Annotated in this window: 107 protein-coding genes and 1 riboswitch (2 of these 108 cut by a window edge); of the genes, 51 read left to right on the top strand and 56 right to left on the bottom strand. The window is 74.6% G+C overall.

Features of this window, described 5'->3' with window-relative positions:
- A protein-coding gene (locus O7542_RS09000; RefSeq protein WP_043323680.1) for a DICT sensory domain-containing protein crosses the window boundary here: on the top strand, positions 1-1,052 show its 3' portion. Its footprint begins 40 nt before the window's first position; only the last 1,052 of its 1,092 coding nucleotides appear in the window; the start codon falls outside the window, past its left edge; the stop codon is at positions 1,050-1,052.
- A gap of 26 nt (positions 1,053-1,078) precedes the next feature.
- Complete coding sequence (locus O7542_RS08995) at positions 1,079-1,798, top strand: helical backbone metal receptor (protein WP_166455898.1); 720 nt, start codon at positions 1,079-1,081, stop codon at positions 1,796-1,798.
- Positions 1,799-1,812: 14 nt separating this feature from the next.
- Here the strand turns inward: O7542_RS08995 and O7542_RS08990 are convergent, their stop codons facing one another.
- A complete protein-coding gene (locus tag O7542_RS08990) occupies positions 1,813-2,511 on the bottom strand; it encodes a CBS domain-containing protein (RefSeq protein ID WP_281606020.1) in 699 nt (232 codons plus the stop codon).
- 226 nt (positions 2,512-2,737) lie between these two features.
- On the opposite strand from O7542_RS08990, the gene O7542_RS08985 reads away from it, so the two are divergent.
- On the top strand, positions 2,738-3,310 hold the full coding sequence (locus O7542_RS08985; RefSeq protein ID WP_043330076.1) for a DoxX family membrane protein: 573 nt from the start codon (positions 2,738-2,740) through the stop codon (positions 3,308-3,310).
- 154 nt (positions 3,311-3,464) lie between these two features.
- On the top strand, positions 3,465-3,833 hold the full coding sequence (locus O7542_RS08980) for an FKBP-type peptidyl-prolyl cis-trans isomerase (RefSeq protein WP_030499930.1): 369 nt from the start codon (positions 3,465-3,467) through the stop codon (positions 3,831-3,833).
- A 74-nt stretch (positions 3,834-3,907) separates the two neighbouring features.
- Here O7542_RS08980 and O7542_RS08975 read toward each other — a convergent pair whose 3' ends face one another.
- A complete protein-coding gene (locus O7542_RS08975; protein WP_083297017.1) occupies positions 3,908-4,306 on the bottom strand; it encodes an STAS domain-containing protein in 399 nt (132 codons plus the stop codon).
- A gap of 174 nt (positions 4,307-4,480) precedes the next feature.
- Here O7542_RS08975 and O7542_RS08970 point away from each other — a divergent pair, with 174 nt between their 5' ends.
- Entirely contained in the window at positions 4,481-5,500 is a 1,020-nt protein-coding gene (locus O7542_RS08970; RefSeq protein WP_166455899.1) for an SMP-30/gluconolactonase/LRE family protein, read from the top strand.
- Positions 5,501-5,560: 60 nt separating this feature from the next.
- Here the strand turns inward: O7542_RS08970 and O7542_RS08965 are convergent, their stop codons facing one another.
- From O7542_RS08965 to pdhA, 4 genes are all read right to left on the bottom strand, one after another.
- Entirely contained in the window at positions 5,561-6,832 is a 1,272-nt protein-coding gene (locus tag O7542_RS08965) for an Ig-like domain-containing protein (protein WP_064445788.1), read from the bottom strand.
- 587 nt (positions 6,833-7,419) lie between these two features.
- Positions 7,420-8,754 carry a dihydrolipoamide acetyltransferase family protein gene (locus O7542_RS08960; protein ID WP_113973095.1) on the bottom strand — a complete coding sequence of 445 codons (1,335 nt, stop codon included), beginning with the start codon at positions 8,752-8,754 and terminating at the stop codon, positions 7,420-7,422.
- A gap of 53 nt (positions 8,755-8,807) precedes the next feature.
- Positions 8,808-9,812, bottom strand: a complete 1,005-nt coding sequence (locus O7542_RS08955; protein ID WP_069088570.1) for an alpha-ketoacid dehydrogenase subunit beta — start codon at positions 9,810-9,812, stop codon at positions 8,808-8,810.
- A complete protein-coding gene (gene pdhA / locus O7542_RS08950; RefSeq protein WP_043330070.1) occupies positions 9,812-11,011 on the bottom strand; it encodes a pyruvate dehydrogenase (acetyl-transferring) E1 component subunit alpha in 1,200 nt (399 codons plus the stop codon). The genes O7542_RS08955 and pdhA overlap by 1 nt, the downstream gene beginning before the upstream one ends.
- A gap of 72 nt (positions 11,012-11,083) precedes the next feature.
- Here pdhA and O7542_RS08945 point away from each other — a divergent pair, with 72 nt between their 5' ends.
- Positions 11,084-11,590 carry an Lrp/AsnC family transcriptional regulator gene (locus O7542_RS08945; protein ID WP_030499924.1) on the top strand — a complete coding sequence of 169 codons (507 nt, stop codon included), beginning with the start codon at positions 11,084-11,086 and terminating at the stop codon, positions 11,588-11,590.
- Positions 11,591-11,595: 5 nt separating this feature from the next.
- On the opposite strand, the gene O7542_RS08940 is transcribed toward O7542_RS08945, so the two are convergent.
- From O7542_RS08940 to O7542_RS08910, 7 genes are all read right to left on the bottom strand, one after another.
- Entirely contained in the window at positions 11,596-12,576 is a 981-nt protein-coding gene (locus O7542_RS08940; protein ID WP_064445786.1) for a DNA primase small subunit domain-containing protein, read from the bottom strand.
- A 34-nt stretch (positions 12,577-12,610) separates the two neighbouring features.
- Positions 12,611-14,650, bottom strand: coding sequence for a hypothetical protein (locus O7542_RS08935; RefSeq protein WP_281606019.1), 2,040 nt, complete (start codon positions 14,648-14,650; stop codon positions 12,611-12,613).
- A 9-nt stretch (positions 14,651-14,659) separates the two neighbouring features.
- Positions 14,660-15,772, bottom strand: a complete 1,113-nt coding sequence (locus tag O7542_RS08930) for a VWA domain-containing protein (RefSeq protein ID WP_281606018.1) — start codon at positions 15,770-15,772, stop codon at positions 14,660-14,662.
- Positions 15,769-18,078, bottom strand: coding sequence for a DUF5682 family protein (locus O7542_RS08925; protein WP_281606017.1), 2,310 nt, complete (start codon positions 18,076-18,078; stop codon positions 15,769-15,771). The genes O7542_RS08930 and O7542_RS08925 overlap by 4 nt, the downstream gene beginning before the upstream one ends.
- Positions 18,075-19,205, bottom strand: coding sequence for an AAA family ATPase (locus O7542_RS08920; RefSeq protein WP_104112625.1), 1,131 nt, complete (start codon positions 19,203-19,205; stop codon positions 18,075-18,077). The genes O7542_RS08925 and O7542_RS08920 overlap by 4 nt, the downstream gene beginning before the upstream one ends.
- Positions 19,202-22,885 carry a DUF4132 domain-containing protein gene (locus O7542_RS08915; protein WP_281606016.1) on the bottom strand — a complete coding sequence of 1,228 codons (3,684 nt, stop codon included), beginning with the start codon at positions 22,883-22,885 and terminating at the stop codon, positions 19,202-19,204. The genes O7542_RS08920 and O7542_RS08915 overlap by 4 nt, the downstream gene beginning before the upstream one ends.
- A gap of 67 nt (positions 22,886-22,952) precedes the next feature.
- A complete protein-coding gene (locus O7542_RS08910; protein WP_043323668.1) occupies positions 22,953-23,282 on the bottom strand; it encodes a hypothetical protein in 330 nt (109 codons plus the stop codon).
- Between the two features lie 135 nt (positions 23,283-23,417).
- On the opposite strand from O7542_RS08910, the gene O7542_RS08905 reads away from it, so the two are divergent.
- The 5 genes from O7542_RS08905 (at position 23,418) to O7542_RS08885 (ending at position 28,902) form a co-directional block, all read left to right on the top strand.
- A complete protein-coding gene (locus O7542_RS08905) occupies positions 23,418-24,149 on the top strand; it encodes a histidine phosphatase family protein (RefSeq protein ID WP_166455905.1) in 732 nt (243 codons plus the stop codon).
- Positions 24,133-24,996, top strand: coding sequence for an NAD(P)H-hydrate dehydratase (locus tag O7542_RS08900; RefSeq protein WP_113972828.1), 864 nt, complete (start codon positions 24,133-24,135; stop codon positions 24,994-24,996). Before O7542_RS08905 ends, O7542_RS08900 begins: the two co-directional genes overlap by 17 nt.
- A gap of 145 nt (positions 24,997-25,141) precedes the next feature.
- Positions 25,142-26,626: a S8 family serine peptidase gene (locus O7542_RS08895; RefSeq protein ID WP_069088562.1), complete on the top strand. Its 1,485-nt coding sequence runs from the start codon at positions 25,142-25,144 to the stop codon at positions 26,624-26,626.
- A gap of 107 nt (positions 26,627-26,733) precedes the next feature.
- A complete protein-coding gene (locus tag O7542_RS08890; RefSeq protein ID WP_030499909.1) occupies positions 26,734-27,234 on the top strand; it encodes a hemerythrin domain-containing protein in 501 nt (166 codons plus the stop codon).
- A gap of 123 nt (positions 27,235-27,357) precedes the next feature.
- Positions 27,358-27,447: riboswitch (ZMP/ZTP riboswitch) on the top strand.
- Between the two features lie 18 nt (positions 27,448-27,465).
- The gene (locus O7542_RS08885; protein WP_030499908.1) at positions 27,466-28,902 is read left to right on the top strand and encodes a glycine hydroxymethyltransferase; all 1,437 of its coding nucleotides are present in this window, start codon (positions 27,466-27,468) and stop codon (positions 28,900-28,902) included.
- A gap of 65 nt (positions 28,903-28,967) precedes the next feature.
- On the opposite strand, the gene O7542_RS08880 is transcribed toward O7542_RS08885, so the two are convergent.
- From O7542_RS08880 to O7542_RS08855, 6 genes are all read right to left on the bottom strand, one after another.
- On the bottom strand, positions 28,968-29,219 hold the full coding sequence (locus O7542_RS08880) for a hypothetical protein (protein WP_013286617.1): 252 nt from the start codon (positions 29,217-29,219) through the stop codon (positions 28,968-28,970).
- Between the two features lie 27 nt (positions 29,220-29,246).
- Positions 29,247-30,590, bottom strand: a complete 1,344-nt coding sequence (locus tag O7542_RS08875; protein WP_104112618.1) for a PLP-dependent aminotransferase family protein — start codon at positions 30,588-30,590, stop codon at positions 29,247-29,249.
- Between the two features lies 1 nt (position 30,591).
- Positions 30,592-31,725, bottom strand: coding sequence for an alpha-hydroxy acid oxidase (locus O7542_RS08870; protein WP_281606015.1), 1,134 nt, complete (start codon positions 31,723-31,725; stop codon positions 30,592-30,594).
- Entirely contained in the window at positions 31,718-32,728 is a 1,011-nt protein-coding gene (locus O7542_RS08865) for an alpha/beta hydrolase (protein WP_281606014.1), read from the bottom strand. The genes O7542_RS08870 and O7542_RS08865 overlap by 8 nt, the downstream gene beginning before the upstream one ends.
- Entirely contained in the window at positions 32,725-33,948 is a 1,224-nt protein-coding gene (locus O7542_RS08860) for a cytochrome P450 (RefSeq protein ID WP_281606013.1), read from the bottom strand. The genes O7542_RS08865 and O7542_RS08860 overlap by 4 nt, the downstream gene beginning before the upstream one ends.
- A 66-nt stretch (positions 33,949-34,014) precedes the next feature.
- A complete protein-coding gene (locus tag O7542_RS08855; RefSeq protein ID WP_176722820.1) occupies positions 34,015-35,298 on the bottom strand; it encodes an SGNH/GDSL hydrolase family protein in 1,284 nt (427 codons plus the stop codon).
- A gap of 312 nt (positions 35,299-35,610) precedes the next feature.
- Between O7542_RS08855 and O7542_RS08850 the strand changes: the two genes are divergently transcribed.
- Genes O7542_RS08850 through O7542_RS08830 form a run of 5 tightly spaced genes read left to right on the top strand, consistent with a single transcriptional unit; the run spans position 35,611 to position 40,182 of the window.
- On the top strand, positions 35,611-37,185 hold the full coding sequence (locus O7542_RS08850; protein WP_281606012.1) for an AMP-binding protein: 1,575 nt from the start codon (positions 35,611-35,613) through the stop codon (positions 37,183-37,185).
- Positions 37,182-38,402, top strand: a complete 1,221-nt coding sequence (locus tag O7542_RS08845; protein WP_209962115.1) for an MFS transporter — start codon at positions 37,182-37,184, stop codon at positions 38,400-38,402. The genes O7542_RS08850 and O7542_RS08845 overlap by 4 nt, the downstream gene beginning before the upstream one ends.
- A gap of 36 nt (positions 38,403-38,438) precedes the next feature.
- Positions 38,439-38,831: an MmcQ/YjbR family DNA-binding protein gene (locus O7542_RS08840; protein WP_281606011.1), complete on the top strand. Its 393-nt coding sequence runs from the start codon at positions 38,439-38,441 to the stop codon at positions 38,829-38,831.
- On the top strand, positions 38,828-39,460 hold the full coding sequence (locus O7542_RS08835; protein WP_069088557.1) for an HAD family hydrolase: 633 nt from the start codon (positions 38,828-38,830) through the stop codon (positions 39,458-39,460). The genes O7542_RS08840 and O7542_RS08835 overlap by 4 nt, the downstream gene beginning before the upstream one ends.
- A gap of 41 nt (positions 39,461-39,501) precedes the next feature.
- Complete coding sequence (locus tag O7542_RS08830) at positions 39,502-40,182, top strand: SGNH/GDSL hydrolase family protein (RefSeq protein ID WP_069088556.1); 681 nt, start codon at positions 39,502-39,504, stop codon at positions 40,180-40,182.
- 152 nt (positions 40,183-40,334) lie between these two features.
- Here O7542_RS08830 and O7542_RS08825 read toward each other — a convergent pair whose 3' ends face one another.
- The 21 genes from O7542_RS08825 to O7542_RS08725 form a co-directional block, all read right to left on the bottom strand.
- On the bottom strand, positions 40,335-41,684 hold the full coding sequence (locus tag O7542_RS08825) for a hypothetical protein (protein WP_043323644.1): 1,350 nt from the start codon (positions 41,682-41,684) through the stop codon (positions 40,335-40,337).
- A gap of 3 nt (positions 41,685-41,687) precedes the next feature.
- On the bottom strand, positions 41,688-42,653 hold the full coding sequence (locus O7542_RS08820; RefSeq protein WP_064445768.1) for a transketolase C-terminal domain-containing protein: 966 nt from the start codon (positions 42,651-42,653) through the stop codon (positions 41,688-41,690).
- A complete protein-coding gene (locus O7542_RS08815) occupies positions 42,653-43,624 on the bottom strand; it encodes a thiamine pyrophosphate-dependent dehydrogenase E1 component subunit alpha (protein ID WP_069088555.1) in 972 nt (323 codons plus the stop codon). The genes O7542_RS08820 and O7542_RS08815 overlap by 1 nt, the downstream gene beginning before the upstream one ends.
- The gene (locus O7542_RS08810) at positions 43,621-44,418 is read right to left on the bottom strand and encodes a DUF3050 domain-containing protein (RefSeq protein WP_043323637.1); all 798 of its coding nucleotides are present in this window, start codon (positions 44,416-44,418) and stop codon (positions 43,621-43,623) included. Before O7542_RS08810 ends, O7542_RS08815 begins: the two co-directional genes overlap by 4 nt.
- Positions 44,419-44,420: 2 nt before the next feature.
- A complete protein-coding gene (locus O7542_RS08805; protein ID WP_043323636.1) occupies positions 44,421-45,344 on the bottom strand; it encodes a phytanoyl-CoA dioxygenase family protein in 924 nt (307 codons plus the stop codon).
- Positions 45,341-46,438 carry a 4-hydroxyphenylpyruvate dioxygenase gene (hppD, locus tag O7542_RS08800; RefSeq protein WP_281606010.1) on the bottom strand — a complete coding sequence of 366 codons (1,098 nt, stop codon included), beginning with the start codon at positions 46,436-46,438 and terminating at the stop codon, positions 45,341-45,343. The genes O7542_RS08805 and hppD overlap by 4 nt, the downstream gene beginning before the upstream one ends.
- Positions 46,439-46,498: 60 nt before the next feature.
- On the bottom strand, positions 46,499-47,761 hold the full coding sequence (locus O7542_RS08795) for a beta-ketoacyl-[acyl-carrier-protein] synthase family protein (RefSeq protein ID WP_281606009.1): 1,263 nt from the start codon (positions 47,759-47,761) through the stop codon (positions 46,499-46,501).
- On the bottom strand, positions 47,758-49,377 hold the full coding sequence (locus O7542_RS08790) for a class I adenylate-forming enzyme family protein (protein WP_281606008.1): 1,620 nt from the start codon (positions 49,375-49,377) through the stop codon (positions 47,758-47,760). The genes O7542_RS08795 and O7542_RS08790 overlap by 4 nt, the downstream gene beginning before the upstream one ends.
- Entirely contained in the window at positions 49,374-49,814 is a 441-nt protein-coding gene (locus O7542_RS08785) for a beta-ketoacyl synthase chain length factor (protein ID WP_104115201.1), read from the bottom strand. The genes O7542_RS08790 and O7542_RS08785 overlap by 4 nt, the downstream gene beginning before the upstream one ends.
- Before the next feature lie 146 nt (positions 49,815-49,960).
- Positions 49,961-51,091, bottom strand: coding sequence for a beta-ketoacyl synthase N-terminal-like domain-containing protein (locus O7542_RS08780; protein WP_281606007.1), 1,131 nt, complete (start codon positions 51,089-51,091; stop codon positions 49,961-49,963).
- On the bottom strand, positions 51,084-51,329 hold the full coding sequence (locus tag O7542_RS08775; RefSeq protein WP_043323626.1) for a hypothetical protein: 246 nt from the start codon (positions 51,327-51,329) through the stop codon (positions 51,084-51,086). Before O7542_RS08775 ends, O7542_RS08780 begins: the two co-directional genes overlap by 8 nt.
- Positions 51,329-51,592 (bottom strand): acyl carrier protein, encoded by a 264-nt coding sequence (locus tag O7542_RS08770; RefSeq protein WP_043323623.1) that lies wholly within the window; start codon positions 51,590-51,592, stop codon positions 51,329-51,331. The genes O7542_RS08775 and O7542_RS08770 overlap by 1 nt, the downstream gene beginning before the upstream one ends.
- Positions 51,593-51,772: 180 nt before the next feature.
- The gene (locus tag O7542_RS08765) at positions 51,773-53,155 is read right to left on the bottom strand and encodes an AMP-binding protein (RefSeq protein ID WP_281606006.1); all 1,383 of its coding nucleotides are present in this window, start codon (positions 53,153-53,155) and stop codon (positions 51,773-51,775) included.
- 279 nt (positions 53,156-53,434) lie between these two features.
- A complete protein-coding gene (locus O7542_RS08760; protein WP_069088551.1) occupies positions 53,435-54,682 on the bottom strand; it encodes a beta-ketoacyl synthase N-terminal-like domain-containing protein in 1,248 nt (415 codons plus the stop codon).
- A complete protein-coding gene (locus tag O7542_RS08755; protein WP_043323617.1) occupies positions 54,679-55,950 on the bottom strand; it encodes a beta-ketoacyl-[acyl-carrier-protein] synthase family protein in 1,272 nt (423 codons plus the stop codon). Before O7542_RS08755 ends, O7542_RS08760 begins: the two co-directional genes overlap by 4 nt.
- Positions 55,947-56,357, bottom strand: coding sequence for a cupin domain-containing protein (locus O7542_RS08750; protein ID WP_043323615.1), 411 nt, complete (start codon positions 56,355-56,357; stop codon positions 55,947-55,949). Before O7542_RS08750 ends, O7542_RS08755 begins: the two co-directional genes overlap by 4 nt.
- Positions 56,354-57,061 carry an SRPBCC family protein gene (locus O7542_RS08745; protein ID WP_113972840.1) on the bottom strand — a complete coding sequence of 236 codons (708 nt, stop codon included), beginning with the start codon at positions 57,059-57,061 and terminating at the stop codon, positions 56,354-56,356. Before O7542_RS08745 ends, O7542_RS08750 begins: the two co-directional genes overlap by 4 nt.
- Positions 57,058-58,605, bottom strand: a complete 1,548-nt coding sequence (locus O7542_RS08740) for an acetyl-CoA carboxylase biotin carboxylase subunit (protein WP_281606005.1) — start codon at positions 58,603-58,605, stop codon at positions 57,058-57,060. The genes O7542_RS08745 and O7542_RS08740 overlap by 4 nt, the downstream gene beginning before the upstream one ends.
- Positions 58,605-59,078, bottom strand: coding sequence for an acetyl-CoA carboxylase biotin carboxyl carrier protein (gene accB / locus O7542_RS08735; RefSeq protein WP_281606004.1), 474 nt, complete (start codon positions 59,076-59,078; stop codon positions 58,605-58,607). Before accB ends, O7542_RS08740 begins: the two co-directional genes overlap by 1 nt.
- Positions 59,078-60,802 carry an acetyl-CoA carboxylase carboxyltransferase subunit alpha gene (locus O7542_RS08730; protein WP_064445759.1) on the bottom strand — a complete coding sequence of 575 codons (1,725 nt, stop codon included), beginning with the start codon at positions 60,800-60,802 and terminating at the stop codon, positions 59,078-59,080. Before O7542_RS08730 ends, accB begins: the two co-directional genes overlap by 1 nt.
- Positions 60,799-61,152, bottom strand: coding sequence for a TcmI family type II polyketide cyclase (locus O7542_RS08725; protein WP_281606003.1), 354 nt, complete (start codon positions 61,150-61,152; stop codon positions 60,799-60,801). The genes O7542_RS08730 and O7542_RS08725 overlap by 4 nt, the downstream gene beginning before the upstream one ends.
- Positions 61,153-61,563: 411 nt before the next feature.
- Here O7542_RS08725 and O7542_RS08720 point away from each other — a divergent pair, with 411 nt between their 5' ends.
- From O7542_RS08720 to O7542_RS08695, 6 genes are all read left to right on the top strand, one after another.
- The gene (locus tag O7542_RS08720; protein ID WP_281606002.1) at positions 61,564-62,385 is read left to right on the top strand and encodes a BTAD domain-containing putative transcriptional regulator; all 822 of its coding nucleotides are present in this window, start codon (positions 61,564-61,566) and stop codon (positions 62,383-62,385) included.
- A gap of 63 nt (positions 62,386-62,448) precedes the next feature.
- Positions 62,449-62,796, top strand: a complete 348-nt coding sequence (locus O7542_RS08715) for a TcmI family type II polyketide cyclase (protein ID WP_030504426.1) — start codon at positions 62,449-62,451, stop codon at positions 62,794-62,796.
- A 243-nt stretch (positions 62,797-63,039) separates the two neighbouring features.
- Entirely contained in the window at positions 63,040-63,996 is a 957-nt protein-coding gene (locus O7542_RS08710; protein ID WP_281606001.1) for a helix-hairpin-helix domain-containing protein, read from the top strand.
- A 220-nt stretch (positions 63,997-64,216) separates the two neighbouring features.
- Positions 64,217-65,416 carry a low temperature requirement protein A gene (locus tag O7542_RS08705; RefSeq protein WP_113972846.1) on the top strand — a complete coding sequence of 400 codons (1,200 nt, stop codon included), beginning with the start codon at positions 64,217-64,219 and terminating at the stop codon, positions 65,414-65,416.
- Positions 65,417-65,537: 121 nt separating this feature from the next.
- A complete protein-coding gene (locus O7542_RS08700; RefSeq protein ID WP_030504423.1) occupies positions 65,538-65,744 on the top strand; it encodes a hypothetical protein in 207 nt (68 codons plus the stop codon).
- Positions 65,745-65,912: 168 nt separating this feature from the next.
- The gene (locus tag O7542_RS08695; protein WP_209962137.1) at positions 65,913-66,875 is read left to right on the top strand and encodes a TIGR03557 family F420-dependent LLM class oxidoreductase; all 963 of its coding nucleotides are present in this window, start codon (positions 65,913-65,915) and stop codon (positions 66,873-66,875) included.
- Between the two features lie 8 nt (positions 66,876-66,883).
- Here O7542_RS08695 and O7542_RS08690 read toward each other — a convergent pair whose 3' ends face one another.
- The 4 genes from O7542_RS08690 to O7542_RS08675 all read right to left on the bottom strand — a co-directional run bounded on the left by O7542_RS08690 (position 66,884) and on the right by O7542_RS08675 (position 73,372).
- Positions 66,884-68,980, bottom strand: coding sequence for an amino acid transporter (locus O7542_RS08690; RefSeq protein WP_043323594.1), 2,097 nt, complete (start codon positions 68,978-68,980; stop codon positions 66,884-66,886).
- Positions 68,981-69,045: 65 nt separating this feature from the next.
- Positions 69,046-69,456, bottom strand: a complete 411-nt coding sequence (locus O7542_RS08685) for a hypothetical protein (RefSeq protein WP_069088544.1) — start codon at positions 69,454-69,456, stop codon at positions 69,046-69,048.
- A 96-nt stretch (positions 69,457-69,552) separates the two neighbouring features.
- Entirely contained in the window at positions 69,553-70,323 is a 771-nt protein-coding gene (locus O7542_RS08680; protein ID WP_043323591.1) for a DUF5995 family protein, read from the bottom strand.
- Positions 70,324-70,435: 112 nt separating this feature from the next.
- Positions 70,436-73,372, bottom strand: coding sequence for a LuxR family transcriptional regulator (locus tag O7542_RS08675; RefSeq protein ID WP_064445755.1), 2,937 nt, complete (start codon positions 73,370-73,372; stop codon positions 70,436-70,438).
- 207 nt (positions 73,373-73,579) lie between these two features.
- On the opposite strand from O7542_RS08675, the gene O7542_RS08670 reads away from it, so the two are divergent.
- Entirely contained in the window at positions 73,580-75,727 is a 2,148-nt protein-coding gene (locus O7542_RS08670; protein WP_281606000.1) for an adenylate/guanylate cyclase domain-containing protein, read from the top strand.
- Positions 75,728-75,804: 77 nt separating this feature from the next.
- Here O7542_RS08670 and paaI read toward each other — a convergent pair whose 3' ends face one another.
- Together paaI and paaK are read right to left on the bottom strand one after the other, a co-directional pair.
- Complete coding sequence (gene paaI, locus O7542_RS08665; protein WP_043323587.1) at positions 75,805-76,212, bottom strand: hydroxyphenylacetyl-CoA thioesterase PaaI; 408 nt, start codon at positions 76,210-76,212, stop codon at positions 75,805-75,807.
- Between the two features lies 1 nt (position 76,213).
- Positions 76,214-77,521, bottom strand: a complete 1,308-nt coding sequence (gene paaK / locus O7542_RS08660) for a phenylacetate--CoA ligase PaaK (RefSeq protein WP_281605999.1) — start codon at positions 77,519-77,521, stop codon at positions 76,214-76,216.
- 212 nt (positions 77,522-77,733) lie between these two features.
- On the opposite strand from paaK, the gene O7542_RS08655 reads away from it, so the two are divergent.
- Together O7542_RS08655 and O7542_RS08650 are read left to right on the top strand one after the other, a co-directional pair.
- Entirely contained in the window at positions 77,734-78,216 is a 483-nt protein-coding gene (locus O7542_RS08655) for a CrcB family protein (protein ID WP_281605998.1), read from the top strand.
- A gap of 22 nt (positions 78,217-78,238) precedes the next feature.
- The gene (locus O7542_RS08650) at positions 78,239-78,601 is read left to right on the top strand and encodes a CrcB family protein (protein ID WP_281605997.1); all 363 of its coding nucleotides are present in this window, start codon (positions 78,239-78,241) and stop codon (positions 78,599-78,601) included.
- A gap of 9 nt (positions 78,602-78,610) precedes the next feature.
- Here the strand turns inward: O7542_RS08650 and O7542_RS08645 are convergent, their stop codons facing one another.
- Both O7542_RS08645 and O7542_RS08640 read right to left on the bottom strand, forming a co-directional pair.
- Positions 78,611-78,943 (bottom strand): hypothetical protein, encoded by a 333-nt coding sequence (locus O7542_RS08645; protein WP_030499339.1) that lies wholly within the window; start codon positions 78,941-78,943, stop codon positions 78,611-78,613.
- An 88-nt stretch (positions 78,944-79,031) separates the two neighbouring features.
- Positions 79,032-80,291, bottom strand: coding sequence for an MFS transporter (locus O7542_RS08640; protein WP_281605996.1), 1,260 nt, complete (start codon positions 80,289-80,291; stop codon positions 79,032-79,034).
- Positions 80,292-80,409: 118 nt separating this feature from the next.
- On the opposite strand from O7542_RS08640, the gene O7542_RS08635 reads away from it, so the two are divergent.
- The 18 genes from O7542_RS08635 to O7542_RS08550 all read left to right on the top strand — a co-directional run bounded on the left by O7542_RS08635 (position 80,410) and on the right by O7542_RS08550 (position 96,183).
- Positions 80,410-81,399 (top strand): LacI family DNA-binding transcriptional regulator, encoded by a 990-nt coding sequence (locus tag O7542_RS08635; protein WP_064445751.1) that lies wholly within the window; start codon positions 80,410-80,412, stop codon positions 81,397-81,399.
- Positions 81,400-81,431: 32 nt separating this feature from the next.
- Complete coding sequence (locus O7542_RS08630) at positions 81,432-81,683, top strand: hypothetical protein (protein WP_233514658.1); 252 nt, start codon at positions 81,432-81,434, stop codon at positions 81,681-81,683.
- Between the two features lie 179 nt (positions 81,684-81,862).
- Positions 81,863-82,699, top strand: coding sequence for a DUF3153 domain-containing protein (locus tag O7542_RS08625; protein WP_223201020.1), 837 nt, complete (start codon positions 81,863-81,865; stop codon positions 82,697-82,699).
- Between the two features lie 138 nt (positions 82,700-82,837).
- Positions 82,838-83,182 (top strand): hypothetical protein, encoded by a 345-nt coding sequence (locus O7542_RS08620; RefSeq protein ID WP_064445749.1) that lies wholly within the window; start codon positions 82,838-82,840, stop codon positions 83,180-83,182.
- Between the two features lie 13 nt (positions 83,183-83,195).
- Positions 83,196-83,804 carry a hypothetical protein gene (locus tag O7542_RS08615; protein ID WP_069088539.1) on the top strand — a complete coding sequence of 203 codons (609 nt, stop codon included), beginning with the start codon at positions 83,196-83,198 and terminating at the stop codon, positions 83,802-83,804.
- A complete protein-coding gene (locus O7542_RS08610) occupies positions 83,801-84,481 on the top strand; it encodes a carboxypeptidase-like regulatory domain-containing protein (RefSeq protein WP_281605995.1) in 681 nt (226 codons plus the stop codon). Before O7542_RS08615 ends, O7542_RS08610 begins: the two co-directional genes overlap by 4 nt.
- A 16-nt stretch (positions 84,482-84,497) precedes the next feature.
- Positions 84,498-85,736 (top strand): phage tail sheath subtilisin-like domain-containing protein, encoded by a 1,239-nt coding sequence (locus tag O7542_RS08605; RefSeq protein WP_209962160.1) that lies wholly within the window; start codon positions 84,498-84,500, stop codon positions 85,734-85,736.
- A gap of 1 nt (position 85,737) precedes the next feature.
- Entirely contained in the window at positions 85,738-86,220 is a 483-nt protein-coding gene (locus O7542_RS08600; RefSeq protein WP_043323571.1) for a phage tail protein, read from the top strand.
- Positions 86,221-87,481: 1,261 nt separating this feature from the next.
- Positions 87,482-87,622, top strand: a complete 141-nt coding sequence (locus O7542_RS08595) for a hypothetical protein (RefSeq protein ID WP_281605994.1) — start codon at positions 87,482-87,484, stop codon at positions 87,620-87,622.
- Entirely contained in the window at positions 87,622-88,380 is a 759-nt protein-coding gene (locus O7542_RS08590) for a hypothetical protein (protein WP_064445745.1), read from the top strand. The genes O7542_RS08595 and O7542_RS08590 overlap by 1 nt, the downstream gene beginning before the upstream one ends.
- 49 nt (positions 88,381-88,429) lie before the next feature.
- Positions 88,430-90,001 (top strand): phage baseplate assembly protein V, encoded by a 1,572-nt coding sequence (locus tag O7542_RS08585; RefSeq protein ID WP_281605993.1) that lies wholly within the window; start codon positions 88,430-88,432, stop codon positions 89,999-90,001.
- A complete protein-coding gene (locus O7542_RS08580; protein ID WP_064445743.1) occupies positions 90,001-90,339 on the top strand; it encodes a hypothetical protein in 339 nt (112 codons plus the stop codon). Before O7542_RS08585 ends, O7542_RS08580 begins: the two co-directional genes overlap by 1 nt.
- Complete coding sequence (locus O7542_RS08575; protein ID WP_069088533.1) at positions 90,336-90,776, top strand: GPW/gp25 family protein; 441 nt, start codon at positions 90,336-90,338, stop codon at positions 90,774-90,776. The genes O7542_RS08580 and O7542_RS08575 overlap by 4 nt, the downstream gene beginning before the upstream one ends.
- Positions 90,773-93,394 carry a putative baseplate assembly protein gene (locus O7542_RS08570; protein ID WP_069088532.1) on the top strand — a complete coding sequence of 874 codons (2,622 nt, stop codon included), beginning with the start codon at positions 90,773-90,775 and terminating at the stop codon, positions 93,392-93,394. The genes O7542_RS08575 and O7542_RS08570 overlap by 4 nt, the downstream gene beginning before the upstream one ends.
- Entirely contained in the window at positions 93,375-94,010 is a 636-nt protein-coding gene (locus tag O7542_RS08565) for a phage tail protein (protein WP_069088531.1), read from the top strand. The genes O7542_RS08570 and O7542_RS08565 overlap by 20 nt, the downstream gene beginning before the upstream one ends.
- Entirely contained in the window at positions 94,007-94,927 is a 921-nt protein-coding gene (locus tag O7542_RS08560) for a hypothetical protein (RefSeq protein ID WP_069088530.1), read from the top strand. The genes O7542_RS08565 and O7542_RS08560 overlap by 4 nt, the downstream gene beginning before the upstream one ends.
- Positions 94,924-95,400 carry a hypothetical protein gene (locus O7542_RS08555; protein ID WP_069088529.1) on the top strand — a complete coding sequence of 159 codons (477 nt, stop codon included), beginning with the start codon at positions 94,924-94,926 and terminating at the stop codon, positions 95,398-95,400. Before O7542_RS08560 ends, O7542_RS08555 begins: the two co-directional genes overlap by 4 nt.
- Before the next feature lie 18 nt (positions 95,401-95,418).
- Positions 95,419-96,183, top strand: a complete 765-nt coding sequence (locus O7542_RS08550; RefSeq protein ID WP_069088528.1) for a hypothetical protein — start codon at positions 95,419-95,421, stop codon at positions 96,181-96,183.
- Here the strand turns inward: O7542_RS08550 and O7542_RS08545 are convergent.
- The 8 genes from O7542_RS08545 to O7542_RS08510 form a co-directional block, all read right to left on the bottom strand.
- Positions 96,176-96,790 (bottom strand): bifunctional 4-hydroxy-2-oxoglutarate aldolase/2-dehydro-3-deoxy-phosphogluconate aldolase, encoded by a 615-nt coding sequence (locus O7542_RS08545; protein ID WP_069088527.1) that lies wholly within the window; start codon positions 96,788-96,790, stop codon positions 96,176-96,178. The genes O7542_RS08550 and O7542_RS08545 overlap by 8 nt on opposite strands.
- On the bottom strand, positions 96,787-97,737 hold the full coding sequence (locus O7542_RS08540) for a sugar kinase (protein ID WP_255365625.1): 951 nt from the start codon (positions 97,735-97,737) through the stop codon (positions 96,787-96,789). Before O7542_RS08540 ends, O7542_RS08545 begins: the two co-directional genes overlap by 4 nt.
- Positions 97,738-97,766: 29 nt before the next feature.
- Positions 97,767-98,609, bottom strand: a complete 843-nt coding sequence (locus O7542_RS08535) for a PmoA family protein (RefSeq protein WP_069088526.1) — start codon at positions 98,607-98,609, stop codon at positions 97,767-97,769.
- Complete coding sequence (locus tag O7542_RS08530; protein WP_069088525.1) at positions 98,606-99,214, bottom strand: hypothetical protein; 609 nt, start codon at positions 99,212-99,214, stop codon at positions 98,606-98,608. Before O7542_RS08530 ends, O7542_RS08535 begins: the two co-directional genes overlap by 4 nt.
- The gene (locus O7542_RS08525) at positions 99,211-100,080 is read right to left on the bottom strand and encodes a carbohydrate ABC transporter permease (RefSeq protein ID WP_043323561.1); all 870 of its coding nucleotides are present in this window, start codon (positions 100,078-100,080) and stop codon (positions 99,211-99,213) included. Before O7542_RS08525 ends, O7542_RS08530 begins: the two co-directional genes overlap by 4 nt.
- Positions 100,077-101,057, bottom strand: a complete 981-nt coding sequence (locus tag O7542_RS08520; protein WP_064445732.1) for a sugar ABC transporter permease — start codon at positions 101,055-101,057, stop codon at positions 100,077-100,079. The genes O7542_RS08525 and O7542_RS08520 overlap by 4 nt, the downstream gene beginning before the upstream one ends.
- Positions 101,058-101,078: 21 nt before the next feature.
- On the bottom strand, positions 101,079-102,422 hold the full coding sequence (locus O7542_RS08515; RefSeq protein WP_113972866.1) for an extracellular solute-binding protein: 1,344 nt from the start codon (positions 102,420-102,422) through the stop codon (positions 101,079-101,081).
- Between the two features lie 97 nt (positions 102,423-102,519).
- Complete coding sequence (locus tag O7542_RS08510; protein ID WP_043323558.1) at positions 102,520-103,566, bottom strand: LacI family DNA-binding transcriptional regulator; 1,047 nt, start codon at positions 103,564-103,566, stop codon at positions 102,520-102,522.
- Positions 103,567-103,807: 241 nt separating this feature from the next.
- On the opposite strand from O7542_RS08510, the gene O7542_RS08505 reads away from it, so the two are divergent.
- The 8 genes from O7542_RS08505 to O7542_RS08470 form a co-directional block, all read left to right on the top strand.
- Positions 103,808-105,136 carry a Gfo/Idh/MocA family oxidoreductase gene (locus O7542_RS08505; protein ID WP_281605992.1) on the top strand — a complete coding sequence of 443 codons (1,329 nt, stop codon included), beginning with the start codon at positions 103,808-103,810 and terminating at the stop codon, positions 105,134-105,136.
- A 17-nt stretch (positions 105,137-105,153) separates the two neighbouring features.
- Positions 105,154-106,587: a glucuronate isomerase gene (gene uxaC / locus O7542_RS08500; protein WP_113972868.1), complete on the top strand. Its 1,434-nt coding sequence runs from the start codon at positions 105,154-105,156 to the stop codon at positions 106,585-106,587.
- Positions 106,584-107,885 (top strand): enolase C-terminal domain-like protein, encoded by a 1,302-nt coding sequence (locus O7542_RS08495; protein ID WP_281605991.1) that lies wholly within the window; start codon positions 106,584-106,586, stop codon positions 107,883-107,885. The genes uxaC and O7542_RS08495 overlap by 4 nt, the downstream gene beginning before the upstream one ends.
- Positions 107,876-109,360 (top strand): mannitol dehydrogenase family protein, encoded by a 1,485-nt coding sequence (locus O7542_RS08490; RefSeq protein WP_069088522.1) that lies wholly within the window; start codon positions 107,876-107,878, stop codon positions 109,358-109,360. Before O7542_RS08495 ends, O7542_RS08490 begins: the two co-directional genes overlap by 10 nt.
- 25 nt (positions 109,361-109,385) lie before the next feature.
- Positions 109,386-110,552 carry a Gfo/Idh/MocA family oxidoreductase gene (locus O7542_RS08485; RefSeq protein ID WP_187694251.1) on the top strand — a complete coding sequence of 389 codons (1,167 nt, stop codon included), beginning with the start codon at positions 109,386-109,388 and terminating at the stop codon, positions 110,550-110,552.
- Positions 110,553-110,580: 28 nt separating this feature from the next.
- Positions 110,581-111,924 (top strand): pectate lyase, encoded by a 1,344-nt coding sequence (locus O7542_RS08480; protein ID WP_281605990.1) that lies wholly within the window; start codon positions 110,581-110,583, stop codon positions 111,922-111,924.
- 282 nt (positions 111,925-112,206) lie between these two features.
- Positions 112,207-112,626 carry an ATP-binding protein gene (locus tag O7542_RS08475; RefSeq protein WP_113972873.1) on the top strand — a complete coding sequence of 140 codons (420 nt, stop codon included), beginning with the start codon at positions 112,207-112,209 and terminating at the stop codon, positions 112,624-112,626.
- Positions 112,627-112,736: 110 nt separating this feature from the next.
- A protein-coding gene (locus tag O7542_RS08470) for an ATP-binding protein (protein ID WP_187694249.1) crosses the window boundary here: on the top strand, positions 112,737-114,078 show its 5' portion. The gene runs 1,922 nt beyond the window's last position; 1,342 of the gene's 3,264 nt are visible here — the first part of the coding sequence; it begins with the start codon at positions 112,737-112,739; the stop codon falls past the right edge of the window.

Here is a 114,078-nt window from a genome sequence, read left to right as displayed (position 1 = left end):
GTCTCGTCGCCCTCTCCCACGCCATCGAGCGGGCCGCGCTCGCCGAGGCCGAGGACGGCCCGCTGATCGTGTTCGCCCTGTTCCAGCGGCTGCCGTACTTCGACCGGGAGCGCGAGGTCTACCGGCGCATCGCCGGCCGCGCCGCGGCGACGGTGGTGGCGATGGTCGGCGGCCCGCCGCCCGACCTGCCCGAGCGCACGTACGGCGTGACGCTCGACGAGGCGGAGGAGCTGGCCCGCGAGTGGAGCGTGGTGGTGCTGAGCCCCCGGTTCGGCGCCACCCTCGTGGCCCACGACCGCGCCGAGGCGACGCCCGCGCCGACGCTGGAAGCCGGCCGGCTCTTCGACGGCCGCTGGGGATTCCGCCGGGACGAGGCGCTGCACGAGGCCATCCGGCTGCGCGAACAACTCGCCGAGCGGCTGCCCGCCGAGGCGCGCACGGCGCTGGACGAGGCGATCGCCCGGGTGCGCGACATCCCGGCCGGACCGGGCGAGCCGCGCGCCGAGGCGGCGCTGCGGCTGCTGGCCCGCCGCGCCGACCGGGTCACGCCGCCGGTCCAGCCGGCCGAGGCGTTCCTCGACGAGCCGGGCCTGCGCCGGTGGGCCGGCATGGACGGGGTGACCGCCTCGGGCACGCTGCCGGTGGCGCTGGTCGGCCTGCGGGTGGACGAGCCGCCCGGCTCGCCGGAACGATTCGGCCGGCGCAACGGCGCCCGGGAGGGCCATGCCGTGCTCGCCGCCGTCACCGGCGCGCTGCGCCCGGTCGACCGCGCGCTGCGGGTCGCCGAGAACGAGTACCAGCTCCTGCTGCCCGGGCTGGACGAGCCGGCCGCGCTCGAGGTGGTGCGCCGCCTGCACGACGCGATCGCCGCGCTCGCCAAGTCGTACCCGTTCCTGGTTTACACGATGCACGCGGCGGTCGGGGTGAGCACCCGGCGGCCGCTGCCCACCGCGGACCTGCGCGCCGCCGTCGACTGGGCGGCCCGCAAGGGCCTGCCGGTGGCGGGCCTGCCGCCGGAGACGGCCGACGCCGCGACCGCGCCGGCCCGCTGATCCGCGGTACGAGGGGAGAACACGCCGTGCGGGTGGTGTCGCTGGTGCCGTCGCTGACCGAGGCGGTGGCGGCCACCCGCCCGGAGGTGCTGGTCGGGGCGACCGACTGGTGCACCCATCCGGCCGGGCTGGACGTCGCCCGGGTCGGCGGGACGAAGTATCCGGACCTGGACCGGGTGCTCGCCCTCAAACCGGATCTGGTGCTGCTCAACGAGGAGGAGAACCGGCTGGCCGACGCCGAGGCGTTGCGCGCGGCCGGGGCGCCGGTGCGGGTCACGTTCCCGCGTACCGTGCCGGAGGCGCTCGACCAGCTCGGCGAGCTGGTGGTCGCGCTCGGCGCGCCGGCCGAGCCGCCGTGGCTGACGGCAGCCCGTCGCGCCTGGGCGGCCCTGGGCACGCCGGCGCGCGTCCGCACCGCTGTGGTGCCGGTGTGGCGGCGCCCGTGGGTGGTGCTCGGCCGGGACACGTTCGCCGGGGACGTGCTGGCCCGGCTCGGCGTGGTGAACGGCTGGGCCGGGGACGCGGAACGCTATCCCCGGCCCGCTCTCGACGAGCTGCGCGCCCGGTCACCGGAGCTGGTGGTGCTGCCCGACGAGCCGTACCGGTTCACCGCCGACGACGGGCCGGAGGCGTTCCCGGGGGTGCCGGCGGCGCTGGTGTCCGGCCGGCACCTCACCTGGTACGGCCCGTCGCTGGCCGAGGCCCCGGCGCTGCTCGCCGCCCAGCTCGCGAGCGCCACCGCCTGACCGCGCCGGCACGCTCAGGCAACCGGGGTGGCGTGCACCGGGTCCAGCTCCATCAGCGTGGTGTCGTCCAGGTCGTACCCGATCGCGTTGTGCACGGCGACCACGCCCGCGACCTGTCCGGCCAGGCGACCGGCGAGCTCGACGGCGCTGCGCCGGTCCAGCCGACCGTCCATGGTGACCTCGCCGCCGCGGACCTGCACCGTGACCAGGCCGTCGCGGACCGACAGCACCCGGCGCAGCACCTCGTGCACCACCTCCTCGCGGATCTCCGCGTCGGTACGCAGGTGCACCCGGAGCAGGTCACCACGGGTGACGATGCCGGACAGCCGGCCCAGGTCGTCCAGCACCGGCACCCGCTTGACCGCCTCGCGGTCCATCAGCCGGGCCGTCGCGGCCAGCGAGGCGCGCTCGTGGGTGGTGACCGCCGGTGCGGTCATCAGGTCCCCGGCCACCAGCGCGTCGGCCTTCGCCCGGGCGGTACGGCGCCGCCGCCCCTCGAACACCCGGCGCTCGTCCGGGTGACCGGCCCGCTCCACCTTGTGCAGCAGGTCCGCCTCGGAGATCACGCCGAGCACCCGGTGGAACGAGTCGACCACCGGCACGCCGCTGATCCGCTTACGCACCAGCACGTCGACGATCTCGCGGTACGGGGTCTGCTCCGTCACCGCCGCGACGTCCCTGGTCATCACGTCGGCCACCTGCCACGTCCTCATCACGACCTCCTCGTACCGGGCCTTCACCTGCGACGATAGGCCGCCGCAAACGCCCTGGTCAGGGGCGGCGGACCGGCGGGGAGGGGCCGACCGGACCGGGTACGGACGGGACCAAAGACCCGGTCATCAGGGCACCGGTCGGCCCTGCTCCGGGAGGCGGCTCGGCGGTGGAATGAATGTGCCACCGGGAAGCGCGGTGCGAGGCACAGGAAGGGACGTGGAGACCATGACCGCGACAATCGAGCGGACCCCCGCCGTCAAGCGGACCCCCGCCGCCACCACCGCTCCGGCGGCGCACATCGAGACCACCCGGCAGAAGGCCACCCGGTACGTGTGGGCCGGCCTGCGGCTCGCGCTGGGCTGGATCTTCCTCTGGGCCTTCCTCGACAAGATGTTCGGCCTCGGCCACGAGACCGCGGCGAAGAACGCCTGGATCAACGGCGGCAGCCCGACCAAGGGCTTCCTGGGCAACGCGGTCGAGGGCCCGTTCGCGGACCTCTACCGGAACATCGCCGGCGCGGCCTGGGCGGACACGCTGTTCATGCTCGGCCTGCTCGGCATCGGTGTCGCGCTGATGCTCGGCATCGGCATCCGGATCGCCGCCGTGGCCGGCGGACTGCTCCTGGTCCTGATGTGGACGGCCGTGCTGCCCCCGGCGAACAACCCCTTCATGGACGACCACCTCATCTACGCGGGCCTGTTGGCCGGTCTCGCCCTGGTGGGCGCCGGCAACACCCTCGGCCTCGGCCGGATCTGGGCGAAGCTCCCCCTGGTCCAGCGTCTCCCCTGGCTGAAGTGAACCAGCCCGCTGCGGGGCGGGCGTCGCCGACAGGCGGCGCCCGCCCCCTTCTCGTGTCCCCGCCACGCCGGTGTGCGGGGACCGGCGCGTATCGGCCGGTCGCGATCCGGCAGGATCGACGGTGACCACACCGTCAGCACCGAGGAGACCGTTCATGGACAAGCCCCAGGTCGGCCCGATCGAGGGCGCGCCGCCCGCGGATCTGGTCGTCGAGGACATCACCGTCGGCGACGGCCCGGAGGCCCGCCCGGGCCAACTGGTGAGCGTGCACTACGTGGGCGTGGCCCACTCGAACGGCCGCGAGTTCGACGCCTCGTGGAACCGGGGTGAGACGTTCGAGTTCCCGCTCGGCGGCGGCCAGGTCATCGCCGGCTGGGACCAGGGCGTCGTCGGCATGAAGGTCGGCGGCCGGCGCAAGCTCACCATCCCGCCGCACCTGGGCTACGGCGCCCGCGGCGCCGGCGGCGTCATCAAGCCGAACGAGACGCTCGTCTTCGTGGTGGACCTGCTCGGCGTGCGCTGAGCGCAGCGCCGTTCACGTCGGGCCGTCGGCACTCGCGCCGGCGGCCCGTCGTGTGCCCGGCGGCCCGCTCCCGTTCAGGCCGCGCACGCCACCATCTCGTGGGTGCGGCCGGACCGGTCGTGGGCACGGCTCGGCACGTCCTGCGAGCGGTCGGAGCAGCGCACCGGGAGCACCCGGTGCAGGCCGGTCACCCGCAGCACCCGGGCCACCACCGGGTCGGGGTCGACGAGCACCAGCTCGCCACCGCGGGCCCGGACCCGCAGGTGGGTGGCGACGAGCGCGCGGACCCCGGCGGCGGACAGCAGCCGCACACCCGACAGGTCGACCCGCAGCACCGGCCGCGCCGGCGCGGCCCAGAGCGCGGCCCGGAACGCCGTCACGGTGGCGATGTCGATCTCGCCGACCGGACGCAGCTCGACCACGTGATCGTGCACGTCCATCGCCACGTGGAAGCGCTCAACGCTGTGTACCATGCGGCCAAACCTACCCGGCCCCACCGACATTTCCGGGCCTCGCGGCGGGGGTTCCGGGTACTGTCCGGGAACCGACCCCGAGCCGTCTCAGGGTCATCCCGCAGCCGCCGCGCCACGGGCGCGAAACGCCGTCGGGCACTGCCCTTCGCGACGCCGCCGGGCCACAATGAGCCGATGGCCGTCCCCCGCCCGCGTGCGCCCCTGCTGATCCGGCCGGTCCGCGAGCCGGCGACCGTGCCGCCGCCGCTGACCGGGCCCTGGACGCCCGCCGACACCCGGCTCGACCGGGCCGACCTGCTGCCGTTGCCGGCCGGCGGGCACGGGCCGGAGGACGTGGTGGTCGACGCCGACGGCCGGGTGGTCAGCGGCGACGAGGACGGCCGGCTCTGGTGGTGGCCCGCCGACGCGCCGGCCGGCACCCGGCCCACGCTTCTGGCCGAGACCGGCGGACGGCCGCTGGGCATCGAACGGGACCCGGTCGACGGCGGGCTGCTCGTCTGCGACGCGTACCGGGGACTGCTGCGGGTCGACCCCGCCGGCGCGGTGCACGAGCTGACCGGGACCGCCCCGCCGGTGCACCTGGCCGACAACGCGGCGGTCGCGAGCGACGGCACCGTCTACTTCACCGACTCCTCCGACCGCTTCCCGCTGTCGCACTGGAAGCGGGACCTGCTGGAGCACCGGCCCAACGGGCGGGTGCTGGCCTACGACAGGCGCACCGGGCGCACCGACGTGGTGGCCGACGGGCTCTACTTCCCCAACGGGCTGGCGCTCACCCCGGACGAGTCGGCGCTGATGCTCGCCGAGACCGCCACCCACCGGCTGCTCCGGATCGACCTGCCGGGCGGGCGGGCCACGGTGCTGACCGACCTCCCGGCGTACCCGGACAACATCTCCGCGGTGGGTGACGGGACGTACTGGGTCGCGTTGCCCAGCCCCCGGCTGGCGGCGATGGAACGGCTGCTGCCGCATCCGCGCGTCCGCCAGCTCGTCGCGCTGCTGCCCGGCGCGGTGCAGCCCCGGCCGCGCCGCTACGGGCTGGTCGCGCTCGTTGACGGCACGGGGCGGGTGCTGCGGACGCTGCACGGCCCCAGCGGGGCGTACCCGATGGTCACCGGCGTGCGGCAGCACGGCCGCCGGCTCTGGCTCGGCAGCCTGACCGCGGCCGGGGTGGCCCGCGTCGACCTGGACTGAGCACGGCACGGGGCCGGCCCGCGCGACGCGGGCCGGCCCCTGGGCCGTTCCTCCCCAGGTTCAGCCGCCGCTGTTGCTCCGCGACGGCGCCGGCGCCGGCGCCGACCCGCCGGCCACCGCGCCCGGGTGCGGCGTGGCGCTCTGCGTGGGCTTCAGCCCCGCCGGTACGGGCAGCGCGCTGCCCTTGGCGAACTCGTCCCAGCTGACGTTCCAGGCGGTGAAGCCGTTGCCCTGGTCGAGCTTCACCTCGGTGCCCCGCACTGTCACCAGGTCACCGACCTGCGTGACGCCCATGAGCCAGTCCGCGGCCGTGGCCGACACGTTCGTGCAGCCGTGCGAGGTGTTGGTGTAGCCCTGCTCCCCCTCCGACCACGGCGCGGAGTGGATGAACTCGCCGCCCCAGGTCAGCCGCTGGGCGTCGTCCACGTCGACCACGTAGCCGCCGTTGGGCTCACCCCGGGTGTCGAACGTGGTGTGCTCGTGCTTCTCCATGATCACCATGGTGCCGCTGGACGTCGGCGTGCTCTCCTTGCCGAGACTGACCGGGATCTTCTTGAGCACCTTGCCGTCCTCGTAGACGGTCATCTGCTTGGTCCCGTTGTCGATGTCGAGCGTCACCTGCCGGCCGACCTTGGCGGTCGCGACCCGGTCGGAGTCGCCGATCGCCTCCTTGCCGATGGGCAGCCCCTGCAACGCGCTGCGCACGCTGATCGTCGTGCCCGGCTTCCAGCGGTCCGGCGCCCGGTACTCGGCCTGCTTGCCGTCGGCCACCCACGACCAAGTGCCGGGCTGCGGCGGGTCGGTCTTCACGAACAGCCGGCGCTGCACGTCCGCGCGGGCCTCCTTCGGAATCGGCGGGTCGAATCCGAGCACCACCGGCATCGCCGTCCCGTACGTCTGATTCGGCCGGAAATACAATTCGCTGGTGACGGCCGGTTTGGTGGATTTGGCCATCGTCGTGAACGTCGTCTTCTGCGTGGCGGTCTTGCCGGAATCGCCGGTCGCGGTCACCTCCGCGGTGTACGTCCGGGAATTGGCCAGCGGACGGTCCGGCACCCAGCCGGAGCCGTCCTCGCGCGGCTGGGCCGGTACGGCGTTGCCCTTGTCGTCGGTCAGCTTGACGGCTGTCACCTTGCCGTTGCTGACCTTCGTGCCCACCTCCGCGCTGATCGGCACGTTCTTCGTGCGATCGGCGGGTGTCACGGTGACCGACGGCGGCGACGCCTCGGCCTGTTTCGCCACCGACTTCGGGCCGGCGGTGCACGCGCCGACCGCCAGCGGCGCGGCTGCGACAGTCATCGCGAAAAGCGTCAGTCGGCGCCTCGCAAACATATTTCGCCCCCCATTTCCGAACCCTCTCGCCCACATTCTGTAGGCCCAGGATCACGCCGTGGCACCTTCGGCGGAATTGCTCGGAAAAGGCTGCGGAGAATCGTGCCGGACAGGTAATTCCCGTCCCCGCTTGCGCCGCACGCGCCCTCCGCCCGGTTCCCCCTCACCTACTGCCCGGCCGCCCCCGGGTCCGTCGATCATGAAGTTGACGGCACACGATGTCCGTTTCATCCCCGTCAACCTCATGATCGACGAAGAAGGGGCGGCGTGAGGTTCCGACCCGGCGAGATCTTGGTACGAAACGGCCTCCACAGGGGCACTTTGCTACCAAGATCTCGACCGATCCCACCCACCGGAACAAGGGTCCCGCAAGACGGCCAGCGCTGGACTCCCTCGCTCGCGTCACCCGCGCCGCCGCGGCGATCTTGCAGTTGCGGCCCCGGAGAAGGGTGCGAATCGGGCACGTCGAGGGCCGCAAGTGCAAGATCGCGAGCGGGGGACGGGGAGCCCGGGGCGGGGAGCGGGGGCGGGGACGCGGCGCGGCCCCGGACCTCCGTGGGGAGGGCCGGGGCCGGGAGCCTGACCGGTCAGACGTTGGCGACCAGGAGGGCGGGCTGCTCGACGCAGTCGGCGACGTGGCGCAGGAAGCCGCCCGCCACCCCGCCGTCGCAGACCCGGTGGTCGAAGGTGAGGCTGATCTGGGTCACCTTGCGGACGGCGAGCTGCCCGTCCACCACCCACGGCTTGTCCACGATCCGGCCGACGCCCAGCAGCGCCGCCTCCGGGTGGTTGATGATCGGCGTCGAGCCGTCGACGCCGAACACGCCGTAGTTGTTGAGCGTGAACGTCCCGCCGGTCAGCCGTGCCGGGGGCAGCGTGCCGGCCCGGGCCGCCGCGGTGGTCTCGGCGAGCGCGGCGGCCAGCTCCCGGGTGGTCAGCCGCTGCGCGTCACGCAGCACCGGCACGACCAGGCCCCTGTCGGTCTGCGCGGCGATGCCCAGGTGCACGCCGGCGGACTGGATGATCCGCTGCCCCTCGGTGTCGACGTGCGCGTTGAGCTGCGGGAACTTCCGCAGGCCGCTGAGGCAGATCCGGGCCAGCAGGGCCAGGATGCTCACCGGCGCCTCCGGCGTGGCGGCGTTGATCGCGGCGCGCGTCTCCAGCAGGCCGGTGGCGTCCACGTCGACCCAGATGGTCACCTCCGGAATCTCCCGGCGGCTGCGGGAGAGCTTGTCGGCGATCACCTTGCGGATGCCGGTGAGCGGGATGACCGTGTCACCGTCGCCGGCCGGGGCGAGCCCGACGTGGGCGGCCGGGGCGTCCGGCACCGCGGCCAGCCGGGCCGCCGGAGCAGCAGCGGCCACGGCGGCGTCCAGGTCGGCCCGGCGGATCACGCCGCCCGGCCCGGTGCCGCGCAGCGACGCCAGGTCGATGCCGTGCTCCTTGGCCAGCCGCCGCACGATCGGCGAGATGACAAGCGGCGCCGCCGCCGGTCCGCCGGTCCGCGCCGGGTCGACCGACGCCGGCGCGGCCTCGGGAGCGAGCGCCAGACGCGGCCGACGCCGCCGCCGACCCGAGCCGCCGTGGCCGGTGCCGTAGCCGATCAGGACGTTTCCGGACCCGGCCCGCTCCTCCTCGCGGTAGGTGGCGTGCGGGTCGGGGGCGTCGTCGAGCGGGGCGATGGTGATCAGCGGCTGACCGACCGGGCGTACCTCACCGGCCGCGCCGTGCAGGGCCACGACCCGTCCGGCGTACGGGCACGGCACGTCGACGACGGCCTTGGCGGTCTCCACCTCGACCACGCTCTGGTCCACGGTGACCACGTCGCCCACGGCGACCCGCCACTCGACGATCTCCGCCTCGCTCAGCCCCTCCCCGAGGTCGGGCAGGAGGAAGTCGCGGGTCCCCACAGCCGTGCTCATGCCGCGCTGGTTGGGCATGCCCTCACGGCCCTCGCTCCGCTCGGTGCGTTCGGTCATGCCGCCACCCACCTCGTGTCGGGCTGGTCGTCCCACTGCAGGCGGGCCACGGTGTCCAGCACCCGGTCGACCGAGGGCAGGTGGGTGTGCTCCAGCATCGGCGCCGGGTACGGGATGTCCAGCCCGGACACCCGCAGCACCGGCGCGTGCAGGGCATGGAAGCAGCGCTCCTGCACCCGCGCGGCGATCTCCGCGCCGACACCGGCGAAGCCCTGCGCCTCCTGGATCACCACGCACCGGCCGGTACGACGTACCGAGGCGGTGACCGTGGCGTCGTCGAACGGCACGATGCTGCGCACGTCGACCACCTCCAGGTCCCAGCCCTCCTCGCGGGCGGCCTCGGCGGCGGCCAGCGCCACAGGCACCGCCGGGCCGTACGCGATAAGCGTCGCGTCGGTGCCGGGGCGGCGCACCACGGCGCTGCCGATCGGCGCGGTACGGGCCGGCAGCTCCGCCTCGGCGCTGGTGAAATAGAGCTTCTTGGGCTCCAGGAACACCACCGGGTCGGGGTCGTCGATGGCGGCGCGCAGCAGCGAGTACGCGTCGTCCACGGTCGCGGGCGTGACCACCTTCAGGCCGGGCGTGTGCGCGTAGTACGCCTCGGACGAGTCGCAGTGGTGCTCCACGCCGCCGATGCCACCGGCGTACGGCACGCGGATGACGATCGGCACGCTCAACGCGCCGCGGGTGCGGTTGCGCAGCTTCGCCACGTGCGAGGCGATCTGCTCGAACGCCGGGTAGGCGAACGCGTCGAACTGCATCTCCACGACCGGCCGCAGCCCGGACATGGCCAGGCCGACCGCGAACCCGACGATGCCGGCCTCGGCGAGCGGGGTGTCGAAGCAGCGCTTGTCGCCGAACCGGGCCTGCAGCCCGTCGGTGATCCGGAAGACGCCGCCGAGCTGGCCGACGTCCTCACCGAAGACGACCACCCGCTCGTCGTCGAGCATCGCGTCGGCGAGCGCCGCGTTGAGCGCCTTCGCCATGGTCATGGTGGCCATCAGGCGTCCCCCTCCGCGTCGGCGGCCAGCTCGGCCCGGACCATCTCGCGCTGCTCGACCAGTTGCGGCGTCGGCTCGGCGTACACGTGGTCGAACAGGCTCAGCGGGTCCACTGTCGGCTGGTCGTCCATCCGGCGGCGCAGCGCCGCGGCGTACTCCTCGGCCTCCTCGGCGATCGCCGCGACGGCGGCGTCGTCCAGCACGCCCTTGGCCCGCAGGTACGCCTCGAGCCGGGCGATCGGGTCGCGGTCGCGCCACGCCTCGACCTCGTCGGCGTCGCGGTAGCGGGTCTGGTCGTCGGCGTTGGTGTGCGGCTCCATCCGGTACGTGTGCGCCTCGACCAGGTAGGGGCCCTTGCCGGCGCGGGCGTGCGCGACGGCGCGCTCCAGCACCGCGAGCACGGCGACCGGGTCGTTGCCGTCGACCTGCTCGCTGGGTACGCCGTAGCCGACGCCCTTGTACGCGAGGCTCGGCGCGGCGGTCTGCCGGGACAGCGGCACGCTGATCGCGTACTTGTTGTTCTGCACCAGGTAGACGACGGGCGCCTTGAACACGGCGGCGAAGTTGATGCCCTCGTGGAAGTCGCCCTCGCTGGTGGCGCCGTCGCCGATGAACGCCAGCGCCACGGTGTCGCGCCCCTGGTACGACTCGCCGTAGGCCAGCCCGGCGGCGTGCACGCACTGGGTGGCGAGCGGGGTGCACTGCGGGGCGGTGCGGGTGGCGGCCGGGTCGTACCCGCAGTGCCAGTCGCCGCGCAGCAGCGTGAGCACCTCGACCGGGTCGAGGCCGCGGGCGGTCAGCGCCATCGACTCGCGGTACGTGGGGAACACCCAGTCGTCCTCGCGCAGCGCGAGCACGCCGCCGATCTGGCACGCCTCCTGGCCACGCGCGGACGGGTAGACGGCGAGGCGGCCCTGCTTGGTGAGCGCGGTGGCCTGCACGTCGAAGCGGCGGCCGACGACCATCCGCCGGTACATCTCGCGCAGCGTCTCGACCGGTGGCTCCGGGTAGTCGTCGCGGGCCGGCAGCGGGGTCCCGTCGGGTTCGAGCAGCCGGACCGGTTCCCGCTGCGGCATGAAGCCGGCCGACGGGTCGGGTGCGGCCGGGGTGGTCTTCCGGCGGGTGCGCGGGGATGCCCTGCGGACCGCCTGGGGTGTGGTCGTCACGGCGGGGACCTCCTGGACGTGTGGTGGCCCTATGCTCCCGGTCGTGGATGATTGACTCAACATGCGGGATGAACGCGGGACGAATGGCACGGGAAGGCGGCTGCGGTGAGCCAGGAGACCGGCACCACACCGGGCGCGGCGGGCGGAACGGGACGTTCGGCCGGGCCGTTGGACGAGGTGGATCGGCGGATCCTGCGCGAGCTGGTCCGTGACGCCCGCACGTCCATCCGTACGCTGGCCGAACGGGTGCACGTCTCGCGTACCAACGCGTACGCCCGGGTGGAGCGGCTGCTGCGCGACGGCGTGCTGACCGGGTTCACCGCGCGGGTCGCGCCGGAGCCGGCCGGGCTGGGCACGTCGGCGTACATCGCGCTGACCATCGAGCAGAACACCTGGCGGGAGGTCTCCGCCGAGCTGGCCCGGGTGCGCTACATCGAGCACGCGGCGCTGCTCAGCGGCGAGCACGACGTCCTCGCGCTGGTCCGGGCGCCGGACAACGCGACGTTGCGGGACGTGGTGCTGGACCGGGTGCAGAGCATCGCCGGGGTGCTGTCGACGCGCACCTGGCTGGTGTTCGAGGAGTTCGACGGCACGCAGAGCCCCTGGGACTGACCGCCTCAGCGTTCCGGCGGCGACTCCAGCCCTTCGGCGTCGGCCCGCTCCAGCAGGGGTTCCAGCGAGTACCGCCGCCCGTCCAGCCCGGCGTGCGGGTCGCCGCGGTCGGCGAACCGCGCGGGCATGCTGAGCACGTCGAAGTCCTCCGGGCGGGCGTCGTCCAGCTCGGACCAGTCCAGCGGCGCCGAGACCAGCGCCGCGGGGGTCGGCCGGATCGAGTACGCCGAGGTCATGGTGTGGTCGCGGGCCATCTGGTTGTAGTCGACGAAGACCGGCCGGTCCCGCTGGTCGCGCCACCAGGTGGTGGTGACCAGGTCGGGCAGGCGGCGCTGCATCTCCCGGCCCAGCGCGAGCACCGCACGCCGGCACTCGCCGAAGCTCCAGCGCGGCTCGATCGAGACGTACACGTGGATGCCGCGCCCGCCGGTGGTCTTCGGGTAGCCCTCCAGGCCCAGCTCCGTCAGGAACGCGCGTACCTCGTGCGCCACCGGCACCACCTGCGCGAAGTCGACACCCGGCATCGGGTCGAGGTCGATGCGCAGCTGGTCGGGGCGTTCCACGTCGCCCTTCGACACCGGCCACGGGTGGAACCGCAGCGTGCCCAGGTTGGCCGCCCAGATCACCACGGCCAGCTCGCTCGGGGCCACCTCGTCGGCGGTACGGCCGCTGGGGAACGTGATGTGCGCGGTGCGCACCCAGTCGGGCGCGCCGGCCGGAAGCCGCTTCTGGTAGAACGCGTCGCCCTTGTTGGTCTGCCGGGTGGCCACCTTGGCGCCCTCGAACACGCCGCGCGGCCAGCGTTCCAGCATGGTCGGCCGGTCCCGCAGCGCGCGCAGGATGCCGTCGCCGACGGACAGGAAGTAGTTGACCACGTCCAGCTTGGTCAGCCCGCGCTCCGGGAAGTAGGGCTTGTCGGGGCTGGAGACGCGGACCAGCCGCTCCCCCACCTGGATCTCCTGCGCCGCCGTGGTCGCCACCGTCACACCGTAGCGATCCTGGCCGGGCGTGGGGACCGGCTCACCGGGACTCCCCGGTGACCGACAGCCGGATCCAGGCGTCCACCCAGGCCCGTACCGCCGGTTCGCCGGGGTCGGCGCCGAGCGCGCCGGCCAGGCCGGACACTGTCGCGCCGCAGCGGTCCAGGCCGACCGCGGCGAGCCCGGCCGCCGTCGCGCGCAACCGCTCCGGGAAGGCGGCCGGCAGGTGCCGCAGGCCGGTGTGCGCGGCCTGCGCGAGCAGCGCCGCCGCCGCACCCAGCGCCGCGGCGACCGGGTCGGGCCGGGCGTCGACCGCGCCGGCCAGCCGCCCGTCACCTACCCCAGGCGCCAGATCGGGTACGACCACAGTGTCGGCGACCACCGCCAGCGGCTCGACGACGAGTCCGTCGGCGCCCCGGCGGACTGTCCCGCTGACGTAGCGCGGCGGCCCGTGTGTGCCGTCCAGTGCCGCCGCGAGCGCGTCGAGTGCACCCGGGGCGGCGGCGTGGTGAGTGGCGGTGACGGTCGCCGTGCCGCCGTCGACCCCGGTCACCGTGGCGTGCAGGCGCTGTTCGCCGGCCGCGTACCCGATGGCGCGGACCTCGCCGAGCGCGAGCACCCGCACCGACTCGGCGGCGGTCCGGGGGCGCAGCAACCGGGGCGGCCGTCCGGCCAGCTCGGCGGCGAGCGCGTCCGGGTCGCGGGCGAGCAGGCCCGGCGGCAGACCGGACCAGTCCCCCGCGCCGGGCGTGACAGTGGTGCGGGCCAGCCGGCCGGCGGCGAACCGGAGCTGGTGCGCGGCGCTGCGCACCGCCGACTCGGAGACCACGTTGCCGCCGGCGAGCGCGCCGAGCGTGGCGCCGGTGATCCGCCGCCCGGCCAGCTCGCGCCCGGTGGGCGGGTCGTCGCCGGTGACCGGGTAGGCGCGGCGCAGCACCAGCACCGAGACGGCGGCCGGGTGGGCGAGCACCACGTCCACGCCCACCTCGCCGCCGCTGGACCGGACCCGGGCGCCGAGGCCGGTCAGCCGTACCCGCCGCAGCGGCGTCTCCGCCGGCTCGTGGGTGCCGAGTACCCGCTCCGGCGGGGTGGCCCCGGCGTTGACCACCGCGCGCCGCCGCGCGGGCAGCTCGGCGAGCAGGTCGGCGAGGGTCTCCGGCCGGTACCGGGCGCCGCGCGCGGCGTACGCCTCCAGTTGCCCGGCCAGGTCCTCCACCGCCAGCAGCGGCCAGCGCAGACCGGCCGCGTCGAGGTCCCGCCGGGCCGCCGCGAGCCGGGCGTCCACGCCGGAGCCCAGGTGCGCGACGCCGGTCAGCAGCACGTCGGCGGCCAGCGCCACCGCCGCGTCCAGCGCCGCATGCTCCGTCACGGTGGCCGGTCCGCCGACGCGTACCTGCGCCTCGGGACGGTCCGGGTGTTCCCGGTCGGCCGCCCGGCACGCCCACACGGCGAGCGCGATCGACTCTCCGCCGTCGGCGGCGTCGCCGCGCGCGTACCCGATCTGGCGGGGCACGAGGAACCGGACCGTGCCGGTGGGCAGCTCCACGCGCGGGACCGGGTCGGCGGCGTCCGGCCGGTGGACCACGGCGGTGTAGCCGCGGCGCAGCCGTCGCTTCGCGGCGGCGAGCGCCGGGGCGCCGATCGCGGCGGCCAGTTCCTCGTCGGTGACGTCGCCCGGCGACCACCGCCACGGCTCGCCGCCGGAGCCGGCGTCCTCCCGGCCCGGCGCGGCATCCGTGTCCGGGGCGGCATCCCCGTCCGGCGCGGCCTCCCCGTCCGGCGCGGCCTCGCGTGCCGGGGCGTCGGCGTGCGTGCGCTGGTAGGTCAGCACGACGGTGAGCAGGTGCCGGCACACGCCGGGCGCCGGGCAGGAGCAGATCCCGGCCGCGAGGCCGCCACCCACGGGCAGCGTCACCGTCACCCCGTCCGGGTACGCGGCGCGAACCGCGCCGTCGGCGTCCTCGGTGAGCACCGGCCGCTCACCGGCGTCGACCTCCCTGGTGGCGCGCTTCACCAGGCCCCTGTTGCTCAGCGCGGCCAGCACGTCCGGGGTGAGCGCGATCAGGTCGTCACGGGTCATCCGGTCCCCCTACCGGCCCACGTGCTCGGCCACGAACGCGGCCAGCTCGCCCGGCGTCATCGCGCCCACCGCCGCGCCCACGTCGGCCAGCCGCTGCGCGGTGGCCCGGTCGTACGCCGGGTCGGCCTCCTCGTCCAGCGCGGCGAGCGCCAGCACGTGCGTGCCCTGCTCCACGAGCTGCTGCACCGACCGGACCAGACGCCCGGCGTCCCCGCCCTCGTAGAAGTCGGACACCAGCGCGACGATGGCCCGGCGCGGGTTCTCCACGAGCTGCGCGCCGTACGCGACCGCGCGGGCGATGTCGGTGCCGCCGCCGAGATGCACCTTCATCAGCAGCTCCACCGGGTCGTCCACGTCGGAGGTCAGGTCGACCACGTCGGTGTCGAACGCGACCAGGTGGGTGCGTACGCCCGGCAGCCCCCACAGGCAGGCGGCGGTCACCGCGGCGTGGATCACCGAGCCGAGCATCGAACCGGACTGGTCCACCAGCAGGATCACCTGCCAGCGGTCCAGGTGGCGGCGGGTACGGGAGAAGAAGTGCGGCTGCCGTACGTGCAGCCGGCGCTCGTCCGGCCGCCAGTGCGCCAGGTTCGCCCGGATGGTGCGCCGGACGTCGAAGTTGCGGGCCTGCCGGAACCGGCTGGGTCGTCGCGCCCGGGGCCCGGAGAACGACTGCCGTACCTCGGCGGCCAGCCGCTCGACCAGTTGCCGCACCACCGCCTCGACCAGCTTGCGGGCCAGGCGCAGCACCTCCGGGTCCATCAGGTGCTTGGTGCGTAGCACCGCGCGCAGCAGCGCCGGGTTCGGCTCGACCCGGGCCAGCACCGCCGGGTCGGTGACGACCTCGTGGATGCCGTACCGCTCGACCGCGTCGCGTTCCAGCCGCTGCACCGTCTCCTTCGGGAACAGCCGGGTGATCCCGTCCAGCCAGTCCACAGTGGTCAGCACGGACGGGCCGGACCCGCCGCGCCGCACGTCGCGGCGGCCGAGGTCGGCGTCGCGGCCGTAGAGCCAGTCCAGCGCCGCGTCCCGGCCGGCCGCCTCCGCCGACAGACCGCCCAGGCTGTCCTGCGCGGCGTCGCCGAGCACCAGCCGCCAGCGTTCCCGCATCGGGTCCGTCACGCCCGCTCCCCCTCCCACAGCCCTTCCCGGGCCAGCACCGCGTCGACCCGCTCCTCCACCGCGCGGGCGGCGGCCACCAGCAGCGGGTCGGCGTCCAGCCGCAGCAGGTCACCGGGCGGCGCGTCGCCGCCGTGCAGCGCCTGCACGTGCCGGGCCACCTCCGCCCGCTCCCGGGGCGGGAACCAGCCGAACGCCTGCCGCAGCGCGGGCAACGCCACCAGGAAGTCGTGCGCGCCCATCCCGGCCAGCAGCTCGTCGACGACCGTGAGCAGCGCGGCGTCGCCGGCCACCACCTCCTCGCGGGCCAGCGCGAACAACCCGGACAGCCAGTCACCGAGCGTGTCCGGCGCGGCCACGGCCCGGACCGCGCGGGCGGCGTCCGGCACGTCGCCCAGCGACCAGGCCAGGCCCAGCGCCGCGCCGCGCAGGTCCGGCGGGGCCGCCGCGTCGGCGGCGACCCGCCCGGCCACCGCGAGCGCGCCGTCCCGGTCGAGCCCGAGCGCGGGACCGGCGTGGCGGATCGCGTCCCGGACCGCGACGAGCGCGGCCAGCCGTCCCGGGTCGGCCGGCGCGGCCGTGGCCCGCACGCCCTCGACGAGCCAGAGCGCCCGGCGTACGGCGGCGGTGATCAGCGCGCCCAGCGGTGCGGTTCCGGCGCTGCCGAGGAGCCGGTCGTGCCGCCACAGCGCCAGCGCGACGGCGAGCGCCCGGCCCAGCGCCCGCAGGTCGGTGACCGTGCCGGTGGCGCGGGTGATCGCGGTGAGCGTGCGGGTGGAATGCTCGGAAAGCCCGGCCAGCGCGGTGTCGAACAGCGTCGTGGCGAGCGCGTCGACGTCGGCGCCGAGCAGCGTCATCCGCTCCTCGATCCGGGCGGTGACGGCGTCGGTGACGGTCGGCCCGTACCCACCGGCCTCGATCACCCGGGCGAGCCGGTCCGCCGACGGCGCGGGCGTCCAGCGTTCGGTGAGCAGCGCGTCCGCGCCCACCCGGGGGCCGCTCTCGCGGCTGTGACCGGGTACGTCGAGCAGCCGCAGCCGGTGCAGCAGGCGGCTGCGGGCCAGGTCGCCGGAGACTGTCAGGTCCAGCTCGACCGTCTCCTGCGGATCGATCCGGTGCCGTGCCAGCTCGGCGTCGACGTCGTGCACGAGCGGCGGAAGTGGCGTGTCCGGGTGCAGGCGGCCGACCTGGTCGCCGCTGAGCGCTGCGACCATCTCCACCACCACCGGGTGCGCGCCGGGCGCGAGGGTGCCCCGGGTCGCCCACGGCAGCGGCTGGTCGAGCGCGTCGGTGACCAGCGCGGACACCAGAGCGTCGAGCACGTCGACCCGGCCCGGGTGGGCGTGGCCGCGCAGCCGGGCCAGGCCGCCGGCCATCGTCCGGGCGGCGATCAGGTCGGCGGTGGAGACGGGCTGCCGCCGGGCACGCAGCCGGGCCGCCACCGCCTCGGTGAGCGCCTCCGCGGCCCGGCGCGGCCCGTCCTCCCAGACCCGCTGGTAGTACGCCGGGGACGGCATCCCGGACTGGTAGCCGACGAACGCGTCGAGGCGCCGGAACGAGTACGGCACGAGGTAGCTGCCCGCCACCGCGTCCGGAGCCGGGGCGGGCACCTCCGGCCAGTCCTCGTCCTCCGGTCCGTCGTCCCCCGCCCCGGCGGTGAGCCGGACCAGGGCGGGACGGTGGAAGCCGCCGGTCACCACCAGCACCGGGCGGCCGGCGGCCCGGCGGCGGGCGGCGCGTACCCAGCGGGCCATGTACGCCTCCCGGGCCGTGTCGTCCGCCCCGGCCGCGGACTCGCCGCGCAGCACGTCGAAGTACGTGTCGAGGCGCTCGGCCAGCCCGTCGTCCGGGCCGATCTCGAACAGGTGGTCCCAGAGCGCGTCCACGTTGTCCACGGCGAGGGTGGCGCAGAGCCGGCGTACCGCCTCGGCGTACCGCTGGTCGGCGTCGGCGTACCGGTTGGCGCGGCCGGACAGCGCGGGATGCCACGCGGGCAGGTCGATGAAGCGCAGCTGCGCGCCCACCTCACGGCCGGCGGTCAGCGCCACCCACTCCGGCGAGTACGCGCAGAACGGGCTCCAGGAGACGTGCCGCCGGTTGCCGTCGCGGTGCGCGGTGAACACGGCGATCGGCAGCTCGTGGTCTCCCAGCAACTCGTCCATCCGCCCGTTCAGGTCCGCCGGCCCCTCCACCAGCACGTACGCCGGGCGCAGCCGCGCCACCGTGGCCGCGACCAGCCGGGCGCAGGCCGGGCTGTGATGCCGGACGCCGAGGAAGGTGACGCCGCCGGGCGCCTCGACGGTGCTCACCCGGGCAGCAGGTGCCGGGCGTCGTGCACCGCCCGCCACTGCGCGCCGGAGCGGCGGGACACCTGCTGTTCCAGGTAGCGACGCAGCCGGGCCAGGTCCTCCGCGTCGTCCTTCGCGGCGGTGCCGGCCAGGCAGGCGACCAGGTCGGCGGCGTCGCCGGGCTCGCCGCGCAGGAACCAGCCGCGCAGCCCGACCGCGTGCGCCACCGACACCGCCTCGGCGGTGCTCATCACCGCCGACAGCCGCTCCATCGCGTCGCCGCGTTCGGTGATCCCGGTCCGCAGCTCCCGGAACGTGGTGACCAGCACCTCCAGCAGGTCCCGGCGGGGCGGCGCGGTCACGCCGGAGCGGCGCAGCAACTCGCCCGCCTCGGCCTCCACCAGTTCCAGCTCGGTGCCGAGGTCGGGGATCGGGAAGACGGTCTCGAAGTTGAACCGCCGCTTCAGCGCGGCGCTCATCTCGTTGACGCCCCGGTCCCGGGTGTTCGCGGTGGCGATCACGTTGAAGCCCTCGCGGGCGAACACCATGGCGTCGGCGCCGGGCAGCTCCGGAATGGCGAGCACGCGGTCCGACAGCGGGGAGAGCAGGCAGTCCTGCACCTCCAGCGGGCAGCGGGTGATCTCCTCGAAGCGGACCACCCGCCCCTCGGCCATGCCGCGCAGCAGCGGCGCCGGCACCAGCGCGCGCGGCGACGGACCGTCGGCGACCAGCAGCGCGTAGTTCCACGAGTAGCGGATCTGGTCCTCGGTGGTGGCCGCGCCGCCCTGGATGGTGAGCGTGGAGTCGCCGCTGACCGCGGCCGCGAGCAGCTCCGACAGCAGCGACTTGGCGGTGCCGGGCTCGCCGACGAGCATCAGCCCGCGGCTGGTCGCCAGCGCCACCAGCGCCCGGTCGATCAGCGACGGGTCGCCGACGAACTTGCGCCGGATCCCGGCCGCCGGGTCACCGAGGATGAACCGGCGCGCGGCGCGCAGGCTCAGCCGCCAGCCCGGCGGGCGCGGGTCACTGTCGTTCGCGGCCAGCGCGGTCAGCTCGTCGGCGTACCGCACCTCGGCCGGAGGCCGCTGGGCCCGCTCGACGGCCGGAGGCCGCTGGGCCCGCTCGGCGGTCGGGTCGAGCGCGGTCACCGGGTCACCTCCGCCAGGTCGCGCAGCACCTCGGAGACGGTGACGTCGTCCAGGTCGCCGAGGCGGACCTTGCCGTCGCGCTGGAACCAGCCGCCGTACGGCACGTCGTTGACCCAGATCGCCTCGATCTTCTGGTCGGGGAACATGTCGACGATCCCGACCGCGATGCCGGGGTCGAGGTCGATCACCACCGCCCCGCCGCCGGGGACCTCGCGTTCCAGCCAGCTCTGGATGCCGGCGTCCTGCGGGTCGCCGCGCCGCCAGCCTCGCCGCTCCAGGCTGAGCAGCCGCCCCGCCGGGACCGTGACGCCCGCGTGCCGCCGCAGCAGCTTCTCCGCGCGCTCGGCCTCGTCCAGCCGGTGCACGTCGCGGCCGAGCTGCGGGAACGGCTGGAGGATCTCGTAGTCGGCGAAGACCTCCGCCCAGGCCGGCACCGCCGTGCCGAGGCGCAGCGGGTGCGCGATGGTGACGGTGGCGTCATCCGGCAGCGCGTACGTCTCGTCGTCGACGTCGGCGAGCGTGCGGTCCTCGGCGACCCGGAACGCGGCGCTCACCTGACCGGCGTCGTCCACAGTGGCCCAGACCAGCCGGCGCACGACGTGCCACAGCAGCGGGTGGGACAGGAAGTAGCGGCGGAAGTCCGTGGCCGGCCAGCGCCGCCCGGTCACCATGGCCGTCTCGAAGCGGCGGATCTGGTCGGCGGCGAGCGTGCGCACGTCCTTCTTCAGGCCGGCGAAACGCTTGTGCGCGGCGGGCGCGAGCGTGGCGTCGTCCCGGGCGCCGGGCTTGGGCAGGTCCTTGCGGCGGGCGCCGGCGCCGTCCACCACGTACGGCTTGAGCTGCTCGTCGAAGCCGACGGTGAACCGGCGCGGCCCGTAGTCCAGGACCAGACTGCCGTCGGCGTCCAGCCCGAGGTCGGGCACCAGCCGGTCGCCGAGCTGCTCGGGCGTCAGCCCCAGCCCGTCGGCGACCTCGGTGACCTTGCGGGCCGCCTGCTCCCGCAGGCCGCGGAACTTCACCTTCTGCGAGATGCCGTACAGGTGCATCAGCGCCACGTCGGTGCCGATCTGCGCCAGCACCTCCAGGCCGGTCACCGCCCGGGCGTGCTGGCTCTCGCCCGGCCAGGCCCGGACCAACGGCGCGAGCCGTCGCGCGGTCGAGTCGTCGCCGAGCAGCCCCAGCGCGGTGAACGCCCAGCCGTCCCTCGACGGCGCGCCGGCGGCCTGCCAGCTCTCGAACAGCGCCCAGCCGAAATCCGCCAGGGAGTCGCTGTCGCACGCCGTGCGGACGATCTCCACCCCCGGGTACGGCTCGCCGGGCGCGGAGATGGCGAGCATCGTGCAGAGGTGGCGTACCGCCTCGGCGGGCAGCGCCGCCGAACGGTCCCGCAGCAGCACCTGCGGCAGCACCGCCGGGTCCAGCCACGCCGGCAGGCTCGGCATCCGGGCCGGAAGCTGCGCCAGCGGGTCCGCGTCGAGCATCGCCGTGGCGGCGGCGAGCGCCTCCTCGCCGTGCTCGCGGGCCACGCCGAGGAGCGTGTCGCGGTGTTCGGCGGCGACCAGGCGCAGCGCCCGCTCGGCGGCCCGGCGGCGCGGGCCGGGCGCGCCCAGGGCAGCCGGCAGCAGCGCCCGCACGGCGTACTCCGGGTGCCGCCGCAGCCAGGCCCGGGCGACCGGGCGGGCCGTCTTGAGCCGGTCGAGCCAGTCGGCCATCAGGTCGGCGACCTCGCCGTCGGCGTACGGCAGCAGCACCTCGCCGACACTCTTCGGCGCGGTACGGGCCAGGTGCAGCGCGGTGGGCAGCGCGTCCAGCTCGTAGCGCCCGGCGAGGCGGGACATCCACTCGTCGGCGCCCCAGGACTCGGTGGGCCGCCAGGCCGGCAGCAGCGGCCGGGCCAGTTCCTCGGTGGCCCGGACGAAGAAGTGGATCGCCGCTGACGATCCGGCTCGCCCGGCGGCGACCTCGGCGGCCAGCACGGTCAGGTCGTCACCCCGCCACCAGCCGGACCAGCGGGGCACCACCGCGGCCCACCGCTCCCGCTCGCCCGGCAGCCAGGCCGTGGCGGACCCGGCGGGACGGGCCAGCCCGTCCACCACCGGCGGGGCGGAACGTGGGCGGCGGACCGACCAGGGCGGGGACACCAGCACCGGCGGCAGCCGGTCCGGCCCGGCGGCCGGCAGCGCGGAGGCGTCGTCGTGGATCCGCTCGATCCGCTCCCGCTGTGCCGGGGCCAGCGTCGGCAGCGCCGCCTCGACAGCGGCCGGGTTGGCCAGCACGTGGGCGCGCAGCAACGTCGCTGCCTCCCGCGCAGCCGGGCTGCGCCCCTCGGCGGCGGCGGACAGCAGGCGCACGCCGCGCACCGGGAAGCGGCGCAGCATCTCCGTCACCGCGGGCGGCACGTACCTACGGTCCAGCCGGTCGAGCAGCGCCGCCATCGGCTCGTCGCCGGGCAGGGCCGCCAGCAGCGACGCCAGCCGCTGCCGCGCGTCCGCGCCGGCGTGCTCGTGGTCGAACCATTCGGTCAGCAGCGGCGCGATCGGCGACCCGACCGCCGCGGTGGCGGTGACGATCGGCGCCTGGTCGTACATCAGCCGGTAGACCGCCAGGTGCCCGCTGAGGGCGTGGATCGCGTCCACCTCGTCGACCGCGCCGAGCAGCAGCTCGGCGAGCAGCGGGCCTCCGTCGCGCGCCACGTCGGCGGCGTCCCGGGCCACCCACTCCCGCTCGGTGGGCAGCAGGAACGAGGTGACCACCCGCGTCGCCAACGGCCCGGACCGGTACGGGACCAGCGCGGCGCGGGCCGCGGCGTAGTCGTCGTCGCCGGCCGCCGCGAGATGGGCGCGGACCCGGCGCAGCACGGACTGGCGCAGCCGCCAGTGGCCGTAGTTCTGCGACTTCTCCGCCCTGATGCGGTTCAGCGGCAGCGGGGACATCGACCCGGCGGCAGCCACGGTGATCTGCTCGGTCGCGGCGACGGCCGCACCGGCCGGACCGAGATCGGCGACCAGCAGGTCGCCGAGGGCCAGCCCTTGCTGGTCGCGCCCGTGATAGCCGAGCGCCATGGCCACCGCCGCCACCAGCGCGGCACCGCCCAGCGGACCGGGCTCGCCGTCGAGGTAGCCGCGCAGCGCCGGACCCAGCTCCGGGTCGGTGGTGGCCCGGGCGATGGCGGCGACCTGGTCGGCCACCGAGTCCAGCACCTTCCGCCCGGCGGCCCGCCCCTTCGCGGCGCTGGGCAGGGCCGGGCCCGGTGCGCCGCCCCGGCGCGGGGCCAGCATCCGCCGCCAGCCGGCCGGGACCTCGAACGCGTCCTCGTCCGGCAGGTCGCCGGCGGGCGACGCGGCCGACGGCGTCCCGGCCCGGTCGCTGCCGGCCGAACCAGCGCCGGCCGGATCGGCGACGGTCGCCTCCGGTTCGTGGCTCGGCCCGGCCGGCCCGACGGCCGGCGCGCCGGTGTGCCCGGCGGAGGGCGCGGCGGTCGCCTCGGCGTACCCCTTGCGCAGTTTCTCCGCGATCAGCCGGTCGGCGTGCGCGGCGGCCTCGGCCGGCGAACCCAGCTCCTTGACCTGGGTGCGGCCCTGCGCGCCGAGGGATCCATAGCGGACCGTCACCGTCGCGTCGCGCTGCCCGACCTCCCAGAACTTGGCCGAACCGCCGCCCACGAACTCGAATCTGCGCACACCGTCTCCTTGATCGCCCGCAGTGTGCGGGGACCATAACCGGCGGCACCGACAGCGTGAGAACCGCTCAGGTGATCAGCAGCGCCCCGACGACGATCAGCGGCACCGAGACGAACAGGAAGATGCCGACGCCGGTGAGCACCCGCCCGCCGCCGCCGTCCTCCCGCTCCGGCGCGAGGCCGAACGCCGACCGGGCCGGCAGCATGCCGATGCGGCTCAACGTGAGGTCACCGGTCATCCCGATCACGGCGCCGACGATCATGAACGCGACGCCGAGCCGGTGCGTGAAGTCGCCGCCGCCGACGGCCACCCAGATGCCGACCGCCGCCGCGATCACCAGGACCGCGATCAGGAAGAGCACCAGCGCCTCCCGCAGCCCCCGCACCACAGTCGCCATGTGCGCCTCCCTCGTACCCGGGCCGTCCGTCCCGCGTCGTGGGACATTGTGCCGGGTCGATGCACGGCCGCGCAGTCCCGCGCCGGGCCGGTCCGGCACGGTTATCCCCGGTCGGGCCCGGGTACCGGGAGCCGCATGGCGGAGTTGGCATCGCTCTGGATCGTCCGGCACGGCGAGAGCACGGCGAACGTCGCGGCCACGGCGGCCGAGACGTCCGGCGCCGAACTGATCGACCTCAGCCACCGGGACGCGGACGTGCCGCTGTCGTCCACCGGCGAGGAGCAGGCGCGGGCGACCGGCCGGTGGCTGGCCGGGCTGCCGGACTCGCAACGGCCGGACGTCGCGGTGGTGTCGCCGTACCTGCGGGCGGTGCGCACCGCCGAGCTGGCGCTGCACGGCACCGGGATCCCGGCCAGCGTCGACGAGCGGCTGCGCGACCGGGAGCTGGGCGTCCTCGACGGGCTCACCGGCCACGGCGTGAACCGGCGCTACCCGGAGGAGGCGCGGCGGCGCACCCGGCTCGGCAAGTTCTACTACCGCCCGCCCGGCGGCGAGTCCTGGACCGACGTGGCGCTGCGGCTGCGGGCGCTGCTCGGCGACCTGCGCCGCGACCACGAGGGGGGCCGGGTACTGCTGTTCGGCCACGACGCGCTGGTCTTCCTGCTGCGCTACCTGGTGGAGGGGCTCACCGAGGCCGAGCTGATGGCGCTGACCCGCGAGCACGTGATCGCCAACTGCTCGGTCACCGGCTGGCACGCCGACGACACCGGCCGGCTCGTACCGGACGTGTTCAACGACGTCGCCCACCTGCACCGGCAGGGGGCGACGCCCACCAGGGAGGACGAGGTCAATGCCGAGCCGGTCTGACGTGATCACCCCCGCGCTGCTGCGGGACTGGGCGCTGCCAGTGCCCACCGGCGGCAAGGAGGCGCGCGGCACCGTGCTGGTGGTCGGCGGCTCCCGGTTCACCCCCGGCGCGGTGCTGCTCGCCGGGGTGGCCGCGCTGCGCGCCGGGGCCGGCGTGCTCCAGCTCGCCGCGGCCGAGTCGACGGCGGCGTCGCTGAGCATCCAGGTGCCGGAGGCGCTCGTGGTCGGCCTGCCGGAGACCGGTGACGGCGCGGTCCGCGGCGACCCGGGCGACCTGCTCCACGGCCTGGTCGCCGAGGCCGACGTGGTGGCGGTCGGACCCGGCCTGACCGACATCGAGACCACCGGGGAGCTGCTGCGCCTGGTCCTGGACGCGGCCGGCCGGGAGACCGCGCTGGTGCTCGACGCGTACGCGCTGGGCGCGCTCAGCCACGCCCCGGACCTGCTGGTCGGCTCCGGCCGCAAGGTGGTGCTCACCCCCAACCTGACCGAGGCGAAGCACCTGCTGGGCCGCGATCCGGGCGACGACCTGGACGCCGAGGCGGTGGAACTGGCCGGCCGGTACGACGCGGTCGTCTCGCTCTACGGGCACATCGCGACGCCGGACGGCCGGGCCTGGCGGGAGGAGAGCGGTGACGCCGGGCTGGGCACCTCGGGCAGCGGCGACGTGCGCTCCGGGCTGCTCGCGGGCCTGCTCTCCCGGGGCGCCGACCCGGCGCAGGCCGCCTGCTGGGCGGCGTTCGCGCACGCGGTCAGCGGGCAGCGGCTGGTCCCCCGGTACGGGCGGATCGGCTTCCTCGCCCGGGAACTGCTCGACGAGATCCCGTACACGATCGCCACGGTCTGACGATCCACAGCTCGGCGGGGTGAGGCGTGTAACACCCCGCCGTCGGTGGGCGCTGTTGCGGCGAGGCGTGCAGCCTGCGCGTCTCCACCGGGCCGTACCCCCGTCCAGGGAGCGGCCCGGCCGCACCAACCCCCTGGGAGTCTGTGTGAACAATCTCCGTCGCAAGACACTCGCCGCCGCGTCCGCCGTGACGCTCGGCGCCGGTCTCGCCCTGATCGGCGTCCCGGCGCCGGTGGCGGCCGCCGGACCGGAGACGTCGTACCTGGTCCTCGCCCCGCAGGGCAACGGCACCGCCAAGGCCGCGGCGCGGGTGGCCGCCGCCGACGGCACTGTCGTGGCCGCTTACGACAAGATCGGCGTGCTCGTCGCGCGCTCCTCCGCCCCGGACTTCGCCACCCGCGTGGCCGGTGCCGGCGTCGAGTCGGTCGCCTCCACCGCCGGTCTGGGCACCGCCCTCGACGAGGGCGAGACGGTCGAGGTCCCGGCCGCCGACGTGGTCCGCGCCGCGGGCGACCCGACCGCCGAGCCGCTGTACGGCCAGCAGTGGGACATGGACATGATCCGCGTCCCGCAGGCCCACGCGGTGACCGGCGGCAGCCCGTCGGTCGTGGTGGGCGTGCTGGACAGCGGCATCTCCAGCAGCCACCCGGACCTGGCGACCCAGATCGCCAAGGACAAGAGCACGTCCTGCATCGGCGGCGTCACCGACACCGCCGAGCCGGCGTGGAACCCGACCACCAGCGACCACGGCACCCACGTGGCGGGCACCATCGCCGCCGCGGTCAACGGCGTCGGCGTCACCGGCGTCGCCCCGGGTGTGAAGGTCGCCGCCGTGAAGGTGGTCAACGACGACGGCTACATCTTCCCGGAGGCCGCGGTCTGCGGGTTCATGTGGGCCGCCGAGCACGGCTTCCAGCTCACCAACAACAGCTACTACATCGACCCGTGGCAGCTGAACTGCCGCAACGACGCCCGCCAGCGTCCGGTGTGGCAGGCAGTGCAGCGGGCGCTGCGCTACTCGCAGTCGCAGGGCGTGCTGCACGTGGCGTCGGCCGGCAACGCGAACTTCGACCTGGCCCACAAGATCACCGACACCGGCAGCCCGAACAACGGCACGCCGGAGGAGCGCGCGAACCTCACCAACGCCTGCCTGGTCCTCCCGGCCGAGGCGCCGGGCGTGGTGACCGTCGCCGCCGTCGGCCCGACCGGTGACAAGAGCTACTACTCCTCGTACGGCCAGGGCGTGATCGACGTGACCGCACCCGGTGGCGACACCCGGTTCCGGACCCAGGGCGCGCGCTCGACGTCCACCGACGGCATCCTGTCCACCACCTTCAACACGGCCACCCGTACCAACGGGTGGGGCTACAAGCAGGGCACCTCGATGTCCGGCCCGCACGCCGCCGGCGTCGCGGCGCTGGCGCTGTCCGCGCACCCGGGCATGACGCCGGGCCAGCTCTCCTCGTTCCTGGAGCGCACGGCGGTGGCGAAGTCCTGCCCGGCGGGCGTGTACAACCCGGTGCCGCTGATCCCGGCGGGCCCGAACGCGTACGACGCGACCTGCTCCGGCGGGAAGCGCAACGGGTTCTACGGCGCCGGTGTCGTGGACGCGTACAACGCGGTGAAGTAACCCGTACCCGCGTGGACCGGGCCCGGCGAACGCGCCGGGCCCGGTCTGTTTGTCCTGGTCGGGCCCCGGGTAGGGGGGCAGCGTCAGCCGACTATAGGAGGTAACCGGTGTCCACCGACGCGATCGTCCTGCTCAAGGAGGACCACAAGGAGATCCGCCGCCTGTTCAAGGCCTTCCAGGAGGCCGAGGAGGGACCGGCGAGCAAGCGCGGGAAGATCGTCGAGCAGATCCTCGAGGCGCTGACGGTGCACACCTACCTGGAGAACGAGGTGATGTACCCGGAGGTCCGCAAGCTGGTGCCCGACGTCGAGGACGACATCCTGGAGTCGTACGAGGAGCACCACGTCGCGGACGTGCTCTGCTTCGAGCTGTTCACCATGGACGCCGACGACGAGCGGTTCAACGCCAAGACGACGGTGCTGATCGAGAACGTGCTGCACCACGTCGAGGAGGAGGAGCAGGAGTGGTTCCCGAAGGTCCGGGAGGCGCTCGGCCGTAACCAGCTCCAGGAGATCGGCCAGCGGATGCTCGACCTGCGCCCGAAGGCCCCGAAGACGCCGACCGCCCCGAAGGCGCTGAAGAAGTCCCTCGATGCCGTGGTCGCCTGACACCGGCCGCGCGACGCGAGCGGGACCGCCCCGAGGCAGAGGGGCGGTCCCGCTCGCGTCGCGGGGTTCAGTCGCCGGGACGGGCGGCCCAACCCCGCAGGTCCGGGCCGGGCCGGTAGGATCGGCACGGGCCGTGACTGGCGCGTGGAGATGGAGCACCATCGGGGAGCGGCCTCGTCATGAGGACGCATGCCGAGCGCCTGGGCCTTCCGCACGTCACCTGGAGGTCGCATGTCGCGCAACGCCGAGTCCACCGCCTTCCGCAGCGCGCTGGAGGTCGTCCGCGGCGTCGAGCCGCGCGTCGCCGACGCCATCGCCGCGGAACTGGCCGACCAGCGCGAGTCGCTCAAGCTCATCGCCAGCGAGAACTACGCCTCCCCGGCGACGCTGCTGGCCATGGGCAACTGGTTCAGCGACAAGTACGCCGAGGGCACCGTGGGGCGCCGCTTCTACGCCGGCTGCCAGAACGTCGACACGGTCGAGGCGCTCGCCGCCGAGCACGCCCGCGAGCTGTTCGGCGCGTCGCACGCCTACGTGCAGCCGCACTCGGGCATCGACGCCAACCTGGTCGCGTTCTGGGCGATCCTGGCCGACCGGGTCGAGTCCCCCGCGCTGCGCAAGGCGCAGGCCCGGCAGGTGAACGACCTCACCGAGGCCGACTGGTTCGCGCTGCGCCGTGAGCTGGGCAACCAGCGGATGCTGGGCATGTCGCTGGACGCCGGCGGGCACCTCACCCACGGCTTCCGGCCGAACATCTCCGGCAAGATGTTCGACCAGCGCAGCTACGGCACCGACCCGGCCACCGGGCTGATCGACTACGACCGGGTGGCCGAGGCGGCCCGCGAGTTCAAGCCGCTGATCCTGGTCGCCGGCTACTCCGCGTACCCGCGGAAGGTGAACTTCCGGATCATGCGGGAGATCGCCGACTCGGTCGGCGCCACCTTCATGGTCGACATGGCCCACTTCGCCGGGCTGGTCGCCGGCAAGGTCTTCACCGGCGACTTCGACCCGGTGCCGCACGCGCACATCGTCACCACCACCACGCACAAGTCGCTGCGCGGCCCGCGCGGCGGCATGGTGCTCTGCGGCCCGGAGCTGGCCGACCAGGTCGACCGGGGCTGCCCGATGGTGCTCGGCGGGCCGCTGCCGCACGTGATGGCCGCCAAGGCGGTCGCGCTGGCCGAGGCACGCCGCCCCGACTTCGCCGACTACGCCCAGCGGATCGTGGACAACGCGCAGGCGCTCGCCGACGGGCTGCTGCGCCGGGGCGCGACGCTGGTCACCGGCGGCACCGACAACCACCTGGTGCTCATCGACGTGTCCGGGTACGGCCTGACCGGCCGGCAGGCCGAGCAGGCGCTGCTGGACTCGGGCATCGTGACCAACCGCAACTCGGTGCCGCAGGACCCGAACGGCGCCTGGTACACCTCCGGCATCCGCATCGGCACCCCGGCGCTGACCACCCGGGGCCTCGGCGCCGCGGAGATGGACGCCACCGCCGAGCTGATCCACACCGTGCTCAGCCAGACCACGCCCGGCACCGGCCCGGACGGCGCGCCGTCGAAGGCGAAGTACGTGCTGGACCCGGCCGTCGCCGAGTCCGTCGGCAAGCAGGCCGCCGACCTGCTCACGCCGTTCCCGCTCTACCCCTCGGTCGACCTGGGCTGAGCACCCGACAACACGAAGCGGCACCCCGGGAGAAGGAGTCTCCCGGGGTGCCGGCGGTTACGGGGTCAGCGCAGCGGGCGCTTCAGGTGGTAGCGGTGGACCTCGGTGCTGCCCTGCACGTTGTTCACGTCCTCGGCGGCGGAGACCAGTTCCCAGCCCTCCCGGCCGACCCGGTTCAGGTGCGCGATGGCGGTGTCGCCGTACGCGGTCACGTCGGTGCGTGACCCGTCCGGGCCGTACCACACGAACGAGACGTGGAAATTGCGTCCCTGACCCTGATACCGACGAACGAGCAACGCGTACTCCCAGGCAACCATTGGTCCATTATCAACAGACGAACGGCGTCAGGAAACACGTAGTGTGCCGGAACCCTGACACTCCGGCGTCACGCTGCCGGACATGGTGTCCGTGACCAGCGCGGCGAGCCGGTCCAGCCCGAGATCGATCGACTCCGGTGTGACAGCGCTCACCGACAGCCGCAACGCATTCACCGGCGTGCCCGCATCGTAGAAGTGGGCCATCGGCGTCCAGAGCACGCCGTACTCGCGGGCCGAGCGGTGCAGCAGCGCGTCGTCGACCGGGAACGGGACGCTCACCACCACGAAGAAGCCGCCCGCCGGGACGGTCCAGGTGACCGGGCCGCCGGCCGGGAAGCGCCGGGCCAGGCCGTCGACCAGGTGGCGCAGGTTGCGGGCGTACGCGGCCCGTTCCCGCACGTTCGCGGCCACTAGCGAGCAGTCGTGCGCCAGCAGCGCGCCGCCGATCACCGCCTGGCTGATCGGTGACGTGTTCACCGTGACCATGCTCTTGATCTTCGCGAGGTGGTCGGCGAAGGGGACCACTGTGCCGTCGGCCTCCCCCACCCGCTGGTCGGCGACCACGTAGCCGACCCGGGCCCCGGGCAGCACGGTCTTGGCGAACGAGCCGAGGTAGACCACCCGGCGCGCGGTGTCCAGCGCCTTGAGCGTGGGCCGCCGCGCGGTGCCGTCGGCCGGGAACAGGCCGTACGGGTTGTCCTCGATCAGCAGCAGGTCCTCCTCGGCGGCCAGCTCCAGCAGCCGTCGCCGCTGCCCGGTGCCCATGCTGACGCCGGACGGGTTGGCGAAGTCGGGCATCACGTAGCAGGCCCGGGGCGTCAGCCCTTCCGCGCGGGCGCGGCGCACCCCGGCGCGCAGGTCGGCCAGGTCGACGCCGTCGGGCCCGCCGGCCACCGGGCGCACCGGCAGGTCGACCAGACGGGCCGCGCCGGTGAGCCCGACGTACGTGGGCGCGACAGCGAACAGCACGTCCGCCGGGCCGGTCCGCAGCGCGCGCAGCACCAGGAACATCGCCTCCTGGCAGCCGACTGTCACCACTATCGACTCCGGGTCGACGGTGAGCCCCTCGTCCACGGCGAGGTGCCGGGCGATCAGGTGGTGCACGACGCCCTTGGTCCGGCCGTACTGCAGCAGCGTCCGGTCCACGCCGGCCCGGTCCAGCCCGACGTCCTCGGCGAGGTGGCGGCGGAAGCGGTCCAGGTACGTGTGCAGCACCGCCGAGTCGAAGAACTCCTCGTACGGCCGCCCGGCCGCCAGCGACACCGCGTCCGGGTAGTGCTGCGCCACCTCGTTGAGGAAGTTCATCGAGTTCAGCGCCGGGTCGCCGACACTGCCGTGCAGCGCCGTGACGGCCAGGTCGACCGGTTCCACGTCAGCCTCCGATCCGGGTGCGCAGCCGCCGGGCCGAGGCCGGGTCCGGGCAGCCGCTGAGGATGAGCGCGTCGCGCAGTTCCGCCGCGAGCAGCGCGAGCGCCGCCTCGGCGCCGGCCCGGCCACCGGCGGCCAGGGCCCAGAGCAGCGGCCGGCCCAGCAGCACGCCGTCCGCGCCCAGCGCCAGCGCGCGCAGCACGTCGACGCCGCCGCGGACGCCGCTGTCCAGCAGCACCGCACACCGCTCGTCGACCGCCTCGACCACCTCGGGCAGCACGCTCGCGCTGGCCGGGGCGGCGTCGAGCTGCCGTCCGCCGTGGTTGGAGACCACCACGGCGTCCACGCCGGCGTCCGCCGCGCGGACCGCGTCGCGCGCGTCCAGGATGCCCTTGACCAGCAACGGCACCCGGGTACGCTCCCGCAGCCACTCCAGGTCCGCCCAGCTCAGCGCCGGGGCGAAGACCGCGCCGGTGTGCACCGCCACCGCCGACACGCCGGGGGTGCCCTGGTGCGCCAGGTCGTCCCGGCCGCCGGGCAGGTTCGCGGCGGTGACATGCGGCGGCAGCGCGAACCCGTTGCGGGCGTCGCGCAGGCGCCGCCCGAGCACCGGCACGTCCACAGTCACCATCACCGCCGCGCAGCCGGCCGCCGACGCCCGGTCGAGCAGGTCGGCCACCAGCGCCCGGTCGCGCAGCCAGTACAGCTGGAACCACACCGTCGCGCCGGTCGCCGCGATCTCCTCGATCGGCGTGCTGGCCAGCGTGCTGGCCACGTAGGGCACGCCCGCCGCGCGGGCCGCCGCCGCGAGCGCGGGCTCGCCGTCGGGGTGCAGCAACCGCTGGTACGCCATCGGCGCGACAGCCACCGGCAACGCGGCCCGGCCGCCGGGCAGCGTCGCCTCGGTGGACGGGTCGTCCACGCCGGCCAGCATCCGGGGCAGCACCGCCACCCGATCGAGCGCGGCCCGGTTCGCGGCCAGGGCGGTCTCGGCGCCGCTGCCGCCGTCGACGAAGTCCCACACGTCGGGCGGCAGCACCGCCCGGGCCAGCGCGGCGAAGTCGGCCAGGCTGACCGGCGGCACGAAGCCGTCCGCCGCGTCGGCGGGCGGCTGCGTGTCGCGTGCCGGGTCAGCCATGGCCGCCCGCGCCCACCGTGTTCCCGGCCGGGTCCACGCCCGCAGCGGACTCGCCCGCGCCGGGCGTGCGGTCGAGCCCGAACGTGCGGCGCAGGAAGGCGGCGGCCCGCTCCTGGGCCTGCCGTCCGGCGTCGAACACGCCGGGCATGGCGAAGAACCCGTGCACCATCCCCGGGTAGTGGGCCGTCTCGGTGGGCACGCCGGCCTCGCCCAGCCGCTCGGCGTACCGCCGGCCCTCGGCGCACAGCGGGTCGTACCCGGCGGTGATCACGAGCGCCGGGGGCAGGCCGCCCAGGTCCTCGGCGAGCAGCGGAGACGCCAGCGGGTGCGCCGCGTCGCCCGGGTCGGCCAGGTAGTGGCTCCGGTACCAGCCCACCGAGTGCCTGTTGAACAGCATCGGGTCCTCGTCGTCGCCGGGGCGGTGCCCGGGCCGCTGGTCGGTGTTCGGATAGACCAGCAGCTGGGCGGCGAGCCGGGGACCGCCGTCGGCGCGGGCCAGCAGCGTGACAGCGGCGGCCAGGTTCCCGCCCGCGCTGTCCCCGCCGACCGCCAGCCGGTCCGGGTCGGCGCGGAACTCGGCGGCGTGCGCGGCGAGGTGCCGCACCGCGGCATGGCAGTCCTCCACCGCCGCCGGGAACGGATGCTCCGGGGCGAGCCGGTAGCCGACCGTCACGGTCTGCGCGCCGGTCAGGTTGACCAGCCGCCGGCAGATTCCGTCGGCGGTGTCGACGCTGCCGAGGGTCCAGCCGCCACCGAAGAAGTAGACGAGCGTCGGCAGCGGGCCGTCGCCGTCCGGCCGGTGGATCCGCACCGGCAGCGGCCCGGCCGGGCCGGGCACCGTCGTGTCGCGTACCTCGGCGACCGGCTCGACCGCGCCGGAGCCGGCACGGATCGCGGCGAGGTCGGCGGCGCGGGCCTCGGCCAGGGTCTGGGTGTAGAGCGGCACGGTCCCGGCGGCGGCCCGCGCGGTCCGCCACGCGACCACCTGCGGATCGAGTGTCATCCGGCCTCCCCTGTGGTGACGAAGAGCTTGTCGATGCCGCGCAGGAACAGACTCCCGCTGTACGTGTACGGCTGGGTGACGGCCAGCCGCGGGAAGCGCGCGAACAGGCGCGGCAGCGCCAGCCGCCCCTCCAGCCGGGACACCGCCGAGCCGAGGCAGAAGTGCAGCCCGACGCCGAAGGCCAGCGACGGCGGGCCGGGACGGCGCGGGTCGAAGCGGTCCGGGTCGGGGAAGCGGGCCGGGTCGCGGTTGGCGGCGGCGATCAGCAGCAGCACGTTGTCGTCCCGGTCGACCGGCACGCCGCCGAGGTCGACGCCGGCGGGCGCGGAGCGGGCCAGGAAGTGCACCGGGCTCTCCATCCGCAGCACCTCCTCCACGCAGCCCCGGGCCAGCGCGTCGTCACCGGGTAGCGCGGCGGTCACGTCCGGGTGGTCCAGCAGCAGCGGCAGGCCGTTGCTGAACATGTAGACGGTGGTGACGAAGCTGGCGTTGAACAGCACGATCAGGTTACTGATCAACTCGTCCTCGGTGAGGTCGACGCCGCCCGCGTCGAGCACCTCGACCAGCCCGCTGATCAGGTCGTGGCCGGGCGCACGGCGCCGGTGGGCGATCAGGTCGCGGTAGTAGACGCGCAGCTCCTCGGCGGCCTGGTTGGCCCGGGCCAGCCGCTCCGGCGTCTTGCCGGACACGTCCATGTACTCGTCGATCCAGTCGACCCGCTGCCGGTACCAGGCCAGGTCGGCCGGGGGCAGGCCGATGAACTCGGCCATCACCAGCGCCGGGACCGGGTACGCGAAGTCGGCCACGAAGTCCACCTCGTGCCCGTCGGCGCCCACCTCGGCCATGTGGTCCAGGCGTTCGGCGACGACCCGCTCGATCACCGGCTCCAGCGCGACCAGCCGGCGCGGGGTGAACGTCTTCGCGAACACCGCGCGCATCCGGGTGTGGTCGGGCGGGTTGACGAACATCATCGACGTCAGGAACGTCCGCAGGATCTCCTGCTCCTCCCAGCCGGGCGGGAAGCCCTTGTACCAGCCGGGATCGCGCAGGATCTGGTCCACCATGTCGTACCCGCCGGCCACCGCGCTGACGGTGCTGTGCTCGGCGCGGGCCGGAACGGCGTTTATCGGCCCGTGCTCGTGCAGGGCCGCGTAGAAGGGATAGGGGTTCTGCCGGCCCTGTTCGCTGTAGAGCCCGGTCAGGATCTCGCTGACGTCCACTGTCTTTCCTCCCCAGGAAAACGGCGGCGGGGGCGGCGTCGTGTCGACCGCCGCCCCCGCCCGGTGTCACAGTCCGAGCAGCTTCAACGGCACCGCGTTCGCCATCGCCGCGGCTCCGGTGTCGTTCGGGTGGATGTGGTCACCCGAGTCGTACGCCGGCAGCAGCCGGCTGGGCTGAGCCGGGTCGCGCATCACCGCGTCGAAGTCGACGACGCCGTCGAACTCGGCCCGGCCGGGCCCGCGCAGCCAGGTGTTGACGGCCTGCCGGGTGGCGTCCTTCTCCGGCGTCCACACGCCCGGCCCGCCGTTGCCCTCGTACGGCATGAGCGTGCCCGCGATGCTGGTCAGGCCGCGCGCCTGGACCTGCCGGTTGAGCTGGCGCAGCGAGGCGATGATCGCCTCGGGGCTGTCACCGTTCATCCAGATGTCGTTGATGCCCAGGTGGGTGATGACGGTACGCACCCCGGTCTGCGGGAACACGTCCTCGTTGAGCCGGGCCAGCGCGTTCGGGCCCAGCTCGTAGTAGCCGGGGAAGTCGCCCGCGCCGGGCTCGGTGCCCTCGTGGTTGAGCCGGTTGCCGGCCAGGCTGAGGTTGAGCACGCCCGGCGTACGCGGCTCCGGGCGGGCGTCGATCAGCCGCTTGGCGAGCAGGTCCGGCCAGCGGCGGTCGGCGTTGACGGTGCTGCCGTTGCCGTCGCTGATGGAGTCGCCGAGCACCACCACGGAGCCGGGCGTCACCTTGCGCTCCACGTCGATGCCGGACAGGAACATCCAGCAGCAGTTGGGCCGGATGGTGAAGCCGGCGCCGTCGGCCGCCGAGGTGAGGTCGGTGGCGCCGATGAAGTTGGTGACCCGGGACTGGCCGTGGAACGTGACCGGCCCGGTGAGCACCGGGAAGTACAGGGTGACCACCAGGTCCTCCTGCTCGGCCACCGGGAAGGCCACCGGGTCGCTGAGCAGTTCGGCGCCCTTGTTGATGGTCGCCGAGCCGGCGCCGGAGAAGGTCAGCTGGCGGACGCTGGCCGGGACGATGTCGGACAGGTCGTCGGGGGTGGCGGTGTTCGGCCGGGCGATGGTGGCGCGGCCGACCTGGATGGCCTGCTGGCCGTAGAGGTTGGTCAGCCGCACCCGCAGGCGCGGCCCGCCCACCGAGGTCTGCACGGTCATCCGGATGCTCTGGTTGTTCAGGCCGGTCTCGGTCAGGCCCACGGTGTTCCCGCGGGTCACCGCCGCGGCCCAGGTCCCGGCCCACTCGGCGCGCCCGTGCCCGGCGCGGTCGGTGTCGGTCGGGCCGGCGCTCGCGGTGACCGCCGGGGTGGCGGCGATCAGCAGCGTTACGGCGGAAGCTATGACGTGCCATCTCTTCGGGGTCGGCATCGATCCTCCATGGTCGGCAGCCCCGGGCGTGACGCGGTCGGCGGCACCGGCCCGGGCGATGGACCGGAAACTAGCTTCCGGCGGTGACGAGCGTCAATCAACCTGATCGACATGATCAAATGCCCACGTCGCGGGACGCAGCGACGATCGGCTCTGTCCGCGGTGGACCGCCGCTGCCTAGGCTCGGAAGCTGGCGGCGGTGCGGTCGCCGACCTGGCACCTGCCGTCATGTCCCGGCCCTGACCTGGCCGGACGCCGCTCGCGGACCATGATGGGGGCTGCCCGATGACCGACCGGCCGAACTATGTGCACGAGGCGCTGGAGCTCTTCGCCGGCTTCGGCGACCGGGAGGCGCTCGTCGGCGGCGGACGCCGCCTCACCTACCCCCAGGTCGCCGCGCGGGTGCGCGGCCTGGCCGCCGCGCTGCGCCGGCACGGGGTACGCCCCGGCGCGGCCGTGCTGGTGATGCTCGGCAACACGGTCGAGGGTCCGCTGCTGCAACTGGCTCTGCACCTGCTGGGCTGCCGGAGCATGTGGGTCGCCCCGGTGACCTCGCGGCGGGAGGTCGACGAGTTCGTCGCGCTGTCCGCGCCGGAGGCGTTCGTGTACGACCCGCGCGACCCGCAGGCGGTCCAGATCGCGGCCGGGCTGTCCGGCGTACCGGTGCTCTGCCTCGGCCCCGGCGGCGCCGGACCGGACCTGACCGCGACGGCCGGCGAGCCGGCGGCTGAGCTGCCCGCCGACGCACCCGCGCCGGAGTCGTTCCTGCAGACCAGCGGCACCACCGGCACGCCGAAGCTGGTGCACCACCGGGAGAGCTTCTACCGGCAGATCCTCGCCCTGGCCGCCGACTTCCGGGGCGCCGGGTTCCCGCTGCTGCGGCACCTGTCGCACTCACCGATGTGGCTGGCCAGTGGCCAGATCACCACGCTGTTCAACCTGTTCACCGGCGGCGTGCTGTTCCTGCGCGAGCAGTGGGACCCGGCCGCGTTCATCGCGACAGTGGACGCCGAGCGGCTCACCTCCACATTCGTCACCCCGCCGATGCTCTACGAGGTGCTCGACCACCCCGACCTGCCGGGCGCCGACTTCTCCGCCATGTTCATGTTCAACGTGGGCGCCGGGCCCGCCGCGCCCGCCCGGCTGCGCCAGGCCATCGCCCGCTTCGGCCCGTGCCTGCGCATCGTGTACGGCCTCAGCGAGGCGGTGGTCATCTGCGCGCTGCCCGGGCTGACCGAGGACCCGGAGCACCCGGAGCGTCTGCGCTCCTGCGGCCGCCCGTACGGCGACGTGACGGTGGAGATCCGCGACGCCGACGGCAAGGTGCTGCCGCCCGGCGCCGACGGCGAGGTGTGGGTCCGGACGAAGCTGAGCTTCGCCGGCTACCACGGCCGGCCGGAGCTGACCGCGGAGACGCTCGTCGACGGCTGGGTCCGCACCCGCGACATCGGCCACCTCGACGCCGACGGCTACCTCTACCTGGTCGACCGGTTGCAGGACCGGATCCTCACCCGGGCGCGCAGCTGGCCGATCTACTCCCGCCCGATCGAGGACGTGCTCGCCGGCCATCCCGAGGTGCGGGCCGCCGCCGTGATCGGCGTGCCGGACCCGGTGGCCGGGGAGCTGCCGTACGCGTACGTGGTGCCGGCGCCCGGCGCGTCGGTGACCGGCGAGGAGCTGATCGCGCTGGTGGTGCGGGAGCTGAGCGAGACGTGGGCGCCCGGCGCCGTGGAGTTCGTGGACGCGCTGCCGCTGAACCGGTCCGCGAAGGTGGACAAACGGGCGCTTCGGGCCCGGTACGCCGCCGCGCATCCCGCCGACGCCGACTCGCTGGGCACCGTGATCGGCAGCTCGGCATGAACCCGCGCCGGGAGTTGTACACCCTGGTCGGCGCCGACCTGCTGTCCAACCTCGGCACCCGGATCTCCGTGGTGGCCATCCCCTGGCTGGTGCTGGAGACCACCGGCAGCCCCACCAAGATGGGACTCGTCGCGGCGGCGGAGACGCTGCCGTACATGCTCTCCAGCGCGCTGGCCACGCCGTGGGCGGACCGCTTCGGGGTACGCCGTACCTCCGTGTTCGTGGACGCGGCGAGCGCCGTCGCGATGGCGGTGGTGGCGCTGGCCCCCTGGCTCGGGTTCGGCACGCTGCTGGTCCTGGTGGCGGTCGCCGGCGGGCTGCGCGGCATCGGCGACCGGGTCAAGCACGTACTGTTCAAACCGGCCGCCGAGCGGGCCGGGGTGCCGCTGATCCGGCTCACCAGCGCCTACGACGGCCTGGCCCGGGGCATGACGCTGTTCGGCGCGGTGCTCGGCGGACTGCTCATCGACTGGGTCGGGCTGACCCGGGCCATCTGGATCGACGCGGCCACGTTCGCGGTCTGCGCGCTGCTCATCGGCGTGCTGGTCCGGCCGCCCGCGCCGGCGCAACCCGCACCCCGGGAGCCCTACCTGCGGGCGCTGCGCGGCGGCTTCGCGTACCTGCGCACCGACCGGACGCTGATGATCATGCTGCTGGTGGTCTCGGTGTCGAACATGTTCGCCAACGCCAGCGTCGCGGTCTGGATCCCGCTCTGGGTCAACCAGGTGCTCGGCGACCCGGCCGGCTTCGGCCTGCTGCTCGGTGTGTTCTCGGGCGGCGCGCTGCTGGGCAACGTGCTGTTCACGATGTTCGGCACCCGGCTGCCCGCCGGGACGACGTTCGCGGTGGGGCTGACGCTCAGCGGCGCGCCCCGGCTGCTCGCGCTGGCGCTCAGCGACGACCTGGTCGTGGTGCTCGTGGTGACGTTCCTGTCCGGCATCGGCATCGCGGCGGTGAACCCGCTGCTCGGCGCGGCGCTCTACCAGCGGGTGCCGGGCGAGCTGCAGACCCGGGTGCTGGGCATCTCCGGGTCGGTGGCGTTCCTCGGCCTGCCCGTCGGCGCGCTGCTCGGCGGCTGGTCGGTGGCGCTGCTCGACCTGACCCCGGCGCTGCTGGTGATGTCGGTGGTCTGCCTGGTGCTGACCGTGGGGCCGCTGCTGCTGACCCGCGCGTCCCGCCGCCCGGCCCCGGAACCGGCGACCCCCACACCGGTCTGAGCCGGGGTGTCGGTGGGCGGCGGTAGGGTCGGGGCCATGGCGACCTGGGACGACGTGCGGCGCATCGCGCTGGCCCTGCCGGAGACCACCGAGCGCGGCTCGTACGACGACCTGCCCGCCTGGCGGGTGCGCGACAAGATGTTCGTCTGGGACCGGCCGCTGCGCCGCAGCGACCTCGAAGCGCTCGGCGACGCCGCGCCGGACGGCCCGATCCTCGGCGCCCGGGTGCCCGACCTGGGCGCCAAGGAGGCGCTGCTCGCCGACGACCCGGCGGTCTACTTCACCACGCCGCACCTCGACGGCTACCCGGCCGTACTGGTCCGGCTCGACCGGATCGCCGTGGACGACCTGACCGAGCTGATCACCGAGGCGTGGCACACCCGCGCGCCGAAGCGCCTCGCCGCCGCGCACCGGGCCGGGGTCGCGTGAGCCGCCCGGTGGACGCCGTCGTCTTCGACATGGACGGCACGCTCATCGAGTCGCACGAGGTGGTGCCGGCGGCGTACCGGGCGGCGGTGCGGGCCGGAGGCGGCCCGTCGTACACCGACGCCGAGGTCATCGCCGGCTACTCGATCGGCTCACCGTCCGACCTGCTGACGCACCTGCTCCGGCGCCCCGCCACCGCCGCTGACCTCGACCGCTACCACACCGAACTGGCCGCGACGGCCGGGCGGGTGAGCGTCTACCCCGGAGTCGCGGAGATGCTCGCCGACCTCGCCGCCCGGGTGCCGGTGGGCGTGTTCACCGGCGCGAGCCACCGGGCGGCGGAGATCATGCTCGACCGGGTCGGCCTGCTCGGTCACTTCCGGGTCGTGCTCGGTGGCGACCAGGTCACCCGCCCCAAACCGGCGCCCGAGGGCGTCGAGGTGGCCTGCCGGCGGCTCGGCGTGCCGGCCGGCCGGGCCGCGTACGTGGGCGACTCGCCGCTGGACCTGCGCGCCGCCCGCAGCAGCGGCGCGGTGGCGGTGGCCGCCGCGTGGGGCCATCAGTACGATCCGGCCGAGCCCGCCGACCTCAGTCTGTCCCGGCCCGGCGAACTGCTGACCCTGCTGAGCTGAGCCCCTTTTCCCGTGCCGGGCGCTCGGCTAGCCTGCCGATCATGGCATCGACGTTGACCGAGGCGACTGATCCGTGGTGCCTGCGTCCGGGCGAGGCCACCGAGCTGCTGCGCGGGCACCCGTGGCGCCGGTTCGTGGTGCTCGGCGACAGCGTCGCGGAAGGACTGTGCGAGCCGGTCGACGGCTACCCGGACCTCCAGTGGGCCGACCGGATCGCCGCCGAGCTGCGCGCCGTCCGGCCGGAGCTGGCGTACCTGAACCTGGGGCGGCGCGGACTGCGCGCGCACGAGGTGCGGGCCACTCAGCTCGCCGACGCGCTGGCCTTCGAGCCGGATCTCGCACTGGTGGTGTGCGGCGGCAACGACGCGTTCCGGTCCGCCTACGACCCGGACGCGGTCGACGCCGAGCTGACCGCCATGATCACCGCGCTGCGGGAAGCGGGGGCGGACGTGATCACGGTGGGCATGTTCGACGTCTCGCACAGCCCAGCCGTGCCGGAGACGCTGCGCGCGGGCCTGGGCGAGCGGATGCGCCGGCTGTCCCGGCACACCCGGGGCGTGGCCGAGCGGCTGGGGACGCTGCACGTGCACCTGACCGACCATCCGCTGGTGGCCGACCCGTCGCTGTACAGCAGCGACGGGCGGCACGGCAGCGCCCGCAGCGACGCGATAGCCACAGCCGAAACCCTGAAAGTCCTGGCCACCCACCTCCCCCACCCCTGACCGCGCCCTCCCCCTCACCCTCCCCCTTACCCGCGCCCGGCGCCCTCGGCCCGGATCCACGTTGTTGACCAAGGAGTTTGGGGTCGGTCACGCGCCCCGATGAGGACACGAACTCCTTGATCAACGGGGCAAGGGCGGCCGGAGGGAGGGGGTCAGTCGGTTAGGAGGATGCCGGTCAGGAGGACGCCTCGGGCCAGGTTGAGGACCTCGTCGCAGCCCGGGTAGCCGACCCGGGCCAGCGCGCCGGAACCGGTGCGGCCGAACAGGTACGGGGCGAGGCTGTACGGGACATCGGCGGTGACCGTCTCACCGGTCTCGATCTGCACGAAGTCCATCGCCACCCGGTCCGCCTCGTGGTAGCGCTGCAGGATGTTGCCGCCCTCGGCGATCGCCGCGCGCACCCCGTCCGCCCACGCGACAGCCGTCATCTCGCGGCCGATCAGCACCCCGTGCCCGGCCGATCCGCCGGCCGGCTTGGCCACCAGGTCGGCCTGTTCGGCCAGCGCCCGGTCGAGCTGGTCGGCGGTGAGCGCGACGGTGTGCGGCACGTACCGGCGGATCAGCGTCCGGTCGTCCTCCGGCAGCAGGTCCAGATCCTCCCAGAGCCAGGCGTAGTTGAGCTTGTTGCTGAGCAGCCAGGCGGCGCTGCTGACGAACATCGGCAGCGTGCCGGCGGCGAGCGCGCCGGCGACCGCGTCCAGGCCGGGGCTGGGGGTGACCCGGTTCGGCACGAACAGCCGGAACAGGGCGTCCACCGGGGCGCCGCCGACGACCAGGCGGCTCTGCGCGTCCAGACCGGCGGTGGCGACCGGGGCGATGACCAGGTCGATGCCGAACGGGCGGGCCTGGTCGATCAGCGGGGACAGGATCCGGATGAACGTCTCCGGGTCGTCCAGTCCCGGGTAGTCGGCGTCGAAGTCCATCAGCAGCGCCACCCGCGCGCCGTCGGCCAGGCCGAGCGTGTCCCGGATGGCGGCGAACCGCTGGTCCAGCAGGGACGGCGCGGGCCGCGCGCCGTCGAGCAGGTCATGGGTACGGTACAGCTCGGCGTACCGCTGGATGACGGTGTCGGCGTCGAAGCCGCCGCCGAGGCTGCTGTCGATGTTGTACTCGACGATGCACGGCACGCCGCCGGAGAACAGCACGTCCGGCCGGTACGCGGCGAGCAGCCCCTCGTGCAGTTCCTCCTCCGGGTCGAGCAGCCGGGTTTCCCCCTCCGGCACGTCGAGGAGCCGTTGCAGCTCACCGGCGGTACGCGCGCGACGCCGGCAGGCTTCCAAAATGAGCTGGGCGATGCGGTCGCAGACCTCGTTCAGCTCGCCGAACGCGTCGGCGGTGAAGACGGGCGGACGGGCCAGCCGCCACTGCTTGTTGTACGTGGCCCGGCCGTGGAAGATCTTCTCCCAGGCCGCGGCGCCGGTGGTCACCATCGCGGTACGGGTGGACTCGGGCAGGTCGGTCCACGCCTGGCCGAGTGGCGGCCACGTGTAGTTCGGGTCCATCGTTCATCCGTCCTTGAGGGTCAGTTGGATGGCGGCGGTGAGCTGGTCGCGGCCGGGTTGCACGGCCCGGTCCAGGGCCGGGGCGAAGGGCAGCACGGCACCGTCGGGGCGGGTGACCCGCCGGGGTGGCGCGGCCAGCCGGACCCGCTCGACCACGGTGGCGATGATCTCCCCGGCGATGCCGCAGGAGCGGTTGCCGTCGTCGACTACCACCAGCCGCCCGGTGCGGCTCACCGACTCGACCAGGCCGTCCCAGTCGAAGGGGTAGAGCGTGCGGGGGTCGAAGACCTCCACCGACGCCTGCCCGGCGAGTTCCTCGGCGACGGCGAGCGCGTCGTGCACCAGGTGCCCGACGGCCACCACCGTCACGTCGGCGCCGGGGCGGCGGACGATCCCGCGACCCAGCGGCACCGGCGTCAGGTCGGTGACGTCGGCGCGCAGGTCCAGCGCGCCGGCCGGGGCGAAGACCACCACCGGATCGTCGCAGCGGATCGCGGAGACCAGCAGCCCGTACGCGTCGGCCGGGGTGGCCGGTACGACTGTGGTCACCCCGACGTGGGCGAACAACGCGTACGGGTGGTCGGAGTGCTGCCCGGCCCAGCCGGTGCGGGAGCCGGAGCCGGGCACCACGTAGGTGACCGGCACCGCGCACTGGCCGCCGGTCATCAGCGGGAACTTGTGCGCGTGGTTGACGATCTGCTCGAAGACCAGGAACAGCAGCGACGGGATCTGGAACTCCACCACCGGGCGGGCCCCGGCCAGCGCCGCGCCGGTGGCGAAGCTGGTGAACGCCTGCTCGGACAGCGGGGTGTCGCGGACCCGTTCCGGGCCGAACTTCTTCAGCAGGCCGGTGGTGACGTTCGCGGCGGCCACCCGGATGTCCTCGCCGAGCACCACGACCGACTCGTCGCGGGCCATCTCGTCGGCGAGCGCCCGGGTGAGCGCCCTGCGGTAGGAGAGCCGGGGCATCAGCCACCTCCGGTCCGGGCGGTGAGCCCGCTGGCGTACAGGTGGTCCAGTGCGGTCGCCGGGTCGGGGTGCGGACCGGCGAGCGCGTATTCGACGGCGGCGTCCAGTTCCGCCTCGACGGCGGCGTCCACCTCGGCCCGTACCGCCGGGTCGAGTCGCGCTCCGGCGATGTCGACGGGATCGCGGGACCGGCCCTCGGCCACCTCTTCCGGCGGCCGGTAGTCGAGGCGTACCTGATGTTCGAACGTGTGGTGGGCGTCGAAGCGGTAGGTGCGGGCCTCGACCAGCTCGGGGCCGCCGCCGGCGCGCATCCGCGCGACGGCGGCGGCGGTGACCTCGCGTACCGCCTCGGGGTCCTGCCCGTCGACGGCGGCCGCCGGCATGCCGAAGGCGGCAGCCCGCCCGGCGATGGTGCCGGCGACCGCGCCCTCGACCGGCATGGTGGTGGCGTAGCCGTTGTTCTCGCAGACGAACAGCACCGGCACCCGCCAGAGCGCGGCCAGGTTGAACGCCTCCAGCAGCATGCCCTCGTTGACCGCGCCGTCGCCGAAGAAGGTGACGCCGACGATGTCGGCGCCGCGCCGCCGGCGCTCCCACACCGCTCCGGTGAGGATCGCGCCGGCGGCTCCGACGATGGCGTTGGCGCCGAGGACGCCGACGCCGAAGTCGGCGGCGTGCATCGACCCGCCCCGGCCCCGGTTGAGCCCGGTGACCCGGCCGCACAGCTCGGCCAGCATCCGGGCCGGGTCGGCGCCCTTGGCGAGCACGTGCCCGTGCCCGCGGTGGGTGCCGGTGACCAGGTCCTCGCGGTCCAGCGCCGCGCAGACGCCGGCGGCGATTCCCTCCTGACCGAGGTACGGGTGGATGCCACCGACGATCTGTCCGGCGCGGACCAGCTCGATCGCGCGCTCCTCGAAGCGGCGGATCAGCCGGACCGTCCGGTAGAGCCGGAGCGGGTCGGAGCCGGTCACGCCGGACGGCCCTCCTTGACGGCGGCGAGGATGTCGTCCCAGAGTCGGGCGCGGGCGGTCAGCGCGGCGTTGACCGTGTCGGCGCACTCCTGCCACTTGGTGTCGTCGTCGCCGCACAGGTCGGCCAGCATCTGCATGGCCATCGGGGTGTGCTGCTCGCCGTCGACCTCGATGTGCCGCTCCAGGTAGTCGACGAACTTGTTGAGCCGGTTGCTGCGTTCGTTGACGGCGACGACCTGGGTGAACATCTCCGGGATGAGGTCCTCGCGGCCGAACGCGAACGCCGCGGCCTGGCAGTGCACCGGGGTGGTCTCGATGATCCGCCAGGTGGTGCCGGCGAACGCGGCCGACGCCGCGGGTACGCCCGCCGCGCCGAGCGCCTCGGTGACCGGCGTGCCGTCGCGCAGCAGGTCGACGAGCTTGTTCACGGCCGTGGTGTCGGCGCCGGCCTCGGTCATGCCCTGCACGTACAGCTCGAAGTGGCTGATGTAGCCGTCGCCCAGCTCGTCGCTCTCCTCGACCATGACGATGTCGTTGATCAGGCGGCGGCTGCCGGTCGGGCCGGTCGGGATCCACGGCACCGTGACGCAGGTGAGCTGCCGCTGCAGCGACTTCAGCAGGGACATGAAGTCCCAGACCGCGAAGACGTGGTGCTCCATGAACGTGACGAGTGCGTCGTGGGTGTCGAGGTTGGCGTAGAGCGGGTGCTTGACCACCACGTCGCGGCGCTCGGTCACCGCCCGCTCGAGTCGCTCGATGCCCGGGTGCGTCTTACCCCAGTCGTACCGTGACATTGTCAGCCTCCCTGCTGGGCGCGGTCGCGCCAGATGACCGGGCAGTAATCGGGGTCCGCGTAGTCCGGCCGGCCCTCGTGGGTGCGGCGGACCAGCACGTCGTGGTTGTACGCGGCGAGCGTGCCGTCGGAGAGCGGATACTCCCGCCAGGCGTTGTCGCCGTCCTGCAGGTGCAGCGAGATGGCCCGGCGGGGCCGTCCGCTGACGTTCGCACCGCTGCCGTGGTAGGTGCGGCAGTGGTGGAAACTCATGTGTCCCTTGGGGATCACCATGGGGATCTTGCGGATCGTCGCCCCGTTGTACGCCGCGTTCTCGGCGAGCATGACTTCGAGCTGGTCGCGGTCCCGGTCGGCGAAGTGCCGCACCACCGTGTCGTCGGCGCCGATCTCCCGCCAGCGGTGGGAGCCGTCGACCATGGTGATGGTGCCCATCTCCTCGCCGCAGTCGTGGAACGGGATGAACGCGGTGAGCATGTTCTCCGACGACGAGGACGCCCAGTAGTGCTTGTCGAAGTGCCAGGGCACGATGTTCGACGGCTCACCGGCGATCGGCGGCTTCCAGATCAGCGTGGACTGGAAGATGCGGATCTCGGTGGCCTGCGCCAGCCGGGCGGCGACCGCCCCGATCAGCGGTTTGCGCAGAATGCGCGCGATGCCGTCGTGTTCGTGGTGCACGTAGTCGTTGTGCCGCTGCACGTCGCCCTTGGCCGGCTCCCAGTAGGCCAGCTTCGGCGGCCGCACCGGCAGCCGCCGGTCGCGTTCCCCGGCGTAGTAGCTGTCGGTCGCGGCGACGAGTTCGTCCACCTCGTCGTCGGTGAGCAGCTTCTTCGACAGGTACCAGCCGTGCTCGGCGTAGTGCCGGACGTCCTCGTCGGAGGGAAGCAGCGCCTCCTCCTCGGCGGTCAGCCCGGGATCGATGGTGGTCATGCCCCTACCCCTCCGGCCGCGGCAGCAGGGGTCGCCCCCGCCGCGGCCAGCTCGCGTTCCTTGGCCTCGTAGAGCGCCTTGATGTTGCCGCTGCCGAAGGTGCGCGCCCCGCGCCGCTCGATGAGTTCGAGGAAGAGGGTGCGGCGCACGTGCATCGACTCGGTGAAGATCTGCAGCAGCTGCCCGTCGTGGTCGGAGTCGACCAGGATGCTCAGCTCGCGCAGCCGGTCCACCGGCGCGTCGAGGCGGCCGACCCGCTGCTCCAGGCCGTCGTAGTAGGCGCCGGGCGTGCTGGCGAACCGCACCCCGCGCCCGGCGAGCGCGCCGACGGCGGTGACGATGTCGTCGGTGCGCAGCCCCAGGTGCTGCACCCCGGCGCCGGCGTGCCAGCGCAGGAAGTCCTCGATCTGGCCGGGCCGGGCGCTCGTGTCCGGCTCCAGCAGCACCAGCGTGACCTTCCCCGACGGGCTCTGCACCACCTTGGAGTTCATCGCCTGACCGGCGACCTCGATGTGCTCGGTGAAGATGTCGGCGAAGCCGAACACCTTCTCGTAGTGCGCGACTGTCTCGTCGAGCTGCCCCGGCGGCACGCAGACGGCCAGGTGGTCCACCTCGGCCAGCAGCTCGTCGCCGTCCGGCGCGGCCACCGGCTCGATCGCCCCGGGCAGGAACACCTCCGGGTCGCCGCGCCGCTCGACCAGGCGGTGCACCACGTCGCCGAAGCCGCCGACCTCGGCGACCACGACCTCGGCGTCCGCGCCGGTGAAGGTGCGCGGCGGGCTCAGCGGTGTCGCGCCGCGTTCCACCAGTTCCGCGTACGCCCCGGCGGCGTCGTCGACGGCGAGCGCCACCACGGCGATGCCGTCGCCGTGCCGGTGCACGTACGTGGCCGCCGTGTGCTCGGCGGACAGCCCGGTGGTCAGCAGCAGCCGGATGCCGGCCTGGGCCAGCAGCAGCGAACGCTGCCCGTCCAGCCCGGTCTCCGGCCCGCCCTGCCCGCGCAGCCGGAAACCGACGGCGTTGTCGAAGTAGAAGGCCGCCTGCCGGGCGTCTCCCACGTACAGTTCGAGATGATCTATCCCGTTGATGGTCATGGGCTTCCCCTGTTCCCCCCCGTGATCGCGACCCGGACGACGCCCGGGATTGGAGTCCGGTCAGTCCGCAGCCGGGGTGGCGGCCCGGCGGGCCGGCCCGGAGAGCCGGCGCAGGAGCAGGCTGACGTTCTGGCCGCCGAACCCGAACGAGTTCGTCAGCGCGTGGTCGGCCCGGGTCGGCCGGGGCACGGCGCGGACGTGGTCCGCCTCGCACTCCGGGTCCGGGTCGTCCAGGTGGTAGGTGGGCGGCAGCAGGCCACTGTCGAGCGCCAGCGCGGTGGCGGCGGCCTCCAGCACCCCTGATGCGCCGAGCAGGTGCCCGGTGAGCGCCTTGGTGGAGCTGACCGGGACGCCGCCGAGGCCGAACACCTCGGCCAGGGCGATCGTCTCGGCGACGTCACCGAGCTTGGTGCCGGTGCCGTGCGCGTTGACGTACCCGACGTCGCCCGGCCCGATCCCGCCGGCGGCCAGCGCCCGGCGCATGCACGCGGCCGCTCCCGCGCCGTCCGGGCGCGGCGCGGTCGGGTGGTACGCGTCGGTGTTCGCCCCGAAACCGGCGACCTCGGCGTAGCCGCGCACGCCCCGACCGTCGGCGTGCCCGGCGCGCTCCAGCACCAGCAGCGCCGCGCCCTCGGCCAGCACGAACCCGTTGCGCCGCTTGTCGAACGGGCGGCTCGCCTCGGTGGGTTCGTCCCAGCCCCGGGCCAGCGCCCGGGCGTTGCCGAACGTGTCGGCGAACGTGGGAAACAGCGGCGCCTCGCTCGCCCCGCACACCACCACGTCGGCCTCGCCGGAGCGGATGAGGCGTACCCCGTCGGCGACCGCCTGGGCGCCGGAGGCGCAGGCCGTGCCGACCGACGAGCTGTAGCCGCGGATGCCGTGCGCGATGGCGATCCGCGCCGACGGCATGTTCGGCAGGATGCCGGTGAGCAGGTACGGGCTGACCGCCGCCCGGCCCCGGGCGGCCCGCGCCAGCACCTGCCCCTCCAGCGTGGACATCCCGCCGACACCGCCGACGATCACCGCGATGCGCTCCGGGTCGACGTCGCGGCCCACCTCGATGCCCGCGTCGGCGAGCGCCTCGGCGGCGGTGATCAGGGCCAGCAGCACCACCCGGTCGAGCACCTTCGTCTCCGGTCCGGAGGCGACGCTGCGCGGGTCGATGTCCGGCAGCACGCCGGCCACCTCCAGGCTGCCCGCCGCCGGGTGTCCCTCGGGCGGGCGGCGCAGTCCGGAGCGGCCGGTGAGCAGCGCGTCGAACGTGTCCGCCACGCCGCGCCCCGCCGGGGTGAACAGGCCCATGCCGGTGACGACGGCGGTCACGACGGCGCCTCGGTCAGATAGCGCTCGCGCAGCGCCACCTTGCGTACCTTGCCGGTGACGGTGACCGGGATGTCGTCGGCGCGCACCGGGACGATCCGGCGCAGCGTGGCGCCCACGTCCGGGCCCAGCGCGGTACGGATCCGCTCGGTGCGGTCCGCGTCCGGGTCGGCGCCGGCGGCCAGTTCCAGCAGCACGTCGGTGGTGACCGTGCCGTCGTCCGCCTTGACGATCACCACGGTGCAGTCGGTCACGTCGGGGCTGGCGGCGAGGATGCGCTCCTCGGACAGCGCGGTGAAGAACCGTTTGCCGTCGCCCGCCTCGACCGAGTCGACCGCCCGGTCCAGGTGGTAGTAGCGGCCGTCCTCGTCGGCGTACACCAGGTCGCCGGTGAGGTACCAGCCGCGCAGCCGGAACCGGTACGTGGTGACCGAGTCGTTCCAGTAGCCGCGGAACAGCGACGGCGAGTCGATGCCGAGCCAGCCGACCTGCCCGGGCGGCAGCTCGTTGCCGTCGGTGTCGAGCACCGCGACCTTGGTGAACCGGTACGGGCGGCCGACGCAGCGGCCGTACCTTTCGGTGTCGGAGGTGTGCGTGATGTGGAACATCGAGTGGCCCATCTCGCTGGAGCCCAGGCCGTCGATGAACACCGACCCGGGTACCCGGGTCACGCCCTGACGGGTCACCACGTCGCGGGAGCCCACCGCGACCAGCCGCCGTACGTGCGGCTCGTGCGAGCAGTCGCCGGTGTTGAACCACAGCCGCACCGAGTCCAGGTCGTAGCCGGACAGGTCGAAGCGGGCCAGCTCGGCCCAGGTGACGGAGAAGCCGAACACGCCGTCGGGGCGCCACCGCTGGATCGCGTCGAGCACCCGCTCGCCGCCCTGCTCGGAGAGCAGGAACATCTCCGCCCGGTTGCCGAGCGCCTGGTTGACCATCAGCACGGTGGCGGTGTGCGGGGCGGGCAGCGCGTTGAGGATGCGCGTGGTGCCCTGCGCCTGCGGCATGGACAGCAGGTGCCGGGTCGCGGCGAACAGGCTGGCGTGCGAGTGCAGCACCGCCTTCGGCACTCCGGTGGTGCCGGAGGTGTGGGTGATGACGATCGGGTCGTCCGGGTGGTGCCGGTAGTGCGCGGGCGCCGCGTCCGGGTCGCCGCCCCCGGCCTGCGCGGGCTCGCCGAGCATCGGCGCGCCCAGGTCGTGCCCGGCCAGCGCCTGCGCGTGCGCGGCGTCGGCGAGCACCCCGGCGGCGCGCAGCCGGCGGATGTACTCGGCGGCGATCTCGGGGCGCAGCCTGCCGTTCATCAGCGCCGGGATGGCGCCCAGGCGGGTCAGCGCCAGGAACGACAGCACCATGTCGGCGGCCGTACCGGCCCAGACGGCGACCGGGTCGCGGGGTTTCACCCCGCGTTCGTGCAGCCAGGCTGCCCGGGCGGCGACCATCCGGTCGAGCCGGCCCAGGGTCAGCGGGGTCTCGGCCGGGTGGCCGTCGACCTCGGTGTCGAATGTGAGCCCCGGCCCGTCCGGGTCGGCGCCGTGGGCCAGCACCCGGGCGAGCACGTTGCCCGCGCCCAGTTCCGCGTCGGCTGCGAGCGCGCCGCGCAGTCCCTTCGTCCTCATTGACGTGTTCCCTCCCCCAGCAGCACCGCGGTCGCCTCGCCCGGCGTACCGTCCGATGCCAGTTCGATCAGGATCAGCAACGCCTGTGCGGCGTCGCCGTCGTGCAGCAGCAGGTCCGCCTCGGCCTCCCCCTCGGCCCGCGGGTCGCCGGTCGGGCTCAGGCACACCACCGGCCCGTCCAGTCCCCAGCGCGCCGCGACGTGCCCGGCCACGCTGTTCGGCACCGACTGGAAGAAGAACAGCGGCCCGATCCGGTCACCGGCGTCCACCGCGGCCCGGACGTGCGCCGCGCTGGCCGTGTCCCCGCCGGCGCTGACCAGCACCACCGCCGTACCGTTGCCCGGCGGCAGCGGCCCGGTGCCGTAGCGCCGCGCGAGGCACCGCTCGGCCACCGCCACCACGAGAGGCGCGAACGCCGAGTGCACAAACCCCGGCACCCCCGCCGGCCCCTCATCCCCGTCCTCGGGCCACCGCGCCTCCGCGTCGTTGCGCGATCTTGCGGTTGGCGCCCTCTCGGCGGGCGTTGTGCCCGTTTCGCCGGGGCCGGAAGTGCAAGATCGCGGAGGGCTGGGGGTGGAGGCGGTCATGAGGCGCTCACCAGGAGTGCGGTGTTGGCGCCGCCGAAGGCGGCGTTGAGGGTCAGGGCGTGTGCGGTGCGCGCGGGGCGGGGGGCGTCGCGGATGACGTCCAGCGGGCACTGCGGGTCCGGGCCGAGCCAGCCGGCGGTGACCGGCAGCTTGCCGTGCCGCAGGGCCAGCACGGTGACCAGCAGTTCCAGCAGCCCGGACGCCTCCAGCGCGTGCCCGTGCACCGACTTGGTGGAGCTGACCGGCAGCCGCCCGGCGTCGTCGCCGAACACCCGGGTCAGCGCCGCCGCCTCGGAGGCGTCGCTGAACGGGGTGCCGGTGGCGTTGGCGTTGACGTAACCGACCGCGTCCGGGGGCAGCCCGCCGCGGCGCAGCGCCGCCTCGACCGCCCGGGCCAGCCCCAGCCCCTCCGGGTGCGGCTGGCACGCGTGGTAGGCGTCCCCTGCCCGCCCCCACCCGGCCACCGTCGCCACCGTCTCGGCGCCCCGCCGGGCGGCGGCACTCGCCGACTCCAGCACCACGGCGGCCACCCCGTCGCCCAGCAGCAGTCCCTTGCGGCCGGCGCTGAACGGGCGTACCGCGCCGTCGGCGGCGAGCGCCCGCCCGGCGTCGAACAGCGCGTACTGGTCCGGTTCGACCAGGTAACCGGCCGCGACCACGACCCGCTCCAGGTCACCCCGGCGGATCAGCGCGGCGGCGTCGGCGACCGCGCTGCTCGCCGACACGCAGGCGGTGGTGTAGATCCGGGTCCGCCCGCCGAGTCCGCACCGCGCGGCCAGGTGACCGGCCAGCGCCGGCACCGTCGGCGCGTCCCGCCCCTGCGGTACGGGCAGCGAGTGCGGCCCGCCGTGGGTGGCCAGGAACAGCGCCGACCCGGCGCGCCCGGCCCGGTCCAGCCCGGCGGCCCCGGCGGCGGCGTCGATCGCGTCGGCCAGCTCGTCGGCGAGCGTGCCGACGTCCGGCGCTGTGGCCGCCACGGTGACCCGGCGGCCGGTGGTGTCGAAACGGCGCACCGGTCCGAACGCCGGGGCGCCGGTGAGCACCCCGGCCAGCAGCGCGTCCGCGCCCCTGCCGAGGGCGCTGAGCGCGTACGTGCCGGTGATCCGTACGGTTTCCCGCTCAGCCATCTGCGGGAGCGGTCAGCGCGCCGCGGAACACCGCGAGCGCGTCGTCGACGGTGCGGATGCCGGCGAGTTCGTCGTCGCTCAGGTCCAGCCGGCGGTCGTGGCGCTGCTCGACCATGTGCACCAGCCAGGCCAGCTCCATCGAGCCGAGCCGGTCCGGCACCTGGTCGGCGGGTTTCGCGGTCAGTTCGGCGAGCATGCTCACCAGGTCAGCTCGCCCCAGGTCGGGCTGACCGGACATCAGGACTTGTCGCTGTTCGCGGCCACCCGGTCGGCGACCATCGTGGTGAACTCGCCGACCGTCATCAGCGCCAGTTTCTCCGACTCGTCGTCGGCGAACTTCACGCCGTACCGGTCCTCGACGCGGACCGCGAGGTCGGCCAGGGCCAGCGACTCCAGGTCGACGCCGGAAGGGCCGAGCGTGGTGTCGTCGTCGAGCTCGTCCACGTCGTAGTTCATGTCGGCGAGCTGTTCGACGACGAAAGTGCGGACCTGGTCTCGCATGGGTTCAGACCTCTTCTCCGTGTACCGGCTGACGGTGCCCGGTCGGGACACCGTGTGCGTGTGGACCGGCCGGCTCGGACGCGCGGGTGGCGCGCCGCTCGGCCGGGGCGGGTCGGGAATCGGGGTGGATCGGACGTCCGGCGGAAGTCCGGCGATTGCGCGGCTCGTACAGCGGTCCGGTCACGACGCCGCGTCCCGCAGCGCCGGGACCGACCGGACCAGCTTTCCGGTGGTGGTGCGGGGCATCTGGTCGAGCAGCCGCAGCGTGCGGGGACGCTTGAAGCCGGCCAGCCGCTCGGCGATCAGCTTGTCCAGCGTCTCCTCGGTCAGCGAGCCGTCGGCCTGGACGTACGCGGTGATGCCGTCGTCCCAGACCACCACCGCGGCGACGACGCCGGGCAGCCCGGCCACTGTGGCCTCCACCTCGGTCAGGTCGACCTTCAGGCCGCCCACCGACACCTGCGAGTCCAGCCGGCCCTTGATGGTGACCAGGCCGGTGTCCGGGTCGACCACCCCGGCGTCGCGGGTGTGCAGCCAGCCGTCGGCCCACCGGGTCGGGTCGGCCAGTCCGACGTACGGGTTGGCGGGACAGCTGACCCACAGCTCGCCGTCACGCTCGCGCACCTCGATGCCGGGGGCGGGCGCGATGGCGGGGCGGTGCCGCCCGTACAGGTCGGTGCCGATGACGCCGACCTCGGTCATCCCGTACATGTTGCCCAGCGGCACGCCGTAGCGGTCGGTGAAGGCATTGGCCACGGCGGCGCTCACCAGCTCACCGCCGGTGGTCATGCGTTTGAGCTGCGGCAGCGGCCCGGCCGGTGTGGTGGAGGCGAGCAGCCCGATGTGGAACGGCACGCCGAGCACAGTGGCCGGGGTGTCCTGGGCGGCCACGGCGGCGAGGATCGCGTCGCCGCTGAGCCGCTCCGGCGGGCACAGCTCGACGCCCGCGTGCAGCCCGTAGAGCAGGCCGCCGACCAGGCCGAGCACGTGCACCATGCTGGGCAGCAGGATGATCCGCTCGCCGGGCAGCGCGACGCCGTCGATGCGGGTGTAGCGGCGCACCTCGCCGACCAGGTCGGCGGCGGTGCGGCCGATCACCTTGGACGGCCCGGTGGAGCCGGAGCTGAGCTGGATCACCGCGTGCGGGCTGCCCGCCGGGCGGTCGGAGTACGCGCTGACGCCGGCGGTGACGTCGACGAAGATCCGCAGCGCGCCGCCGCCGGAGCGCACCGGGGCGACCACCACCTGCGGGCTGAGCCGGCGCAGCGCCTGGTCGACCTCGTGGTCGGTGAGCCGGTGGTCCAGCAGCACCGCCTGCGCGCCGGTACGCCAGGTGGCGAGCAGGTGCGCCACGTACGCCAGCGAGGGCGGCAGACGCAGCGCGGCGGCGCCTCCGGCGCGCAGCCCGGCCTCGGCGAGCCGGTCCTGCGCCTCGCCGACGAGCCGGCGCAGCGTGCCCTTGTCCACCGGTTCGGGCAGGCGCAGGCAGACGTCGGTGTCGCGGCCGGTGAACAGGATGTCGTCCACCCAGTCCACCGTCGTCGAGGCAGGATCTTCTGCCACGGGATGTGCAGTCACGACCAGCCACCGTTCCAATGAGGAACTGGGCGGATCCGCCCAGCGGGTACGTCGTTCGGGGTATGGCGGAACCCTACGACGACCCTCTTCTGCATCGCCAGATGCAAATGGCTAGATCCAAAACAGCGGCTGGGTGGATTGCTCAGGCTCGATCGGACAGGCAGGATCGGGGCCACGCCGGCAAGGTAGTCCGCCGGCCGCCGGATGCTGTGCGCGCGGGCTCCCGCGCGGACGGCGGGCGACGACGCTCCCGGGTGGCCCCGCTCAGCGCTCGCCCGCCGGTGGGGGCGCGGCGCCGCGCAGCACCAGCGCGCTGTTGAACCCGTCGAAGCCGCGCGCGCCGACCAGCGCGATCCGGCTGCGCGGCGGGCGGGGCTGCCGCAGGAACGTCAGCTCGCAGCCGGGCGCGGGCTCGTCCGGGCCGGCCGAGGCGGGCAGCATCCCGCGGCGGAACGCCAGCAGCGCGGTGGCCGCGTCCAGCGCGGACCCACCCTGGTGCGCCCGGCCGGTCAGCGGCTTCTGGGTGGTCACCGGCGGGGTCCGGTCGCCGAAGACGGCACGCAACGCGGTCGCCTCGGCCCGGTCGTACGCGGGCACCCCGAGCGCGTCCGGCCAGACCACGTCCACGTCGTGCGGGCGTACCCCGGCGCGTTCCAGCGCCAGCCGCAGCGCCCGGGCGTAGTGCGCCGGGTCGGGGCCGGTGGCCGGGTCGGTGGGCGCGGCGTCGTGGGTGGCGGCCCAGCCGGTGATCTCCCCGTAGACGCGCGCGCCCCGGGCCAGCGCGTGTCCCAGCTCCTCGACCACGAAGACCGCGCCGCCCTCGGCCGGCACGTAGCCGCTGGCCGCGACGTCGAATGGCCGGTACGCGGCCTGCGGGTCGGACACGTCGCTGAGCAGGCCGGAGCGCAGCTGGCAGGCGAGCGCGTACGGGCTCAGCGGGCACTCGGTGGCCCCGGCGATCACCACCGGCGTGCCCCGGCGGACGGTGCGCACCGCGTGCGCGAGGCTGTCCAGCCCGCCGGCCGACTCGGATACGGTCACCCCGGACGGCCCCTTGAACTGGTGGCGGATCGACAGCTGGCCCACACTGGCCGCGTAGAACCAGGCGATCGACTGGTACGCCCCGACGGTGCGGGTCGGCCCGCCCCACAGCCGCTGCAGCTCCCGCTGGCCGAACAGGTTGCCGCCGGAGGAACTGGCGAGCGTGACCGCCCACTGGTACGGGTCGGGCGACACCTCGGGCAGCCCGGCGTCGGCCAGCGCCAGCCTGGTCGCGGCGAAGCCGAGGTGGGTCCACCTGTCGGTCTGCACCCGCTGCCGGGTGTCGCTGAACCCGGCCGGGTCGAAGTCGGACACCTCCCCGGCCACCCGGGTCGGGTAGCGCTCCGGGTCGAACAGCGTGATCGGCCCGATGCGCCGGGTGCCGGCCAGCACGGTGTTCCAGTGCGCCTCGGCGCCGATCCCGCTGGGCGCGACCACACCGATGCCCGTCACCACGGCCCGCGCGGTCATGTCGGCACCGCCGCCAGCCGGCGGAACACCATCGCGGACTGGAAGCCGCCGAACCCGCTGCCCACCGACAGCGCCACGTCCACCGGCACCTCCCGCGCCTCGTTCGGCACGTAGTCCAGGTCGCACTCCGGGTCGCGGGTGGTCCAGTTCGCCGTGGGCGGGACCACGCCGTACTCGATGGCCAGCGCGCAGGCGGCCATCTCGATCGAGCCGATGGCGCCGAGCGAGTGGCCGACCATCGACTTGATCGAGCTGATCGGCACCCGGTACGCGGTCTCCCCCAGCGCCCGCTTGAACGCCGCCGTCTCGTGCCTGTCGTTCTGCCGGGTGCCGGAGCCGTGCGCGCTGACGTAGGAAACGGCCGACGGGGCGAGCCGGGCCTGCCGCAGCGCGTCGCTGATCGCCACCGCCATCTCCGCGCCGTCCGGGCGCAGCCCGGTCATGTGGAAGCCGTTGCTGCGGCTGGCGTACCCGGCGACCTCGCAGTACACGTGCGCGCCCCGGCGGCGGGCGTGCTCGGCCTCCTCCAGCACCAGCACGGCGGCGCCCTCGGCCAGGACGAACCCGTGCCGGTCGGCGTCGAACGGCCGGGAGGCGTGCTCCGGGTCGTCGTTGTCCGGGCTGGTCGCGCCGATCGCGTCGAACGAGGCGACGGTGACCGGGGAGATCGGCGAGTCGGCCGCCCCGGCCAGCACCACGTCGGCCTCGCCGTCGGCGACGAGCTGGTGGGCGTACCCGATCGCGTCGATGCCGGAGGTGCAGCCGGTGGAGATGACCTGCGCGGGGCCGTGCAGGCCGTGCCGGCACGCCACGTCGGCGGCCAGGCTGCTGGGCACCAGCGCCTGATAGAGGTACGGCCCGCCGAGCGCGTGGTCGACCAGCCAGTGCCGGCCGGAGTCGCTGACCCGCACGTACTCCTGTTCCAGCGCCATGGTCCCGCCGACGGCGGTGCCGAGCACCACCCCGGCGCGTTCGCGCTGCGCGTCGGTGAGGACGAGACCGCTGTCGGCGAGCGCCTCGGCGGAGCAGGCGAGCGCGAACTGCACGTACCTGTCGGCGCGCTGCCGTTCGGCGAGCGTGATCCCGGCGGCGTCCGGGTCGAAGTCGCACTCGGCGGCGATCTGCGACCGGAAGGGCGACGGGTCGAAGAAGCTGATCCGCCGGGTCGCGGTGCGGCCCTCGGTGATCGTCTTCCAGAACCGGTCCCGGGTGGCGCCGCCGGGCGCGACGACGCCCACGCCGGTGACCACGGTGCGCCGGCCGGTCACGACGGCTCCCGTGGCGGCGGGGCCGCGCTCTCGGTGTCGACGTGGCCGAGTTCCGGGCGCGGGGCGAGCGGTCCGAGGTGGAACACCACCTCGGCGGGCTCGTCGCCGGTGTTGCGCAGCCGGTGCCGCACGTCCTTCGGTACGTAGAGCGCCTCCCCGGCGGCGAGCGGCACCGGCGTGTCGTCCAGGTCGACGGTGATCGCGCCGCGGGCGACGTAGAGGAACTCCTCGCTGTACGGGTGGTAGTGCTCGGCGATCCGCTCCCCCGGCGCGAGCGTGGCCACGCCCATGAATCCGGAGGTGCTGCCGACCGTCTTCGGGCCGAGCAGCACCCGCAGCTCCCCGCCGCGGCGGCGGTCGGCCGGCACGTCGTGGACGGAGACCCGGGCGGTGGTGGTGTCGGTCATCGGGTGCCTCCCGCGTACGCCCGCTCGATCTTCTCCTTGATCACGGCGAGCTGGATCGCGCTGTTGGTGTTGATCCGGTTGGTCATGCCGGCGTTGTCGACCGGTGCGGTCGGCTTCATCGCGAAGTCCTGCGTCCACGTCATCCGGGTGCCGCCGGGGATCTCCTCGTACCGCCAGTGGATGCGCATGTACTCGAACGGCCCGGTCTCGACGCGCCGGGCGTGCACCTCGCGGGTGGCCGGGTCGGCGGTACGTTCGCTGACCCAGCTCCACGCCACGCCGTTCTCGTCGGGGTGCATGGTGAGCCGGAAGCGGACCGTGTCGCCGTCGCGGTGCAGGATCTCGGCGACCGCGTACTCGGTGAACAGCTCGGGCCACCGGGCCACGTCGTTGGTGATCTCCCAGACCAGCGGCAGCGGCGCGTCGATCTCCACCGCGTTCTCGGTGTGCCCGGGCGGATCGGCCTTGCGGGCGACCAGGTCGGCGACGCCGGCGATGCTGAGCTGCCCGGCCTGTTCCGGGATCTTCACCCGCCACCGGTCGGCCACCACCGCGGACAGTTCGAGCAGCGCCAGCGAGTCCATGCCCAGCTCCTCCAGGCTCGCGGCGGGCGTGCTGGCGGCGGCGTCCGGGTCCAGGCCGCAGTGCGTGACCAGGATGTCGGTGATCTCGCGGGCGAGCGGGCGGTCGGGGGCGACTGTCATCGGTTCCTCCAGGTGGTCGGGCCGGCGGCGGGCACGGCGCGAACGGGGGTACGGCCGGCCGGGTCGGCCTCGGCGCGCGGGTCGGGCACCGCCGACCGCAGCCGCGGTACGACGGCGCCGGCGTGGGCGCCGTCGGCCCGCTCGCCGGCCGGGGCGCTGTCGGCGCTCCCGACGGGCCCGTCGGTGGCCACGGCGGGCGGGGTGAGCAGGCGTTCCACCAGGGCGGTGGTGTGCCGGGCGGCCCGGAACGCCGGGTCGCGCAGCACCCGCCGGGCGAACGAAATCGTGGTACGCACACCCGGACCGGCCACGTCGAATTCGGCCAGCGCCCGGTCGAGCCGGTCCAGCGCGGCGTCCCGGTCCGGCGCCCAGACCGCCACCTTCGCCAGCAGCGAGTCGTAGTGCGGGCTGACCAGGTAGCCGGTGTGCCCGTGGGTGTCGACCCGGGTGAACGGGCCGCCGGGCGGCCGGAACCGGTCCAGCCGGCCGGGCGCGGGCGCGAAGTCGCGGTCCGGGTCCTCCACGTTGACCCGGCACTCGATCGCCACGCCGGTCAGCCGGACGTCGGACTGACGCAGGCGCAGCGGGGTGCCGTACGCGATGTGCAGCTGCTCCTGCACCAGGTCCACGCCGGTGACCATCTCGGTGACCGGGTGTTCCACCTGGATCCGGCAGTTGATCTCCAGGAAGTGGCAGCGTTCCGACTCGTCCACCAGGAACTCCACGGTGCCGGCGCCGGCGAAGCCGACCGACAGCGCGCCGCGCAGCGCCACCTCGGCGACGGTGTCCAGGGTGGCCTGCCGCAGCGCGGGCGCGGGCGCCTCCTCGATCAGCTTCTGGTGCCGGCGCTGCACCGAGCAGTCCCGGGTGCCCAGGTGCACGCCGTTGCCCTGGCCGTCGCAGAGCACCTGAACCTCGACGTGCCGGGCGTCGGCGAGGTACCGCTCGACGTACACCCGGTCGTCGCCGAACGCGACCTGCGCGGCGGCGCGGGTGCGGGCGTACGCGCGGGGCAGCTCGGCGGCCGAGCGCACCACAGTCATGCCGCGCCCGCCCCCGCCCGCAGCGGCCTTCACGATCACCGGGTAGCCCACATCGGCGGCCACCTCCTGCGCCTCGGCGACGGTGGGCAGTGTCCGGACGCTGCCCGGCGGCAGCGGCAGCCCGGCGGCGCTCATCAGCGCCCGCGCCGTCGACTTGTCCGCGAGCGCGGCCATCACCTGCGGCGGCGGGCCGACGAAGACCAACCCGTTCTCCGCGCAGATCTCGGCGAAGTCGGCGTCCTCGGACAGGAAGCCGTACCCGGGGTGGACCGCCTGCGCGCCGGTCTGCCGGGCCGCCTCCACGATCGCCGCCGCGTTGAGGTAGCTGCGCCGGCTGGCCGCGGGGCCGATCCGGACCGCCTCGTCGGCCAGCCGCACCGGCAGCGAGTCGGCGTCGGCGCTGGAGTGCACCACCACGGTGCGCACACCCAGCTCCCGGCAGGCGCGCAGCACCCGCAGCGCGATCTCGCCCCGGTTGGCGATCAGCACCTTGTCGAACATCAGCCGTCCTGTCCGGTGACCGGTTCCAGGGCGATCAGCGGCTGGTCGTACTCGACGGGCTTGCCGTCGTCGACAAGCACCTCGACCACCCGTCCGGCCTGGCCGGCGGTCACCTCGTTCATCAGCTTCATGGCCTCGACGATGCCGACCACCTGGCCCGGGCGGACCACGTCGCCGACCGCGACGAACGGCATCGCCCCGGGCTCGGGAGCCCGGTAGAACGTGCCCACCACCGGCGAGCGCACGGCCGGCCGGTCGACCGGCGGCGCCGTCTGCCGGGCGGGATCCTCGATGCGCGCGCCCACCGGTTCGGTCCCGGCGCGCGGCGCCGCCGGGTCGTGCCACTCGACCTCCAGCACCGACTCGCCGCTGCGCAGCCGCACCCGGCGCACCGGCCCGGCCAGGTCCGCGACGAGCTTGCGGGCCTGCCGGCGCAGCCCGTCGAGCACCTGCTCGGACTCCACGTCGGCCATCACGCCACCTCCGGCCGCTCGGCGGCGCGCGCCGTCGCGGCGGGACCGGCGGTGGCCGAGCGGGCCGCCCCGAAGCGGCGGAACCGCTGACGCCGTCGGCGGACCAGCGTGGCGGGAGGCACGGTGAGCAACGGGGCGAGGTTCGCCGCGACCGCCCGGCGCAGCAGCTCGGCCGCGCCGGCCGGGTCGGCGTGCGCGGCCGGCCGCGGCTCCGGCACCAGCTCGTCGACCACGCCGAGGCGGCACAGGTCGGCGCCGGTGAGCCGTAACGCGCGGGCCGCCTGCGGCGCCGCCGAGCTGTCCGGCCAGAGGATCGCGGCGCAGCCCTCGGGGCTGATCACCGAGTAGACCGCGTGTTCCAGCATGAGCACCCGGTCGGCGACCGCGAGCGCGAGCGCGCCGCCGCTGCCGCCCTCGCCGGTGACCACCGCCACCACCGGCGTGGGCAGCACGGTGAGCGCGAGGATGTTCTCCGCGATCGCCGCCGCCTGGCCCTGCTGCTCGGCGGTCACCCCCGGGTCCGCGCCGGGCGTGTCCACGAGCGTCACCACCGGCAGCCGCAGCCGCGCCGCGAGACGCATCAACCGCAGCGCCTTGCGGTGCCCGGCCGGGCTGGCCATGCCGAAGTTGCGGGTGACCAGCTCGGCGGTGGTGTGTCCCTTCTGGTGGCCGATCACCATCACCGGCCGGCCGTCGAGACGGGCGATGCCGCCGACGACGGCCGGGCAGTCCGCGCCGAGCCGGTCCCCGTGCAGCTCCACGAACCCGTCGAACGCGGTCTCCAGATAGTCCAGCGTGGTCGGGCGGCCCGGGTGCCGTGCCGTGCGTACCGTCTCCCACGGGTCGCGGTCCGGCGCGGCGGCCACGGTGCTCACGGCCGGCGCCGGGCGCGGCGCGGGCGCACCTGCCGGCGCGCGGCGGCCGGAGTGGGCGGCGGCGAGCAGCGCGGCGAGCCGGCCGCGCAGCGCGTGCCGGGGCACCACCATGTCCACCTGGCCGTGGCGCAGCAGGTACTCGGCGGTCTGGAAGCCCTCCGGCAGCGTGGCGCCGGTGACCTGGCGGATCACCCGGGGGCCGGCGAAGCCCAGCCGGGCGCCGCTCTCGGCGAGCACCAGGTCGGTGTTTGTGGCGAAGGAGGCGGCCACCCCGCCGTACGTGGGATCGGTGACCACGCTGACCGTCAGCAGACCGGCCTCGCGCATCCCCGCGAGGGCCTGGCTGACGGTGGCCATCTGCATCAGCGACAGCGCGCCCTCCTGCATCCGCGCGCCGCCGGACGCGGTCACCAGCACCAGCGGGACGTCGTCGGCCAGGGCCCGCTCGGCGGTCCGGGTGATCAGCTCACCGACCGCGCAGCCGAGGCTGCCGCCGAGGAAGCGGAAGTCCATCACCGCCAGCGCCACCGGGTGCCCGCCCACCCGGGCGGTGCCGCAGAGCACCGCCTCGTCCAGGCCGGTCGCCGCGCGGGCCGCGCCGAGCCGGTGCGGGTACGGCAGCGCGTCGACGAACTCGATCGGGTCGACGCGTACCGCCCGGTCCGGCAGCGGCGTGAACGAGTCCGGGTCGGCGAGCTGCGCCACCCGGTCCGGCGCGTCGAGCCGGGCGTGCGAGCCGCACTCCGGGCACACGTCCAGGTTGCGGCGCAGCCGCTTGCGGTAGAGCAGCGAGGCGCACCCGTCGCACCGGGACCACAGCTGCTCGTCGCGCGGCGCGGTGGTGGTCACTGAGGCCGCCCGGCGGCGTCGCGCAGGTGGGCCGGGGCGTCGTACCGGTAGAAGCAGTGCGCCATCGCGTCGCGGGGCGAGCGCCAGGTCGGCAGGTACGGCGAGATGTACGGCCGCAGCCGCTCGCTGATCCGGATGAACTCCGGGTGCCCGCGATTGTCCTCCACCGCGCCCTGCGCCGGCGTCTCCGTCTCCAGCAGATGGACGTAGAGATCGTGCAGCCGGTACAGCGAGCGGTGCCGGACACCGACCAGGCCGGGCAGCTCGGTCGCGTCGGACTCGGCGAAGATCTCGGCCACCCGGTCCTCGGCCGTGGGCACCACCTTGGCGACGATGAGCGAACGGTCCATTCGCGGCCTCCCTGCGTACGTCCCGGTGCGCGGCGAACCGGTCGCGCCGCACGGATTGCCACACGGTGCCGCCAGGGCCGTCTACCGGGCGTCAACCGCACCCCATCGCGCCACAAACATGGTGACGCTGCGTTGACGGGAGCTGTGCGTGAGCTATGGGAAGATCACCTTCCGGATTCCGGGCGGCGACACTTTTTCGCAGATCACAGGCGTGTTACGGGTCCGCGCCGGACGGTCAGGTGGCCGACCGACCGTTGACTGAGAGTAACAGGCATTGATATTCTCCGTCTCGGTCAGCCCGGCCACGGTGGAGGTTCCGGACCGTGGTGGAGGCGTTCCGACACCGGCGTCGCGGGCGACGGGCCGGGAGACGACGGTCGGGACGAGGGTTCCGGTGCTGGGGGGTGCGCCGTGTCGGGTGGATCGAGGATGCCGACGGCGGGCGAACCCGCCCCACGGGTGGCACTGCACCTGCTCGGCGGTTTCCAGTTGCTGCACGACGACACTCCGGTGGTCGTACCCCGGGGGCTGCAGCGCGTCATCGCCCTGATCGGCCTGCGCCCGGCTGCCACCCGCAGCCACCTCGCCGGTCTGCTCTGGCCCGAGACCCCCGAGGAGCGAGCGCTGTCGTCGCTGCGGACCGCGCTGTGGCGGCTGCGGCAGGACCCGTGCTGCCCGCTGCGCACCGACGGCGACACCGTCCGCCTCGGACCGACCGTACGCCTCGACGTGGACGACCTGGTGGAGACGGCCACCCGGGTACGCGAAGGCGCAGTCCCCCGCGGCGCTGCCGGCGCCGGACGCCACGACCTGCTCCCCGGCTGGTACGACGACTGGGTGCTGCTGGAACGCGAACGGCTGCGCCAGCTGCGCCTGCACATGCTGGAGGAACTCGCCGGCAACCACCTCACCGCCGGCCGGCACGGCGAGGCGCTCGAGGCCGCGCTGGAGGCGATGGCCGCCGAACCGCTGCGGGAGACCCCGCACCGCCTGGTGGTCCGCATCCACCTGGCCGAGGGCAACGCGTTCGAGGCGGTCCACTCCTTCTACGTCTACCGTGACCTGCTCCTGCGCGAACTGCGCCTGGAACCGTCCCCGGCCATGACCGCGCTGCTGGACGACACGCTCGCGCCGATCCGGCGGGCCAGCCGCCCGGAACCGCCGCCGCCGCCGCGCCGCACGGACCGGGCCGCCAAGGCGGCACCGCCATCAATCCCCCGGGGTACGCGGTGACGGCGAGGTGACAGCGCGACCGGCACGGTGAGCCCAGCACCGCGCGGCAGAGGGGGTCACACGATGAGTCGACTGTTGGTGGTCAGCCGGATCGTGCCGGGCGCACAGGGACGGGTGGCGCAGATCTTCGCCGAGTCCGACGCGACGGAACTGCCCCACCTCACCGGCGTGCGGCACCGGTCCCTGTACTACCTGCACGACCTGTGCGTCCATCTGATGGAGACCGTCGACGTGGCGCCCGACCTGACCGCGGAACTACGCGACCACCCGCTCTACGAGCAGGTGAACAAGCGGCTGTCCGCGCACACCTCGCCGTACCTGCCGACCTGGGACTCGCCCCGGGACGCGGTGGCCGGCTGCTTCTACAGCTGGACCGCCGCCGGCACCCCTGCGCCCGACCGGATCCGCTGACCGGACACGGGCGACGGACGGGGCGCCCCGGAACCACGCACGGCACCCAGGTTCCGGGGCGCCTCCCGGCCGTGCACCATTCGATTCCCGACGCACGCTCGGTCACTCGCCGGCCACCGGCGGACACCACCCGTCCCGCAGTCGCGGCCCGGCACCAGCCTGCCTGTCGTCGTCGGCGCGCGTGTGCGAAGCTGCCCCGAGTCTTTCGCCACCGTCGTGCACGTACATAGAAGGAGGTTGGCCATGCCGTCGAGCTTCGGGCAGTGGCTGTTCGTGATCCTGGCCCTGCTCATCGGACTGGTCGCCGGCTGGGTGCTCTTCGGCCGCCGGCCCGGCGCCCCGGCGACGCCCACGGTGGAGGGCGCCCCCGCGGTGACCGCCACCGTCGACGAGCCGCGTCCGGTCGCCGTGGTCGACGAGCCGCCGGCGACCGCCACCGTGACCGAGCCCGCCCCCACCGAGTCCGCGACCGCCGAACCGGCCGTAGCCACCGCCGCCCGCACCGCCGACGAGCCGGCCGAGTCCTCGCCCGCCGCCTCCGACCCGGTCGTGTCTGAGCCAGCCACCGCCGAGCCGGTCGGGTCTGAGCCGGTCAGCGCCGAGCCCGTCGTTTCCGCACCCGTTGCCTCCGAGCGGGTCGAGTCCGAGCCCGTCGGTGCCGAGCCGGTGTCGCCCTCGGCTGACGCCGGGCCGGTTGCCGCGCCCGTGGCCGACGCCGAGCCGGCTCCGGCCACCGTTGACTCCGACTCGGTGACGGTTCCGGCCACCGTTGACGCCGAGCCGGTGGCGGCTTCGGCAACCCTCGCCGAGGACGAGCCCGCCACGGAGAAGCAGCCCGCGGTCGGCACGGCCGTCGACGCGCCGGCCACCGAGGCCGCGCCGGTCGAGGCCATCGAGCCGGTCGCCGTGCCCGCGCCGCGTACTTCGGTCGAGAATGTCCCGGCCGCGGCGGACACCGACGCGTCGGACGACTTCCGGCGAATCCAGGGCATCGGGCCGAAGCTGGCCGCCGCCCTGCAGGACGCCGGGATCCGCACCTACCGGCAGCTCGCCGAGCTGGACGAGGCTGCACTGCGGCAGACGGTGAAGGCCGCCGGCCTGCGCTCCGCGCCGGGTCTGGCCACCTGGCCGCAGCAGGCGAAGGTGCTGGCGGGTGCCGGCGCTGAGGCCGATCGGGTGCTCCCGGCCGGTACCGAGTAGACGCTCCTCCGTGTTCCGGGCCGGTGGTGACGATCGTCGCCACCGGCCCGGCGCGTTTCCCGCCCCACCAGAACCCCGAAGTGGTGACATCACCGCGCGACCATCAGCCACCACCCGGACCGGTATGTCGGAAAACTGACCGCTTGCGGACAGGCATCGCTACGGTCGGTGAGGGGCCCTCACGGCCCGCCGCGCGAACCGCCACCCGCAGGAGCATGTCGTGCCCACCGCAGCGCCGGAGCCCGGCCGGCGACCGCCGGTCCGCGATCCGGAGGCGCCGCGCCGGGTGACGCTGCTCGAACTCTTCTTCGACCTGGTCTACGTGGCCGCGCTCGCGTTGATCTCACGGCACCTGGTCGGGTCGGTGTCCTGGGAGCGGGCCGCCGAGTCCCTGGTCATGCTGATGGCGATCTGGTGGACCTGGGCGATCACCACGCTGGTCACCGACATCTACGATCCGCAGCGCACCGAGATCAAGCTGTTGATCGTGGCGGTGATGTTCGGCGCGCTGCTGATGACCACCGCCATCCCGGAGGCGTTCAGCTCCCGAGGGCTGGTGTTCGCCGGCACGTACGTGGCGATCCATCTCGGACGCGGCCTGTTCCTCATGCCCGCCGTACGGCGGCACCCGCAGAGCAACCAGCGGGCCCTGCGCATCTTCGTCTGGTTCGCCGTGTCGGCGGTGCCCTGGCTGGTCGGCGCGCTGGCCGCGCACGGCACCGCACGGCTTTTGCTCTGGTTCGGCGCCCTGGCCATCGACTACCTCGGATTCCGGCTGGCGTACCCGGTGCCGGTCCTGGGCGCGGTGCCGGACTCCCAGCGCAACGTGACCGCCGAGCACCTGTCCGAGCGGTACCAGCAGTTCTTCATCATCGCGCTCGGCGACGCCGTGCTGGTCGCCGGCACCGTGTTCAGCCTGCACCACTCCGAGGTGGAGAACCTGGCCGCCTTCACCGTTGCGTTCGCCACCACGCTGCTGCTCTGGCGCATCTACGTGCACAAGTCCGGTGAGCTGCTGCCGCACGCCATCGCCCGGGCCGCCCAGCCGAGCCGGTTCCTCAACACCGCGCCGTACACCCATCTGATGATGGTGGCGGGCGTGGTGACCACCGCGGCGGGCTTCGACCTGGTGCTGCTGGAGCCGACCGGGCACACGCCACCGGCCTGGCTGGCGGTGATCCTCGGCGGGCCGGCGCTGTTCCTGACCGGGCGGGCCGCCTTCGAGTACGAGGTGTTCAGCCGGGTGTCGTCGTCCCGGCCGGGCGGGGTGCTGGCGCTGCTCACGATCGCGCCGGCCGGGTTGTTCCTCGCGCCGGTCTACGCCTCGGCCGGGGCGATGCTGGTGCTGGCCGGGGTGGCGTCCGCCGACTACCACCGCAGCCGGGGCCGCCCGCCGGAGGAGCCGATGCCGCCGCACTGAGCGGGCGCCGCCGGTAATCGGAATCGGCCGCGCCGGGCACCAGCGCGCCGTTTGGCGGATCACCCGCCCGGGGTACATGGCCTCCACCTCGAATCCACCACAACCCCAGTGGAGGCAACTGATGCGCGGCACCTCGATATTCGGCGTCCTGGTCGTCATCTGGCTCATCATCGGTGCCATCGCCGCCGGTCAGCGCGGCTACTACGGCAACGACGAGACGAACTGCGCGGAGGCGGGCACGATCCTGGTCACCATCGTGGCCGGCCCGCTGAACTACATCGGCGCCAACCCGAAGGTGGACTGCAAGCTGCCCGAGCCCTCGAAGTAGACCGCCTCCCGGCCCGCGCCCGCCCGGCGAGCGCGGGCCGTTCCGTGCCCGGGGCGCGGCACGGCACCACCCCTAAGGCGTCCTAGGAGGCTGGGTTTGGTCGGGGTTTGCCCGGCGGAGGGGCGGGAACGGCAGCGGTTCGCCGACGACGGAAACGGAGAACCGGGCATGCGGATCGGCTACAAGCTCGCCTCGGAGGCGTTCGGGCCCCGGGAACTCATCCGGCAGGCGATCCGGGCCGAGGAGGTCGGCTTCGACTTCGTCGAGATGAGCGACCACTACCACCCCTGGCTGGAGTCGCAGGGGCATTCCTGCTTCACGTGGAGCGCGCTCGGCGCGATCGCCGCCCGTACCAGCACGCTCGGCCTCGCCACCGGCGTCACCTGCCCCACCGTCCGCTACCACCCGGCGATCGTCGCGCAGGCCGCGGCGACCATGGCGCTGATCTCCGACGGGCGGTTCACGCTCGGCGTGGGCGCCGGCGAGCGGCTCAACGAGCACGTCGTCGGGCAGGGGTTCCCCAGCGTACGGGGGCGGCACGAGCGGCTGCGCGAGGCGCTGGAGATCATCCGGTTGCTCTGGCAGGGCGGCTACCGGTCCTACGAGGGGCGGCACCTGAAGCTGGAGGACGCGCGGGTCTGGGACCTGCCCGACGATCTACCGGTGATCGCCGTGGCGGCCAGCGGCCGGGAGTCCGCCGGGCTGGCCGCCGAGCTGGGCACCGGCCTGTTCGCCACCGAGCCGAAGGCGTCCATCGTCGACCAGTACCGCAACGCCGGCGGCCGGGGCCCCCGCTACGCCGAGGTGCCGATGGCCTGGGCCGCCGACGAGGAGTCGGCGGTACGCGCGGCGAAGGAGACCAGCCGCTGGGCGGTCACCGGCTGGAAGGTGATGAGCGAGCTGCCGAACCCGGTGAACTTCGACGCCGCCACCACCTGGGTCGAGGACCACCACATCCGCAGCCAGTTCTCCGTCGGCCCGGACGCCGGGCCGCACGTGGAGAAGGCGCGCGCGTACGTCGAGGCCGGCTTCGACCACATCGTGCTGCAGAACGCCGGCCCGGACCCGGACGGCTTCCTCGACTTCTGCGCCCGCGACCTGCTGGCCCGGGTACGCGCCCTCGGGTCGTAGCCGGCGGGTCAGCCGCCGACGTGGATGCCGGGACGGCGGGTGGGATCCGGCTCGGACTTGCGGATGATCTCCCGTACCACCGGCGGCGTGTCGCCCCGGCCGAGGATGAGGTAGCGCAGCAGGTGCGCGATCGGGTTCCCCTCCGACCACTCGAAGTGGCAGTGCGGGCGTACCCCGGTGGCGTCGCGCAGCGCCAGCAGGATCGCGGCTATCGCGTTCGGCGCGGCCGGGCTGCTGGCACGCAGGATCCGGTAGCCGCCGGCCTCCACCCCGTGCACCCGCAGCACCTGGCTGAACTGCGACGGGTCGCTCACGTCGATCTCCAGGAAGAGCACGTCGGCGGCGCCGGGCACCGGGTTCATCGACCGTTGCGCCCGCTCCTTGACCCGGTACTCCTTGACCGACCCGCGCTGCCGCTTGTTGGCGATCAGGTGCAGCCGCCCGTCCCGGGCCACCGACTCGTCGACGAACCGGCGGGCCGCCTCGTCGAACTCGATCCGCTCGGCGCGCAGCTCGGTGGTCCGGGTGACGCGGGAGATCAGCGACACCGCGACGATCCCGGCGATGAAGAACCCGGAGATGGTGATGCCGTCCGGCTTGGCCACCACGTTCTCCGCCAGCGCGTACAGCAGCACGGCGGTGAGCAGCGCGAACCCGGCGCCGGCCGCGCGGCTGCCGGCCCGCAGCGCCGCGATGGTCACCGCTATCGCGCCGGAGACCATCATCGCCAGGATGCCGGTGGCGTACGCGCCGGCCTGGGCGTTGACGTCGGCGGCGAACGCGATGGTGATGGCGACGCTGATCGCGGTGTAGACCAGCACCACCGGGCGGACCGCGCGGCCCCACTCCGGCGCCATGCCGTACGACGGCAGGTAGCGCGGCACGATGTTGATCAGCCCGGCCATCGCCGAGGCGCCGGCGAACCAGAGGATGAGGATGCTGCTGATGTCGTAGACGGTGCCGAACGCCTGGCCGAGATGCTCGTGGGCGAGGAACGCGAGCGCCCGGCCGTTGGCCGGCCCGCCGGGCGCGAACGCCTCGGGCGGGATCAGCACGGTGGTCACGAACGTGGTGGCGATCAGGTAGACCGACATGATCAGCGCGGCGGCGGTGAGCAGCCGGCGGGTGTTGCGGATCCGGGCGGCCAGCCGCTGCTCCGGATCGGCGCCGCGGCCGCGCACCAGCGGCATCATGCTCACCCCGGTCTCGAAGCCGGACAGGCCGAGCACCAGCAGCGGGAACGCGAGCGCGCTGGTGGCCAGGACGTCCCCGGGTCCGCCGGCGTCGGCCAGCCGGCCGGTCCAGTCGGCCAGCGGCGCCGGGTCGGCGGCCAGCTCGGCCACGCCGGCGACCACCACCACCGCGTTCAGCGCCAGGAACACCGCCACCAGCGGGATGGCCACCTGCACCGCCTCGCTGAACCCGAGCAGGAACACGCCGCCGAGCACGAGCAGCAGCGCCACGGTGACCAGCACCGCCGCTGTCCGGCCGTGCGGGAACGCGGCGGGCAGGGCCGGGTTCTCCAGCAGGTGCACGCTGGCGTCGGCGGCGGAGAGCGTGATCGTGATGATCCACGAGGTGGCGACGAAGCCCAGCAGCACCAGCACGAAGACCTTGCCGCGCCAGAACGGCAGCAGCCGCTCCAGCATCGCCACCGAGCCCTGCCCGTGCGGGCTCTCCCGGGCCACGCGGCGGTACATCGGCAGCATCCCGAGCAGGGTCAGCGCCACGATCAGCAGGGTGGCCAGCGGACTGAGCGCGCCGGCCGCCACGACCGCGATGCCCGGCAGGTAGGACAGCGTGGAGAAGTAGTCGACGCCGGTCAGGCACATCACCTGCCACCACGGGTGCGACCGGGTCTGGTGCTCCCGTACCTCCGGGCCGACCGGTTCGACGCGGTGGGCGAACAGCCACCGGTGCAGCCGGCCGGGCGGCGGGGCCGGACGGGCCGGGGCGGCCACCCGTTCCGGCAGCTCCGGCACGGGACGACCGGACCGCTCGGCGTGGTCGCCGTGCCGGCCGGCCCGGGCGGCCGCGGCGGCGTGCGCCTCCCGGCGCCGCTCCCGCGTACGCCTGGGCTGTTCCGCGTCCCCCGCCTGCCCCATCTGTTCCCCTTCGTCCCCTGGCAAAGACGGTAGGGGTTGTCCCGGTCGCGGCCCGGCCGAACCGGTCAAAGATCCGCTGCGCCGGCGGTCACCGCGTCGCGCAGCGCGGCCGGGTCGGCCACGGTGACGGTGACCGCCGGGTGCCGCAGCCACGGACCGGGCGCCAGTGCCGGCACCGGCTCGGCGAAGCGCAGGCAGACCCCGGCGGCCAGGCCGGCGCCGAAGGTCACCCCGCCGTCGGCCAGCGACAGGTGCGGGCCGATCGCCCGCCACCAGCGGTACGGCCCGCTCAGCTCGGCGCCGGTGACGTTGTCCCTGGTGGTGCGCAGCAGCCAGGGGCCGAACCGGACGAGCAGACCGTCCGGGCCCCAGTCGACCCAGGCCGTGGCGGGACGCACCCCGAGCAGCGCCAGGGGCAGCCGGAAGACCGGGTCGAAGCGGAACGGGAAACGGCGGGTCGGTTCGTCTCGCGGCACGGCGGCGACGTACCCGGTCCGGCGGGGCCGACACCCGCCGGCGGCGTTCCCGCGTCCCGCGCCCGGACGGCGGGACGCGGGAACCCCCCGTCCCGGCTACTGCAGGAACGCCCCGAGGGGCGACAGCAGCAGCCGGCCGAGCAGCGCGGCGTTGTCGTCCAGCCGCGTCCGCTCACACTCGCGGGCCTCCGGGTCGTGGCGGCAGCGCCAGATCTTCTGCGCGTTGCGCCAGGCCACGTTCCGGGTGTACTCCACCAGTTCGCCCTGGTACCAGTCGTCGATGTCACCGTTCACCATGTCGATCATGAGCTGCCAGTTGTCCAGGTAGCCCCGGCGCAGCTGCGGGATCCGCTCGGCGAAGATGTTGTTGATCTCCAGGTAGTCGCGGTGCTGGTCGCTGCCGTCGATCGGCTCGGAGTCCAGGCTGTCGAACGTCGTCACCAGGGCGAACGGCAGGTCGTAGTTGATGTGCGCGTTGACGCCCGCGGCGGCCGAGGGCAGCGGCCGGGCGTCCGGGCCGCGCATCCGCTTGAACAGGCACGCCCACGCCTTCGGCGTGCTCGGGCTGGAGTCGGTCCAGAACCGCAGCGCGTCGAAGTACCGGGCCGCGAACTCCACGTCCAGGCGGGCCAGGAACGCCGGGTCACGGAACCGGTCGTCGTACAGGCCGTCGAGCACGGTGCTGGTGATGACCAGGTAGAGCTTGTTGAAGTCGGCGAGCGGGCAGCTCTCCTCCAGCGGGGGGAGCCGGACCAGCAGATCCTGCAGCTTGGTGAGATGGTCCACGACCGCCGGCACGTCGGCCGGGTGATCGGCGAGCAACCCGACGATGTCCTGGTGCACAGGACCCCAGACCGGTTCGGTCATTTCTCCTCCACGATGGTCGGCGCCCCCACGACGCCACCGGCGCTCCGGCGCACAGCGTGCCAGCCGGCGCCCGCGCGCCGGATCGGTAGAACGACGTATTACCGACGTACGTCTATCCCGGACGGCTGCGCAGGAAGATCGCGCTGGCCTGCACCCGCGTGCGGACCTGCAGCTTGTCGAAGATGTGCGAGACGTGGACGCCGATGGTCCGCTCACTGATGAACAGCCGCTGGCCGATCTCCCGGTTGGTCAGCCCCTCGGCGACCGCCGCGAGCACCTCCCGCTCCCGCGCGGTGAGCGTGGCCAGCTCGTCCACCGCGGGCCCGGCCGGCGCCGCCCGTGGCCGGGGCACCGGCGCGGGGCCGGGCGCGGCGTCCACGGTCACCCGGGCCCGCGAGGCGATGGTACGGATCTCCGCGGTCAGCGGCACCGCGCCGAGCGACTGGGCCATCTCGTACGCCTGGCGCAGCAGCTTGCCCGCGGTGGCCACCCGGCTGCGCCGTCCCAGCAGCGCCTCGGCCTGCCGCAACCGGGAGTACGCCGCCGGATAGGGGTGGTTGCGCCGGTCCCACTCGAGCGCCGAACGCTCCCACAGCGCGGGGTCGCCACGGCCGTCGTCGAGCCGGCTCAGCTCGGCGTCGCAGAGCGCCAGGAACCCGTCGGCGACGTACCGCACCGGCGCGCCCGCGCGGGCGCTCTTGCGGGTCACCCGGTCGACCGCCTCGCGCAGCCGGCGTACCGCGTTCGGATCCGGCTCGATGGTGCGGCCGGCCGCGGCCTCCGCCTCCGCGCGCAGCCCGTGCCAGGCCAGCGTGGCCAGCACGATCACGTCGTCGGACCGGCTCTCGGTCAGGCCCCGCTGCACCGCCTGCCGGGCCAGGTCGTGCCGGCCCTGCCACATGGACAGGCCGGCGCGCAGGATGAGCATCGGCAGCACGTGCCGGGCGCCGCCGCCGGCCAGCATGGTGGCGACCGCCTCCAGGTCACGGTCGGACGCCTCGACGTCGCCGTACCCGACGGAGAGCCGGCACCGGGCCAGCAGCAGCTCGACCGCGTCGGCGCCGGAGGGGCGGTGCCGCAGCGCGGCCGCGACGACCTTCTCCGCCTCGGCCCACTGCCCCACCCGGAACAGCCCGTTCGTCGCCACCGCCAGCAGCCGGGTCTCCCAGGTGCGGCCCAGCCCCAGCTCGGCGACCCGCTCGGCGCCACGGCGGGCCACCACCACACCCTCCTCGAGGATGTTCAGCGGCCCGGTCATCAGGTCGGCCAGGTGCAGGTACGCGCACGCCACGTCCTCCGGGCCGCCGGAGCGCTCGGCGGTGTCCAGAGCGCGGCGCATGACCGCCAGCCCGGCGGCCGGATCCTCCAGGAACGCCTCGCTGAACCCGAGCGCGGCGCTGGCCATCACCACCTCGGAGGTGGAGCCCGGCACGTCGGCGGCGAGCGCGAGCGCCTCCCGGGCCTGCTCACCGGCCTCGGCGTAGCGGCCCAGGTGCAGCAGCAGCTCGGCCAGCCGGGCCGCGGCCGTGCAGCGCTCGTGCGGCGTGCAGTCGGGCGAGGCCAGCACCCGCCGGTACTCCTCCTCGGCCGGCGCGGACCGGCCCGCCGCGGCCAGGTAGCGGGCGCGGCGGATGTGCAGCGCGCAGACCGGCGGCCCGGACTCCTCGGCGGCCAGCTCCTCCAGCAGGGTCAGGGCGCGGGCGTGTTCCCCGCTGTGGTGCGCGGCCTCGGCGGCGTGGCTGAGCAGCTCGGCCCGGTCCACCTCGACCGGCTCGGGCCGGCCGCCGTCGGGCAGCACCGCAGGCGGCTCGGTGGCGAGCGTCAGCGCGGCCGACCAGTGGCGGTGCGCCTCGGCGTACCCGTGCAGCCGCTCCGCCTCGCGGGCGGCGGCCATCGCGGCGGGCAGCGCCCGGGCCGGCTCACCGGCGTGCCGCCAGTGGTGGGCCAGCCGCGCCTGGTGCAGCTCGCCCGGGGCGGCGGTGAGCGCCTCGGCGAAGCGGCGGTGCAGCGCGGCCCGCTCGGCCGGCAGCAGCTCGCTCGCCAGCACCTCGGCGACCAGCCGATGGCGCAGCCGGTAGCCGTCGTCGGCGCCGACCAGCAGGCGGTGCGCCACCGCCTCGCGGACCGCGTCGAGCAGCTCCTCCTCGGGCAGCCGGACCACCTGGGCCAGCAGCCAGTGCTCGACCGGTTCGACGCCCACTGCCACCGCGTGCACCACGGCGTGCGCGGGCTGCGGCAGCGCGTCGACCCGGTCCAGGAACACCTCGCGCACGGTGTCGGAGATGCCGTCGCGGCCGTCGCGCCGGTCGCGGGCCAGTTCCTCGGCCACGAACGGGTTACCGCCGCTGCGCCGCCAGAGCTGGTCGGCGGCCTCCGGCGGCAGCGGCGCCCCGACCACGGCGGCGGCCAGCTCGTCGGTGGCGGCCCGGTCCAGCGGCAGCAGATCGACCACCTGCACCGAGCGCAGCCGGCGCAGTTCGGTGAGGACCCGGCGCAGCGGGTGCGCGCCGCGCAGCGACTCGGCCCGGATCGCGGCCAGCACGGAGAGCTGCAGGTCGCCCAGACCGGCGAGCAGGTAGAGCAGGAGCTGCCGGGTGCTGCGGTCGACCCACTGCAGATCGTCGAGGACGAGCACCAGCGGCCGCCCGCCGGCCACCAGGTGCAGGCCCTGGGCGACGCGCTCCAGCAGCGCCCCGGCGCCGTCCGGGCCGGGCGTCTCCTCGTCGAAGACCTGCAACAGCCCGCGGATCGCCGACGCGGTACGCGCCTCGCCCTGCTCGGCGTCGAGCCGGCGCAACGCCTGGCGTACCGGGTGCAGCGGCGAGGCGTCGCCGATGTCCAGGCAGGCGCCGGTCAGCACCAGGGCCCCGGCCTGCCGCAGCTGGTCACCGACCTCGCTCAGCAGGCGGGTCTTGCCCACTCCGCTCTCACCGGTGAGGAACACCGCCCCGGTCTGCCCGGGCCGCAGGTCGTCGTAGAGCGCCGACCGCAGCGTCGCCATGGTGCCGGTGCGGCCGACGAGCGGTGCGGTGTCCACTTCGCTGGCCATGGGACGCAGCCTAGTCACAGGGCCCCGCACCGTTCTACGGCCTCGGGGTCGGACTCGTACTCCTCGCGTCGACTACACGACTAATGGTTGCGGGTGGCCGACATACGTCGTCCTACCGATCCCCCGAGAACCCGGTGGTGAAAGTCTTCGGAGGTCGTCAGGCACCGGACCAGGGAAAGGGTGGGTGCGATGTTGATCACCACGCCCGTGGTAAGTCGGGAAGCCGTCGTCGCGGCCTGCCCGCCGGTGCCGGAGGAACGCCGCACGGTGACCGTCCTCTTCGTCGACATCGTCGGCTCGACCCGCCTGGTCGAGCGGCTCGACCCGGAGGACCTGCGGGCCTTGCAACGCGCCTACTTCGGCACCGTCGCGTCGGTGCTGCGCCGCTGGCGGGGCGTGGTGGAGAAGTACGTCGGCGACGCGGTGATGGCGCTGTTCGGCGCGTCCGCTTCGGACGGCTTCGACGCGTACCGGGCGGTGCGGGCCGGGCTGGACATCCAGGCCGCGCTGGACCGGCGGCGGCCGGGCGGCGTCCGGCTGCGCGTGCGGGTCGGCGTGGCGACCGGCGAGGTGCTGCTCGACCTGGCCGGCGCCCGCGACGGCGGCCACGGCGCGGCGAGCGGCGCGGTCATCACCACCGCGGCCCGGCTCCAGGAGCACGCGCCGCCCGGTGGCGTGGTGGTCTGCCCGGTCACCCGCGACGCGGTGGCCGGCCTGGTCGAGCAGCGTCCACTGGCCACCATGACGCTCGCCGGCAAGTCGCTGCCGCTGGACGTGTGGCGGGTGACCGGGGCCGCCGGGCGCCGGCCGGCGCGGCATCGCGCCCCGCTGGTCGGGCGACGGCGTGAGCTGGCCACCGCGGCCGAGGAGGTGACCGCCGCGCTCCGGCAGCGACGTCCCCGGTGGATCTCGCTGGTCGGGCCGCCCGGCAGCGGCCGCAGCCGGCTGCTGCACGAGGTGATCCGCGCGGTGTCCCAGGTGGACGGTGTCCCGGTACTCCGGCGGGTGGCGTACTGCCCGCCGTACCCGGCCGGCGAGCTGGCGCCCCTGGCCGACCTGCTCCGCACCCGGGCCGAGGCGCCGCGCCCACTGCCGGGCGTGGCCGTCGACGGTCCGGGCGGCGGGGCGCTGGCCGCGTTCCTGGCCGCGCCGCACGACGACACCACGGCGGCGCGGGCCGTGGTGGCCTGCCGGGAGGCGCTGCTCGGCCTGGCCGCCGACGCGCCCGTGGTGGTGGCCGTCGACGACCTGGACCGGGCCGCGCCGGCGCTGCGCCGGTTCCTGCGCCAGCTCCACGTCGCGGCGAGCGACCGCGGGCTGCCGCTCGCGGTGGTCACCACGTACGGCTCCGGGTCGGCCGACCCGCTGCCCGCCCCGGGGACCCGGCGGATCCCGCTGCGCCCGCTGAGTCCGCTGGAGACCGGACGGCTGCTGCGGCACCTGCTCGGCCACACCGGCCGGCCGGCCGCGCTCGCCGCGCGGCTGCTCCCCCTGGCCGGCGGCAATCCGGCCGTCGCGACCGCGTACGCCCTGACCGACCCGGCGGACGAGCCGGCCGGTGTGCCCTCGGCCGCGCGGCGGCTGGTGGACGCCCGGCTGGACCGGCTGGACGGCACGCACCGGGCGGTGCTGATGGCCGCCGCCGCCCGCGGCGGCCCGGTCGCCGCCGCGACGGTGGAGGCGATGCTCGGCTGGCCCGCCGGCCGGGCCACGCCGGCGCTGCGCGCCCTGGCCGCGGCCGGACTGCTGCGGCCCGTCGCGCCGGGCGGGTGGACGGTCGAGCCGCTGGTGGCGCGGGTGGCCGCGCACCGGCTCTCCCGGGCCGTGCGAGCGGATTTCGCCCGCCGTCTTCGCGCCGCGTCCGGAGTCGGCGACATCGGCGCAATGGCGGACGGCGAGCGCGTCGCCGCCCGGGCCGGTGTCCGGACCGTCGGCGCGGCCGTACCGCCGGGCGTGGCCGGTGGCGGACGCGCCGCCGCCCGGACGGCCGGAGTGGGCGCGGGTCGGCATCCGGCCCGCGTCCCGGAGGACACCGCTGCCGGCTTCGCGCCGGGAGCGGGAGCCGGTGTCCCCGCGCGGGACCCCGACGAGCGGGAACTCTGCCCGCTCGGGGCGGGACGGTCGCGCCGGTCGGGTGGAGGGGCCCGACCGGCGCCCGGCCCGCCGGATCGGAGCGGCGTGCTCCGGGCGGTGCCCGGGCCGTCCTGGGCCGGACCGGCGACGGCCGGCGATCTCGCGGCGTGGCCCGGGTGGCGGACCGTCCCGTTACCCGGAGCCGCGGCGCGGCCTGAGAGGGCGGGCCGCGCGCGGCGAAGAGCCGAGCCCGGCGGGTACGCGACTGGGCTCGCCGCATGACGGCGACGTCCGGGTCGGAGCGGGCACGGGGCCACTCCGGCCCGGGCGGCTCGTCGGGCGGGTCGGAGTGGTGGCCGTCAGCCGCGGGCGATGGTGCGGCTTCGTCCCCGGAACTCCGCCACCACCTCGTCGCCGCGCCGCACCGTGACGTCGTAGATGCCGCTGCGGCCCTGCCGGACCCGCTCGGTGGCGTACGCCTCCAGCACGTCGCCCTCGCGTACCGGTCGCAGGAAGCTGATCTCGCCGCCGGCCGCGACGGTGGCCGGGCCGTGGCTGTTGCAGGCCAGCGCGAACGCGGTGTCGGCGAGCAGGAACACGAAGCCGCCGTGCCCGATCGCGTGCCCGTTGAGCATCGCCGGGGTGACCCGCATCCGCGCCACGGCCGCGCCGTCGCCGGCCGAGACGAGTTCGATGCCGAGCCCCTTGGACGCCACGTCGGCGTCGAACATGTCGTGCGCCGCGGTGCGGCCGCCGTCGTCCGCCATGTCAGCGCTCCCGCCGCTGGTCGACGATGCGGCGCATCTTGCCCATCGACCGTTCCACCCCGTCCGGTTCGATCACCCGCACCGCGACGGAGACGCCGATGGTGTTCTTGACCTGCTCGGCCAGGGCCGCGCCGGCCCGTTCGGCCTCGTCGGCGGCGGCGTCCGCGCGCCGCTCCACGTGGACGGCGAGCGTGTCCATCCGCCCCCGCCGGTCGAGCACGCACTGGAAGTGCGGCGACAGGGCCGGGGTACGCAGGATCAGCTCTTCGATCTGCGTCGGGAAGACGTTCACCCCCCGGACGATCATCATGTCGTCGGTCCGTCCGGTGATCTTCTCGATCCGCCGCATCGGGCGGGCCGTGCCGGGCAGCAGCCGGGTCAGGTCCCGGGTGCGGTAGCGGACCACCGGCATGGCCTCCTTGGTCAGCGAGGTCAGCACCAGCTCGCCCCGCTGTCCGTCGGGCAGCACCTCCCCGGTCACCGGGTCGATGATCTCCGGGTAGAAGTGGTCCTCCCACAGGTGCAGGCCGTCCTTGGTCTCCACGCACTCGACCGCCACCCCCGGGCCCATCACCTCGGACAGGCCGTAGATGTCCAGCGCGTGCATGTCCAGGCGCTGCTCCAGCTCACGGCGCATGTCCTCGGTCCACGGCTCGGCGCCGAAGACGCCCACCCGCAGCGAGGTGGCGCGCGGGTCGACGCCCTGGCGTTCCATCTCGTCCACGATGGCGAGCATGTAGCTCGGGGTCACCATGATGACCTCCGGTTCCAGGTCGCGGATCAGCATGACCTGGCGCTCGGTCATGCCGCCGGAGGCCGGGACGACGGTGCAGCCCAGCTCCTCGGCGCCGTAGTGCGCGCCGAGGCCGCCGGTGAACAGCCCGTAGCCGTACGCGACGTGCACCCGGTCACCGCGGCGGCCACCGGCGGCCCGGATCGAGCGGGCCATCAGCTTCGCCCAGGTGTCCAGGTCGGCGCGGGTGTAGCCGACCACAGTCGGGCGTCCGGTGGTGCCGGAGGACGCGTGCAGGCGGGCGATCCGCTCGCGGGGCACCGCGAACATGCCGAACGGGTAGTTCTCCCGCAGCTCCGCCTTCGTGGTGAACGGGAAGCGGGCCAGGTCGGTCAACTCGCGCAGGTCGCCCGGGTGCGCGCCGGCGTCGTCGAACGCGCGGCGGTAGTGCGGCACGTTGTCGTACGCGTGCCGCAGCGAGTGGCGCAGCCGGTCCAGCTGCAGGGCGCGCAGCTCGTCGACGCCGATCCGCTCGACGGGATCCAGCTCGTCCGGACGAGGGGTGCGGTCCTGCACGGCTTCCTCCTGGCGCGACGGGCCCCGGGCACCGCCGCGCCGGGCGCTGCCGCCCACCGTACGCCCCTCATCCCTCCCCCACCCCCCGCCCCCGTGATCTTGCACTTGCCGCCCCTCGGGTGTCTGCTTCGCGCGCAATGCCGGGGCTGGAACCGCAAGATCACCGAGAGCGGGGGCGCGGGCGGGCGGCGGGGTTATGCTCGCGGGGGGCGGTGGGAGGTGTGGTGTCGGATCCGCGCGTTGATCCGGACGTCGACCTGCGCGTACCGGCGGACCGGTCGGAACTGTCCGCGCACCCGGCGGCCGTGCTCGGCGTGATCGCCGCCGGTGGCGTGTTCGGCGCGCTCGCGCGGGCGGGCGCGCAGGCGGCGGTGCCACACCGGCCCGGCGAGTTTCCGTGGGCCACGTTCGCCGTCAACGTCACCGGCTGCCTGCTGATCGGTGCGCTGACGGCGATGCTCGCCGCCCGCCCGGCCCACCCGCTGACCCGGCCGTTCCTCGGCGTCGGCGTGCTCGGCGGGTTCACCACGTTCTCCGCGTACGCGGTCGACGCGCAGCGGCTGCTGACCGACGGCGCGGCGGCGACGGCGGGCGTCTACCTGGCCGCCACGGTGCTCGGCGCGCTGGCCGCGGTCGCGGCCGGGGACGCGGCGACAGCGCGCCTGCTGGCCGCCCGGCACGGGCGGGCCCCGTGACCGCCCAGACGGTGGCGGGCCGATGGCCGTCCTGCTGATCGCGCTCGGCGCCGCGCTCGGCGCGCCGCTGCGCTACCTGACCGACCGGGCGGTGCAGGCCCGGCACGGCTCACCGTTCCCGTGGGGCACGCTCACCGTGAACGTGGCCGGGTCGCTGCTGCTCGGCGGCCTGCTCGCGGCGCCCGTCGACCCGGCGGTGACCGCGCTGGTCGGCACCGGTTTCTGCGGCGCGCTGACCACCTGGTCGACGCTGAGCTACGAGACGCTGCGCCTGGCCCGCGCCGGGAAGCGCCGCCTCGCGTACGCGAATGCGGCGCTCAGCGTGGCCGCGGGCCTGGGCGCGGCGTTCCTGGGCTACGCCCTCGTCACCACGCTGACCGGCTGACCGCGCCGGTCAGCGGGCCCGGCGTTCCGGGTGGGCCCGGTTCCATGCCCGCATCCGCTCCGGGTAGCCGGTGCGGGCCGCCTCGTACAGCGGCACCGCGTGCTTCTGGGCGATCTTGCCGGCGGCGCGGGGCGAGCCGGTACGGCGGCGGATCCACTCACCGTCGTGCGCGATGGCGACGACTGTGGTGTCGGTGGCGGTGGTCTCCGGTTCCAGGTAGAACTCGACCCCGCGCCGGCTGGTGACGAACGCCTCCAGCTGCGCCAGGTCCTCCTTGGTCGCCTCGCGGTCGAGCTTCGTGGGCGTCGTCGGGTCGGCGGCCCGGCGGCTGAACCAGCCCATGCCCGCCTCCTCTCCTCGGCGTTCGCTCCAGTGCAGCACGCCGGCCTGGCAGGCGGCTGGGAGCGCGGTGGGAGTCGGCTGGACCGGCTCAGCCGACCTTCGCCGCCGGTGCGCCGGTCTGCGTGTCCGGCGCGGCGGGGCGCTCCCGCAGCACCGGCACCAGCGCGAGCGTGGGCAGCAGGAGCAGCGGCACCACGCCGAGCGCGGACAGCACGCCGAAGTGGTCGCCGAGGAAGCCGAGCAGCGGCGGCCCGGCCAGGAAGGCGGTGTAGCCGATCACCGCGACCACGCTCACCCGGGCCGGGGCCTTGTCCTCGTCGTCGGCGACGGCGCTCATCCCGACCGGGAAGCCGAGCGAGGCGCCGAGTCCCCACAGCGCGACGCCGACCACCGCGAGGGGGCCGTTCCCGGCCAGTACGGCGAGCGCCGCGCCGGCGGACGCCATCGCGATGGTGGTGAACAGGACCGGCACCCGGCCCCACCTGTCGATGGCGACGGTGCCGACGGTGCGGCCGATCGTCATGCCCACCACGAACACGCCGAACACCGCGGCGCCGACCGCCTCGTCGACCCCGTACCCGTCGACGAACGCCACCGCGAGCCAGTCGTTGGCACTGCCCTCGGTGAACGCCATGACCAGCACGAGCAGGCCGATCAGCAGGGTGCGGGGCTCACGCCAGGCGGCCAGCAGCGCCTGCCGCCGGGCGGCCGGCTCCCCGGCCCCGGCCGCCTCGGCGGTGGCCGCGAGGAATGCCCGGGCGCCGACCAGCGTGCCGGCCAGGATCAGCACGGACAGGACCGGCAGGTGCACGCCCACGGGTACGCCGAAGTGCGCGGCGCCGGCGCCGAGCCCGGCCCCGGCCACCGAGCCGAGACTCCAGGCGGCGTGGAACCGGGGCAGGATGGTGTAGCCGAGGCGCTTCTCCACGGCCGCGCCCTCGACGTTCATCGCCACGTCGCACATGCCGGAGCCGAAGCCGAACGCGGCGAGGCCGAACCCCACCCCGACGACCGAGCCGACCAGGCTGGCGGACAGACCCGCCACGGTCAGGCCGAGCGAGACCAGCACCACCGACACGGCGACAGTGCGCGCGGGCCCGAGCCGCTGGGTGACCAGGCCGGCCGTCGGCATGGCCAGCAGCGAACCCGCCGACGCGCAGAGCAGCAGCAGGCCGAGCCGCCCCGGGTTGAGGTCGAGCGCCTCCTGGGCCGCCGGGACCCGGGAGAACCAGCTCGCCACCGCGAGCCCGTTGAGGGCGAAGACGACGGCGACGCCGTTGCGGGCGGTCAGCACCGCCCGGGGCGCCGGTGGCCGCTTTCCGGCCGGTGCGTCGATGGTGCTGCTCACGGTGCGGTGGTCCCTTCCCCCGTCTGGTTCCCGACGACAATCGCACACCTGAGAGCGCTTCCACCACAAGCGCCGTTATGGCTTCGCCCATCCACGCCGGAGCAGGCATGATGCGGACATGGGTACGCCGACCGCACGTCCCGCCACGCTCGACGACGTCGCCCGCGGCGCCGGGGTGTCCCGGGCCACCGCCTCCCGGGTGCTCGGCGGCTACGGGTTCGCCTCGGCGGACGCCCGCGCCCGGGTGCACGCCGCCGCCGAGCACCTCGGCTACGTGCCGGACCTCGCGGCCCGGTCGCTGGTGCGCGGAGCGGGCGTACGCCTGGTGGTGGCCGTGGTGGGCCGCGACGACACCGTGCTGGACGACCCGTACGTGCACCGGGTGGTGGGCGCGGCGTCGCGGGTGGGCGCGCCGCACGGAGTCGGGGTGGCGCTGGAGTGGCTGCCGCTGGCCGACCCGTCCGGGCTGACCCGGCTGGGCGCGGACCGGGGCGTGTGCGGGGTGATCCTGGTCAACACGACCCAGGCCGCGCTGGACGCGGTGCCGCCGAGGCTGCGCGGCCGGGTCGTCTCGATCGGTCAGGGCTCTCCGGCGGTGCCGTCGTTCGACGTCGACAACGCCGGTGGCGCGGGTGAGGTGCTGCGTCACCTGTACGCCACCGGCCGGCGCCGCGTCGTCATGGTCACCGGGCCGCGCTGGTTGAGCTGCGCAGAACGGTCGGTGACCGCGTACCGGGAGCTGATGCGGGAGTCCGGGTCGCCGGAGCGGCTGGTCACCGGCGACTTCACCGCGGCGCGGGGCGGCCGGGCGGCACTGGAGGCGCTGCGCCGGTGGCCGGACGCCGACGCGGTCTACGCGGCCAGCGACGCCACCGCGTTCGGCGTGATCGCCGCGCTGCGCGGGCGCGGCGTGCGGGTGCCGCACGACGTGGCGGTGGCCGGGTTCGACGACCTGCCGTACGCGGCGATCAGCAGCCCGCCGCTGACCACCGCGACCCATCCGGTGGACCGGATCGCCGCCGCCGCGGCCACGGCCGTGCTGACGCGCGCGCCGGTCGCCCCGAGCACCGCGTTCCCGTCGACGCTGGTGGCCCGCGAGAGCGCCTGACGGTCGATGGGTACGGCGAAGGAGGGCCTCCGGTGGGCGGTGTCATGACGTGGATGTACCGGGGCGGCCGGGTGGTGCTGCGCCGTCGCCGCCGCGAGCCGGTCCGGCTGGTCGAGGTGCCGGTGGCGCAGCGGCCACCGATCCTGCGCCGGCATCTCGCGCTCGCTCCCGGCGCGCGCCCGCACGCGCCGGTGGACCGGCACGCCCCGCTCACCGACTTCGCCCGGGTCGCCCCCGGCATCCCGGTCTTCCGGATCGTCGCGGCGGAGTCCCCGGCGCGGTGACCCGCCGCCCGGGTCGTCACCGGGAACCCCGGCGGAACGGCGACACGACAATCCTTCAGAATATCGATCGCTCACGTTTTCGACGTCGTCCGAATGGGAGAGGACGCCGGTAAGATCGGCGACAGAACGGCGACCGATCACGGACTGCCCGGCGGGCTGCACCGGCTCACACTGAGCGCATGAATACGAGACTCCGCCGCAGCCGGGCATTCCGCCTCGCGGTGTGTCTCGCCCTCGTGGCGATATTGAGCGGCTGCATGCAGCTCAACCTCGGGCTGACCGTGAACGACGACGACACGGTCTCCGGTCAGCTCCTGCTCACCGCGCCGAAGTCCGTGCTCAAGCAGCGCAACCCGGACCCGGCGGTGGCCTTCGCGGAACTGCGCCCGAACATTCCCTCACTTCCGCCCGGAGCGGAGACCCGGTACGAGGACGCCACCTCGTACGGCATTCAGATCACGTACCGGAAAACACCGCTGGCACAATTCACGAGCGAAAGCGTGAATCTTGTCCGGGACGATGATCTGTATCGCTTCTCGCTCCCGCTGGACCCGAAGAAATACGGCGGCAAGTTCGGGCAGCAGGATCCGCGCCAGCAGCAGGCGTTCATGACGCTGATGGCGTTCGAGATCTCGGTGACGTTCCCCGGCCGGGTGCTCGACACCAACGGCACTGTCACCGGGCGCTCGGTCACCTGGAAGGTGGTCGCCAACCAGCCCAAGCCGTCCGAGCTGCGCGCCGTCGCCCAGGCGCCCCCGCCGCCGGCCACCAGCCCGGCCGCCGTGGTGACCGGTGACGGTTCCTTCCCGTGGCTGCCGGTGGTGGCCGCCGTGGTCGTCCTGCTGCTGGTCGCCGCCGTCGTGCTCGTGCTGCTGATGCGGCGGCGGCGCTCCCGCGGCGGCCCGGACGCGACGGCGACCACCGGCCCGGGCGTGCCGGCCGGCCCCGCCCCGGCCTCCACCGGCGCCCCGGCCGCGCCCGACGCACCGACTCGACCCGCCGGTCCGCCGGCCTGAGCCAACCGACCACCGACGGCGTCCGCGCCGGCGGCCCACCAGCACACCGGGCGGAGGCTGGGTCACGTGACCCGGAACGCCGCCGCACCATCCCACCCCGACCTGCACCACCGCACCATCGAAAAGAGGGGGATCGCCGTGAACGATCTCTTCACCTGGGCCGCCCTGGGCAGCCTCACCGGCGCCAGCGCCGCCACCCTGCTCGCCGCGAACGTCATCGGCGGGCTGATCGGCCCGAGCGGCGACAAGGCGCGCAAGTGGATCGCGCTGGGCTTCGCGCTCCTGCTGTCCTACCTGACCGCCGCGTTCGCCGCCGACGCCGGCCCGGAGAAGTGGATCATCGCGTTCTTCAACGGGCTGGTGATCTTCTCCGCCGCGCTCGGCGTCAACCAGCTCCCCCCTGGTAACCGGCAGGCGACGCAGGCGTCGCCGACCCAGCTCGCCCAGGGCCACGAGCCCCGCTACGTCCGCTCCTGGGTCTGAGAGAGGTGACCCCATGATCTTCGGCATCCTCAGCGCGGCCGTCCAGGTCGTCTTCGGCGCCGTACTCGGGCAACTCGCCGCCGGCACCGTCGGCCTGCTGGCCGGCGCGGTCGTCGGCCTGCTCGTCGGCGCGCCGTTCGGCTGGGCGTCCGCGTCCGCCGGCACGTACGGCCCCGACCCGAAGGGGATCTTCCTGTTCGTGGTCGACCACACCTGGAGCCTGCTCAACACGTTCGCCGGGGCGCTCTTCCTGGCCCTGCACCTGGTCTTCGGCCACCAGCTCGACCGGATCGTCTCGGCCGGCAGCGGCCGGGTCAACGTGATCGAGGGCGTCTCACCCCGGTACGCGACCACGATCGGCACCGTGTGCGCCGGCTCCAGCCCGGGCATCCAGCGCCACGAGGACGTGCACGTGTTCCAGGCCCGGCTGCTCGGCCCGTTCTACCTGCCGCTCGTGGCTCTCAACTACGTGCTGTTCACCATCGCCCCGGTGTGGCTGCTCTGGCACGACCACACCAACGCGCCGATCAACCGGTTCACCCGCTACTTCGAGATCGGCGTCTACCCGCACGTGTGGAACGAGGCCATCGCGTACCGGATCCAGGGGACGCCACCGCGATGACCGGCGCGATCGAGGCGGCCGTCGCGGACGTCGCGAGCTGGCTGACCGGAGCCGCGGGTGAGCCCGTACCGGTCGGCCCGCCGCGCGACGACCCCGGCGGCGGCCTCACGGTCTGGCCGCTGGAGCTGCGGCCGGCCCGGCAGACCGCCACCGGCGGCGCGGCGCGCGAGCCGTACCGGTTCGTGGTCCGCCTGCTGGTCTCCGGCGGCGGGCCGGCGGCGCTGCCCGCGCTGGACCGGGTGCTCGCCGCCGCCACCACGGCGGGCCGGCCGGAACTGGTGCTCGCCACCGGCGACCCGGCGCTGTGGCGGGCGCTCGGCGTGGCGCCCCGGCCGGCGCTGCTGCTGGACGTGCCGGCCCGGATCGACCGGCCGGTCCCGGTCGCGCCGCCGGTGCGGCACCCGCTGCGACTGCGGCAGCTCGGCATGCGCACGCTCGACGGCCGGGTGGTCGGCCCGCAGGACCAGCCGCTCGCCGCCGTCCGGGTGGAGCTGGTGGGCACCGCCCAGGCCACCGAGACCGACACCGCCGGCCGGTTCCGGCTGACCGGCGTGCCGCACGACCCCGACGCGCCGGACGCCCCGGTGCGGATCCGGCTGGTCGGCGCGGGACGCGTCCACACCGCCGAACTCGATCCGGACGGCGACCACCTGATCGTCGTCCGCGCGCCCGACTGACGTACGAGGAGGACCGATGCCCACCTACTTCTCCCCCGGCATCTACGTCGAGGAGGTACCGAGCGGGGCCCGCCCGATCGGACCGGTCGGCATGAGCACCGCCGCGTTCGTCGGGGTCGCGCCCGACCGGGGCGCCCACGTCGGCGAGGCGCTGGCGGTGAACAGCTGGACCGAGTTCCTGCGGCTGTACGCCGACGGCGAGCACCTGGAGAGCACCCCGCTGGCCCGCGCCGTGTTCGGCTTCCTGGACAACGGCGGCACCCGCTGCTGGGTGGTGAACGTCGGCGAGGGCGGCCGCCTCACCGGCACCGGCGGGCGGCGCGGCGGCCTGGAACTGCTGGAGGCGATCGACGAGGTCTCCATAGTGGCCGCGCCCGGCTACCACGACCCGGTCTCGCACGAGGCCCTGATCAGCATGGCCGAGCGGCTGCGCACCATGGTGGCGATCTGCGACCCGCCGCCGGAGGTCACCGACGTCTCCCGGCTCACCCGCGTCGCCACGCCGGGCAAGCCGCCCAAGCCCGCGTCGGCCGACAAACCCGCCGAGGGTACGCCGGGCGACGCCGACGACGAACCGCCCGGCACCGGCGGTGACCGGCCCCGGCAGTCGGACTACGCCACCTTCTACTTCCCGTGGATCCGGGTCCGTGACCCGCTCAGCGGCGACCTGGTGCTCACGCCGCCGAGCGGGCACGTCGCCGGCATCTGGGCCCGCACCGACGCGCTGCGCGGCGTGCACAAGGCGCCCGCCAACGAGCCGGTACGCGGGGCCGTCGACCTCGCGTACCGGGTGACCCGGCCCGAGCACGACGTGCTCAACCCCAAGGGCGTCAACGTGATCCGGTTCTTCGCCGGGGAGGGCATCCGGCTGTGGGGCGCCCGTACGCTCGCCGCCGAGGCCAGCGAGTGGCGCTACCTGAACGTACGGCGGCTGTCCATCTCGATCGAGCAGGCCATCGCGGGCGGCACCCGGTGGATGGTGTTCGAGCCGAACGACTTCACGCTGTGGCGCTCGATCCGCCGCGACATCGGCGCGTTCCTCACCCGGGTGTGGCGCGACGGCGCGCTGCTCGGCCGTACGCCCGAGGAGGCGTTCTTCGTCAAGTGCGACGAGGAGACCAACCCGGCCGACGTCCGCGACGCCGGGATGGTGGTGGCGCACATCGGCATCGCCGTGGTCAAGCCCGCGGAGTTCGTGGTGTTCAAGCTGAGCCAGTGGGCCGGCGGCACCGAGACCGAGACGATCGGAGGCTGACATGCCCACCACCGCGACGCCGCAGCCGGGGGCGCCCGTCGACCCGTACCGCGCCTACCACTTCAAGCTGCTGATCAACGGCATCACCAACGGGCACTTCACCGAGGTCAGCGGCTTCGAGGTGGCGATTCCCGCGCTGTCGTACCGGGAGGCGGGCAACGAGCGCATCCGGGCCGTGCCGGGACAGGTCGAGTACGCCCCGGTCACACTTCACTTCGGCCTGACCAGCTCGCGTGAGCTGTGGGACTGGGTGAACGCGGCGGCGAAGGGCACCGTCAACCGGCGCAACGTTTCGGTGGTGCTGCTCGACCCGGCCGGCACAGCCGAGGTGCTGCGCTGGAACATGATCAATGCCTGGCCGACCCGGTGGCGGGGCGCGCACCTGAACACCCTGTCGCAGGAGATCGCCATCGAGGCGCTGACCCTGGCGTACGAGGGCCTGGAACTGGAGGCCGGCGGTGCCGCCGCCCCGGCGGGCGCGTGACCGGCTGGCCCGCGCGCTGCGGGTCACCGCGGATCGCCTGTCCGGTCCGGCCCCGGCCGAGGACGCGCCGTCCTCCCCCGGCCAGCAGCCCGCCCCCGGTCAGCCGCCCGAGCACTGGCGGCGGCTGGTGGCGGCGCACGCCCCCGGCCTGCTGCGCGACCTTCCGCCGGTTTCCGCCCCTCCCCCGCGCTCCGACGAGCGGCGCCAGAGGGGCCGGTGGCGCTGGATGGCACGTTTGATCAACGGACTCGCCGCTTCCCGCAACAGCCCGCCGAGATCTTGGTACGAAAGGGCCCCTATAGGGGCCGTTTCCTACCAAGATCTCCCGGAGCTCCTGGGAAGTGGGACGGGGATCTCGGGAAGCGGGAACTCGGAGCCGGGGCGCGGTGCGCGGTCGCCGGGAGCGACGAGTGCCGGGTGGGAAGTGAGCGGGGCGACGCCCTCCACGCCGACGCCGGGCGCCCGGTCCCGCTCGGACAGGCCGTCGCGGTCGTGGGACAACGGGGCGTCTGCGGGTGAACCCGCGAACCGGTTCGTGACGGAGCCGATCGGCTTGGCCGGGGCACCGGAGAGGACGAGAGCGGCGCGTATGCCGGACCGGACCGGATCACCGGGCGCCGTCGGCCCGACCGGTACCGCAAGCACCACGGAAACCATCGGTGGCGCGCCCCCGGCACGCCGGCCGGCGGTGACTCGCGCCCTCAGGCCGGCCCTCACCGGCACGAGGGGCGCGAGCAGCGACGGCACCGGTCGGCCCACCGACCCGGGCGTGCCCGCCGGGCCCGTACACCCCGCCGGCAGCCGGGACACGATCGGATCGCCGGGTCCCGTGGGATCCGGCGAATCGGACCGGCCCTCACCGTCCGAGCGCAGGCCCGGCCCCGACCGGGTGGACCCGCTCCGCAACCTCCCACAGGTCGACCGGGGCCGGCCGACGCGCAGGGACGACATCGCCGGAGCGGACGTGCCGTCCGATCGAGGGGACACGCCCCCGCTCGCCTTCGCGGCTGCGCCACCGTCGTTGCCGCGCGGACCGGCCCCACGCATCAAGGGCGGTCGAACCGGATCAACGAACGGTCGCGACGGGACAAGGGACGGATCCGTCGCCCAGTACCCGGGGCGCGCCGCCGGCCTGCCGTACCCGGGCGGACACGACCCGGCGTCCGGGGAGAGGCAGGGGCGGTGGCCCGCGCGTCCCACGTACAGCAACCCGTGGCCGGCCCTGCCGGACGGTTCCGACCCGACCCGCACGACGGGCCACGTGGCGACCGGGATGGCCGAGGGCGGCGGGACGCACGCGGATCCGTGGCCGGCGCTCCCGGCCGAACCGGCCTGGCCCGCCCCGCAGCCCACGCGGTGGAGCGACACGGCCCGGCTGGACCAGGAACAGGCGGGTGACTGATGGAGCGCGTCGCCTTCCTCGTGGACGAGTCCGGCACCCGGGTCGACTGCCTGCTCAACCCGGAGACCGTGCAGGTGACCCGCCTGGCCGGGGTACGCCCGCGCGGCGGACCGGACGGGCCGCTGACCGGCGCCGGGCTGGCCGACGACCCGCTGGTCTTCACCGGCGGCGGGCGTACCGAACTGGTCCTGGACCTGCTCTTCGACGTCGACTTCGTGGAGTCGCCGGCCCGGCCCGAGGACGTCCGCACGCTGACCCGGCCGCTATGGATGCTGGCGGAGAACTCGGCGGTCGAGCACGGCTGGCTACGCCCGCCGCTGGTCCGCCTGGTCTGGGGCAAGACCTGGAACGTGCCGGGCGTGATCACGGCGATCGCGGAACGGTTCGACGCGTTCACCCTCACCGGTACGCCCCGGCGCTCCTGGCTGCGGCTGAAGCTGGTCCGCGTCGCCGAGGGCGCGGAGGCGGCGCGCGCCGGGTTCGAGGAGGAACTGGCCGCGGCGAGCACACCCGCTGTCGCGCCCGGGTCCGCGGTGGTCGCCGCCGCCGACGGCGCGGCCGAGCCGGGCTGGTCCGGGGTGCGCTTCGACCTGCTCGCCCACGACGCGCTGGGCTCGCCGCTGCGCTGGCGGCTGCTCGCCGAGCACAACCGGATCACCGACCCGCTCACCGTGCCCGCCGGCACCGCGCTCGCCGTCCCGCCGGCCGGCGCCGCCACCGTCGCGCCGGACGCCGTCACCGCGGGAGGCACGCCGTGACCCGCCACGCGACCAGCCCGGCGCGGCGAGCGGCCGCCGGGGGTGCGCCGTGAGCCGGGCCGCCCTGGTCACAGTCGACGGGCGACCGCTGGCCGACCCGGCCCGGCTGCGCGGCATCCGCGTCGCCGCCCGCCTCGACCGCCCGGCACAGTGCGAGCTGACCCTCGCCGCCGCCCCCGGCGCGGGTCCGCTCGACCCTCCGGTACGCCCCGGCGCCGCCCTCGACGTCCGCCTCGACGGTCAGGCGGAGGCGCTGTTCACCGGCGAGGTGACAGCAGTCGAGCGGGAGTACGCCGGTGACGGCGCCGCGCTGGCCCGGATCCGGGCGTACGACCCGCTGCACCGGCTGCGCAAGCGGCAGGAGCTGCGCGTGTTCGAGTGGGTGACCGCCGCCGAGCTGGCCGCCGACCTGTGCGCCGGGCTGGGGTTGAGCGTGGCGGCCGAGGACGACGGGCCGCGCCTGGACCGGCTGCTCCAGCACCGGCACACCGACCTCGATCTGCTGTGCGAGGTGGCCGGTCGCGCCGGGCTGCACCTCGGCGTGGACGGTGACCGGTTGCGGCTGTGCACGCTGGACGGCTACGGAGAGCCGCTGCCGTTGACGCTCGGCGAGACGGTGCACGCGCTGCGGATCACCGAGAACCTGGACCGGGCGGGCGCGGAGTGCGCAGTGCTCGGCTGGCACCCGCAGCGCGCCGAGCCGCTGAGCCAGCGCGCGGACGAGGCGCGCAGCGGGCGGCGCATCCCGCTGCGCCCCGACCCGGGCGACGTGGGCGCGGACGGCGTGCGTACCGCTGTGGACCAGCCGGGCCGCAGCGACGACGAGCTGGCCGCGCTGGCCCAGGCCGGGCTGGACGCCCGGGTGGCGGCGCTGGTCACCGCCGAGGGCACCGCGGAGGGCGACCCGGCGCTGCGGCCGGGCCGGCGGATCGCGCTGGCCGGCGTCCCGGAGCCGCTGGCCGGGGTGTACGTGCTCACCGAGGTGGTGCACACGGTGGACGCCGACGGGCACCTGACCCGGTTCTCCACGGCGCCGCCCGGCCCGCCGCCGTCGGCCGCGCCCCCGGCGGCGACTGTCACGCTCGGCACCGTCACCGACGTCGACGACCCGGACGGGCTGGGCCGGGCCCGGGTGACGCTGCCCGCGTACGGCGATCTGGACGCCGGCTGGCTCGCGGTGCTCTGCCCGGGCGCGGGCCGGGGCAAGGGGATCGTCGCGCTGCCCGACCCGGACGACACCGTGCTGGTGGCGCTGCCCGGCGGCGAACCGGCCTCGGGCGTGGTGCTCGGTTCGCTGTTCGGCGCGGTCGAGCCGTACGACACCGGGATCGTGTCCGGCCGCTCGCGCCGCTGGTCGATGCGGACCGGCACCGGGCAGTCCATCGTGATCGACGACGACGGGCGGACGCTGCGGCTGGCCACCGACGCGGGCAGCTTCGTCGAGCTGCGCCCCGAGCTGACCACCGTGCACGCCGCCGGTGACCTGGTGCTCTCCGCGCCCGGCCGGGCCGTCGTGGTGCGCGGCCGCACCGTCGACTTCCTGCACGCCCCGGCGGCCGAGGACGCCGAGACCGCCGCCGCGCAGGCCCGTACGCTCGCCCGTTCCGCCGGAGGTGGCTGATGCGCTGGATCCACCGCGACTCGCTGATCACCTGCGGACACGACGGGCGGGTGAGCAACCGCCCGTCCCAGCAGTGGGTGACGGTCCAGGCCGTGCCGGTGCTGATCCGCCCCGACCCGGAGGGGCGCGACATCACCGCCTGCCCCAACTACGGCCCGACGATCAAACCGTGCCTGCACACGCTGACCGTGACAGTGGGTTACAGCACGTGGGTGCGGGTGGACCGGCAGCCGGTGGTGCTGTCGCACCTGGACGGTCTGACCGACGGCACCCCGCCGGGCACCGTGCACCACCAGGTCCGCGACGTGCGGCAGAGCTTCCTGGGGGCGGACGCATGAGGGCCTTCCGCTTCGTCGGCGCCGGCTTCGACGCCGGCCGCGCCGGTGGTCTCGCGCTCACCGCCGCAGGCTCGCTCGCCATGACCGACGGCGACGAGACGGTACGCCAGGCGCTGTACCTGCTGCTGTCCACCACGCCCGGGGAGCGGCTGATGCGTCCCGGGTACGGGTCGCGGCTGCACCGGCTCGTCTTCGCGCCGAACGACGACACCACCGCCGGGCTGGCGATCCACTACGTGCGGCAGGCGATCCGGCGCTGGGAGCCCCGGGTCGAGGTGCTCGATGTGGACGCCGGCCCCGACCCGGACGACCCGTGGCGCCTGGTGATCCGGCTGGACTACCGGGTGCGGGCCAGCCTCTCCCCCGGCCACCTGGTGTTCTCCGTCGACCTGCTGCCCGCCGACGAGGAAACCGCAGACGAGGAGGGCACGTCATGACGCTGCCGGTGCCGCACCTGGACGACCGCGCCTTCCTCGACCTGGTCACCGAGGCGCGGGAACGCATCGCCCGGTCCTGCCCGGACTGGACCGACCTGTCCGCGCACGACCCGGGCATGGCGCTGGTGGAGGCGTTCGCGTACCTGACCGAGGTGATGATCTACCGGCTGAACCAGTTGCCGGAGAAGGCGTACGTGGCGTTCCTGAACCTGCTCGGCGTCACCCGGCATCCACCGGCGGCGGCCTGGGCGGACGTGCGCCTGACCCGTACCGGCCCGGACCGCGGCCCGGTGCGGGTGCCGGCCGGCACCCGGGTCGCCGCGGCCCGCGGCGCGGACCCCCGGCCGGTCGTCTTCGTGACCACCGAACCGGCGGTGCTGCCCGCCGGGGAGACCACGACGACGGTACGCGTGCACCACTGCGAGCCGGTCGAGGCGGAACTGCTGGGCACCGGCACCGGGCAGCCCGGTCAGGTGTTGCGGGCGGCCCGTGCGCCGCTGACCCGTACCACCGAGGCGCTTGATCTGCTGCTCGGCGTGGAGGTGCCGGCCGGTTCGGTGGAGCTGGGCGCGGCCGCCCGCGAGCACGAGGGGCGCACGTACGAGATCTGGCGGCCGGTGGACAGCTTCGCCGGTGTCGGCCCGCAGGCGAAGGTCTACCTGGTGGACCGGGCCTCCGGGGTGGTCACGTTCGCCCCGGCGCTGGACCTGCGCCCGGACGGTGGCGCCCCGGCCGTCGAGGGGGCGGCCGGGGCGACCACTGTGGCGGCGGTGCCGCCGGACGGACGGCAGGTGCGGCTCTGGTACCGCTGCGGCGGCGGACCGGCCGGGAACGTCGCGGCGGGCGTGCTGACCAGCCTGCGCGACCCGCTGCCGGGGGTGAGGGTGGACAACCCGGAGCCGGCCACCGGTGGGCGGGAACTGGAGTCGCTGGAGTCGGTGCTGGCGCGCGGGCCGTACGAGTTCTTCGCCCAGCAGCGCGCGGTGACCGCCCGGGACTTCGAGATCCTGGCCACCGGCTCCGGGGCGGTGGCGCGGGCGCGGGCGTTCACCCGGGCCGCCGTCTACAGCTTCGCCCGGCCCGGCGAGGTCGAGGTGGTGCTGGTGCCGTACGTGCCGGAGGCGGCCCGCCCCGGCGGCCGGCTGCCGGTGGCGGTGCTGCGCGAGCACGAGGTGGAGGAGGCCCGCCGCCGGGTCGAGGCCGATCTGGAGCGGCGCCGCGCCCTGGGTACGGCGGTGCGGGCGGGCTGGGCGCGCTACAAGGCGGTGTCCATCAGGGCCCGGGTGGTGGTGCGCCGCGAGGAGGACGTGGACGCGGTGCGCCGCCGCATCCACGACCGGCTGCACCAGACGCTCAGCCCGCTGCCGACGCCGCTGAACCCGGCCGGCTGGGCGTTCGGCGAGCCGCTGCGCGCCTCCAACGTGTACCGGATGCTGGAGCACGCCGAGCCGGGCGTGCGCTACGTCGAGTCGGTGCGGTTCGTGGTCGACGAGGCGCCGGACGCGCAGGTACGGACCGTGGCGGTGGACCAGTACCAGGCCGACACCTGGTACGCCGGCGGCGGCCCGGTGCTGTTCCGCTCCACCAACGCGGGGGCGGGCTGGGAACCGGCCGGCCGGTTCGACGACGAGACAGTGGTGCGGGTGGTGCCCGCGCCCGCCCCGGTACGCCCCGGCGTGGTCCCCCGGGCCGGTTCGGTGGCGGTGGTGACCACCCGCGACGCCGGAGGTTCCCGGGTCCGGCTGAGCACCGACCTGGGCGAGACGTGGACGCTGCTGACCGACCTCGACTCCGGCGTACGCGATCTGGCCTGGATCGACCGGGACGGCACCGGCGCGCTGCTGCTGGCCACCGACGCGGGCCTGTACGAGGTGCCGCTGCTACCCGGCGCGGTGCCGTTGCAGATCCTGGTCGACCCGGCCGACGCCGACCGGGGCTTCTACGCGGTGCGCGCGTTCGTCTCCGAGCGCGGCGCACCAGGGGTCGCGGTCGCCGCGCAGGCCGGATTCGGCGTCTACCTGTCCACCGCGGCCGGGCGGCCCGGCACGTTCGCCCACGTCGGCCTCGCCAACGTCGACAACCGGATCCTCGCCGTCCAGTACGACGGCCCGGCCACGCTGCTGTGGTGCGGCGCGGGCGAGCCGGACCCGAAGAAGCCCGGCCAGGGCTGCCACCGCACCCGGCTGTTCGAGTCGGACGTGAAGTGGCAGTCGATGGCGTCCGGCTGGATCGGCGGCACCTGCCGCGACCTGGCGTTCAGCGGCCCGCTCGCGCTCGCCGCGACGCAGAGCGGCGGCGTGGTCCGCCTCGACACGCTCGCCGGGCAGCCGCAGTGGTCGCCCGTGATGGTCAACTGCGGCCTGCCGCTGCGGGACCGCACCCGGTTCGTCCCGGTCGACGCCATCGCCGCCACCGCGCCCACCGGCACCTCCGGCGCCGGGCGGCTGGTGCTCGCCGGCGGCGAGCGCGGCGTGTTCCGCAGCGGCGACGGCGAGAACTGGACGGCGAGCGCCAACCAGGCCACCGCCGACGTGGTCACCGTCCCCGGCACCTGGCTGCTCTGCTCCGGCGAGCACGACATCGAGGTGGTGCGGCAGGATGCGCCGAGCGGCGATTGAGCGGCTGCTGCCGGCCGCGTACCAGCGGGCCGCCGGCCCGGGCAGCGTGCTGGGCGCGCTGCTGGACGTGATGGAGGCGCTGCACGCCCCGGACGAGGCGGTGCTCGCCGACGTCGACGCGCTGTTCGAGCCGTACCGGACGCCGGACGGGTTCGTGGCGTACCTGACCCGCTGGGTGGCGATGGACCACGTGGTCGCCGCGCCCCGCGCCGACGCGCCGCTGCCGTTGCCGGCGGGCCGGCTGCGGGACCTGGTGGCGCACGGCGCGCTGCTGGCCCGGTGGCGCGGCACCCCGTACGGCATGCGGACCGCGCTGGAGCTGGCCACCGGCGTGACCGGGTTCGTGCTGGACGAACCGCCGGACCGGCCGTTCCACCTGGTGGTGCGGGTGCCACCGGCCGCCGCCGACCGGCTCGCGCTGGTCACCCGCATCGTCGAGGCCGAGAAACCGGCGGCGGTCACCGTCGAGGTCGTCACCGGGGACCCGCCCGACCCGGGCCCGCCGCCCACGCCCGAGCCGGACGATGCCGAGCCCGCCGCCGGGGTGGCGACGGTGCGCGCGGTCGGCCGGGCGCACGTACCCGCACCCCACGATCCGCCCGAGGAGCCGTCATGACCACCGAATGGACAGTCGTCGCCGCCGCCGAACAGTTCACCCTGGACGCCCGCAACAGCGGTGAGCTGACGTTCACCGTGTCGAACCCGGGCACCGCGCCGGACACCGTCGTCTTCGACGTCGCGCCCGGCGAGGGCAGCCAGCGGGCCTGGTTCACCGTGGCCGAGCCGCAGCGGGTGGTGCCCGGGCAGGGCTCGGTGTCGTTCCTGGTACGCCTGGCCGTGCCGCCCGGCACGCCGCCCCGGCGCTACGACATGACCGGGTTCGCGTACTCGGCGAACACCGCGCCGGAGGAGAGTTCCCGCTCCAGCGGCCGGGTCACGTACGACGTGCGGGCCGTCGTACCCCCGAAGCGCGCGCCGTGGCCGTGGATCGCGGCCGCCGCGGCGCTGGTGCTGGTCGTGGCCGGGGTGGTGGCCTGGCTGGTGACCCGCGGACCGGACACCCCCGCGCCGCCGCAGGCCGACGCGGTGACCGTGGAGGCGGAGACGCTGGTCTCCGGCGCGACGGTGCAGTCCACCACCGGCGCGAAGGCGGACGTGGTGGCGCAAAAGAACTGCTGCGACGTGGTGTGGTCCGGCGACGCCCAGCTGTTCTTCCTGGGCCGGGGCGTCGGCGACCGGGTCACCGTGCAGGTGGACCTGCCGTCCGACGGCACCTGGCGGTTCTCCACCGTGCGGACCACGTCGTTCGACTACGCGAACACGATCTGGCTGGTCGACGGCCGGCAGGTCGGCGACACGTTCTTCGGGTTCACCCCGACGGTGGTCCGCACCGACGAGGTGGACGTGGGGACCCTGGAGCTGACCCGCGGCCCGCACAAGCTGACGCTCGTGGCGGTGAGCAAGACGCAGGGCACCGACAGGTACTTCGCGGGCGTGGACGAGATCCGCTTCACGCCCGTCGTCCGGCCATGACCACCAGGCAGAAGGTGCTGCTGGTGGCGGTGGCAGTGCTGCTGGTGGCGCTGTACGTGGTGGCGGTGGCCGGACGCCGCGACGACAGGGGCGACCCGGCGGCCGGGCCGGGCGCGCTGGCCCGGCTGGGACGCGGGTCCGGGACGGTCGACCCGGCGACGGTGGCGGTGAGCTGCCTGCCGCCGGCCGCGGAACCGGCCACCACCGCCGACGGGGTGACGCTCACCTTCGGCACGGTGTGCCGGCTGCGGGTGGCCGACCCGGGCGCGCTGCGCACGCTGGTGCTGCGCGGCACGACGCCGTTCGAGGTGACAGCCCGCGCGCCGGGCGACGCGGACGTGACGGTCACCGACGAGGTCGCGCCCGACGCGGACGGCCCGGCGGTGGCGAAGGTGGCTGTTGACCGGGAGACCGAGGTGCTCCTGCGGTGTCCGGGAGGTGGTGGATGTTCGGTCACGCTGGCCCGGTCCTGACCGGGACGGAGACGCGGCATGGGTGAGTTGCGCAAGCCGTTCCTGCTGCTGGCGTTGCTCGCGGTGGCGCTCGTGGTCGGCGTGGAGCTGGGCGCGGCGGCGCTGACCGGCGGCGGCGACGCGAGCGGCGCGCTGCGGGAGCGCGCCGGGCAGCTCGGCGTCGAGCTGGGCGACGTCGGCGCGGTGTCCGAGCCGTCCGGGCGGGGCATCGGCTACCTCGCGCTGATCGACGTGGTGGCGCTCTGGACGACCGGGCTGTTCTGCCTGAGCCTGGTGCTGCCGGACCGGGTGCAGGGCCGGGTGCAGGGCGTGGCCACGCTCGTCTTCTCGATCGTGCTGCTGCTGGTGTCGCTGGTCCTGCTGATCGTCGCGTTCGTCGAGCTGACGGTGATGGTGTCGCTGGTCCTGGCGCCGCCGTTCGGCACGCTGGCGTACCTCGCGGTGTGGGGGTTCTTCCCGGTCGGCGACGCGGCGGTGCTGCTCGGGCTGGCGCTGCTGCTCAAACTGGTCTGGGCCGGGCTGCTGCTCGCCGCCCAGCCCCGGTTCCTGCGTAACAAGGGCCTCGTCGCGCTGATGCTGACCACGCTGCTGTGCACAGTGGTGCTGCAGTTCCTGCACGGCCTGGTGCCGGTGATCCTGGTCAGCATCCTGGACGACCTGGGCGCCGTGGTGTTCGCGGTGGTGGCGCTGATCTGGGCGCTGGTGCTGCTGATCGGGTCGATCCCGGCGATCGTGAAGGCGATCCGGACCACCGCCACCACGTCCGGCCGTACCGTCACCTGACCGCGCCGCCGGCCGCGAGCGTGGCCAGGCGCGGCAGTTGCTCAGGGTCGGTGAGCGCCGACCCGACCGCCACCACGCGCGCCCCGGCGGCGAGGAAGTCTTCCGCGTTGCCGGCGTCGACGCCGCCGGTGGCGACGAACCGGGCCTCCGGCAGCGGCCCGGCCACCGCCCGGAACCAGGCCGGGCCGAGGCTGACCGCCGGGAACGCCTTGAGCCACACCAGGCCGTGGTCGAGCGCCCGCTGCGCCTCGGTCGGGGTGGCCACGCCGGGCAGGTGCGGCACGCCGAGACCGGCCGCCGCGTCGGCCACCGCCAGGTCCAGGCCGGGCGCCACCGTGAACGCCGCCCCGGCGGCCACCGCGTCGTGGACCTGCGCCGGGGTACGCACGGTGCCCGCGCCGACGATCCGGTCCCGCCGCCGCCCGGCCGTCACCGCGGCGCGCAGCGCCGGCACCGCTTCCGGGGTACGGATGGGCACCTCCACCACGGCGATGCCGAGATCCCAGGCCAGTTCCGCCAGCCGGACCGTCTCGTCGACAGGCAGGTCGCGCAGGATCACCATCACCCGCGCGTCGCCGAACAGTGCCTCGAAGTCGTGCCCGCTCATCTCCCGCTCCCTCCCCTGACCTGCGCGGTCCACATCGTCTCCGGCAGCGCCAGCGCCCGCGCGATCGTCTCCGGATCAGGCGGCGGCGCGGTGTCGCCCGGCACGACCAGCACCGGCGCGGCGGTCAGGTGCCCCAGCCGCAGACAGGCGCGCAGGTCCAGGCCGCGCAGCAGCCCGGACAGGAACCCGGCGGCGAACGCGTCACCCGCGCCGACCGGCTCCACCACGTCCACCGGCAGCGCCGGCACGAACACCGCCGGCCCGGTACGCGGCAGCGCCGTCGCGCCGACCGGCCCGTCCTTGACCACCACCAGTTCCGGGCCGGGCAGCAGGGCACGAACGTCGGCCGGATCGTCCGCAGCCCACAGTCCGGCCGCCTCGTCCAGCCCGACCAGCACCACGTCGGCGCGGTCGGCCAGGCCGTGCAGGACCGGGGCGGCCCGGTCGGCGGGCCAGAGCGCCGGGCGGTGGTTCACGTCGAAGCTGACCCGGGCACCCGGTAGCGCGCGCCCGTCCAGCGCTGATACGAGCAGGTCACGGCAGGTGCCGGAGAGCGCCGCGGTGATGCCGGACAGGTGCAGCAGGCGTGCCCCGGCCAGCCCGGAACGCGTGAGGTCGGCGGCACCGAGGCGGCTCGCGGCCGACCCGGCACGGTGGTAGTGCACGCGGGTGCCGACCGGGGTCGGATCCTTCAGGTAGAGCCCGGTCGGCGCGTCCGGATCCACGATGACCAGGCTGACGTCCACGCCCGCGGCGGCGACCTCGGCCACCACCCGCCGCCCGAACGGGTCGTCGCCGACCCGGCTGACCCACGCCGCGCGGTGCCCGAGCCGGGCCAGTCCGGCCGCCACGTTCGACTCCGCGCCGCCCACGCCGACGGTCAGCCGCGCCGCGCGCTCCAGCGACCCGCCGTCATCGGGGGCGAGCACCACCATCGTCTCGCCCACGCAGACCACCTCCGGCCCGCCCGCCGGGCTCACGGCGTCACCCCCAGGCGGGCCGCCACGTCGTCCGGGTCGAGGTGGCCGTCGGCGACCAGCACCCGGTGCCGGTTGTGCCGGGGCCGGCTGGCCGCGACCACCGCCGGGGTGTCGAACGCGTACGCGACGCAGACGCCCGGGTACATCGCGGTGCGCACGAACCACCTGTCACCCGGCCCCAGACCGGTGAACACCAGCGTGTACGCGCCACCGCCAAGCGCGGAGGCGGACAACGCCAGCCAGGGCGCGGCCGAGCCGTTCACCGCCTCCTCGCCCACCGCCTCGGCGGTGCGCACCCGCGCTTCCCCGTCGGCCACGGCACGCCAGAAGAATCCGCCGTAGCCGGCGCCGCCCGGGCGGCCGTTCGTGGCCGGGCTGCCCAGGCGCACGTCGGCGCCGGTGGCGGAGGTGAGCGTGGCGGACAGGTCCAGCCACCAGGCGTCCTCCCCGGCCGGGGTGGCGGTGATCCGCCGGTGCTCGCGCAGCAGCACCCGGCCGTGCCGGTCCCGCCATTCCAGGTCGTGGTCGAGCCGGTCGGCGGTCCGCTCGCGCCAGCCGGTGTGCGCGATGACGCCGTGGTCGTCGCGCCAGGTGTAGCCGGTGCCGCGCACGTACGTCCGGCCGCCCCACAGGTTGACGCCGTCCACGTCCTGCACGGCCAGTGACGCGCCGAGGTGCCAGACGTGGTCGGCCGGGAGCGCGTCGGTGACCGGCGTGCCGGCCCGGGTCCGCACCGGATGCAGGTAGGGCCGGGGCCCGTGGCGCGGGTCCAGCTCCGGCCGGACCAGGTACCGGGCCACCTCGGCGCCGTCCACCACCAGCCGGGGTTCGGCGGTCACGTCGGGTCCGGGGCGGGGACCGGGCGGCGGGCGTCGAGCGCGTGCAGCGCCGCGAGGGCGTACCCGCCGAGGATCGGCACCGCGACCGGCGTGACCAGCACGCCCAGCAGCACCGCGAGGGCGCAGATGCCGGAGGCGGCGGCCCGCACGCCGGGGCGCTGCGGGCAGGTGCGGGCCACCTCACGCGCCGCCGTCCGCCAGCCCCGGCCGCCGCTGCGCCCGACCGCGACGGTGACCAGGCCCGCGTACCCGAGCAGGACCGCGACCACGACGGCGGTGAGCGCGAGCGCGGGCCCGCCGCCGGGAACCCGGCCGGTGGCGAGCGCGAGCAGGTCGGCGGCGAGCAGCGCGACGGCGGCCAGGGCGACGGCGCTGACCGCCAGCCCGGCGGGCAGCGCGCGGCCGAACCGGGCCAGGCTGGTCCGCGCGTCGGGCCAGGAACCGGTGACCGACCTGTCGTGCAGCGCGGCACTGGCAGTGGCGAGCGCCGGGGCGAGCGTGAGCACCGGCAGCGCGGCCAGCGCCACGGCGAAGCCGAGCAGCGCCAGATCGGTCGCCTCGCGCAGCGTGTCCCGCCAGTCGCCACGGGCAGGCACGGCGGTCATCCCTTCAGCCCGCTGGTGTTGATGCCCTCGACGAGCATCCGCTGGAAGGCCAGGAAGAACAGGAACACCGGCAGCAGCGACAGCACCGACATGGCGAACATCGGGCCGACGGCGCTCTGGCTTGTCGAGTCGATGAACAGCGTCAGCGCCACCGGGACCGTGTAGTCCTCCAGGCTGGACAGGAACACCAGTTGCCGGAAGAAGTCGTTCCAGGTCCAGATGAACGAGAAGATCGCGGTGGTGACCAGCGCCGGGCGGCTCAGCGGCAGGATGACGTGCCGGAACACGCCGTACGGGGACGCGCCGTCGATGGTGGCCGCCTCGTCCAGCTCGCGCGGGATGCCGCGCATGAACTGCACCATGAGGAAGACGAAGAACGCCTCGGTGGCCAGGAACTGCGGCACCAGCAGCGGCAGGTACGGCCAGTCGCCGCCGACCAGTCCGAGGCTGCGGAACAGGATGTACTGCGGCACGATCAGCACGTGCCCGGGCAGCAGCAGCGTGCCGATCATCACGGTGAACCACAGCTTGCGCAGCCGGAACCGCAGCCGGCCCAGGGCGTACGCGGCGAGCAGGCAGGACAGCGCGTTGCCGACGACGGTGAGCGCGCTGACCACTGCGCTGTTGAGGAAGAACCGGCCGAAGCTGATGTCGAAGTTGGTCCAGCCGTCGACGTAGTTGCCGGGGGTGAACACCTCCGGCAGCAGGCCGACGTTGTTGACGATCTCGGCCTGCGACTTGACCGACGTGCCGAGCATCCAGAACAGCGGGTAGAGCACCACCGCGACGATCGCCACGAGCACGACCAGCCGCAGGACGTTGCGGCCGCTGCCCGGCCGGCGGCGGGCGACAGGAAGCGCCGTCATGAGTCGTCTCCGTCCGAGTAGTGCACCCAGAACCGGCCGGTGCTGAAGAAGACGGCGGTGACCACGCCGATCGCCACCAGGAACACCCACGCCATCGCCGACGCGTAGCCCATCTCCAGGTCGGTGAAGCCGGAGATGTAGAGCTTCAGCGTGTACATCAGGGTGGAGTCGACCGGGCCGCCGGTGCCGTTGCTGAGCACGAACGCGGCGGTGAAGCCCTGGAAGCCGTTGATGGTCTCCAGCACCAGGTTGAAGAAGATCACCGGGGAGAGCATGGGCAGGGTGACCGCGCGGAAGCGCCGCCACGCCCCGGCGCCGTCCACCGCCGCCGCCTCGTACAGCTCGGTGGGCACCTGCTTGAGCCCGGCCAGGAAGATCACCATGGGCGCGCCGAACTGCCAGATGGCCAGCACCATCAGCGTCTCCAGCGCCCAGTCCGGGTCGCTGACCCAGGGCAGCCCCTCGACGCCGAACAGGGCGAGGAACGAGTTGAACGCGCCGTCCCGGTTGAACATGTTGACCCAGACGATGGCCAGCGCGACGCTGCCGCCGAGCAGCGACGGCAGGTAGAACAGGCTGCGGAACAGCCCGACGCCGCGCCAGGCCCGGTTGAGCAGCAGCGCCACGCCGAGCGCGGCGGCCAGCTTCAGCGGCACCGCGATCAGCGCGAACGTCAGCGTGACCCGCACCGCGTGCCAGTACGACGGGTCGGCGGTGAACATCCGCTCGTAGTTGGCCAGCCCCACCCACCGCACCTCGGACAGCGGCGTGAGGATGTCGTAGTCGGTGAAGCTCAGCCAGAGCGACAGCAGCATGGGGATCGCCGTGACGCCCATCAGTCCGATGAGCCAGGGCGAGAGGAAGACGTACCCCGCCAGGCCCTCGCCGAGCCGGGCCCGGCCGGCCCGACGCCGCGTGGGGCGAGGGCCGGCCGGTCCGGTGCGCGGGGTCCGGCCGGGCGCCGTGGTGACAGCCACGGGACCGGTCCTTTCGTGGGGTCAGGCGATCGCGGACTTGCAGGCGGTGACGAACTGCTCGGCCGCCTGAGCCGGGGTGGCGCGGCCGTACTGGGCGTTCTCGGCGGCCTTGACCAGCTCGGACTTGACCTTGCTGTGCCCCTTGATCGGCACCTGGGGCGAGGCGCCGAACTTCTGCGCCAGGTCGGACTCGACCTGGATGGACTGCTTCATGGCCGGGTCGGTGGCGGTCTCGCTGACCTTGGCGCGCAGATCCATGTTCGACGGCAGACCGCGGTCGGTGCCGAGCAGCGCCACCGCCTCCGGGTCGTTGTTCAGGAAGTTGATCACGTCGACGGCGACGTCCTTGTGCTTGCTGCCCTTGAACACCGACCAGTACATCGAGGCGCGCGCCCACTGCCCGCTCGGGTCACCCGGGTACGCGACCACGCCCAGCTCGTCCTTGGTGTTCTTCTTCAGGTCCGGCATCTGGTTGACCCACACCCAGGAGGTGGCCGACTTGCCGGTGACCACCAGCTGCTTGGTGATGTCGCTGGAGTTGCCCTCGTGGATGACGTCAGGCTTCGGGGTGGCGCCCCGGTCCCGCGCGCCCTTCCACAGCTCGAACCACTTCGTCACGTCCTCGGCGGTGAAGCCGAGCTCCTTGCCGTTGTACAGGTCCTTGCCCTGCTGGCGCAGCCACACCCAGAGCGCCTTGTAGTCTGCGCTCGGATCCTGGGTGCCGGGCACCTTCGTCTTCTTCGCCACCTGCTCGGCCCAGGCGATGTGCTCCTCCCAGCTCATCCCGGTGGTCGGCTCGGGCAGCCCGTTCTTTTGCAGCAGCGTCTTGTTGTAGACCAGGCCCTGGGTGTTCTCCCCGGCGGCCACCCCGGCGAGCTTGCCGTCGACCACGCCGTACTCCAGCAGGCTCTTGGGGAACTTCGACACGTCGAGCTTGCCGGAGTCCTGGTAGCTGCCCAGGTCGAGCGTGGTGCTGCGGCCGGCGTACTCGGCCAGGTAGTTGTCGTCGATCTGGAACAGGTCCGGCGGGTTGCCGCCGGCGGTGAGCGTGGCGAGCTTGTCGAAGTAGCCCTGGTTGGCCTGCCAGGTCTTCTCGAACGTCACGTCCGGGTGCTTCTTGGTGTAGAGGGCCAGGGCGTCCTCGGTGAGCTTGGCCCGGGCCTCACCGCCCCACCAGAAGACGGAGAGTTTGACCGGGCCGCCGTCGCCGCCGGCGTCGTCGTCGCCGCAGCCGGCCGCGCCCAGGGCGAGGGGCACGGCGAGCGCGACGGCGGCCAGGCCGCGCACGAGTCGACGTCGGGTCACAGGGGTACGGTGATGCCGCCCGGCGGGTGCGCCGGCGGTGGGGGACGTTGCGGGGTGCATCTGCGCTCACTCCTCGGCTGTGGGAGGCGACGACGTCACCGGCGGCCGTCCACGGGCCGCCCGGGTCCGCAGTGCTGTGCGGGCCCGGGCCACCTGCTCAGGCCCCGGTGCCGTCCCGGCCGGGCGCGGGGACGGGCCCGGTCGAGTCGCGGACGACCAGTTCGGTCTGGAGCATTACCTGTGCGGTGGTGCGACGGTCGCCGGCCGCCGCGCCCCGGCCCCGGGCGCCGCGTGGCGCGTCGGAGTCGAGTTGCAGCAGCATGTCGACGGCCGTCCGGCCGGCGGCCGCGGTCGGCGTGGCCACCGTCGTCAACTTGGGGCGGGTGAGCCGGCTCAGCGCGATGTCGTCGACGCCGACGACGCTCACGTCGTGCGGCACCCGCGTCCCGAGCGCGTCCAGCCCTTCGATCAGGCCGATCGCCATCAGGTCGTTGTAGGCCAGCACGGCGGTGACGCCGCTGCGGCGCACCTGTTCGGCCAGGGCGCCGCCGCCGGTCTCGGTGGGCTGGTTGGGTCCGAGGACGGTCAGTTCCGCTGAACCGCTGCGGGCGGCGGCGGTAGCGGCGCGGCGCATCTCCCGGGCGGTCCACGAGCCGCGTGGGCCGCCGAGCAGCGCGATCCGGCGGTGGCCGAGCCCGAGCAGGTGCTCGATCGCGGCCCGGGCGCCCTGCCCGACGTCCATCATCACGCAGGGCAGGCCGGCGACCTGGCGGTTTATCACCACCACCGGGACCTCGCGGCTGACCTGCTCGATCAGGCTGTTGCTCATCCGGGGGCTGCACAGCAGCACGCCGTCGACCTGCTTGGCCAGCGCGTGGACCAGGTCCTCCTCGGCGACCGGGTCCTCGTTGGTGTCGGCGACGAACACGTGGTAGTCGCGGTGCCGGGCCTGCCCCTCCGCCGCCTTGATCAGCGGCGGGAAGAACGGGTTGGCGATGTCGGCCACGATCAGGCCGATGTTGTGCGTACGGCCGGTGATGAGGGCCCGGGCGGCCCGGTTGGGCCGGTAGCCGAGGTCCTCCGCGCAGGCCAGCACCCGGACCCGGGTCTCCGGGTTGACCAGGTGCGGGGCCGAGAACGTCCGGGACACGGTGGAGATGTGCACACCGGAGGCGCGGGCGACGTCCCGGATGGTGGCTGGCACGGCGGGCTCCCTCGTCCGATGTGGTGGGGGTCACGGGTGCCGCCCATTAATGCAAACGGTTGCGCCGGTGTCAACGGTCCATTGTTGCGGCTCGATTGCGGCGACGGTGCCGGTGGGCGCGCGAAACCTCATCAATGCGGATGGATAGGGCGGCTTGACCGCCATCCGTTGACGACGCATCCATCGTCGTGGTTTCTTCGGCTGCAAACCTTTGCAGCCGACTGCCGGGGAGGCCGACGTCATGTCACCACCGGCCCGGGAACGGGTCCGCCACGCCCTGGTCGGCGCCGGGGCGCGCGCCGAGATGTTCGTCCGCGCCCTGGCGCTCGACCACGCCGACACCGCCGAGCTGGTCGCGCTCGCCGACGTCAACCAGACGAGGATGGACGCGCACAACCGCTGGCTGGCCGAGCTGGGCCGGTCGCCGGTGCCCACGTACGCCGCCGCCGACTTCACCGCCATGCTCGCCAAGGAGCGCGTCGACGTGGCGCTGGTGACCAGCGTGGACGCCACCCACGACGAGTACGTGACGGCGGCGCTGCGCGCCGGCTGCGACGTGATCGTCGAGAAGCCCATGACGGTCGACGCGGAACGGTGCCGGCGCATCCTGGACGCGGTCGCCGAGACCGGCCGCCGCGTCACAGTCGCGTTCAACTACCGCTACAACCCGCTGCACGAGCAGGTCCGGCGGCTGCTCGCCGACGGCGCGGTGGGCGAGATCGGGTCGGTGCACTTCGAGTGGCTGCTCGACGTGCGCCACGGCGCCGACTACTTCCGCCGCTGGCACCGCGACAAGTCCGTCTCCGGCGGGCTGCTGGTGCACAAGTCCGGCCACCACTTCGACCTGGTCAACTGGTGGCTGGACGCGCGCCCGGTCGAGGTGCACGCGTACGGCAGGTTGTTCTTCTACGGCGCCCACGGCCGCCGGCACGGCTACGCCCGCGACTACGACCGGGCGCACGGCTCCCCCGCCGCCGACGGCGACCCGTTCGCGCTGCGCCTGGCCGACCACCCGCGACTGCGCGAGCTGTACCTCGACGCCGAGGCCGAGGACGGCTACCACCGCGACCGCAACGTCTTCGCCCCCGGCGTGACCATCGAGGACGACCTCGCGGTGCTCGCCCGCTACGACACCGGCGCGACCATGACCTACCACCTGACCGCGTACGCCCCCTGGGAGGGCTACCGGGTGATGGTCAACGGCAGCCGGGGCCGCCTGGAGCTGGAGGTGACCGAGAGCGACCACGTCAGCCCGTCCGTCGCCGGTGCACTGAAAGGCGCGGCGCTGCACGGCGACGAGGCCGCCGTCGAGCGGGGCGCGGCCCGGCTCACGCTGCGCCCGTTCTGGGCGCCACCGGTCCAGATCCCGGTCGAGGGCTGGACCCGGCGCGGGCACGGCGGCGCGGACACCCGGATGACCCGGGTGCTGCTCGGCGGCGAACCCGACCCGCTCGGCCGGGCCGCCACCGCCCGCGACGGCGCGCTCGCGCTGCTCACCGGCCTGGCCGCCAACCGCTCGCTGGAGACCGGCGCGCCCACCCGCGTCGCCGACCTGCTCACCCTGCCCTGACCGAGGAGCCCGCCCCCGTGCCGATCATCTCCCCCAGCGATCTGCTGCTGCCCGCCGAGCCCGGCCTGCGTGCCCTGGCCCGCGAGCTGTACGCGCTCGCCGCGCAGCAACCGATCATCTCCCCGCACGGGCACGTCGACCCCGGGCTGCTGGCCGACGACCAGCCGTTCCCCGACCCGGCCCGGCTGCTCGTCGTACCCGACCACTACCTGACCCGGATGCTGCTCAGCCAGGGCGTACCCCCGGCCGACCTGGGCGTGCCCAGCGTCGACGGCAGCCCGGTGGAGACCGACGGGCGGACCATCTGGCGGCGATTCGCCGCGCACTGGCACCTGTTCCGCGGCACCCCGTCCCGCCTGTGGCTGGAGCAGACGTTCCGCAACGTGTTCGACGTCGACACGCCGCTGGGCCCGGCCACCGCCGACACCGTCTACGACGCGCTCGCGGCGCGCCTGGCCGAACCGGGGTTCCGTCCCCGGGCGCTGTTCGAGCGCTTCGGCATCGAGGTGCTCGCCACCACCGAGTCGCCGCTGGACGACCTGGGCCGGCACGCCAAGCTCGCCGCCGACGGCTGGGGCGGGCCGGGCGGGCGGGTGGTCACCACGTTCCGCCCCGACGACGTGGTGGACATGGAGTTCGGCAACTGGGCGGCAAACGTGGACCGGCTCGCCGAGGTCTCCGGCGAGGACACCGGCACGTACGCCGGATACCTGGCCGCGCTGCGGGCCCGGCGGGAGGCGTTCGCCGCCGCCGGGGCCACCTCCACCGACCACGGGCACCCGACCGCCCGTACCCTCGATCTCAGTCCGGCGCAGGCCGCGGCCCTGTTCGACAGGGGCCGGCGCGGCCTGGCCGACACGGGCGACGCCGAGGCGTTCCGGGCGCACATGCTGCTGGAGTTCGCCCGGATGTCGCTCGACGACGGCCTGGTCATGCAGCTGCACCCCGGCGCGGTGCGCAACCACAACCGGTGGCTGCACGCCCGGCACGGCCGCGACGTCGGCGGGGACGTGCCGCAGGCCACCGAGTACGTGCACGCTCTCGCGCCGCTGCTGGACGCGCACGGCAACGACCCGCGGCTCACAGTGGTGCTCTACACGCTCGACGAGGACACGTTCACCAGGGAACTCGCCCCCCTGGCCGGCGGCTACGCGGCGCTGCGCCTCGGCGCGCCCTGGTGGTTCCTGGACTCCCCCGAGGTGCTGCGCCGGTTCCGCGAGGCGGTCACCGAGACGGCCGGCTTCTACAACACCGCCGGGTTCGTCGACGACACCCGCGCGTTCTGCTCCATCCCGGTACGCCACGACGTGGCCCGCCGGGTCGACGCCGGATTCCTCGCCCGCCTCGTCGCCGAGCACCGGATGACCGGGGACGAGGCCGCCGAGACGATCGTCGACCTGGCGTACCGGCTGCCGAAGCAGGTCTTCAAGTTCGGAGGTGGGCCTTCATGACCACAATCGTCGACGTCGAGGTGCACGACGTGCGCTTCCCCACCGCCGCCAGCGGCGACGGCTCGGACGCGATAAACCGGGGCGACTACTCGGCCACGTACGTGGAGCTGACCACCGACGGCGGGCCCACCGGCACCGGGTTCACGTTCACCAACGGCCGGGGCAACGAGATCACCTGCGCGGCGGTCCGCGCGCTCGCCCACCACGTACGCGGACGCACCGTCGCCGAGATCGCCGCCGAACCCGTCGCATTCTGGCGCTCCCTGGCCGCCGACGTGCAGCTGCGCTGGCTGGGCCCGGAGAAGGGCGTGATCCACATGGCCACCGGCGCGCTCGTCAACGCGGTCTGGGACCTGCGCGCCAAGCTCGCCGGCAAGCCGATGTGGCGCCTCCTCGCCGAGATGCCCACCGACGAGCTGGTCGCGACTGTCGACTTCCACCACATCACCGACGCGCTCACCCCGGACGAGGCGGCGGCCATCCTCGACAAGGGCCGCGACGGCCTGGCCGACCGGCTCGCCGGGCTGGAACGCGACGGGTTCCCCTCGTACACCACGTCGGTGGGCTGGCTCGGCTACCCGGACGAGCAGGTGCGCGCGCTGACCCGCGACGCGTACGCCGCCGGGTGGCGCGCGATGAAGATGAAGGTCGGCGGGCGGATCGAGGACGACCTGCGGCGGGCCCGGATCATCAGGGCCGAGATCGGCCCGGACGCGCTGCTGATGATGGACGCCAACCAGGTGTGGGACGTGGACGAGGCGATCGCCGCGATGGGCGTGCTCGCCGAGGTCGACCCGTACTGGATCGAGGAGCCCACGCACGCCGACGACGTACTCGGCCACGCCCGGATCGCCCGCGCGGTCACCGAGCTGACCGGCGGACGCTGCCGGGTCGCCACCGGCGAGGTCGCCGCCAACAAGGTCATCTTCAAGCAGCTGCTCCAGGCCGAGGCGATCGGCGTGATGCAGATCGACGCCTGCCGCGTCGGCGGCGTGGACGAGGTGCTCGCCGAGCTGCTGCTGGCGGCGAAATTCGGCGTGCCGGTCTGCCCGCACGCGGGCGGCGTGGGCCTGTGCGAGTACGTGCAGCATCTCGCGATCTTCGACCACCTGCGGGTCGGCACGAGCCTGGACGGCCGCATGGTCGAGTACGTCGACCACCTGCACGAGCACTTCACCGACCCGGTCCGCACCCGGGGCGGGCGCTACCTGCTGCCCACCGCTCCCGGCTACAGCGCCACCATGCGCCCGGAGTCGATCGCGCAGTTCCGCTTCCCGGACGGCCCGGCATGGCGCTGACCCCCGACCGGCTCGGCCTGGCCACGCTACGCCACCTGCCGCCGGAGTCCCGGCCGCTGCTGCGCCCCGGCACCGTGCCGGCCGGCATCGTCCACCTCGGCGTCGGCGCGTTCCACCGCGCCCACCAGGCGGTGCACACCGAGGCGGCGGTCGGCGCGGCCGGCGGCGACTGGGGCATCATCGGCGTCGCGCCGCGCAGCACCGACGTGGTCGACGCCCTGGCCGCGCAGGACTGCCTGTTCAGCGTCACCACGCTCGCCCCCGACGCCGCGGCCACCCGGGTGGTCGGCGCGCTCGCCGGGGTACGGCACGCCGCGAGTGACCCGGACGCGGTGGTCGGCCTGCTCGCCGACCCGGCGATCCGGGTGGTCACGCTGACGGTGACCGAGAAGGCGTACCGGCTGGACCCGGTGACCGCAGCGCTGACGGTGGACGCGGACCTGACCGCCGACCTCACCACCGGCCGTCCCCCGCGTACCGTGCCCGGTCTGCTGGTGCGCGGGCTGCTCGCCCGCGCCGCCGCCGACGCCGGGCCGATCGCGCTGGTGAGCTGCGACAACCTGCCCGCCAACGGACGCCGTCTGCGCGGGCTGGTGGAGCAGTGCCTCGCGCTGGCCCGGGTGCCGGACGCGAGCGCCGAACGGGTGCTCACCGCCGTCACCTGCCCCGGCACCATGGTCGACCGGATCGTGCCGGCCGCCACCGACGAGACCCGGGACACCGCGCGCCGGGCGCTGGGCGTGACCGACCTGGCGGCGATCGCCGCCGAACCGTGGTCGCAGTGGGTGATCGAGGACGACTTCCCCGGCGGCCGCCCGGCCTGGGAGCGGTCCGGCGCGGTGCTCACCGACGACGCCGGCCCGTGGGAGCGGCTGAAACTGCGGGCCCTCAACGGCGTGCACTCGGCCACCGCGTACCTGGGCGCGCTCGCCGGCGCGGAGACGGTGGCCGAGGCGCTGGCGCTGCCGCACCTGGAGGCGGTGCTGCGGCGGCTGGTCGCCGAGGACATCACGCCGAGCTTCACCCCGCCGGCCGGCGTCGACGTGAGCGCCTACGGCGAGCAGGTGCTCGCCCGCTTCGCCAACCCCGCGATCCGGTACCGGACGACGCAGGTCGCCATGGACGGCTCGCAGAAGCTGCCGCAGCGGGTGCTGCACACCGTCGCCGACCTGCGGGCGGCCGGCCGGTCGGCGCGGTGGAGCGCGCTCGTGGTGGCGGCCTGGCTGCGGTTCCTGCTCGGGTACGCCGACGACGGCCGGCCGCTGCCGCTGGACGACCCGCTCGCCGACCGGCTGCGCGCCGCCCTCGCCGCCGGAGCGCACACCCCGGCCGGGGTGGTGGACGCGGTCTTCGCGCTGCGCGAGGTGTTCCCGCCCGACCTGGCCGCCGACGACGAGTTCCGCGCCGACGTGACCGGCTGGCTCACCGCGCTGGAACGCCACGGCGTCCGGGCCACGCTGGCGGACGCCCGGTGACCGGGAGCACCCCGGGCGGCGCCCGGTGAGCGCCGGCGGGCCGCCACGGGTGGCGTTGATCGGGGCGAACGGGCACGGCCGCTGGCACCGCCGGACCATCGCGGAGCTGCACGCGGCCGGGCGGGCGCGCCTGGTGGCGCTGGTCGACGTACGCCCGCTGGATGCCGAACCGGACGCGCCGGTCCCGCCGGAGGCGGCCGTTTTCACCGACCACCGGGCCATGCTCGCCGAGTCCCGGCCCGACGTGGTGGTGATCTGCACGCCGCCACACACACACCTGCCGATCGCGCTCGACGCGCTCGCCGCCGGGGCGGACCTGCTGCTGGAGAAGCCGCCGGTGCTCGACCTCGCCGAACACCTGACGCTCACCGCCGCCGCGCACGCCGCCGGCCGGGCCGTGCAGGTCAACTTCCAGGCGCTCGGCTCGGCCGCGCTGACCGAACTGACCGGCGCGCTCGGGCGGCTCGGCCCGGTCACCGGCATCGCCACACTCGCCGCCTGGCAACGCCCGGACGCCTACTACGCCCGCTCCCCGTGGGCCGGGCGACGAACCGTCGACGGCCGCCCGGCGCTGGACGGAGCGCTCGCCAACCCGCTCGCCCACGCGCTCATGCAGTGCCTCGCCGTCGCCGAATCGGTCACCGGCGCACCCGTCCGCCCCGCCCGGATCGCCGTGGAGCGCTACCGGGTGCGCCCGATCGAGGTGGACGACACCACAGTGCTGCGACTGACCCCGCACGCCGGGCCGCCCGTGCTGGCCGCGCTCACCCTCGCCGCCGAGGAACACGTACCCGGGGAGGTGCTGGTCACCGGTGAGCGGGGCCGGGCGGTGCTGGAGTACCCCACCGACCGGCTGCGGCTACCCGGCGACGACACGCCACGCCCGGTGCCCGGCCGCCGCGGGCTGCTGGCGAACCTGCTCGACCACCGCGCCGACGGCACGCCGCTGATCGCGCCGCTGGCGCGTACCGAACCGTTCACCGCGGTGCTGGACGCGCTGCGGGACGCGCCCGAACCGAGGCTGCTCGACGGGGACCTGGTGCGCGTGGCGGGCGACGGCCCGCAGCGGGTGCGGATGGTGCGGGGCGTCGGCGCGGTGCTGCGGACCGCCGCGCAGACCGGCGCGCTGCCGTCCGAGGCGGGCGTGCCGTGGGCGGTCACGCCGTACGTGGTGGACCTGCCCGCGCAGTGAATGTCCCTCCAGGAGAACGGAACGAGTCATGCGTACCCGAACCGCAGCCGTCGCGGCGCTGACCGCCGCGCTCGTCCTCACCACCGCCGCGCCCGCGCCGGCCGCACCTGGTGAGCCGTCCCGGGCCGCCGAGCTGATCGGCCGCCAGGCCCTCGCCGCGAACGACGGCTGGGCCGCCGCCGGCACCGGCACCACCGGCGGGTCGGCCGCCACGCCGGAGCGGGTGCGCGTCGTGCGTACCCGGGCCGAACTGGTCGCCGCGCTCGGCGGCGACAACGCCACGAACGCCACCGACGCCACCTCCAAGATTGTGTACGTGGCCGGAACCGTCGACGGTTTCGAAGGTCCGGACGGCACGCCGCTGGACTGCGCCGACCTGGCCGACCCGGAGTACTCGCTGCCCGCCTACCTGGCCGCGTACGACCCGGCGACCTGGGGGCGGACGAACCCGAGCGGGCCGCTGGAGGCCGCCCGGGTGCGGTCGGTGGCCAACCAGACCCGGCAGACCCAGATCAACGTCGGCTCCAACACCACGATCATCGGCCTGCGCGGCGCCCGGCTCACCGGCCTGACGCTGATGATCGACCGGGTCGACAACGTGATCGTGCGCAACATCGAGTTCGTCGACATCCGGGACTGCTTCCCCGCCTGGTCCCCCACCGACGGCGACACCGGCAACTGGAACTCCCAGTACGACCAGATCTCGGTACGGCGCAGCGAACACGTCTGGATCGACCACAACACGTTCACCGACGGCGACAACCCGGACAGCACGCAGCCCGTCTACTTCGGCCGGCCCTGGCAGGTACACGACGGCTCGCTGGACGTCACGCACACCGCCAGCCTGGTCACCGTCTCCTGGAACCGGTTCACCGGCCGGGACAAGGTGATGCTGATCGGCTCGTCCAACACCGTCGGGCCGGACGTGGGCCGGCTCGCCGTCACCGTGCGGCACAACCTGTTCGACGGCACGCTGCAACGGCTGCCCCGGGTACGGTTCGGCCAGGTCGACGTGCACGAGAACCACTACCGGCTCGGCGGGCCCGGCTTCGAGTACGCCCTCGGCGTCGGCGTGCAGTCCGCGCTGTACGCGGAGAACAACTTCTTCACGCTCACCGGCGACGCCGGCCCCGCAGACCTGCTGTACGACTGGGGCGGCACCGCGCTCACCGAGCGCGGCAGCTGGGTGCGCCAGGGCGACCGCCTGCCCCGGCCGGTGAGCATGCTCGCCGCGTACAACGCCGTCCACGACCCGGACCTCGGCGGCGACGCCGGATGGACGCCGACGCTGCGCGCCGCCCGGCCGATGCCGGCCCCGCTGGTCCCGCTCGTCGTCGACGCCTTCGCCGGCGCCGGGCGGCTGCCGCTCTGACCTGCCCCGATACCCGCTCGCGTACCGCCTCGACGCCGCCGGCGTGACCGTCCGCTCATCCCGCGCCGGCGTCCCCTCCGGGGGGCGCCGGCCCGCCGCCGTTGCCGCCCTGCCGGGCCGCCGGCTGACACGCCGCCCCCGATGCGCAATGATCACGTTTGACGGACAGCGCCGCCGGGGGAATGAATCGGCGGTCACCGGGGACAACAGGGTGAGAATCGGGCGGTGACAGCGCGAGTGGGCGCCCAGGTCCGGGGACGGGCACGGGACGGAGGGCCGGACGTGACGGGTGGGACATCCGGCGACGTCGGCCCGGTCCTCACCATCGAGCTGCCGGCCGACCCGGGCCGGCTCGCCGCCACCCGCGAGCGGCTACGCGGCTGGCTGCACGCCCGGGGCGTCAGCGAGTGGGACGTCGAAACCGTCCTCATCGCCACCGGCGAGGCGTGCGCCAACGCCATCGAGCACGGGTACCGCTTCGCACCGGAGGGGATCACCACGCTGCGGGCCGAGCTGCGCGGCGACCGGCTGGAGATCGAGGTACGCGACCAGGGCGGCTGGCGGCCAGCCGACGGCGACGAGAGCGGCGACCGGGGACGCGGGCGGCTGATCATGGCGCGGGTGATGGACGAGGCCACCATCGTCGGCACGCCGGAGGGCACCTGCGTACGCCTGGTCAAGCGCCTCACCCCCGGCGGCTGACGCAAACCCCCTCCTCCCAGCTCAGGCAGGGGTTAGCCTCGGCCCGGAGACCAAGTGAGCGTCGCTCGCCTCCGCCGTACGGGCGGCACGCGAGCCCGGGGGGTGCCGGCATGCGGGGTCCGTTGTGGCGCGGCTGGCTCTGGACGCCCCGTGTCTGGGCCGCGATGGCGTCCCGCCGGGCCACCACCTGGTACGGGGAGCGGTCGCAACGACAGCGCCGGAGAGCGGCGACCCGTCCCGCGGCTCCGGCCCGATGGTGGCACCGTCCCTGGTGGTGGCTGGTGCTGGCGGTCGGCGCGGCGGTGGTGGTGGGTGTCTGGGTGCTCACCCAGTTCGTACTGCCGTTGTGGAACGTGACGGTGGGGCACTGGCGGGTGGAGCAGCTCCCGCCGCTGGCCTGGGTCCAGGACCAGTTCTGCGACGGCGCCGCGAACCAGGGGCAGTGCAAGAAGATCAGCGGCTTCCTCGGCACGGTCCTCGCGGTCGCGATCGCCTTCGTCGGCTTCTACCTGCTCACCTTCGTCCGGGTCTATCGGCGGTACCAGCGGATCGCCAAGGAGCACGCCGAGGACCTGGTGGGCACCTCGAACGACACGCTCGCCGACATCGTCGGCCGCGACGAGCTGTGCGAGGTACTGATCGAACGGATCCGGGACCCGGACGTCCGGTGCCCGATGATCCTCGTCGGCGGCGTCGGCGCCGGCAAGACCGCGGTGATGTTGCGGCTGACCCACGAGCTGGCGCGGCGCGGCGTCGTACCTGTCGCCCTCTCGCTGCGCGAGGTGAAGGACGTCGACTCCCTCGACTTCGAGAAGGCGGCGCGCGAGCAGTTCACGCAGTACGTCGACCCGTACCTGTGGAACGGTGGACAGGCCGACCGGTTGTGGCGCCAACTGCGGTGGAGCAACAAGATCGCGGTGCTGGCCGACGGCTTGGAAGAACTCGGCGGGCAGTACGGGAAGGGCCAGGAGGGTCAGGAGGGCCAGCACGACAGTGTGCTCCGCCAGGCGTTCACCCGGGCCGCGCAGAACCGGCTTCCGTTGGTCACCGCCACCCGCCCCTACGACCCGCTGCGCAGCATGCCGGCGGTGGTGATCGGGCTCGAGCCGCTCAGCGAGACCCACGCGCTCACCTTCGGCCTGGACAGCGACGACCAGGCGCCGAGGCCGGCCCGGATGACCGTCGCGCATCTGATCAACGACGCCGACGTGACCGAGTCACCCGTCTATCTGAAGGTCATCCGGGACCTCAACCGGCTCGGGCGGCTGCCGGAGGGGCTCGGTAGCCACCGGGAGACCGGCGGATCGGTCCGTCCGGTGGACCGGGCAGACATCCGCCGCCGCCTGCTCGACGCATGGCTGCAGGCGCTCCAGGACGGATACATCTGCGAGGACTTCGCGCACGGCTCGGATGAGCGCCGGCACGCCCTGGCCGTGGTGTCCGCCTTCGCGT

Source organism: Micromonospora sp. WMMC264, assembly GCF_027497275.1.
Classification (GTDB): Bacteria; Actinomycetota; Actinomycetes; order Mycobacteriales; family Micromonosporaceae; genus Micromonospora; species Micromonospora chalcea.
The sequence above is the reverse complement of the archived record's forward strand: the minus strand, read 5'-3'. Positions and strand labels throughout refer to the sequence as shown.

Excerpts from the sequence above, each read along its gene's own strand:
- O7542_RS08990 (WP_281606020.1), bottom strand. The coding sequence starts at position 2,511 with ATGAGGACGTGGCAGGTGGCCGACGTGATGACCAGGGACGTCGCGGCG.
- O7542_RS08985 (WP_043330076.1), top strand. The coding sequence starts at position 2,738 with ATGACCGCGACAATCGAGCGGACCCCCGCCGTCAAGCGGACCCCCGCC.
- O7542_RS08980 (WP_030499930.1), top strand. The coding sequence starts at position 3,465 with ATGGACAAGCCCCAGGTCGGCCCGATCGAGGGCGCGCCGCCCGCGGAT.
- O7542_RS08975 (WP_083297017.1), bottom strand. The coding sequence starts at position 4,306 with ATGGTACACAGCGTTGAGCGCTTCCACGTGGCGATGGACGTGCACGAT.
- O7542_RS08970 (WP_166455899.1), top strand. The coding sequence starts at position 4,481 with ATGGCCGTCCCCCGCCCGCGTGCGCCCCTGCTGATCCGGCCGGTCCGC.
- O7542_RS08965 (WP_064445788.1), bottom strand. The coding sequence starts at position 6,832 with ATGTTTGCGAGGCGCCGACTGACGCTTTTCGCGATGACTGTCGCAGCC.
- O7542_RS08960 (WP_113973095.1), bottom strand. The coding sequence starts at position 8,754 with ATGAGCACGGCTGTGGGGACCCGCGACTTCCTCCTGCCCGACCTCGGG.
- O7542_RS08955 (WP_069088570.1), bottom strand. The coding sequence starts at position 9,812 with ATGGCCACCATGACCATGGCGAAGGCGCTCAACGCGGCGCTCGCCGAC.
- O7542_RS08935 (WP_281606019.1), bottom strand. The coding sequence starts at position 14,650 with ATGACCCGTGACGACCTGATCGCGCTCACCCCGGACGTGCTGGCCGCG.
- O7542_RS08910 (WP_043323668.1), bottom strand. The coding sequence starts at position 23,282 with ATGGCGACTGTGGTGCGGGGGCTGCGGGAGGCGCTGGTGCTCTTCCTG.
- O7542_RS08905 (WP_166455905.1), top strand. The coding sequence starts at position 23,418 with ATGGCGGAGTTGGCATCGCTCTGGATCGTCCGGCACGGCGAGAGCACG.
- O7542_RS08900 (WP_113972828.1), top strand. The coding sequence starts at position 24,133 with ATGCCGAGCCGGTCTGACGTGATCACCCCCGCGCTGCTGCGGGACTGG.
- O7542_RS08885 (WP_030499908.1), top strand. The coding sequence starts at position 27,466 with ATGTCGCGCAACGCCGAGTCCACCGCCTTCCGCAGCGCGCTGGAGGTC.
- O7542_RS08880 (WP_013286617.1), bottom strand. The coding sequence starts at position 29,219 with ATGGTTGCCTGGGAGTACGCGTTGCTCGTTCGTCGGTATCAGGGTCAG.
- O7542_RS08870 (WP_281606015.1), bottom strand. The coding sequence starts at position 31,725 with ATGGCTGACCCGGCACGCGACACGCAGCCGCCCGCCGACGCGGCGGAC.
- O7542_RS08865 (WP_281606014.1), bottom strand. The coding sequence starts at position 32,728 with ATGACACTCGATCCGCAGGTGGTCGCGTGGCGGACCGCGCGGGCCGCC.
- O7542_RS08850 (WP_281606012.1), top strand. The coding sequence starts at position 35,611 with ATGACCGACCGGCCGAACTATGTGCACGAGGCGCTGGAGCTCTTCGCC.
- O7542_RS08845 (WP_209962115.1), top strand. The coding sequence starts at position 37,182 with ATGAACCCGCGCCGGGAGTTGTACACCCTGGTCGGCGCCGACCTGCTG.
- O7542_RS08840 (WP_281606011.1), top strand. The coding sequence starts at position 38,439 with ATGGCGACCTGGGACGACGTGCGGCGCATCGCGCTGGCCCTGCCGGAG.
- O7542_RS08830 (WP_069088556.1), top strand. The coding sequence starts at position 39,502 with ATGGCATCGACGTTGACCGAGGCGACTGATCCGTGGTGCCTGCGTCCG.
- O7542_RS08825 (WP_043323644.1), bottom strand. The coding sequence starts at position 41,684 with ATGGACCCGAACTACACGTGGCCGCCACTCGGCCAGGCGTGGACCGAC.
- O7542_RS08820 (WP_064445768.1), bottom strand. The coding sequence starts at position 42,653 with ATGCCCCGGCTCTCCTACCGCAGGGCGCTCACCCGGGCGCTCGCCGAC.
- O7542_RS08810 (WP_043323637.1), bottom strand. The coding sequence starts at position 44,418 with ATGTCACGGTACGACTGGGGTAAGACGCACCCGGGCATCGAGCGACTC.
- O7542_RS08805 (WP_043323636.1), bottom strand. The coding sequence starts at position 45,344 with ATGACCACCATCGATCCCGGGCTGACCGCCGAGGAGGAGGCGCTGCTT.
- hppD (WP_281606010.1), bottom strand. The coding sequence starts at position 46,438 with ATGACCATCAACGGGATAGATCATCTCGAACTGTACGTGGGAGACGCC.
- O7542_RS08790 (WP_281606008.1), bottom strand. The coding sequence starts at position 49,377 with ATGAGGACGAAGGGACTGCGCGGCGCGCTCGCAGCCGACGCGGAACTG.
- O7542_RS08780 (WP_281606007.1), bottom strand. The coding sequence starts at position 51,091 with ATGGCTGAGCGGGAAACCGTACGGATCACCGGCACGTACGCGCTCAGC.
- O7542_RS08775 (WP_043323626.1), bottom strand. The coding sequence starts at position 51,329 with ATGTCCGGTCAGCCCGACCTGGGGCGAGCTGACCTGGTGAGCATGCTC.
- O7542_RS08770 (WP_043323623.1), bottom strand. The coding sequence starts at position 51,592 with ATGCGAGACCAGGTCCGCACTTTCGTCGTCGAACAGCTCGCCGACATG.
- O7542_RS08760 (WP_069088551.1), bottom strand. The coding sequence starts at position 54,682 with ATGACCGCGCGGGCCGTGGTGACGGGCATCGGTGTGGTCGCGCCCAGC.
- O7542_RS08750 (WP_043323615.1), bottom strand. The coding sequence starts at position 56,357 with ATGACCGACACCACCACCGCCCGGGTCTCCGTCCACGACGTGCCGGCC.
- O7542_RS08745 (WP_113972840.1), bottom strand. The coding sequence starts at position 57,061 with ATGACAGTCGCCCCCGACCGCCCGCTCGCCCGCGAGATCACCGACATC.
- O7542_RS08740 (WP_281606005.1), bottom strand. The coding sequence starts at position 58,605 with ATGTTCGACAAGGTGCTGATCGCCAACCGGGGCGAGATCGCGCTGCGG.
- accB (WP_281606004.1), bottom strand. The coding sequence starts at position 59,078 with ATGGCCGACGTGGAGTCCGAGCAGGTGCTCGACGGGCTGCGCCGGCAG.
- O7542_RS08725 (WP_281606003.1), bottom strand. The coding sequence starts at position 61,152 with ATGGACCGTTCGCTCATCGTCGCCAAGGTGGTGCCCACGGCCGAGGAC.
- O7542_RS08715 (WP_030504426.1), top strand. The coding sequence starts at position 62,449 with ATGAGTCGACTGTTGGTGGTCAGCCGGATCGTGCCGGGCGCACAGGGA.
- O7542_RS08710 (WP_281606001.1), top strand. The coding sequence starts at position 63,040 with ATGCCGTCGAGCTTCGGGCAGTGGCTGTTCGTGATCCTGGCCCTGCTC.
- O7542_RS08700 (WP_030504423.1), top strand. The coding sequence starts at position 65,538 with ATGCGCGGCACCTCGATATTCGGCGTCCTGGTCGTCATCTGGCTCATC.
- O7542_RS08695 (WP_209962137.1), top strand. The coding sequence starts at position 65,913 with ATGCGGATCGGCTACAAGCTCGCCTCGGAGGCGTTCGGGCCCCGGGAA.
- O7542_RS08690 (WP_043323594.1), bottom strand. The coding sequence starts at position 68,980 with ATGGGGCAGGCGGGGGACGCGGAACAGCCCAGGCGTACGCGGGAGCGG.
- O7542_RS08680 (WP_043323591.1), bottom strand. The coding sequence starts at position 70,323 with ATGACCGAACCGGTCTGGGGTCCTGTGCACCAGGACATCGTCGGGTTG.
- O7542_RS08675 (WP_064445755.1), bottom strand. The coding sequence starts at position 73,372 with ATGGCCAGCGAAGTGGACACCGCACCGCTCGTCGGCCGCACCGGCACC.
- paaI (WP_043323587.1), bottom strand. The coding sequence starts at position 76,212 with ATGGCGGACGACGGCGGCCGCACCGCGGCGCACGACATGTTCGACGCC.
- O7542_RS08650 (WP_281605997.1), top strand. The coding sequence starts at position 78,239 with ATGGCCGTCCTGCTGATCGCGCTCGGCGCCGCGCTCGGCGCGCCGCTG.
- O7542_RS08645 (WP_030499339.1), bottom strand. The coding sequence starts at position 78,943 with ATGGGCTGGTTCAGCCGCCGGGCCGCCGACCCGACGACGCCCACGAAG.
- O7542_RS08635 (WP_064445751.1), top strand. The coding sequence starts at position 80,410 with ATGGGTACGCCGACCGCACGTCCCGCCACGCTCGACGACGTCGCCCGC.
- O7542_RS08625 (WP_223201020.1), top strand. The coding sequence starts at position 81,863 with ATGAATACGAGACTCCGCCGCAGCCGGGCATTCCGCCTCGCGGTGTGT.
- O7542_RS08615 (WP_069088539.1), top strand. The coding sequence starts at position 83,196 with ATGATCTTCGGCATCCTCAGCGCGGCCGTCCAGGTCGTCTTCGGCGCC.
- O7542_RS08610 (WP_281605995.1), top strand. The coding sequence starts at position 83,801 with ATGACCGGCGCGATCGAGGCGGCCGTCGCGGACGTCGCGAGCTGGCTG.
- O7542_RS08605 (WP_209962160.1), top strand. The coding sequence starts at position 84,498 with ATGCCCACCTACTTCTCCCCCGGCATCTACGTCGAGGAGGTACCGAGC.
- O7542_RS08600 (WP_043323571.1), top strand. The coding sequence starts at position 85,738 with ATGCCCACCACCGCGACGCCGCAGCCGGGGGCGCCCGTCGACCCGTAC.
- O7542_RS08590 (WP_064445745.1), top strand. The coding sequence starts at position 87,622 with ATGGAGCGCGTCGCCTTCCTCGTGGACGAGTCCGGCACCCGGGTCGAC.
- O7542_RS08580 (WP_064445743.1), top strand. The coding sequence starts at position 90,001 with ATGCGCTGGATCCACCGCGACTCGCTGATCACCTGCGGACACGACGGG.
- O7542_RS08575 (WP_069088533.1), top strand. The coding sequence starts at position 90,336 with ATGAGGGCCTTCCGCTTCGTCGGCGCCGGCTTCGACGCCGGCCGCGCC.
- O7542_RS08570 (WP_069088532.1), top strand. The coding sequence starts at position 90,773 with ATGACGCTGCCGGTGCCGCACCTGGACGACCGCGCCTTCCTCGACCTG.
- O7542_RS08565 (WP_069088531.1), top strand. The coding sequence starts at position 93,375 with ATGCGCCGAGCGGCGATTGAGCGGCTGCTGCCGGCCGCGTACCAGCGG.
- O7542_RS08560 (WP_069088530.1), top strand. The coding sequence starts at position 94,007 with ATGACCACCGAATGGACAGTCGTCGCCGCCGCCGAACAGTTCACCCTG.
- O7542_RS08555 (WP_069088529.1), top strand. The coding sequence starts at position 94,924 with ATGACCACCAGGCAGAAGGTGCTGCTGGTGGCGGTGGCAGTGCTGCTG.
- O7542_RS08550 (WP_069088528.1), top strand. The coding sequence starts at position 95,419 with ATGGGTGAGTTGCGCAAGCCGTTCCTGCTGCTGGCGTTGCTCGCGGTG.
- O7542_RS08545 (WP_069088527.1), bottom strand. The coding sequence starts at position 96,790 with ATGAGCGGGCACGACTTCGAGGCACTGTTCGGCGACGCGCGGGTGATG.
- O7542_RS08530 (WP_069088525.1), bottom strand. The coding sequence starts at position 99,214 with ATGACCGCCGTGCCTGCCCGTGGCGACTGGCGGGACACGCTGCGCGAG.
- O7542_RS08525 (WP_043323561.1), bottom strand. The coding sequence starts at position 100,080 with ATGACGGCGCTTCCTGTCGCCCGCCGCCGGCCGGGCAGCGGCCGCAAC.
- O7542_RS08515 (WP_113972866.1), bottom strand. The coding sequence starts at position 102,422 with ATGCACCCCGCAACGTCCCCCACCGCCGGCGCACCCGCCGGGCGGCAT.
- O7542_RS08505 (WP_281605992.1), top strand. The coding sequence starts at position 103,808 with ATGTCACCACCGGCCCGGGAACGGGTCCGCCACGCCCTGGTCGGCGCC.
- O7542_RS08495 (WP_281605991.1), top strand. The coding sequence starts at position 106,584 with ATGACCACAATCGTCGACGTCGAGGTGCACGACGTGCGCTTCCCCACC.
- O7542_RS08490 (WP_069088522.1), top strand. The coding sequence starts at position 107,876 with ATGGCGCTGACCCCCGACCGGCTCGGCCTGGCCACGCTACGCCACCTG.
- O7542_RS08480 (WP_281605990.1), top strand. The coding sequence starts at position 110,581 with ATGCGTACCCGAACCGCAGCCGTCGCGGCGCTGACCGCCGCGCTCGTC.